Origin of the sequence: Mycobacterium parmense (assembly GCF_010730575.1) — a bacterium.
Taxonomy (GTDB): Bacteria; Actinomycetota; Actinomycetes; order Mycobacteriales; family Mycobacteriaceae; genus Mycobacterium; species Mycobacterium parmense.
The window spans coordinates 1,891,954-2,007,296 of record NZ_AP022614.1; the positions used below are offsets into that span (position 1 = coordinate 1,891,954).

At 68.4% G+C, this 115,343-nt stretch carries 65 protein-coding genes and 2 pseudogenes (1 of these 67 running past the window's edge); 30 read left to right on the forward strand and 37 right to left on the reverse strand.

All coding sequences use genetic code 11. The features are described from left to right. A protein-coding gene (gene nadA / locus G6N48_RS08570; protein WP_179969932.1) for a quinolinate synthase NadA crosses the window boundary here: on the reverse strand, nt 1-458 show its start. 583 nt of this gene lie to the left of the window's left edge; 458 of the gene's 1,041 nt are visible here — the first part of the coding sequence; the start codon lies at nt 456-458; its stop codon lies beyond the left edge, outside the window. 64 nt (nt 459-522) lie between these two features. Here nadA and G6N48_RS08575 point away from each other — a divergent pair, with 64 nt between their 5' ends. Together G6N48_RS08575 and G6N48_RS08580 are read left to right on the forward strand one after the other, a co-directional pair. After that, nucleotides 523-1,266 (forward strand): NUDIX hydrolase, encoded by a 744-nt coding sequence (locus G6N48_RS08575; RefSeq protein ID WP_085270702.1) that lies wholly within the window; start codon nt 523-525, stop codon nt 1,264-1,266. Between the two features lie 179 nt (nt 1,267-1,445). After that, on the forward strand, nt 1,446-2,786 hold the full coding sequence (locus G6N48_RS08580) for a lipase family protein (RefSeq protein ID WP_085270773.1): 1,341 nt from the start codon (nt 1,446-1,448) through the stop codon (nt 2,784-2,786). A 9-nt stretch (nt 2,787-2,795) separates the two neighbouring features. On the opposite strand, the gene G6N48_RS08585 is transcribed toward G6N48_RS08580, so the two are convergent. From G6N48_RS08585 to G6N48_RS08625, 8 genes are all read right to left on the reverse strand, one after another. After that, nucleotides 2,796-3,446, reverse strand: a complete 651-nt coding sequence (locus tag G6N48_RS08585) for a DUF2567 domain-containing protein (protein ID WP_085270701.1) — start codon at nt 3,444-3,446, stop codon at nt 2,796-2,798. After that, nucleotides 3,443-3,682 carry a biotin synthase auxiliary protein BsaP gene (gene bsaP, locus G6N48_RS08590; RefSeq protein ID WP_085270700.1) on the reverse strand — a complete coding sequence of 80 codons (240 nt, stop codon included), beginning with the start codon at nt 3,680-3,682 and terminating at the stop codon, nt 3,443-3,445. The genes G6N48_RS08585 and bsaP overlap by 4 nt, the downstream gene beginning before the upstream one ends. A gap of 19 nt (nt 3,683-3,701) precedes the next feature. After that, complete coding sequence (gene bioB, locus G6N48_RS08595; protein ID WP_085270772.1) at nt 3,702-4,739, reverse strand: biotin synthase BioB; 1,038 nt, start codon at nt 4,737-4,739, stop codon at nt 3,702-3,704. Between the two features lie 134 nt (nt 4,740-4,873). After that, nucleotides 4,874-5,380, reverse strand: coding sequence for a 2'-5' RNA ligase family protein (locus G6N48_RS08600; RefSeq protein ID WP_085270699.1), 507 nt, complete (start codon nt 5,378-5,380; stop codon nt 4,874-4,876). Continuing rightward, nucleotides 5,380-6,060: a dethiobiotin synthase gene (bioD, locus tag G6N48_RS08605; protein WP_085270698.1), complete on the reverse strand. Its 681-nt coding sequence runs from the start codon at nt 6,058-6,060 to the stop codon at nt 5,380-5,382. Before bioD ends, G6N48_RS08600 begins: the two co-directional genes overlap by 1 nt. Next, nucleotides 6,057-7,205, reverse strand: coding sequence for an 8-amino-7-oxononanoate synthase (locus tag G6N48_RS08610; protein WP_085270697.1), 1,149 nt, complete (start codon nt 7,203-7,205; stop codon nt 6,057-6,059). Before G6N48_RS08610 ends, bioD begins: the two co-directional genes overlap by 4 nt. Nucleotides 7,206-7,265: 60 nt before the next feature. Beyond that, the gene (locus G6N48_RS28645) at nt 7,266-8,660 is read right to left on the reverse strand and encodes a PE family protein (protein ID WP_085270696.1); all 1,395 of its coding nucleotides are present in this window, start codon (nt 8,658-8,660) and stop codon (nt 7,266-7,268) included. A gap of 67 nt (nt 8,661-8,727) precedes the next feature. Beyond that, nucleotides 8,728-10,068, reverse strand: a complete 1,341-nt coding sequence (locus G6N48_RS08625; protein ID WP_179969863.1) for a PE family protein — start codon at nt 10,066-10,068, stop codon at nt 8,728-8,730. Between the two features lie 649 nt (nt 10,069-10,717). Between G6N48_RS08625 and pks2 the strand changes: the two genes are divergently transcribed. Beyond that, nucleotides 10,718-16,972 carry a sulfolipid-1 biosynthesis phthioceranic/hydroxyphthioceranic acid synthase gene (gene pks2 / locus G6N48_RS08630; protein ID WP_269475420.1) on the forward strand — a complete coding sequence of 2,085 codons (6,255 nt, stop codon included), beginning with the start codon at nt 10,718-10,720 and terminating at the stop codon, nt 16,970-16,972. Nucleotides 16,973-17,027: 55 nt separating this feature from the next. Continuing rightward, nucleotides 17,028-17,684, forward strand: a complete 657-nt coding sequence (locus G6N48_RS08635; protein ID WP_085270771.1) for a methyltransferase family protein — start codon at nt 17,028-17,030, stop codon at nt 17,682-17,684. A gap of 8 nt (nt 17,685-17,692) precedes the next feature. Here G6N48_RS08635 and G6N48_RS08640 read toward each other — a convergent pair whose 3' ends face one another. The 3 genes from G6N48_RS08640 to G6N48_RS08650 are packed head-to-tail and all read right to left on the reverse strand — an operon-like array spanning nt 17,693 to nt 35,032. Further along, the gene (locus G6N48_RS08640) at nt 17,693-30,253 is read right to left on the reverse strand and encodes a non-ribosomal peptide synthetase (RefSeq protein ID WP_139825912.1); all 12,561 of its coding nucleotides are present in this window, start codon (nt 30,251-30,253) and stop codon (nt 17,693-17,695) included. Next, the gene (locus G6N48_RS08645; RefSeq protein WP_139825911.1) at nt 30,240-34,796 is read right to left on the reverse strand and encodes a non-ribosomal peptide synthetase; all 4,557 of its coding nucleotides are present in this window, start codon (nt 34,794-34,796) and stop codon (nt 30,240-30,242) included. Before G6N48_RS08645 ends, G6N48_RS08640 begins: the two co-directional genes overlap by 14 nt. 5 nt (nt 34,797-34,801) lie before the next feature. Next, on the reverse strand, nt 34,802-35,032 hold the full coding sequence (locus tag G6N48_RS08650; protein ID WP_085270694.1) for an MbtH family protein: 231 nt from the start codon (nt 35,030-35,032) through the stop codon (nt 34,802-34,804). Between the two features lie 463 nt (nt 35,033-35,495). Here G6N48_RS08650 and G6N48_RS08655 point away from each other — a divergent pair, with 463 nt between their 5' ends. Further along, nucleotides 35,496-36,626: a class I SAM-dependent methyltransferase gene (locus tag G6N48_RS08655; protein WP_139825910.1), complete on the forward strand. Its 1,131-nt coding sequence runs from the start codon at nt 35,496-35,498 to the stop codon at nt 36,624-36,626. A gap of 10 nt (nt 36,627-36,636) precedes the next feature. Here the strand turns inward: G6N48_RS08655 and G6N48_RS08660 are convergent, their stop codons facing one another. Both G6N48_RS08660 and G6N48_RS08665 read right to left on the reverse strand, forming a co-directional pair. Beyond that, nucleotides 36,637-47,658: a type I polyketide synthase gene (locus G6N48_RS08660; RefSeq protein WP_163670809.1), complete on the reverse strand. Its 11,022-nt coding sequence runs from the start codon at nt 47,656-47,658 to the stop codon at nt 36,637-36,639. A gap of 405 nt (nt 47,659-48,063) precedes the next feature. Further along, nucleotides 48,064-49,332, reverse strand: a complete 1,269-nt coding sequence (locus tag G6N48_RS08665; protein ID WP_085269528.1) for a glycosyltransferase — start codon at nt 49,330-49,332, stop codon at nt 48,064-48,066. A gap of 456 nt (nt 49,333-49,788) precedes the next feature. Between G6N48_RS08665 and G6N48_RS08670 the strand changes: the two genes are divergently transcribed. Next, nucleotides 49,789-50,511, forward strand: a complete 723-nt coding sequence (locus G6N48_RS08670; RefSeq protein ID WP_085269531.1) for a rhamnosyl O-methyltransferase — start codon at nt 49,789-49,791, stop codon at nt 50,509-50,511. A gap of 33 nt (nt 50,512-50,544) precedes the next feature. Here G6N48_RS08670 and G6N48_RS08675 read toward each other — a convergent pair whose 3' ends face one another. Further along, complete coding sequence (locus tag G6N48_RS08675) at nt 50,545-51,279, reverse strand: class I SAM-dependent methyltransferase (protein ID WP_085269530.1); 735 nt, start codon at nt 51,277-51,279, stop codon at nt 50,545-50,547. Nucleotides 51,280-51,358: 79 nt separating this feature from the next. Continuing rightward, a complete protein-coding gene (locus G6N48_RS08680; RefSeq protein WP_085269527.1) occupies nt 51,359-52,489 on the reverse strand; it encodes a class I SAM-dependent methyltransferase in 1,131 nt (376 codons plus the stop codon). A 223-nt stretch (nt 52,490-52,712) separates the two neighbouring features. Between G6N48_RS08680 and G6N48_RS08685 the strand changes: the two genes are divergently transcribed. Next, nucleotides 52,713-54,926 (forward strand): acyltransferase family protein, encoded by a 2,214-nt coding sequence (locus tag G6N48_RS08685; protein ID WP_085269526.1) that lies wholly within the window; start codon nt 52,713-52,715, stop codon nt 54,924-54,926. 1 nt (nt 54,927) lies between these two features. Then, nucleotides 54,928-56,004, forward strand: coding sequence for an NAD-dependent epimerase/dehydratase family protein (locus G6N48_RS08690; protein ID WP_085269525.1), 1,077 nt, complete (start codon nt 54,928-54,930; stop codon nt 56,002-56,004). On the opposite strand, the gene G6N48_RS08695 is transcribed toward G6N48_RS08690, so the two are convergent. Then, nucleotides 55,988-57,268 (reverse strand): glycosyltransferase, encoded by a 1,281-nt coding sequence (locus tag G6N48_RS08695; protein WP_085269524.1) that lies wholly within the window; start codon nt 57,266-57,268, stop codon nt 55,988-55,990. The two genes, G6N48_RS08690 and G6N48_RS08695, sit on opposite strands and share 17 nt — an antisense overlap. 238 nt (nt 57,269-57,506) lie before the next feature. Between G6N48_RS08695 and G6N48_RS08700 the strand changes: the two genes are divergently transcribed. After that, nucleotides 57,507-59,714, forward strand: coding sequence for an acyltransferase family protein (locus tag G6N48_RS08700; protein ID WP_085269523.1), 2,208 nt, complete (start codon nt 57,507-57,509; stop codon nt 59,712-59,714). Between the two features lie 116 nt (nt 59,715-59,830). Beyond that, complete coding sequence (locus G6N48_RS08705; RefSeq protein ID WP_085269522.1) at nt 59,831-62,026, forward strand: acyltransferase family protein; 2,196 nt, start codon at nt 59,831-59,833, stop codon at nt 62,024-62,026. Between the two features lie 50 nt (nt 62,027-62,076). Here the strand turns inward: G6N48_RS08705 and G6N48_RS08710 are convergent, their stop codons facing one another. The 5 genes from G6N48_RS08710 to G6N48_RS08730 form a co-directional block, all read right to left on the reverse strand. Beyond that, nucleotides 62,077-63,078 carry an NAD-dependent epimerase/dehydratase family protein gene (locus G6N48_RS08710; protein WP_085269521.1) on the reverse strand — a complete coding sequence of 334 codons (1,002 nt, stop codon included), beginning with the start codon at nt 63,076-63,078 and terminating at the stop codon, nt 62,077-62,079. A gap of 47 nt (nt 63,079-63,125) precedes the next feature. After that, entirely contained in the window at nt 63,126-64,508 is a 1,383-nt protein-coding gene (locus G6N48_RS08715; protein ID WP_085269520.1) for a nucleotide sugar dehydrogenase, read from the reverse strand. Between the two features lie 169 nt (nt 64,509-64,677). Further along, a complete protein-coding gene (locus G6N48_RS08720) occupies nt 64,678-65,958 on the reverse strand; it encodes a glycosyltransferase (protein WP_085269519.1) in 1,281 nt (426 codons plus the stop codon). A gap of 5 nt (nt 65,959-65,963) precedes the next feature. Continuing rightward, a complete protein-coding gene (locus G6N48_RS08725; RefSeq protein WP_085269518.1) occupies nt 65,964-66,965 on the reverse strand; it encodes a Gfo/Idh/MocA family protein in 1,002 nt (333 codons plus the stop codon). A gap of 36 nt (nt 66,966-67,001) precedes the next feature. Beyond that, nucleotides 67,002-67,814 carry a TylF/MycF/NovP-related O-methyltransferase gene (locus G6N48_RS08730; protein WP_139825797.1) on the reverse strand — a complete coding sequence of 271 codons (813 nt, stop codon included), beginning with the start codon at nt 67,812-67,814 and terminating at the stop codon, nt 67,002-67,004. Nucleotides 67,815-67,975: 161 nt separating this feature from the next. On the opposite strand from G6N48_RS08730, the gene G6N48_RS08735 reads away from it, so the two are divergent. After that, nucleotides 67,976-69,616, forward strand: coding sequence for a GMC oxidoreductase (locus tag G6N48_RS08735; protein WP_085269517.1), 1,641 nt, complete (start codon nt 67,976-67,978; stop codon nt 69,614-69,616). Here G6N48_RS08735 and G6N48_RS08740 read toward each other — a convergent pair. Both G6N48_RS08740 and G6N48_RS08745 read right to left on the reverse strand, forming a co-directional pair. Then, nucleotides 69,613-70,612: pseudogene (locus G6N48_RS08740) on the reverse strand (IS481 family transposase). The gene G6N48_RS08735 and the pseudogene G6N48_RS08740 overlap by 4 nt on opposite strands. Nucleotides 70,613-70,742: 130 nt before the next feature. After that, nucleotides 70,743-71,732, reverse strand: coding sequence for a Gfo/Idh/MocA family protein (locus G6N48_RS08745; protein WP_085269532.1), 990 nt, complete (start codon nt 71,730-71,732; stop codon nt 70,743-70,745). A gap of 524 nt (nt 71,733-72,256) precedes the next feature. On the opposite strand from G6N48_RS08745, the gene G6N48_RS08750 reads away from it, so the two are divergent. Further along, nucleotides 72,257-73,222 (forward strand): class I SAM-dependent methyltransferase, encoded by a 966-nt coding sequence (locus tag G6N48_RS08750; RefSeq protein WP_085269533.1) that lies wholly within the window; start codon nt 72,257-72,259, stop codon nt 73,220-73,222. A gap of 107 nt (nt 73,223-73,329) precedes the next feature. Next, the gene (locus G6N48_RS08755; protein WP_161494212.1) at nt 73,330-74,544 is read left to right on the forward strand and encodes a glycosyltransferase; all 1,215 of its coding nucleotides are present in this window, start codon (nt 73,330-73,332) and stop codon (nt 74,542-74,544) included. A 44-nt stretch (nt 74,545-74,588) separates the two neighbouring features. Here G6N48_RS08755 and G6N48_RS08760 read toward each other — a convergent pair whose 3' ends face one another. Together G6N48_RS08760 and G6N48_RS08765 are read right to left on the reverse strand one after the other, a co-directional pair. Next, nucleotides 74,589-75,800, reverse strand: coding sequence for an acyltransferase family protein (locus tag G6N48_RS08760; protein WP_085269535.1), 1,212 nt, complete (start codon nt 75,798-75,800; stop codon nt 74,589-74,591). Between the two features lie 156 nt (nt 75,801-75,956). Beyond that, the gene (locus tag G6N48_RS08765; protein ID WP_085269536.1) at nt 75,957-77,231 is read right to left on the reverse strand and encodes a glycosyltransferase; all 1,275 of its coding nucleotides are present in this window, start codon (nt 77,229-77,231) and stop codon (nt 75,957-75,959) included. A 500-nt stretch (nt 77,232-77,731) separates the two neighbouring features. Between G6N48_RS08765 and G6N48_RS08770 the strand changes: the two genes are divergently transcribed. The 4 genes from G6N48_RS08770 (at nt 77,732) to G6N48_RS08785 (ending at nt 81,827) form a co-directional block, all read left to right on the forward strand. Then, complete coding sequence (locus tag G6N48_RS08770) at nt 77,732-79,198, forward strand: GMC oxidoreductase (protein ID WP_232066576.1); 1,467 nt, start codon at nt 77,732-77,734, stop codon at nt 79,196-79,198. Nucleotides 79,199-79,275: 77 nt separating this feature from the next. Then, a complete protein-coding gene (locus tag G6N48_RS08775) occupies nt 79,276-80,061 on the forward strand; it encodes an alpha/beta fold hydrolase (protein ID WP_085269538.1) in 786 nt (261 codons plus the stop codon). An 81-nt stretch (nt 80,062-80,142) separates the two neighbouring features. After that, nucleotides 80,143-80,922: a GAP family protein gene (locus G6N48_RS08780; RefSeq protein WP_179969864.1), complete on the forward strand. Its 780-nt coding sequence runs from the start codon at nt 80,143-80,145 to the stop codon at nt 80,920-80,922. 218 nt (nt 80,923-81,140) lie between these two features. Further along, entirely contained in the window at nt 81,141-81,827 is a 687-nt protein-coding gene (locus tag G6N48_RS08785) for a hypothetical protein (protein WP_139825801.1), read from the forward strand. Nucleotides 81,828-81,841: 14 nt separating this feature from the next. Here the strand turns inward: G6N48_RS08785 and G6N48_RS08790 are convergent, their stop codons facing one another. The 3 genes from G6N48_RS08790 to G6N48_RS08800 form a co-directional block, all read right to left on the reverse strand. After that, the gene (locus G6N48_RS08790; RefSeq protein WP_085269540.1) at nt 81,842-83,110 is read right to left on the reverse strand and encodes a glycosyltransferase; all 1,269 of its coding nucleotides are present in this window, start codon (nt 83,108-83,110) and stop codon (nt 81,842-81,844) included. A gap of 234 nt (nt 83,111-83,344) precedes the next feature. Then, nucleotides 83,345-84,625 carry a glycosyltransferase gene (locus G6N48_RS08795; RefSeq protein ID WP_085269541.1) on the reverse strand — a complete coding sequence of 427 codons (1,281 nt, stop codon included), beginning with the start codon at nt 84,623-84,625 and terminating at the stop codon, nt 83,345-83,347. A 159-nt stretch (nt 84,626-84,784) separates the two neighbouring features. Beyond that, nucleotides 84,785-85,753 carry a sulfotransferase family protein gene (locus tag G6N48_RS08800; protein ID WP_232066577.1) on the reverse strand — a complete coding sequence of 323 codons (969 nt, stop codon included), beginning with the start codon at nt 85,751-85,753 and terminating at the stop codon, nt 84,785-84,787. A gap of 577 nt (nt 85,754-86,330) precedes the next feature. Between G6N48_RS08800 and G6N48_RS08805 the strand changes: the two genes are divergently transcribed. From G6N48_RS08805 to G6N48_RS08825, 5 genes are all read left to right on the forward strand, one after another. Further along, on the forward strand, nt 86,331-87,644 hold the full coding sequence (locus tag G6N48_RS08805) for a condensation domain-containing protein (protein ID WP_308205318.1): 1,314 nt from the start codon (nt 86,331-86,333) through the stop codon (nt 87,642-87,644). Nucleotides 87,645-87,861: 217 nt separating this feature from the next. After that, entirely contained in the window at nt 87,862-89,355 is a 1,494-nt protein-coding gene (locus G6N48_RS08810; protein ID WP_232066773.1) for an MFS transporter, read from the forward strand. A gap of 338 nt (nt 89,356-89,693) precedes the next feature. Next, a complete protein-coding gene (locus tag G6N48_RS28175; protein WP_085269723.1) occupies nt 89,694-90,113 on the forward strand; it encodes an MmpS family transport accessory protein in 420 nt (139 codons plus the stop codon). Next, the gene (locus G6N48_RS08820) at nt 90,110-92,998 is read left to right on the forward strand and encodes an MMPL/RND family transporter (RefSeq protein ID WP_085269542.1); all 2,889 of its coding nucleotides are present in this window, start codon (nt 90,110-90,112) and stop codon (nt 92,996-92,998) included. Before G6N48_RS28175 ends, G6N48_RS08820 begins: the two co-directional genes overlap by 4 nt. A 115-nt stretch (nt 92,999-93,113) precedes the next feature. Then, nucleotides 93,114-96,029 carry an MMPL/RND family transporter gene (locus G6N48_RS08825; RefSeq protein WP_085269543.1) on the forward strand — a complete coding sequence of 972 codons (2,916 nt, stop codon included), beginning with the start codon at nt 93,114-93,116 and terminating at the stop codon, nt 96,027-96,029. Between the two features lie 20 nt (nt 96,030-96,049). On the opposite strand, the gene G6N48_RS08830 is transcribed toward G6N48_RS08825, so the two are convergent. The 4 genes from G6N48_RS08830 to G6N48_RS08845 form a co-directional block, all read right to left on the reverse strand. Then, nucleotides 96,050-96,610, reverse strand: a complete 561-nt coding sequence (locus G6N48_RS08830; protein WP_161494213.1) for a PE family protein — start codon at nt 96,608-96,610, stop codon at nt 96,050-96,052. Nucleotides 96,611-97,011: 401 nt separating this feature from the next. Beyond that, nucleotides 97,012-97,482 (reverse strand): hypothetical protein, encoded by a 471-nt coding sequence (locus tag G6N48_RS08835; protein ID WP_085269545.1) that lies wholly within the window; start codon nt 97,480-97,482, stop codon nt 97,012-97,014. Nucleotides 97,483-97,723: 241 nt separating this feature from the next. Beyond that, nucleotides 97,724-98,296, reverse strand: a complete 573-nt coding sequence (locus G6N48_RS08840; RefSeq protein WP_232066578.1) for a YbjN domain-containing protein — start codon at nt 98,294-98,296, stop codon at nt 97,724-97,726. Further along, a complete protein-coding gene (locus tag G6N48_RS08845; RefSeq protein ID WP_085269547.1) occupies nt 98,293-99,597 on the reverse strand; it encodes an adenosylmethionine--8-amino-7-oxononanoate transaminase in 1,305 nt (434 codons plus the stop codon). Before G6N48_RS08845 ends, G6N48_RS08840 begins: the two co-directional genes overlap by 4 nt. A gap of 62 nt (nt 99,598-99,659) precedes the next feature. On the opposite strand from G6N48_RS08845, the gene G6N48_RS08850 reads away from it, so the two are divergent. The 7 genes and pseudogenes from G6N48_RS08850 to G6N48_RS08880 all read left to right on the forward strand — a co-directional run bounded on the left by G6N48_RS08850 (nt 99,660) and on the right by G6N48_RS08880 (nt 110,533). Further along, nucleotides 99,660-100,163, forward strand: a complete 504-nt coding sequence (locus G6N48_RS08850) for a hypothetical protein (RefSeq protein WP_232066579.1) — start codon at nt 99,660-99,662, stop codon at nt 100,161-100,163. A gap of 284 nt (nt 100,164-100,447) precedes the next feature. Next, a pseudogene (gene ripD, locus G6N48_RS08855) lies at nt 100,448-101,116 on the forward strand (NlpC/P60 family peptidoglycan-binding protein RipD); the annotation flags it as partial. A 292-nt stretch (nt 101,117-101,408) separates the two neighbouring features. Beyond that, entirely contained in the window at nt 101,409-103,562 is a 2,154-nt protein-coding gene (locus tag G6N48_RS08860; RefSeq protein WP_232066774.1) for an acyltransferase family protein, read from the forward strand. A 35-nt stretch (nt 103,563-103,597) separates the two neighbouring features. Beyond that, entirely contained in the window at nt 103,598-105,790 is a 2,193-nt protein-coding gene (gene glgX, locus G6N48_RS08865; RefSeq protein WP_085269550.1) for a glycogen debranching protein GlgX, read from the forward strand. A 3-nt stretch (nt 105,791-105,793) separates the two neighbouring features. Beyond that, nucleotides 105,794-108,094: a malto-oligosyltrehalose synthase gene (treY, locus tag G6N48_RS08870; RefSeq protein WP_085269551.1), complete on the forward strand. Its 2,301-nt coding sequence runs from the start codon at nt 105,794-105,796 to the stop codon at nt 108,092-108,094. Continuing rightward, the gene (gene treZ / locus G6N48_RS08875; RefSeq protein WP_085269552.1) at nt 108,087-109,811 is read left to right on the forward strand and encodes a malto-oligosyltrehalose trehalohydrolase; all 1,725 of its coding nucleotides are present in this window, start codon (nt 108,087-108,089) and stop codon (nt 109,809-109,811) included. Before treY ends, treZ begins: the two co-directional genes overlap by 8 nt. Before the next feature lie 41 nt (nt 109,812-109,852). Beyond that, complete coding sequence (locus G6N48_RS08880) at nt 109,853-110,533, forward strand: pyridoxamine 5'-phosphate oxidase family protein (RefSeq protein ID WP_085269553.1); 681 nt, start codon at nt 109,853-109,855, stop codon at nt 110,531-110,533. On the opposite strand, the gene ilvA is transcribed toward G6N48_RS08880, so the two are convergent. The 3 genes from ilvA to G6N48_RS08895 are packed head-to-tail and all read right to left on the reverse strand — an operon-like array spanning nt 110,515 to nt 112,874. After that, nucleotides 110,515-111,801 (reverse strand): threonine ammonia-lyase, encoded by a 1,287-nt coding sequence (gene ilvA, locus G6N48_RS08885; RefSeq protein ID WP_085269554.1) that lies wholly within the window; start codon nt 111,799-111,801, stop codon nt 110,515-110,517. The genes G6N48_RS08880 and ilvA overlap by 19 nt on opposite strands. Before the next feature lie 32 nt (nt 111,802-111,833). Then, nucleotides 111,834-112,271, reverse strand: a complete 438-nt coding sequence (locus G6N48_RS08890) for a nitroreductase family deazaflavin-dependent oxidoreductase (RefSeq protein ID WP_085269555.1) — start codon at nt 112,269-112,271, stop codon at nt 111,834-111,836. A 45-nt stretch (nt 112,272-112,316) separates the two neighbouring features. After that, entirely contained in the window at nt 112,317-112,874 is a 558-nt protein-coding gene (locus G6N48_RS08895; protein ID WP_085269556.1) for a TetR/AcrR family transcriptional regulator, read from the reverse strand. A gap of 116 nt (nt 112,875-112,990) precedes the next feature. Here G6N48_RS08895 and G6N48_RS08900 point away from each other — a divergent pair, with 116 nt between their 5' ends. Next, nucleotides 112,991-114,436: an FAD-dependent oxidoreductase gene (locus tag G6N48_RS08900; protein ID WP_085269557.1), complete on the forward strand. Its 1,446-nt coding sequence runs from the start codon at nt 112,991-112,993 to the stop codon at nt 114,434-114,436. An 8-nt stretch (nt 114,437-114,444) separates the two neighbouring features. On the opposite strand, the gene G6N48_RS08905 is transcribed toward G6N48_RS08900, so the two are convergent. After that, entirely contained in the window at nt 114,445-115,245 is an 801-nt protein-coding gene (locus G6N48_RS08905; protein ID WP_161494214.1) for a GAP family protein, read from the reverse strand. Between the last annotated feature and the right edge of the window lie 98 nt (nt 115,246-115,343).

Sequence of the window (115,343 nt, forward strand, 5' to 3'; positions counted from 1 at the left end):
GTGCAGCAGATGTCGGTGAGCGCCTTGACCGCGGCGCTGGTGTTGACGTAGGAGACGACGACCGCGCCGGGGTGTTCGTCCTTCCAGGCGCGCAGGTCGTCGGGGGTGATGGAGTCGGCCAGCGAGCAGCCCGCCCGCTGATCGGGGATCAGGACGGTCTTCTCGGGGCTGAGGATCTTGGCGGTCTCGGCCATGAAGTGCACGCCGCAGAACACGATCGTGTCCTCGGGCGCCTCCGCGGCGATGCGCGACAGCGCCAGCGAGTCGCCGACGTGGTCGGCGACGTCCTGGATGGCGGGCAGCTGGTAATTGTGGGCGAGCAAGGTGGCGTTGCGCAGGTCGGCGAGCCGGCGAACCTGGGCCGCCCACCGCTCGTCGGCGGCGACGCCGCCGTAACCGGCGGGCGAATCGGTGATGTCGGCGACCATGTCCGCTGAAGCGTCTGTGTCCGTGTCCATGCGATGCACAACCGTCACCTCAGCTCCTTTCAGTCCAGGAGGTTTTCGACTTATAATCGAAAACATGGCCCATGGTAGCACCGCCCACGAAGTGCTTGCGGTCGTGTTCCAGGTTCGCCACACCACCGAGCCGGCCGCGGGTCAGGTTAAGAAGGCCTCGCGGACAGCGAAACCGCAGCTTAACGTGCTGTTATGGCAGCGTGCCCAAGATCCGCAAAAGGGCACGTGGTCGCTGCCCGGCGGCCGGCTGCGCAACGACGAGGACATGATCACCTCGGTGCGCCGGCAATTGGCCGAAAAGGTCGACCTGAAGGAGCTGGCACACCTCGAGCAACTGGCGGTGTTCTCCGATCCCAACCGGGTGCCGGGGCCACGGGTGATCGCGTCGACCTTCCTGGGACTGGTGCCCTCGCCCGCCACCCCCGAGCTGCCCGCCGACACCCGCTGGCACCCGGTCAGCTCGCTGCCGCCGATGGCCTTCGACCACGGGCCGATGGTCACCCACGCCCGCACCAGGCTGGTCGCCAAGCTGTCCTACACCAACATCGGATTCGCCTTGGCACCGAGGGAATTCGCTCTTTCAACCTTGCGCGACATCTACGGCGCCGCGCTCGGGTACCAGGTCGACGCGACAAACCTGCAGCGGGTGCTGGTCCGCCGCGGCGTCATCCGGCAGACCGGCACCATCGCGCAGTCCGGCCGCAGCGGCGGCCGGCCGGCCGCGCTCTACCACTTCACCGACTCGCGGCTGCGGGTCACCGACGAGTTCGCCGCGCTCCGGCCGCCGGGACCGCCCGGCCCACTCTGAGGACCCGCCGCGCCGGCACCGCGCAAGGAGCTCCGGGTGAAACGCCGGTAAATTGAGCGCTAACGTGGCCCGCGCCACGCCCGGCCGCTCACGGGAAGTGGCTCACAGCGCAGCGATCACGTTTTGGCCAGCCGTTCGTTCGTACGCGAGAATGCCGGATGGCCCAGAAGGGAGCCTCAATGGCCGAGTTCGGCAACCTGGCAGGCACGCACGGCGCGGAGTGGATCGCCCGTCCGCCACACGAGGAACTGCAGCGCAAGGTGCGTCCGCTGCTGCCCGCGGACGACCCGTTCTACCAGCCGCCGCTGGGTTTCCAGCACGCCGAGCCGGGGACGGTGCTGCGCTCGCGCGACGTCGAGCTGGCCTTTTTGGGTCTGGTGCCCCAGCCGATCAGGGCCGTGCAGCTGCTCTACCGCAGCATGGACATGAACGGCGAACCCGAGGCGACGGTGACCACGGTGATCGTGCCGCGGGAGACGAGCCCGGAGCGCCCGTGCCCGCTGCTGTCCTACCAGTGCGCGATCGACGCCGTGTCGTCGCGGTGCTTTCCGTCCTACGCGCTGCGCCGCCGCGCCAAGGCCCTCGGTTCGGTCGGCCAGTTCGAGTTGTTGCTGATCTCCGCCGCCGTGGCGGAGGGCTGGGCGGTCTCGGTGCCCGACCACGAGGGCCTGCGGGGGCTGTGGGGCGCGCCCTACGAGCCGGGTTACCGCGTCCTGGACGGCATCCGCGCCGCGCTCGGCTCGGAGCGGCTGGGGTTGTCGGCGCAAGCCCCGATCGGGCTGTGGGGCTACTCCGGTGGCGGGCTGGCCAGCGCCTGGGCCGCCGAGATGAGCGGACAGTATGCGCCCGAACTCGACATCGTGGGGGCGGTGCTGGGCTCTCCCGTCGGCGACCTCGGTCACACCTTCCGCAGGCTCAACGGCAGCCTGCTGTCCGGCCTGCCCGCGCTGGTGGTGGCCGCGCTGGCCCACATCTACCCCGACCTCGACCGCGTCATCAAGGAGCACGCCAACGAAGAGGGGCGGGCGCTGCTCGAGTCGCTCGAGAGGATGACCACCGTCGAGGCGGTCCTGCGGATGGCCCGCAAGGACATGGGCGACTACCTCGACGAACCCCTCGAGAACATCCTGTCGACGCCCGAAGTGACGTACGTGTTCGACAACATCAAACTCGGCGCCGCGGTGCCGACGCCCCCGGTGCTGATCGTGCAGGCCGTGCACGACTACCTCATCGACGTCCACGACATCGACGAGCTCGCCGACGCCTACTCGGCCGGCGGCGCCCGGGTCACCTATCACCGCGACGCGTTCAACGAGCACATGCTGCTGCATCCGCTGTCGGCCCCGATGACGCTGCGCTGGCTGACCGACCGGTTCAACCGCCGGCCGCTGACCGAGCACCACATCAGGACGACGTGGCCGACGATGTTCCACCCGATGACCTACGTGGGGATGGCGCGGCTGGCGAAGATCGCGGCCAAGGTCGTCCTCGGCAGGAAGATCCACCGCCGCCCGCTGTAGCCGGGACCGCTACGACACCGGGGCGTGTGGCTCCAGCGTGTTCGACGCTCGGCCGGAGAGCGGGTGGGCGCCCAGGTCGTCGCGGGCGTCGGCGGCCGCGAGGACCGCGTACACCAGCGCGCCGATGGCCGCCGGCCACAGCAGCGTGATCGCGACCTGCGCGGGCGCGTCCGAGAAGAACACCGGCGGTGCCTGGTAGACGTACGCCACCGACGGGTGGCCGGCGGGTAGGGGCACCGCGTCGAAGTTCAGCGCGCCGTAGCGCAGCCGCACCAGCGCCGCGCCGGTCGCCGACGCGGCGGTGGCCGCGGCGGCCAGGCCGATCGTCAGCCCGACGGCCATCCCGGGGCCGCGGTGCCCGCGCCACTGCCAGGCCAGCACCGCCGCGACCACCGCCAGCACCGTCAGCAGGCCCAGCATCAGGCACGGCGCGTCGAAGAAGTGCTGGGACTCGTCGCCGAGGTAGTCATGGACCCGTTCCCCGGCCTTCGTCATCGCCACCACCGCGTGGATCGGCGGCGCGATCCAGGCCCACAGCCCGCCGAGCACCACACCGGTCGCCGCCGAACCGCACACGGCGACGACGATCGCGCGCGTTCGCGACGAGCGCGAGACGGGGTCGGGGGGTCCGGAAAGCTGCGGCCCGGCCGGCGCGGTCATCGTTGCGCCTCCAGGTCGGCCGAATCCACCTGCCCGTGCCGCGAGCACCGCGCGCGCCAGCCGTCGGGACGGACCTGCACCACCATCCGGCGTCCGCATTCCGCGCAGAATCGGGGCGGCTCGAGCCCGAGCCGCGCGGCGGCCGGCACCGCCCCGCCCGCCGACGTGCCCAGCGATTCCCCGGTGTAGACGTTGTAGACGCCGGCGGAGACCGGAGCGCCCAGATCGCGAACCACGACTTCCCCCGCCCGGCGACTACAGGCTCGCGTTGAGCGCCTTGATGGGCATCTGCAGGTCGTCGAGCAGCTGCAGATCGGCTTCGGCGGGCCGCCCGAGCGTCGTGAGGTAGTTCCCGACGATCACCGCGTTGATGCCGCCCAGGATGCCCTGCTTGGCGCCCAGGTCGCCCAGGGTGATCTCCCGGCCGCCGGCGAACCGCAGGATCGTGCGCGGCAACGCCAGGCGGAAGGCGGCCACCGACTTCAGCGCCTCGGTCGCCGGCAGCACCTCGAGGTCGCCGAACGGCGTGCCGGGGCGGGGGTTGAGGAAGTTCAGCGGCACCTCGTCAGGATCGAGCTGCGCGAGCTCGGCGGCGAATTCGGCGCGCTGCTCGGGCGTCTCGCCCATGCCGAGGATGCCGCCGCAGCACACCTCCATGCCGGCGTCGCGGACCATCGACAGCGTCTGCCAGCGCTCCTCCCACGTGTGGGTGGTGACCACGTTGGCGAAGAACGACCGGGCGGTCTCCAGGTTGTGGTTGTAGCGGTGCACGCCCATCGCCGCGAGCTGCTGCACCTGCTCGGCGGTCAGCATCCCCAGCGAGCAGGCGATGTTGATCTCGACCTCGTCGCGGATCGCCTCGATGCCGGCCGCGACCTGCGCCATCAACCGCTCGTCGGGTCCGCGCACGGCGGCCACGATGCAGAACTCCGTGGCGCCGGACTTGGCGGTCTGCTTGGCCGCCTCGACCAGGCTGGGGATGTCCAGGCGGGCGCTGCGCACCGGCGACGCGAACAGGCCCGACTGCGAGCAGAAGTGGCAGTCCTCGGGGCAGCCGCCGGTCTTGAGGCTGATGATTCCCTCGACCTCGACGTCGGGCCCGCACCAGCGCATCCGCACCTCGTGGGCCAGCGCCAGCAGGTCCTCGAGCCGGTCGTCGGGCAGGCGCAGCACGTCGAGCACCTGCTCGCGGCTCAGCCCGTCACCCTGCGCCAGCACCTGCCGCCGCGCCACCGCGAGGATGTCGCCCGAGTCGTCGGCGTCGGTCGTCGGTCGCGTTGCCGCTTGAGTCACCAGCACTCCCCTGCATGTCGGTGGCCGAGCGTCGAACCGGCGGCCGGAATTAATCGGTGTTCCACGTAGGGTAGCCGTGCGCGAATGCGCGAAGGCCACGAGGGCGAGGCCCCGGTGCCGGCGATCGCCGGCGGCTAAAGCAGGTAGTCGACCTTGGCGTCGCCGTCCCAGCGGCGCAGGCCGGCGAAGCCGCCCTGTAGCTGCGGTGGGCGCCCTGCGACGCGCAACGCCGCGCTCAGTGCCGGCCCCTCGACGCGCCGGGCCAGCGTGACGTGCGGCGTCCACTGACCGGGCAGGCTGTGCGGGGCCGGCGCGGGCAGCAGGTGCTCGACGCAGCGGTGGTACACCTGCGCATGCAGGTCCAGCATCGCGACCGTGGGCACGATGAGCCGGGCCAGGATGGCGTTGCTGCGCCCGAGCAGCAGCGACGCGCCGACCGTGCAGCGCAGCGGCAACAGGCCGGTCAGCGGCCGCAGCGCGGCGTCGACGTCCGCGGCGATGCGCTCGGCCACCACCAGCGTCACGTGCGGGCGGCCCGGCGGCGGCCGGCCGGCGATGTCGGCGCCGGCAAGGTCGTCCCAGATCTGGCGCAGCGCCGCCTCGGTGCCGGCGTCGAAGAGCAATTCGATCGAGTGCACCATCAGCCGACCAGCGAGGTCACCCAGTCGCGGTCGAATGCCGCGGCGCTCATGTCCGCGAACTCGCCGCCGTCCATCGACGCCGCCCCGGCGGGCAGCGCCGCGCGCACCGCGGCCATCCGCGCGAGCGCCTCGCGGTTCGAGGTCTCGACCGTCCCGACCCGCCGGGGCCAACTGCCGATCACCACTCCCGCACACGAAACATCATGCGAGACAAGAGCTTCCAGGGTCAGCGCGGTGTGGTTGAGGGTGCCCAGGCCGGCGGCGGCCACCACCAGCACCGCGGCGCCCAGGTCGACGGCGAGATCGCGCAGCGTGACTCCCCCGCCGGCGAGTTCGACCAGCAACCCGCCCGCGCCCTCGACCAGCGTGAGCCGCCCCGGGCGGTCCAGGCCGGAGATCAGGCGCAGCAGCTGGTCGCGGGTGGGCAGCGCCATCCCGGCCCGCTCGGCCGCGGCGGCCGGCGCCAGCGGCTGGGGGTAGCGGGCCAGGCCCGCCAGCTCGCCGACCCCGGAAAGCCGGGCCACCTCGGCGAGGTCGTCGTCGCCGGCCCCGGTGCCGGTCTGCACCGGTTTGCACACCGCCACGTCGACACCGGCGAGGCGGGCGTGACAGGCCAGCGCCGCGGTGACGACCGTCTTGCCGACGCCGGTGCCGGTGCCGGTGACGACGAGGACCGTCAACGGCGTGGGAAGGACAGCACGTCCGTGAGCACCTGGCGAGCGAGGTCGAGTTCGGCGTCGCTCAGCGAGGCTCTGGCGGTCAGCCGGAGCCGCGAGGTCCCCACCGGCACCGTCGGGGGCCGGAAACATCCGACCCTGACCCCGGCGTCCAGGCAGGCGGCCGCCGCGGCCACGGCAACCTCCGGCTCGCCCAGGATCACCGACACCACCGCCGACTGCGGCACCGCGGTCACCCCGCAGATCCGGGCCAGGTCGCGGGCGTGCCGCAGCACCGCGTCCGGTCGCCACGGCTCGGCGCGCAGCACGGCCAGCGCCGCCAGCGCGGCGCCCACCGCGGCCGGCGCGAGGCCGGTGTCGAAGATGAACGTCCGGGCCGCGTCGATCAGGTGCGCGCGCACCGCCGCCGGGCCCAGCACCGCGCCGCCCTGGCTGCCGAGAGCCTTGGACAGCGTCGTGGTCATCACCACGTCGGGGGCGCCCGCCAGCCCGAGTTCGTGCAGCAGACCGCGGCCGCCGCCGCGCACCCCCAGGCCGTGCGCCTCGTCGACGACCAGCAGCGCGCCGTGGCGGCGGCACGCCTGGTGCAGTTCCCGGACGGGGGCCAGCGCGCCGTCGGCGCTGAACACCGACTCGGTGATGACGACGGCGCGCTCCTCGTCGCGCGAGCGCAGCGCCGCCTCCACCGCGTCGACGTCGCGGTGCGGCGTGACCGCCACCCGCGCGCGCGACAGCCGGCACGCGTCGACCAGGGAGGCGTGCGACAGGGCGTCGGACACCAACAGCGAACCTCTCCCCGACAGCCCGACGACGGCGCCGAGGTTGGCGGCGTATCCGGAGGAGAACAGCAGGGCCGACGGCGCGCCGACGAAGTCGGCGAGGTCGGACTCGAACTGCTGATGCAGCTCGGTGTCGCCGGTCACCAGGCGCGAACCGGTGGACCCGGCGCCCCAGATCCGCAGCGCGGCGACCCCGCCCTCGATCACGTCGGGGTGCTGAGACAGGCCGAGGTAGTCGTTGGACGCCAGGTCCAGCTCGGTGGCGACCGCGGGACGCGGGCGCAGCGTGCGGCGCAGCCCGGCCTCGCGGCGCTGGGTTTCCCGCTGGCTCAGCCAGGCCAGCGGCGACGCGTCGATCGGTGCCTTCATCGGAGTTCAGGGTACGAGGCGCGCGACCTCGGCCGTCGCACAGGTGTGCGCTACGCGACGCTATACGACGTTGTCGGTGCCGTTGGCGCCCGCGCCCAGGTTGGTGGTGCCACTCCCGGGGGCCCCGCCCGTGCCGGGTGTAGCCGAGGCGCCCGATATGGCGTAGACGTTTCCGCCGGCGCCCCCGGCTCCTCCGACGGCGAGCAAGCCCGTACCCGCGCCCCCGGTGCCGCCGGCGCCGCCGACCGCTGCTCCCCCGGCGTAATCGAAGGCTGTGCCCCCGGCGCCACCGGTGCCGCCGGTCGCGACACCGGTGCCCGCCGCCCCGCCGTGGCCGCCGGTGGCCGTGCCAAACGTGCCGAACGGGTAGTTGCCCATGACCGCGGTGCCACCCGCGCCGCCATTCCCGCCGATCCCGGTCAGGCCGGTGCCGTTACCGCCCGTGCCGCCGTTGCCGGCGGTGACCGAGAACCCGTATCCGTCGGCGAAGGCGCTGCCCCCGTTGCCGCCGGCGCCGCCGGCGAGCAGGCCGTTGCCGCCGTGCCCGCCGTTGCCGCCCGTGATGTCGCCGCTGCCGCCGTTACCGCCCGCGCCCCCGATACCGAGCGAGCTGGCCCCGCCGTCGCCGCCGGTGCCCGGTGTACCGAAGATGCCGATGCTGCCGCCGTTCCCGCCGGCCCCGCCGGCCAGCGCCAGGGTGGACGCGCCGCCCATCCCGCCGGCGCCGCCGTTGCCGAGGAAGAAGCCGCCGTTCCCGCCGTTCCCGCCGGCCCCACCGATGATGCCGACGGCGGCGGCCCCACCGGCACCGCCCGCCCCGCCGTTGCCGATGAACAGCGCGTCGCCACCGTTGCCTCCGGCGACACCGGGCAGGATGGCGGCGGATCCGGCGCCGCCGTTACCGAAGAAGCCGGCGTTGCCGCCGCTGCCGCCGTCGACGCCATTGCCGCCGTTGCCCCACAGCCAGCCGCCGTTGTATCCGTTGGGGTGCGCCGCCGTGCCGTTGGCGCCGTTGCCGATGATCCCGCCGGTCAGCTCGATGAAATTACCCTGCTGGAGGACGCCGCCGATCTCGTTGATCTGGATCCCGACGTCGGTCAGGTTGTTTCCGATGAGCGGGTCCGCGGCGTTCTGCAGCGAGGCGATCGCGGCCTGCGCGCCCTGCAAAGGGGATACGTTGACCGCCTCCGCGCTCGAATACGCACTACCAGCCCCCGACAACAATTGCACGAAGTCGCTGTGGAACGCCGCGGCCTGCGAGCTGACCGACTGGAACTGCGCACCGAAATCGGAGAACAGCGCAGCTATCGCCGCGGATACTTCGTCCTCCGCTGCGGCGGTCACCGACGTGATACTCGCCGACGCCTGCGCTCGCGCCGCGTCGATCGACGAGCCAACGCCGGACAGGTTGGCCGCCGCCTCGGCCAGGGCGGCCGGCGTTGCTATCAATGCCATCGTTGACCTCCAACGTGGAGCCCACGGCTCTCACGCCGCCTCACCGTCATCACCGCAGAGTCCATCACTATCCGGGAAGGCCGTCGGCCCCGTTTGCCGCGAAGCCGCCCATCAGGTTGATCGCCAGCCCGCCGGTGCCGCCGAGGCTTACGCCGATGCCGAGCCCGCCGTTTCCGCCCGCTCCGCCGTAGACCGTGCCGCCGCTCAGGAAGGGCGCGAAGATGCCCACGAAGATGTCGTTGACGGCGTTACTGCTTTCCTGGGCCTCGACATAGAACGGGTGTAGGAAGTTGTAGCCACCGAGGAACGCGTTGCCGCCGTTGCCGCCGTTGCCGCCGGGGCCGACGCTGCCGGTGCCACCGTTGCCGCCGGCGCCGCCGGTCAGGCTGAACAGGCCGCCCAGGTCGTTGTTGAACACCGAGCCACCCAGGCCGCCGTTGCCTCCAATCGCTCCATTGCCACCGGTACCACCGGCGGCGGCGATGAAGATGCCGGACCCTCCGGTTCCGCCGGTCCCACCGGTGCCGACCGTGCTGTTGCCGCCATTACCGGCGGCGCCGCCTGCGGCTTCGAAGTCGGTCGGGCCGCCCAGATGGATGTAGCCGGCGGTGCCACCGGCCCCGCCGTTGCCGCCGTTACCGGCGGTGCTTGAGGCCGCACCGCCATTCGCGCCGGCTGCGGGGTCACCAATCAGGAAACCGCCGGCCCCACCGTTGCCGCCGTTACCGCCGTTGCCGCCGTTGATCCCCGCGATGCCGGTCCCGCCCATCCCGGCCAGCCCGCCGTTGCCGAACAGGGAGGCGTTGCCGCCGTTGCCGCCGGCCGCGCCGGCACCGCCGGTGCCGCCCGCGCCGCCGTTGCCGAGGAAGCCCGCGTTACCGCCGTTGCCGCCGGGCTTGCCGGCGACGGTCGAGTTCCAGCCGTTGCCGCCGTTGCCCACCAGGAGCCCACCGTTGCCACCGTTCGGGCTGGCCGCCGTCCCGTTGGCGCCGTTGCCGATCAGCGGCTGCCCGAACACGATCTGGGCGGGGGTATTGACCGCGTTCAGCGCCTGCTGCTGCACGGCCGCGGTGGACGCGCTGACCTGGTTCATCGCCGTCTGCGCCGCGCTCTGCAGCGACGGGACGTTGGTGGCCTCCGCGGACGTGTAGGCGCTGCCCGCCCCGCTCAGGGCCTGCACGAACTGGGCGTGGAAGCTGGCCGCCTGAGCGCTCACAGCCTGAAACTGTTGCCCGTAGTCGGAGAACATCGCGGACACCAGGGCCGACACCTCGTCGCGGGCGGCGGCCACCACCTGAGTGGTCTGAGCTGCCGCCGCCGAGTTTGCTGCGCTGATCGTCGAGCCGATCCGGGCGGCGTCGGCTGCGGCCGCAGCCACCACGTCCGGCGCTGCGATCAGATACGACATCGCTGACCTCCGAAGACGATCTCGGGGTCGTGCGCCTCCACACCACGGTCACGATCCACCAGCCAAAAAATGAACTTATCTGGTTGCTCAGCGGCTTTCAACGGTTCAGCGAATTTCGTTGCTGGTGACCTGTGCCCTGCGTCGACGGCCGAACCCAGCGAACGACGTGTAGCCCGCATTCCCGATCCGGTCCGCGCGGGCGCGGTGCGAGACGGACGCGCCATTTCTGCGGGAAGACGGCGACGGACGCGGTGCCTTGCAGGCCCCCCGACTGGTGACTTGAAGCGGCTAAGCCGACCGTCCACAGCAAACATAACGCTAGTTATTCACGCCCCGAGTTAGTCCTACCCAAATAACGGATGTGAGTAGTGTATACAACTTTACGTATCTGTTCGGCGTATGCATAATAGTTTTGCCCATGCCACGTTGGCCCGTTGACGTGCGCGTAAGCCCCCGACAGGGGCGAGGCGTCGATTGACGCCGAAAAGGCATCCGACTCCATCGCTTGGAGCCAACGGCGTCGGTCAGGCAGCGGGCAAGGCCACGTTTCGTCGTCGCCATGAGGAGACGGGATGGTTTCACTCGGGGCACCCGATGATCGTTCCGTCCGCTCGGCTGAGGTCAGACAATCATCCGGCGGGGTCCCTCGGTGACGATTCCGGTTGCTGTCATCGGCGTCGCGTGCCGGCTTCCGGGCGGCATCGACTCCCCGGAACGCCTGTGGGAAAGTTTGCTAAGCGGCGACCATCTGGTCGCCGAAATTCCGCGGGCGCGGTGGGATGCCGACGAATACTACGACCCGGAGCCCGGCGTGCCGGGCCGGTCGGTATCGAGGTGGGGCGCGTTTCTCGATGACGTCGCCGGCTTCGACCCGGAGTTCTTCGGTATCGACGAGCGCGAGGCGATCGCCCTCGACCCGCAGCATCGACTGTTGCTGGAGGCCTCGCGCGAAGCCGTGGAGCACGCGGGCGTCATCCCGGCGGCGATGGTTAACTCGCGAACCGGTGTGTTCGTGGGGCTGACGCATTCCGACTATCAGCTGATGACCGCCGAGCCCGGCGCGACGGACGGGCCGCACGGCCGCACCGGCAACACCTTCAGCCAGGCCTCCGGACGGGTCGCCCACACCATGGGGCTGCGCGGTCCCGCGCTGACGGTGGACGCCGCATGCTCCTCCAGCCTGCTCGCGGTGCACCTGGCCTGCCGCAGCCTGGGCGACGGCGAGAGCGACCTCGCGCTCGCCGGCGGCGCCTTCGTGATGCTGGAGCCGGGCAGGTTCCTCGCGGAGACGGCGCGGGGCCGGCTGTCCCCCACTGGGCGCTGCCACGCATTCGACGTCGCGGCGGACGGCTACGTGTTGGGCGAGGCGTGCGCGATGGTCTTGCTCAAGCGCCTGCCCGACGCGCTGCGGGACGGCGATCGGATCCTGGCCGTGGTGCGGGGCACGGCCGCGAACCAGGACGGGCACTGCGCGGATTCCTCGACACCGTCGAGGACGGCGCAGACCGAGGTGTACCGGGCCGCACTGGCGAACGCGGGCGTGGACGCCCGCAGCGTCGGCATGGTGGAGGCACACGGTCCGGGCACCCGCGACGGTGATCCCGTCGAGTACGCGTGCCTGGCCGAGGTGTACGGCGTCGAGAGCCCGTGCGCGGTCGGGTCGGCCAAGACGAACTTCGGCCACACCCAGGCGGCGTCGGGAGTGCTCGGGCTGATCAAGGCGGTCCTGTCCCTGGCACACGGGGCGATACCGGAAAACCTGCACTTCACCCGGCTGCCGGACGACCTCGCCCGCGTGGACACCAAGCTCTTCGTGCCGCAGGCGCTCACACCCTGGCCGCACGCCGGACAGCACCCGCGCCGCGCGGCGGTGTCCTCGTACGGCACGTCGGGAACCAATGTCCACGCCATCCTGGAACAGGCCCCCCGGACGAGCGCACACGCCACGCACCCGGGCGCGGCGCCCGAAGCGCCCCTGCTGTTCGCCCTGTCGTCCACGTCGGCCCGCGAGCTGCGCCGAACCGCCGGCCGGCTCGCCGACTGGGTCGAGGCGCACGACGCCGTGGCGCTGCCGGACCTCGCCTACACCTTGACCCGCCGCCGGGCACACCGCCCGGTGCGCACCACCGTCGTCGCGAGCGGCCACCGCGAGCTCGCGCACGCCATGCGCGGCATCGCCGACGGCGAGGCCCCCTACCCGGCCGCGGTGACCCAGGACGATCGGGGCCCGGTGTGGGTGTTCTCCGGGCAGGGCTCGCAGTGGGCCGGGATGGGCGCCGGTCTGCTCGCGAACGAGCCGGTGTTCGCCGCGACCGTCGCTCAGGTCGAACCACTGGTCGCGCGCGAGTCCGGGTTCTCGGTGACCGAGGCGATGGCGTCACCGCAGACCGTGACCGGGATCGACCGCGTCCAGCCGACGCTGTTCGCCATGCAGATCGCGCTGGCCGAGACGATGAAGTATTACGGGGTGCGCCCGGGCGCGGTGATCGGGCATTCCCTCGGGGAGGCCGCGGCGGCCGTCGTCGCCGGCGCGCTGTCGCTGGACGACGGGGTGCGCGTCATCTGCCGCCGCTCGCGGCTGATGTCCACGATCGCCGGCGCGGGCGCCATGGCCGCGGTGGAACTGCCCGCCAAGCAGGTGCTTTCGGAGCTGACGCTGCGCGGCGTCAAGGATGTCGTCGTCGCGGAGGTGGCCTCGCCACAGTCCACGGTGATCGGCGGCGCCGCCCTCGCGGTTCGCGAGCGGGTGGCGGCCTGGGAGGAGCGCGACGTGCCGGCCCGGGAGGTCGCCGTCGACGTCGCCTCGCACTCACCGCAGGTCGATCCGATCCTCGACGAGCTGACCGACGCGCTGGCTGAGCTGAACCCGACGACCCCTGAGGTGCCCTTCTATTCGGCGACCTCGTTCGACCCGCGCGAAGAGCCCGTGTGCGACAACCGGTACTGGGTCGACAACCTGCGCCGCACCGTGCGCTTCGCCGCCGCGGTGCGCGCCGCGTTGGAGGACGGGCACCGGGTCTTCGCCGAGCTGGCGCCGCACCCCCTGCTCGTGCGCGCTGTCGAGCAGACCGCGCGCAGCGTGGACGTGCCGGCCGCGGCGCTGGCCTGCCTGCGCCGCGGGCAGGACGCGCCGCACGGACTGCTCGGCTTCGTGGGCGAGCTGCACGCCGCTGGCGCCCCCGTGGACTTCGCCGTCCTGTACCCGGGCGGCCGGCTGGTGGACGCGCCGCTGCCGACCTGGACGCGCCGCCGGCTGTGGCTGAGCCCCTCGGGACGGCGGCCTTCGGCGCGGGCCGGGTCCACCGGCCGCGCTCATCCACTGTTGGGGCCGCACGTGCGCCTGCGCGAGCAGCCGGAGCGCCACGTCTGGCAGGCCGAGGTGGGCACCGCCGCCCAGCCCTGGCTCGCCGACCACCGCGTCGGCGGGGCGGCCGTGTTGCCGGCGGCGGCGTACTGCGAGATGGCGCTGGCGGCCGCCCGGCTGCTGCTGGGCGAGACGTCCGAGGTGCGCGACATCCGTTTCAAGCGGGCACTGCCGCTGGGCGAGGACACCACGGCCGGTCTCTCGGCGACGTCGTCGTCTCCGGGCGTGCTGGACTTCCTCGTCGAATCGGACCCGCAGGGCGGGCAGCGCCGCCGGGCCACCGCGGTACTGAGCGCCGCGGCCGATGAGCGGCCACCCGCTTACGACATGCCCGCGCTGCTGGCCGCGCATCCGCGCCGGACGGACGGCGCCGAGGTGCGCAACCGCCTGAAACAGCTTGGCGTTCAGTATGGTTCGGCGTTCACCGGTCTGGCCGCCGCGCGCACCGGCGACGATGCCACCGGGACCGTGCTGGCCGAGGTCGCCCTGCCCGGCCCGATCCGCGCGCAGGAGGGGGATTACGGCGTGCACCCGGCGCTGCTGGATGCCTGCTTGCAGTCCGTCGAGGCCAGTTCGCTGGTCAGGGGGCTCGGCGAGGGAATTGTGGCGTTGCCGACCTCCGTACGGCGGCTGCGCCTCTACGGTTGCGCCCGCGGCGCCCACTACTGCTACACCCGGCTGACCGAGGTCGACGACCGCGGGATCGAAGCGGATCTCGACGTGCTCGATCGGCACGGCGCGGTGCTGCTGAGCGTGCGGGGGTTGCGGTGCAGCGCCGGGACATCCGCTGACGCCCACAAGAACCGGGTGCTCAACGAGCGGCTGCTGACCGTCGAATGGCAGCAGCGGCCGCTGCCCGAAATCCCCCACTGCGCCGCGGGCGCCTGGCTGCTGATCAGCGTCGCCGCCACCGCCGACCCGGCGGCGGCGCTGGCCGCCGCCCTCAGCGGCCATGGCGCACAATGCCAGATCCTGCACTGTCCGCCGGGCGCCGACCACTCCGCGCACACCCAAGAGCTCGGAAACCGTTTGCGCGCGGCGAGATTCGCCGGTGTGGTGATCGTCCACGGCGCCGCGCACGACGAGGCCCCGGGGGATGCGGCGCCGGGCCCCGGATCCGCTCAGCATCTCGTCCTGCTCACCCGCGAGTTGCTCCACGTCCCCGGGGAGCCGCCGCGCCTGTACGTGGTGACCCGCGGCGCCCAGACCGTCCTGGCCGGCGACCGTCCCGATCTCGGCCAGGCCGGGCTGCGCGGCCTCATCCGGGTGATCGGCGCCGAGCATCCGCACCTGCGCGCAACCCACGTCGACGTGGACGCAACGAGCGACACCGGCCAGCTGGCCCGCCACCTGCTCAGCGGCTCGGACGAAGACGAATGCGCCTGGCGCGCCGGATCGTGGTACACGGCGCGGCTGCGCGCCGCCCCCCTGCGCCCCGGGGAACGGCGGACCGCCGTCGCCGAGCACCAGGTCGACGGGTTGCGCCTGCGCATCCGCGAACCCGGCGACCTGCAGACTCTGGAACTGGTTGCGTGCGAACGCCTTCCACCGGGACCGGGACGGATCGAGGTCGCGGTCGCCGCGTCCGGCGTCAACTTCGCCGACGTGCTCGTCGCGAAGGGTTCGTCCCCCGGCGCCGACGGCCACCCGCCGCAGCTGGGCACGGACTTCGCCGGGGTGGTCACCGCCGTCGGCCCGGGCGTCACCGGCCACCGCGTCGGCGACCGCGTCGGCGGCTTCTCCGAAGACGGGTGCTGGGGCACGTTCGTCACGTGCGACGCCCGCCTTGCCGTCACGCTCCCGGCCACCCTGAGCGAGCCGCAGGCCGCCGCGATCACCACCGCGACCGCCACGGCGTGGCACGGCCTGCACGACCGGGCCGGCATCTCGCCCGGAGACCGGGTGCTGATCCACTCCGCGACCGGGGGCGTCGGCCAGGCGGCCATCGCCATCGCCCGCGCCGCGGGGGCCGAGATCTTCGCCACCGCGGGCAGCGAAGAACGACGTGAGCTGTTGCGCGCCACGGGTATCGAGCACGTCTACGACTCGCGCGGCACCGAATTCGCCGAGCAGATCCGCCGCGACACCGACGGCTACGGCGTCGACATCGTGCTGAACTCCCTCACCGGCGCGGCTCGGCGCGCCGGATCCGAACTGCTCGCCGACGAAGGACACTTCATCGACATCGCGATACGCGGTGCCGGTGACGACACACGCCCGGCGCTCTTCCCGGCTCACCGAAACCTCACCTTCCACCACGTCGACCTGTCGCTGATGTCGGCGAGCCACCCGCACCGGGTCGGCAAGCTGCTGCGCACGGTGTACCGGCTCGCGGCAGACGGCGGGCTGCCTTCCCCCCGCCACACGGTCTACCCGCTGACCGGCGCCGCCGACGCGATCCGGGCGATGAGCGCGCCGGGGCGCTCCGGAAAAATCGTGCTCGGCGTGCCCCGGGCCGGGCGCAGCCGCGTCACGGTGCCACCGGAGCGCGCGCAGGTATTCCGGCCCGACGGCGCCTATCTGGTCACCGGCGACCTCGACGAGCGCGGGTTGTTCCTCGCCGAGAAACTGGCCGAGGCCGGCTGCGGGCGCATCGTGCTGATGTCCCGCGCGCAACCCACCCGCAAGGCGAGGGAGACGATCAAGCTGATCTGCGCTATCGGTGCCGACGTCGTGGTGCAGTGCGGCGACATCGCCGAGGCCGCGGCGGCCCACCAATTGGTAGCCGCCGCCACCGCGACCGGGCTCCCGGTGCGCGGCGTGTTGCACGCGGCGGGGGTGACCGAGGACGCAACCGTGGCCAACGTGTCCGCGGATATCATCGAGAGCGCATGGGCGACAAAGGTTTACGGCGCCTGGAATCTCCACTGCGCCCTGCGCGCCGGTGAGGCGGCCGCGCCGCTGGACTGGTTCTGCTCGTTCTCCTCGGCCGCCGCGCTGGCAGGCTCGCCCGGCCGGGCCGCCGAGGCCGCGGCGAACAGCTGGCTGGACGCCTTCACGCGGTGGCGCCGCGGCCAGGGCCTCGCGGCCACCGCGATCGCCTGGGGCCCCTGGGAGCAGGTCGGGCGCGGCGCCTCCCCCGCACGGGACGCGGACGTTGCCATCGCCCCGGACGAGGGCGCTTACGCGCTCGAGACGCTGCTGCGCCACGACCGCGGCCACACCGGCTACGCGCCGTTCCCGAACGCGGCGGCGTTGCACGCCTTGGCCCGGCGCAGCCGATTCGCCGAGGCCTTCCGCTCCACCGCGCAAATCCGCACCGGCACAACCAAACTCCGTGCCGAGCTCAGCGAGTTGCCGCCGGAGGAATGGCCCACGCTGCTGCGGCGGCTGGTCACCGACCAGATCAGCCTCATCCTGCGTTGCAGCATCGATCCCGACCGTCCGCTGTGCGAATACGGCGTCGACTCGCTGGGCGCCCTCGAGCTGCGAACACGCATCGAGAACGAAACGGGAATATGCGTCACCTACAACGACATCGCCGTCACCACCATTCGCGGCCTCGCGCAACTGCTGTGCGAAAAGCTCACGCCCGCTTAGTGGGCCGGCCCGCGGCCCGGCGGCCCGGCCCGAAGGAGAGACCGTGATTCCCAAGATGTTGCTGTCCGGGGTCGTCGAGCTCGTCGTGTTCGGCTTGATGGTGTTCCTGCCCGCCGGCACGCCGGCGTACTGGCAGGGCTGGGTCTTTCTGGCGGTGGTCTTCGCCCTCGCGACGTTCGTCCCCGGCATCTACCTGCTGCGCAATCCCGTTGTGCTGCAACGGCGGATGAGTGGCGGCCCGTCCGCGGAAGGCCGGACGGCGCAGAAGGTGGTGATCGCGGGCCTGTACGCGTCGCTGGCGGGCATGGTCGTGCTCAGCGGCTTCGACCACCGCTTCGGCTGGTCCTCGGTGCCGACGGCGGTCTGCCTGGTGGGCGACGTCCTGGTGGCCCTGGGACTTGGCGTGGTGACCCTGGTGGTCGTCCAGAACAACCACGCGGCCGCGACCGTGCGGGTGGAGGCAGGCCAGCAGGTCGTCTCCACCGGCCTCTACGGCCTGGTGCGGCACCCGATGTACACCGGGAACGTGATCATGATGGTCGGCATCCCGCTGGCCCTCGGGTCCTACTGGGGTCTCGTCTTCGTCGGACCGGGCCTGGTCGTGCTCGCCTCGCGCATCCGCGACGAGGAGAAGCTGCTTGCCGAGGAGCTGACCGGATACCGCGAGTACACGCAGAAGGTCCGCTACCGCCTGGTCCCCTGCATGTGGTGACGGCGTCCCTACAGGTCGGCGGCCGGGCTCACGGCGGGCAGTTCCGCCACGGCGCCGGCGGGGCTGTCCAGCCGCCGGCTCAGGCCCGCCACGGTCGGGGCCTCCACTAGGGCCTGCACTCCCAGTCGGGCGTCGATCGCCGCGTTGATCGCGGCGACCACCCGCAGCGCGGACAGCGAATCCCCGCCCAGGTCGAAGAACGACTCGTCGATCCCGACGCGGTCCACCCCCAGCACCTGCGCGTAGATGCTGGCCAGGATTTGTTCGACCCAGGTCGACGGGTCGCGCCGCGCCTCGCCCGCCGGGGGCTCGGGTGCCGGCAGCGCCGCCGGGTGGGCGCACCCGGCGAAGCGCGCGTGCCGGCCGCCCTCCACAAGGTCCATCGACGCCAGCGGCCGCGTCGGCTCGGCCGTCATGGCGACCAGCAGCCGCTCGAAGCGCTCGACCAGCGCCGCGATGGTGGCGGCGTCGAAGACGTCCGCACGGTACTGGACGCGGAGATCGAGTTCGCGGCCCGGCACGGCCTGGATGGTGAGCGGGTAGTGATAGTGGTCCCGGTTGGTCAGCCCGGTCACGGCCAGCCCGTCGACGCCCGACAGCGCGGCGGTGTCGATCGGGTAGTTCTCGTAGACGAAGACGGTGTCGAACAGTGTCTTGTGGCCGGTGACCCGGTGGATTTCGCCGAGCCCCAGGTGCTGGTGTTCGAGGGTGTGATTGTGGGCGCTCTGCAGTTGGGCGAGCAGGTCTTCGGTGGTGGTCGCCTCGCCGACGGTCGCCCGCACCGGGACCGTGTTGATCAGCAGGCCCACCATCGAGTCCGCGCCCGCCACCTCGGCGGGCCGCCCCGAGATCACGGCGCCGAAGGCCACGTCGCGCTGGCCGGTCCAGCCCATCAGCAGCTGGGCGAAGGCGGCCTGCAGCACGGTGTTGACGGTGGTGTGGCACGAGCGCGCCAGCTCGCCGACGGCCGATGTGGTCTGCTCGGGTATGCGCACCGCCTCGACCCCGCGCCGGCCCAGCCCCAACCGGTCCGGCGGGCCGACCAGGGTCGGGGTGTCGAAACCGGCCATCGCCTCACGCCAGGCCGCCCGGGCGGCGTCGCGATCCCGGCCGGCCAGCCAGGTGAAGAACCGCCGGTAGGGCACGGCGGCCGGCAACCATTGGCCGAAGTAACAGGCGAACAATTCCCGCAGCAGGATCGGCAGCGACCAGCCGTCCAGCACGATGTGGTGGTTGGTGAGCACGAACCGGTGCCGGTCGTCCCCGGTGCGGATCAGCGCCGCCCGGAAGGCCGGCCCGCCGTCGGCGATCTCGCACACCGCGGCCCGCTCGGCGGCGCACACCCGTTCGACCTGCTGGTCGGCGTCGAGGCCGCCGGCCTCCAGCTCGACGTATCGCCACGGGGCCACGGGATCGGCCGGGACCACCTGCACCGGCTCGTCGAACTGTGGGCAGAAGCGGGCCAGCAGGTTCGGGTGGCGGGTCGCCACCGTCTGCACCGCTTCGCGCAGGCGATGCTCGTCGAGCGGGCCGCTCAGCGCGATGTCGAGCTGCACCGCGTACACGTGGTCGTCGTTGACCTGTGCGGCGCCGGCGTGGAAAAGCAATCCCTGCTGCAGCGGGGTCAACGGCAGCACGTCGCCGACGGCGTACTGGCGGCAGAGGGCGTCGAGCTGCTGCTGGCTCAGGCGCGCGGGCGCGACGTCCGAGGGTGTCAGGCCGCCGCCACCGTCGCGCACGTGCGCGCAGATTCCGGTCAGCGCGTCGAACCACAGCCTGCTGAGCCTGCTGACCTGCGCGTGTTCCAGCGCCGACGGCGCCCACGTCCAGCCGGCCTGCAGTTGCGGGCCGGTCTCGGAGTCCACGGTGCCGGCGTTGAGCTCGACGGTGTGCGCCAGCGGCATGGGGATCGCCACGGCGGCGGCCGTGACCGACCAGCTGTCGCGGCAGGCCCGCCACATGTCACCGGAGGCGTCCGAGGCCGCACCCAGCCGGCCCAGATAGTTGAAACCGATGGGCGGGTCGGACTCGCCCAGGTCGACCTCGCCGTTGAGGTAGCGCAGCGCGCCGTAGCTGAGCGGATCCGGCACGCCGCGGAGTTGTTCCTTGGCGTCCTTGATGACGGCACCCAGGGCCGCGTCCCCGGCCACCACCTGAGCCCAGTCCAGCGTGCCGACGCGAAGCGCGACGGGGTACTTGGCGGTGAACCAGCCCACCGTTCGCGAGAGGTCGATCCGTTCGCCCGGGCCGGCCAGTTCCTCGTCGCGGCCGTGACCCTCCACGTCGATACCGATCGGCGCGCCACCGGTGCCCAGGAACTGCGCCCACGCCAGGGCGAACGCGATCAGCAGGATGTCGTGGACGCCGGCCCGAAACGCCGCCGGCACCTCGCCCAGCAGCATCCGGGTGGTCTCGGCGTCCAGCAGCGCCGCCAGGTTGCCGGCGGTGGCGAACGTGTCGACGCCCGGTCGCACGGCGGGCAGCGCGGGCTTGGTCGCCGCGATCCGCCGCCAGGCGTCGGCCTGGCCGACGACGTCGGGCCGGTGCGCGTACTCGGCCAGCAGCGCGGCCCACCGGGCGAACGACGTGCCCGGCGCCGGCAACACCACCTGCTGCCCACCGCGATGCTGCGACAGCGCAATGTTCATGTCTTCCAACAGGATTCGCCACGACACTCCGTCGACGGCGAGGTGATGGACGATCAGCGCCAACTGCCCGGTCGACTCCGCCCAGAGTGCGCTGAGGACGATCCCGGCGGCGGGGTTGAGCCGCGAGCGCGCCCGGACCACAGCGTCGTCGGACAACTCCTCCACCGCCAGCAGGCACGCGCGGGCGTCCACCGACCCCACCTCGGACGCCTCCAGCGACCACCCGCCCGCCCCGTCGTCGTCGACGCGCAGCCGCAACATGGCATGGCGGTCGATCAGGGCCTGGACCACCAGCACCGCGTCGGCCTCGCTGACGCCCGCCGGAGCTTGCAGCACCATCGTCTGGTTGAACTGCTCCACCGGGCCGTCGACGCTGTGCAGCCACCAGATGATGGGGGTGGCCGGCACCGGCCCGACACCCTCGTCGATCGCGTCGTCGGCACCGTCGACCACCCCGGCGACCCGCGCCAGCCCGGAGACGGTCTGCTCGACGAAGATGTCGCGCGGCCGACACACCACCCCCGCGGCGCGCGCCCGGGCCACCACCTGCATCGACAGGATGCTGTCGCCACCGAGCTCGAAGAACGACTCGTCGACCCCGACCCGCTCCAGCCCCAACACCTGGGCGTAGATGCCGGCCAGGATCTCCTCGAGCGGAGTCGCGGGGGCGCGGTAGTGTCCGGTGTCCTGGTATTCCGGCGCCGGCAGCGCGCGGGTGTCGAGCTTGCCGTTGGGTGTCAGCGGCAGCGCGTCCAGGGCCACCACCGCGGCCGGGACCATGTAGGCCGGCAGCCGCTCGGCCAGCGCGGCGCGCGCTCCGGCGGGATCGACCTGTCCGGTGATGTAGCCCACCAGCCGCTTGTCGCCGGGGCGGTCCTCGCGGGCGATCACGACGGCCTGCTCCACCCGGTCCAGGGCCGCCAGTGCCGCGCGAACCTCGCCGAGCTCGATGCGGTAGCCGCGGATCTTGACCTGCTCGTCGGCGCGCCCGACGTAGCGCAGCTGCCCGTCGGCGCCCCAGGCGACCAGGTCGCCGGTGCGGTACATGCGCGCCCCCGGCTCGGCGAACGGACAGGCCACGAACCGTGTCGCGGACAGCCCGGCGCGGCCGACATAACCGTAGGCGAGCCCGGCGCCGGTCACATACAACTCGCCGACCACGCCCGCCGGCACCGGGCGCAGCCAGCCGTCGAGCACGAAGAAGCCCAGGTGGGCCAGCGGCACCCCGATGGGGCTGACGGTGCTGTGCACATCGTCGGCGACGATCTCACGGAAGGAGGCGTGCACCGTGGTCTCGGTGATGCCGTACATGTTGATCAGCCGCGGCAGCCCGGGGTGCTTGTCCAGCCAGGGCCGCAGGCGCAGCGGCTCGAGCGCCTCGCCGCCGAACACCACCGCCTCGAGCGCGAGCCGGGGCCCCGAATCGGGCTGCAGCGCGTCGGCGCTCTGTAGCGCGTAGAACGCCGCGGGGGTCTGGCTCAACACGCTGACCCGTTCGGCGACCAGCAGGGCGCGAAAGTCTTCCGGCGAGCGCGCCACCGCGTCGGGCACCACCACCAGCCGCCCGCCGTGCAGCAGCGCGCCGAAGATCTCCCACACCGAGAAGTCGAACGCCAGGGAATGGCTCTGCGACCAAACCCGTTGCGCCAGGCCCATTTCGGCGTCCAGGGTGGCCAGCAGCCGGGCGACGTTGCGGTGCGGGACGGCCACCCCCTTGGGGGTTCCCGTCGTGCCCGAGGTGTAGATGAGGTAGGCGATGTCGTCGGGCGCGGGCCCGGGCAGCGCGTTGGTGGTGGGCTCGGCGTCGACGGCAGGGTCGTCGACCTCGACGACGAACAGGTCGCGCCCGTCGAGGCGGCCGGCGAACTCGGCGGTGGTGACCGCCGCGATCGGCGCGGAATCGTCCAGGACGAAGTCGATCCGGGCCGCCGGCACCGCCGGGTCGATCGGCACGTAGGCCGCGCCGGTCTTCAACACCGCGAAGATGCCGACGATCGCCTCGATCGACCGGGAGAACAGCAGCGCCACCCGCTGCCCCGGCCCCACCCCGCGGCCGGCCAGCAGGTTCGCCAACCGGTTCGCCGCGCCGTCGAGCTCCGCGTACGTCAGCGACCGACCCTCGAACGTCACCGCCGCCGCCCCGGGAGTGCGCGCGACCTGGGCGGCGAACAACGCCGGAATGGGCTGCACCGGAACGGTTTGCGGCGACTCCGCACGATTGCCCCAGCCCTCGAGGCGGGCGCGCTCACGCTCGTCGAGCACGTCGACCGACGACAGCCGGCGCTGCGGGTCGGTGGTCATCGCGTCCAGGACCCGCCGCAACCGATCGACCAGGGCGGTGACGCTGGCCGCGTCGAATACGTCGGTGCGGTATTCGACCACGCCGCCGATGCCGGTGGGGTCACCGGATTCGCTCCGGCGCTCGTTCAGGGAGAACGACAGGTCCACGCGGGCGGTCCGGGTGTCCACCGGCAGCGGTGTGACCTCCAGGTCACCCAGCGCCAGCCCGGCGTTCGGATCGCCGGCCTCCCCCGGGTTCGCGCCCTGCCAGTTCTGCCAGGCCAGCATGACCTGCACCAGCGGGTGATGCGTCAGGCTCCGGGCGGGGTTGAGCCGCTCCACCAGCACCTCGAAGGGCACGTCCTGGTGCTCGTAGGCGGCCAGGCTGCGCGTGCGCACCTGGGCCAGCAGCTCGGCGACGCTGGGATCGCCGGCCAGCTCGACCCGCAACACCAGCGTGTTGACGAAGAATCCCACCAGCTCGTCCAGTGCGGGGTCACGCCGGCCGGCGATCGGGAAGCCAACCGCCACATCGGAACTCGCGCTGAGCTTGGCCAGCAGCACCGCCAGCGCGGCCTGGACCACCATGAAGCTGGTCGCGTTGTGCTCGCGCGCGACCCGGGCCACCCGCTGCTGCAGCTCCGCCGGCCAGTCCACCGCGACCTGGGCGCCGCGGTAGTCGGCGACGGGCGGGTACGGGCGGTCCGTGGGAAGCACCAGCCGCTCGGGCATGCCGGCCAGGGCATCCTCCCAGTAGGCCAGTTGCGCGGCGATGCGGCTGTGGCTGTCGGACAGGTCGCCGAGCTGCGCGCGCTGCCACAGCGTGTAATCGACGTACTGCACCGGCAGCCGCTGCCACCCGGGCGCCTCGCCCGCGCACCGGCTGGCATAGGCCACCCCCAGATCGCGCACCAGCGGGGCGATCGACGCGCCGTCGGCGGCGATGTGGTGCACCACGGCCACCAGCACGTGGTCGTCGTCGGCGACGCGGAAAAGCTGTGCGCGCAGCGGGATCTCGGCGGCCAGGTCGAATGGGTGACGCGTGACGGCTTCGATGGCCTCACCCAGCCGGTCCGCCGAGAAGCCCGCGGCGTCGACGACGTGCCAGCCGAAGTCGGCGTAAGCGGCGGGCGCCACCACCTGCCGCGGTATTCCTCCGGGCGCGGCGAACAGCGTCCGCAGGCTCTCGTGGCGCTCCACCACGTCGCCCAGCGCCGCGCCCAGGGCGTCGGCGTCCAGCGCTCCGCGCAGCCGCAACGCCACCGCGAGGTTGTAGATCGGCGAGGGCCCCTGCAGCTCGCCGAGGAACCACAACCGGTTCTGGGCGAACGACAGCGGGACCACCGCGGGCCGCCTGCCGGCCACCAGCGGCTCCAGCCGGCCCCCGCCCGCGCCCAGGCGCAGCGCCAGCTGGGCCACCGTGGGCGCCTCGAAAAGGGCGCGCACGGAAAGGCCCCCGTCCAGACCGGCGTTCACCGCCGCGATCAGGCGCATCGCCGACAGCGAATCACCGCCCAGATCGAAGAACGAGTCGTCCGCCCCGACGCGCTGCACGCCCAGCACCCGCGCGTAGATGCCGGCCAGGATCTCCTCGGCGACGGTGGCCGGCGCGCGGTAGGAGTCGACGCCCTGGTAGTCCGGCGCCGGCAGCGCGCGCCGGTCGAGCTTGCCGCTGACCGTCAGGGGCAGCTCCTCGACCGCGACGATCGCGGACGGGACCATGTAGCCCGGCAGCCGCTCGGCCAGCGCGGCGCGTGCCTTGACCGGATCCGCCGTCCCGGTGACGTATCCGACCAGGCGCTTGTCGCCGGGCCGGTCCTCGCGGGCGATCACCACCGCCTGCTCCACCCCGTCGAGCCCGGCCAGCACGGCCTGAATCTCGCCCGGCTCGATGCGGTACCCGCGGATCTTGACCTGCTCGTCGGCGCGCCCGAGGTACTGCAGCTGCCCGTCGGGCCGCCACCGCACCAGGTCCCCGGTCCGGTACATGCGCGCCCCGGGCCGGCCGAAGGGGCAGGCGACGAACCGCGAAGCCGTCAGGCCGGTGCGGCCGACATAGCCGACGCCCACGCCGCGCCCGGCCACGTACAGCTCGCCGACCACGCCCGCCGGCACCGGCCGGAGCCGCTCGTCGAGCACGAACAGCGCCGCGGTCGACACCGGCGCACCGATCGGCGCCACGCCGGCCCCGACGGACCCCGGCTCCAGCGGGGCGCTCATCGACGCGTAGACCGTCGCCTCGGTCGGGCCGTAGGCGTTGACCACCACCCGCCCCGGCGCCCACTGGTCCACCACCTCAGCCGGGCACGCCTCCCCGCCGAGCAGCAACGCCACCGACTCCAGGCCGTGCGGGTCGAGCGCGATGACCGCCGACGGGGTTTGGGTGAGCACGTTGACCCGCTCGTCGATCAGCAGGTCGTGGAAGTCGTCCGGCGAGCCCACCACCGACTCGGGGACGACGACCAGCCGCCCCCCGCCCAGCAGCGCGGCCCAGATCTCCCACACCGAGAAGTCGAAGGCGTAGGAGTGGCACTGGGTCCACACCTGCGCCGGCGGCAGATGCGGGTGCGACGACTCCGCGAGGTGGGCCAGGTTGCGGTGGGCGACCGCCACGCCTTTGGGCGTGCCGGTGGTGCCCGAGGTGTAGATCAGGTAGGCGATGTCGTCGGGACCGGGTGCGGGCAACGCGGTGGCCGGCCGGGTGTCGACGGCGGGGTCGTCGACGTCGATCACCGTGAGGCCGCGCCCGTCGAGCCGCGGCCGCAGCTGCGCGGTGGTGAGGACCACGCGCGGCGCCGCGTCGTCGAGCATGAACTCCATGCGGGCCGCCGGCAGCGCCGGGTCGATCGCGAGGTACGCCGCGCCGGCCTTGAGCGCCGCCAGCATGGCCACGACGGCCCGGGCGGAGCGTTCCAGCAGCAGCGCCACGCACGCGCCGGGGCCCACACCGCGCTCGGAGAGCAGGTGCGCCAACCGGTTCGCCGCTTCGTCGAGTTGCCGGTACGTCATGTCCCGGCCCGCGAAGGTCACCGCCACCGCCTCCGGGGCGCGGGCGACCTGGGCGGCGAACATCACGGGCACCGACACCGCGGCCGCGGCGTCCTGGTTGCACACGGCGCGGTTGCCCACGTCGTCCAGGTGCGCGTGCTCGGCCTGATCGAGCACGTCCACCGACGAGAGGCGGCGCGCCGGGTCGGCGGTCATCGCCACCAGCACCCGCCGCAGCCGCTCGATGAGCACCTCGATGCTGGCGGCGTCGAACACGTCCGTCCGGAACTCCACCGCCCCTTCGATTCCGGTGGGCTCACCGCCGCGGTTCCAGCGTTCGGCCAGCGAGAACGCCAAGTCCACGCGGGCCGTCCCGGTGTCCAGCGGCAGCTGGGTGATCTGCAGATCGCCCAGGGCGACGGCGATGTGGTCGCTGGCCTCGGCGGGCAGATTCCGCCACGCCAGCATCACCTGGACCAGGGGGTGGTGGGTCAGCGACCGGGTGGGGTTTAGCCGGTCCACGACGACTTCGAAAGGCACGTCCTGGTGCTCGTAGGCGGCCAGGCTGCGCGTGCGCACCTGAGCCAGCACCTCGGCGACCGTGGGATCGCCGGCCAGCTCGACCCGCAACACCAGCGTGTTGACGAAGAAGCCGACCAGCTCGTCGAGGGCCGGGTCGCGGCGGCCTCCGATCGGGAATCCCACCGCCACATCGGAACTCGCGCTGAGCTTGGCCAGCAGCACGGCCAGCGCGGCCTGGACCACCATGAAGCTGGTGGCGTTGTGCGCGCGGGCCACCCGCGCGATCCGTTGCTGCAGCTCGACGGGCCACTCGAGCGTGACGCTGGCACCGCGTTGGTCGGCCACGGGCGGGTACGGCCGATCGGTCGGCAGCTGCAACCGCTCGGGCATCCCCGCCAGCGCCTCGCGCCAGTACGCCAGCTGCGCGGCGATCAGGCTGCCCGGGTCGTCGAGGTCGCCGAACTGCGCGCGCTGCCACAGCGTGTAGTCGATGTACTGCACCGGCAGGTCGGGCCAACCGGGCGCCTGCCCGGCGCACCGGCTGGGGTAGGCGACGCCCAGGTCGTGCACCAGCGGCGCGAGCGACAAACCGTCGGCGGCGATGTGGTGCACCACGGCCACCAGCACATGCTCGTCCTCGCCGACGCGGAAAAGCCTTGCCCGCATGGGGATCTCGGTCGCCAGATCGAAGTGGTGCCGCGCCACCTCGCCGAGCGCCTCGGCTACCCGGGCCTGCGGCCAGCCCGTGGCATCGACGATCTCCCAGCCGAAGTCGGCGTCCGCGGCTTGGACCACCAGCTGCCGCGGTATCCCTTCGGGCGCCGCGAACAGCGTGCGCAGGCTCTCGTGCCGCGCCACGACGTCGGCCAGCGCCGCGCCCAGCGCCTCGGCATCGAGCGGTCCGCACAACCGCAGCGCCACCGCCATGTTGTAGATCGCGGAGGGCCCTTGCAGCTGGTCGAGGAACCACAACCGGTTCTGGGAGAACGACAACGGGACGACCGCGGGCCGCTCGACCGCCACCAGCGGGTCCAGCCGCCCCTCGTCCCCGCCGATCCGCGGCGCCAGCCGGGCCACGGTGGGCGCCTCGAAGAGCGTGCGCACCGACAGGCCGGCGTCCAGGCCGGCGTTGACCGCCGCGACCAGGCGCATCGCCGACAGCGAATCCCCGCCCAGGTCGAAGAACGAGTCGTCCACGCCGACCCGCTCCACGCCCAGCACCTGGGCGTAGATTCCGGCGAGGATCTCCTCGGTGAGGCTGCCCGGGGCGCGGTAGTGGCCCGAGTCCTGGTATTCCGGCGCCGGCAGGGCGCGGGTGTCGAGTTTGCCGTTGACGGTCAGCGGCAGCGCGTCCAGCGCGACCACCGCGGCCGGAACCATGTAGGCCGGCAGCCGCTCGGCCAGCGCCGCGCGCACGGCGGCCGGATCCGCGGTCCCGGTCACATAACCCACCAGCCGCTTGTCGCCGGGGTGGTCCTCGCGCGCGATCACCGCGGCGCCCTCGACGCCGTCGACGGCGGCCAGCGCCGCCTGGACCTCGCCGAGCTCGATGCGGTAGCCGCGGATCTTGACCTGCTTGTCGGCGCGCCCGACGTAGCACAGCTGCCCGTCCGGACCCCACCACACCAGGTCTCCGGTCCGGTACATCCGGGCGCCGGGCGCCCCGTACGGGCAGGCCACGAACCGCGTCGCGGACAGGCCCGCCCGGCCCACGTAGCCGTCCGCCAGCCCGGCGCCCGCCACGTACAACTCCCCCACCACACCGGCCGGCACCGGGCGCAGCCAGCCGTCGAGCACGAAGAAGCCCAGGTGGGCCAGCGGCACCCCGATGGGGCTGACGGTGCCGTCGACGTCACCGGCCGCGATCTCGCGGAACGACGCATGCACCGTGGTCTCGGTGATGCCGTACATGTTGATCAGCCGCGGCATCCCGGGGTGGTTGTCCAGCCAGGGCCGCAGGCGCGGCGGTTCGAGCGCCTCGCCGCCGAACACCACAGCCTCGAGCTTGAGCTGGGGTTGCGGCTCGGGTTGGACGGCGTCGGCGCTTTGCAGCGCGTAGAACGCCGACGGGGTCTGGCTCAACACGCTGACCTGCTCGGCCGCCAGCAGGGCGTGCAGGTCCTCCGGCGACCGGACGACCGCATCGGGCACCACCACCAGCCGCCCGCCGTACAGCAGCGCGCCCCAGATCTCCCACACCGAGAAGTCGAACGCCAGCGAGTGGCACTGCGTCCACACCTGTCCGGCCAGCTCGAGGTCGGCGTCCAGGCTCTCCAGCAGCCGGGTCACGTTGCGGTGCGGGATCGCCACCCCCTTGGGGGTGCCCGTCGTGCCGGACGTGTAGATGATGTAGGCGGTGTCGTCGGGGGAAGGTGCGCGCAGCGCGGTGCTGGGCTGGCTGTCGACGGCGGGGTCGTTGACGTCGATCACGGTCAGGGCGCACCCGTGCAGCCGGTCGGCCAGACCCGCCGTGGTGACCGCGGCCACCGGCGCCGAATCGTCGAGGACGAACCGCATCCGCGCCGCCGGCACCGCCGGGTCGATCGGCACGTACGTCGCCCCGGTCTTGAGCACCGCCAGCATCGCCACGATCGCGTCGGCACTGCGGGGCAGCAACAGCGCGACGCGCCGCCCCGCCCCGACACCGTGGGCGGCCAGCAGGTGCGCCAGCCGGTTCGCCGCGTCGTTCAGCTTGCGGTAGGTCAGCGACACGCCGCCGGACGTCACCGCCACCGCCTCCGGCGCGCGCGCCACCTGCGCGCCGAACGCCACCGGAATCGACACCGGCACCCGCGTCGGCCCGGTCAGTCCCGCCCGGTTGCCCCAGCGGTCCAGGCGCAGGCGCTCGCCGTCGTCCAGCACGTCGATCGACGACAACCTCCGCCCCGGGTCGGCGACCATGACCGCCAGCACCCGCTCCAGTCGCTCGATCAGGGTCGCGACGCGGGCCGCGTCGAACACCTCGGTGTCGTACTCGACGCGCAGACCGAGTTCGGTACCCGGCAGCGCCTGGATCGCGAGCGGGTAGTGGTTGTACTCGCGGTGGGTGAAGTCGGTGATGGCGAGCCCGTCGGCGCCGGACAGCGCCGCGGCGTCCAGCGGGTAGTTCTCATAGACGAAGAACGTGTCGAAAAGCTGCTCCTGGCCGGTGACGCGGTGCAGCTCGCTCAGGGCCAGGTGCTGGTGCTCGAGCGTCTGGTTGTAGGCGTCCTGCAGCTGGTCGATCAGGTCGACGGTGGTGGTGGCCGCGTCGACGCGCGCCCGCACCGGCACGGTGTTGATGAACAGCCCCACCATCGAGTCCGCCCCGAGCACCTCGGGGGGCCTGCCCGACACGGTCGTGCCGAAGGCGACGTCGTGCCGGCCGGTCAACCACGTCAGCAGCTGCGCCCAGGCTGCCTGCAGCACGGTGCTGACGGTGGTGTGATGCGAGCGCGCCAGGTCGCCGAGCCCGCGCGTGGTCTGCTCGGCCACCCGGAACGACGCGACCCCCCGCGGGCCCGGTTCCGGCCGGCCCGGCGGACCCACCAGTGTGGGTTCGTCGAAACCGGCCAGCACCTCCCCCCACGCCGCGCGCGCGGCGTCGAGGTCGCGGCCGGCCAGCCAGGTGACGAACCTGCGATACGGGACCGGCGCGGGTAGCCGCTGCCCGTAGTAGCCCGCGAAGATCTCGCCCAGCAGGATCGGCAGCGACCACCCGTCGAGCACGATGTGGTGATTGGTCAGCACCAGCCGGTGCTGGTCCTGCGCGGTCGCGATGAGCGCGGCCCGGAAGGCCGGCTGGCGCGCGATGTCGCAGACCGCAGCGCGTTCCTCGGCGCACACCTGCTCGATCTGCCCGGCGAGACCGGGTCCGCCGTCGCCGAGGTCGACGTAGCGCCACGGCACGACGGGATCGGCCGGGATGATCTGGACCGGCTTGTCGAACTTCTCGGAGAACCGGGCCGCCAGGTTCGGGTGACGGACGCCCACCGCCTGCACCGCGTCGCGCAGGCGATGCCTGTCGAGCCGGCCGCTCAACGCGATCTGAAGCTGCACCGCGTACACGTCGTCGTCCCCGTGCGCGGTGCTGGCATGGAAGAGCAGCCCCTGCTGTAGGGGCGTCAGCGGTAGGACGTCAGCTATCCGCATACTGCCGCTGCAACTCGTCGATCTGCTGCTGGGTGAGGCCGGCAGCGATATCCGAAGGTGTCAACCCGCCCCCGCCGCCGCGCACATGCGCACAGATGCCGGCCAGGGCGTCGAACCACAATCGGCTCAACCGGCTGACCTGCGCCTCGTTCAGGGCGGAGGGCGCCCACTTCCACCCGGCGTGCAGGTAGGGGCCGGTGTAGGCGTCCACCGTCGCGGCGTTGAGCTCGACGGTGTGCGCCAGCGGCATGGGCAACCGCGCGCTGGCGTCGATCAGGGACAGGCCGTCCTCGCAGATCTCCCACATGTCACCGGACGCCTCGGTCCCCGCCGCTGCGCGCCCGAGATAGTTGAACGCGATCGGCGGGTCGGAGCCGTCGAGGTCGACGTCGTCGTTCAGGTAGCGAAGGACGCCGTAGGTCAATCCGTCCGGCAGGGCCCGAAGCTGCTCTTTGGCGTCTTTGACCACCGCGCCCAGCCCCGCGTCACCGGCCACCACCTGAGCCCACGACAGCCCGCCGACGTCGATCGCGACGGGGTACTTGGTGGTGAACCACCCGACGGTGCGGGAGAGGTCGACGTCATCGGCCAACTCCTCCTGGCGCCCGTGCCCCTCCACGTCGATCACGACCGGCGCGCCGGCGGTGCCCAGGAACTCCGCGCAGGCCAAGGCGAACGCGATCAACAGGATCTCGTGGATTCCGGCGTGGAACGCGGCCGGCACCTCGCCCAGCAGCATGCGGCTCGTCTCGACGTCGAGCTGCGCGGCCAGGTTGCCGGCGCTGACGTAGGTGTCCACCGCGGGCTGCACCGCCGGCAGCGCGGAGGGCATCGCCGCGATGCGTTGCCAGGTCTCGGCCTGCCCGACGACGTCGGGGCGGTGCGCGTGCTCGGCCAGCAGCGAGGCCCACCGCGCGAACGACGTCCCCGGCGCCGGCAGCACCAGCTGCTGGCCGCCACGGTGCTGGGCCCAGGCGAGGTTGAGGTCCTCGAGCAGGATCCGCCACGACACCCCGTCAACGGCGAGGTGGTGGACGATCGCCACCAGGCGGCCCGTGGAGGCGACCCACAGCGCGCTCAGCATCACCCCGGCGGCCGGGTTCAACCGCGACCGCGCCTCGATCAGGGCCTCCTCCGAGAGCACCTGCACCGCGTGCAGGCAGTGCCGGGCGTCCACCGACCCCGGCTCGGGCACCTGCAACGACCACGCGCCGTCGGCCCCCTCGTCGACGCGCAGCCGCAGCATCGCATGCCGATCCAACAGGGCCTGCAGCACAACCACCACGTCGGCCTCGGTCGTTCCGACGGGCGCCTGTACCACGACGGTCTGGTTGAACTGGTCGACGGGGCCGTCGATGCTGTGCAGCCAGGAGATGATCGGCGTGGGCACCACCGGGCCCACCCCCTCGTCGATCGCGTCGGCGGCACCGTCGACCACCGCGGCGACCCGGGCCAGCCGGGCCACGGTCTGCTCGACGAAGATGTCGCGCGGCCGGCACACCACCCCCGCGGCGCGCGCCCGGGCCACCACCTGCATCGACAGGATGCTGTCGCCGCCGAGCTCGAAGAACGACTCGTCGACCCCGACGCGTTCGAGCCCGAGCACCTGCGCGTAGATGCCGGCCAGGATCTCTTCCACCGCGTCGGCAGGGGGGCGATATTGCCCGCCGTCCTGGTACTCCGGCGCCGGCAGCGCGCGGGTGTCGAGCTTGCCGTTGACCGTCAGCGGCAGCGCGTCCAAAGCCACCACCGCGGCCGGGACCATGTAGGCCGGCAACCGCTCGGCCAGCGCGGTGCGGGCTGCCGCCGGGTCCGCGCCCCCGGTCACGTAACCCACCAGGCGCTTGTCGCCGGGGCGGTCCTCCCGGGCGATGACGACGGCCTGCTCGACGCCGTCGAGGGCGGCCAGTGCCGCCTGGATCTCGCCGAGCTCGATGCGGTAGCCGCGGATCTTGACCTGCTTGTCGGCGCGGCCCACGTAGCGCAGCTGCCCGTCGGCGCCCCACCACACCAGGTCTCCGGTGCGATACATGCGGGCGCCGGGCGCCCCGTACGGGCAGGCCACGAACCGCGTCGCGGACAGCCCGGCGCGACCCACGTAGCCGTCCGCCAGACCGGCGCCGGTCACGTACAACTCGCCGACCACGCCCGCCGGCACCGGCTGCAGCCAGCCGTCGAGCACGAAGAAGCCCAGGTGGGCCAGCGGCACCCCGATGGGGCTGACGGCGGTGTCCACGTCGTCGGCGACGATCTCGCGGAAGGAGGCGTGCACCGTCGTCTCGGTGATGCCATACATGTTGATCAGGCGCGGTGCGGCCGGGTGGTTGTCCAGCCAGGGCCGCAGGCGCTGGGGTTCGAGCGCTTCGCCGCCGAACACCACCGCCTCGAGCGCGAGCTCCGCCCGCGGCCCGGGCTGCGCGGCGTCGGCGCTCTGCAGTGCATAGAACGCCGACGGGGTCTGGCTCAGGATCGTCACCTGCTCGGCCACCAGCAGGGCGTGCAGATCTTCCGGGGACCGCACCACGGCGTCGGGCACCACGACCACCCGCCCGCCGAACAGCAGCGCGCCCCAGATCTCCCACACCGAGAAGTCGAACGCCAGCGAGTGGCACTGCGTCCACACCTGCCCGGCCAGGCCCATGCCGGCGTCCAGGGTGGCAAGCAGCCGGGTCACGTTGCGGTGCGGGATCGCCACCCCCTTGGGCGCGCCCGTCGTGCCCGAGGTGTAGATGATGTAGGCGACATCGTCGGGGGCCGGTCCGGGCGGCGGGGTGCCGGGGTCGCCGGCCAGCGCGGGGTCGTCGACGTCGACGACCGCCGCGGCGCATCCGTCCAGCCGGTCGGCCAGGGCGGCGGTGGTGACCGCGGCCACCGGCGCGGAATCGTCGAGCACGAACCGCATCCGCGCCGCCGGCACCGCCGGGTCGATCGGCACGTACGTCGCCCCGGTCTTCGCCACCGCGAGCATCGCCACGATCGCCTCGGCCGACCGCGGCAGCACCAGCGCCACCCGCTGCCCCGGGCCCACACCGCGGCCGGCCAGCAGGTTCGCCAGGCGGTTCGCCGCGCCGTCGAGCTCCGCGTACGTCAGCGACCGTTCCTCGCACGTGACCGCCACCGACTCGGGCGTGCGCGCGGCCTGGGCGGCGAACGCCGCCGGGATCGACGTGTCCCGCGTCGCGGGCTGGATGCCCTGCGTCCGGTTGCCCCAGCCGTCGAGGCGGAGTCGCTCGCCCTCGTCCAGCACGGCGATCGACGACAACCGCCGCTGCGGATCGGCGACCATCGCCGCCAGCACCCGCTCGAGCCGTTTGGCCAGATCGGCGACTTCGAAGTTCGCCAATGGGCCGCAGGCGCCGGAGGTGCTGAGCGAAAGCTGGTCACCTGCACCGGAGAAGATCAGCCCGAAATCGCCGACCTGGCCGGGATTGGTAAAAGACGCCGACGCCTCCACCCCGGCGAAATCCATGGTCATTTTGGACGGCAGGAAATTGACGCTCACCCTTTCGCCCGGCTGCTCCGGGCCCCGGAGGCGAGCTTTGCGCTCAAGGGCGTGCACCGGGAATCGCTGATGCTGCAGCGCTTCTCGTACCCGCATATCGACGAGCTTGCAAAAGCCGGCCACCGTGGATTCCGGGGATACCTTCAACACCAGCGGCACCATCCCGGAAACCATTCCGGGCAGCGTTTTGGAATCCCGACGCACTCGCCTGCTGACGGGGAAGTCGAACACCACCTCCGAGCCCTCGGCGCACCATCCGCGAACCAGCAGCGCGCAGGCCGCGGTGACGAAGCTCGATTGCGGCACGTTCCAGGCACGGGACAGTTCGTGGGCTTGTCGAAGCACCGCGGGGTCCAGCCGAACGGTCGCGGACGGCAGGTAGGCGTCCCCGTCAGCCTCGGTCTGGGGCGAGCGGTTGTGCGGTCCGCTCTCCGGGGGCAGGTGCTCCGTCCAGTAGGCCCGGTCCTCGAGGTAGTCGGCGGACGCTTCGTACTCCGACTCGCAGCGGACCAAATCCCCGAGCGTGCCGAAAAAAGCGGGAGGAATTGGCGCGCCCGATACGATTGCGGCGTAGACCGTCGCAATTCGGTGGGCGAGAAGCGTTATACCGGTACCGTCGATGACTATATGGTGAAAACACCCGAACAAATAGAATTCGTCGGACCAGGTCTGGAATAACGCATATTTGAAAAGCGGTCCGGCCGGCGACATCGGTGTGTGCTGGATCGCCAATGCCATACGCCGGGCTTCCTGAACCGGATGACGCGAGTCACTCAGGTCGTGAAACTCCACCTCGAAATCGGGGTAATCGAGCGCCTTCTGAAAAACTCCGTCGTCCGCTTCGAAGATTGCGGCGCGGGCCGGCTCGGCCTCCTGCATCACGTGGCGAATCGCCCGCTCGAGCACGTCGCGCTCGATGGTGCCGTCGAATCGCACCAGGACGCCGAGTTGCCACTCCGTTGTGGAGTGCCCCGTTTCCTGCGCAAGCCAAATGTCCAGCTGCCCCCGCGTCAGCGGGAGTGCCCGGTCATCACGTTCCATCCGGTTTACCTGTCCAGACCCTGACCCGCTGCCAACCTTTCGCGCAGACTCCTCGGCCTGATATCGGTCCAGTTCTGTTCGATGTAGTCCAGGCACGCCGCGCGGTCCGTTTCGCCATACGCCACTCGCCAGCCGGCGGGAACATCGGCGAAGGCAGGCCACAGGCTGTGCTGTTCCTCGTTATTGACCAAGACGAAAAAACTGCCCTCGTCATCGTCGAACGGGTTGATGCTCACCGCGTCTCCAGACCATCTACTCGACATGGGTGTAACAGGTTTTAAACCATACTGGAGCCCGACATATGTTGTCTAAGCCTTCGCGGAATTCGAGGGTCGGAGCGGATCTGCCGGCACCGCCGCATCGGGATGCCCGACGGGGCGGACGTTAGGTACGGTCTGCGCTGTCAGGCCCCCATCCGCAGTTTGCTGAAGGCCGTGCCGGCCGTCCGGAGGCGGGGACCGAACACCCGCCACAGCGGGCGGCGATTGCGGAGACGCCGCCCGATCGATCGCCGGGTGCCGGGTTGCTTTTCGTCGAGGCCCTCGGCCCCCGCGACGCGATGTCGGGCCGCGGCCCCGGGTGATCGGGCGGCTTGCCGCCCCGCCTACCGGCGGTCGGCCGCCGCGACGACGACGGCCACCCGGGCTCGACCAGCCCGCCCGCGCCGGCCCGGGAACCCGAACCGATCCGGCACGCGAGTTGCCGCGCGGCGCCGCGACGACGTCGTCTGCCCGCCCCGGCACCGCGTGTCGCCGGGTTTGCCGGCAGGCGGTTGCCTGCCCGGCGGCGACGGCGAACGAAGGCCGCAATCCGGGCGAAGACCTTATTTCGCGGCCTCCAACCGGAGTAAAACGCCGTCCTTTGAGATCGCAAACTTCGACGCTAGTGTGGACGCGACGGCTATCCGGCGTTCGTGATTCAACGACACCATGCCACAAAACATCGGCGAAACAGATCTGGTTGAGGCGACACAAAATGGACCAACTCAGTGAACCATCGGCGCAGGCCGAATCGGCAGGCGATTCACCGGTGGCAATGTCGGCGCACCTGGCCGACGACCTGCTGTCCACCACCGCCACCGGATGGCGCAGTTTTTATGATTCACTGAGCCGGCGTTTGGAGGACGTCGGAGTCGCCGATTCGTCATTCTTCCTCAATTACGGATACCTGCCGATCGATTCCAACAACGACTCCGCGTTCGTCATCCGCGACGGCACCTTCAACGCCAACTCCGTCCGGCTGGTGTTCGAGGTCGTCGGACCGGTCGACCTCAACGACCGCACGGTGGTCGAAATTGGCTGCGGCCGGGGGGGCAACAGCGCCCAGGTCGCCGAGAAATTCAGTGCCCGGGTAACCGGCATCGACATGTCAGCGGAGGCCATCGCCTTCTGCCGTCGCACGCACCGCGATTCGATCGACTTCCAGGTCGGCGATGCGTTGAATATTCCGCTGGCCGACGAGTTCTGCGATGCCGTCATCAACGTGGAATCGTCGCACTCCTACGGCAACCTCCCGAAATTCCTCAACGAGGTCCGCCGGATCTGCCGTCCCGGCGCCTGGTTTCTGCACACCGACTTTCTGAGCACCGACGACTGGGACTACGTGCGGGCGCGGCTGAAAGCGCTCGGCTTCGTCACCGAAACCGACCGCGATATCACCGCCAACGTATTGGCGTCGCGCGATCAGGCGAAGGACAACTGGGCGCAGGTCTACGGCGACGGCAACGCCCGCGTGGCGAATTTCCTCGCGCTGCCCGGCTCCGCCATCTACGAGCAACTCCGGGCGGGTCTGCTGGAGTACCGGATCCTGCGTTCGCAGTTGCGCCCGTAGCCGCCGTTCGCTATTGCGTCGGCTCGGACGCGGCGACGGACTCCGCTCCGTTCACCTCCAACGCCGACTCCGGGACCTGGCCGGCCAGGTACTCGGCGAGCGACCCGATGGTCGGGTAGTCGAACACCGCGGTCGCACTGATCGTGAACGCGCCACCGAACTGGGGCAGCAACCGGTTGCTGAACTCGACGGCCATCAGGGAGTCCGTGCCCAGCTCCAGGAAGCGGCTGGTCGCGGCCGGCGGTTGCGCGAGCCTCAGGAAGTTCTGCACTTCGTGGCGCAGGTACTCGGTGAGGAAACTGCCGCGCTGCGCCTCGGGCACGTCGTGCAGCTGCCGGAGCAGCTCGCTGTCGCCGCGCGCCGCCGTAACGTCGCTCGGCAGCACGTGGTCGAGCATCGCCGGCCGGGAACTGCCCAGCCCCTTCGCGGCACGCTGCCAGTTCGCCTTGAGAACCGTTGCCTGCGCGGTTCCGTTGGCGACGACCTCGTCGAGCGCGCTGAGGGCGGCCGTGGGTTCCAGCGGAATTAGGCCCTGCGCACTGAGATTGGCGCGAGCGGCGTGCGAGGTGGCCATGCCGCCCTTGGCCCACGGGCCCCAGTTGATGCCGGTGGCGGGCAGGCCCTGCGCCCGGCGATCGGCAACGAGACCGTCGAGCAGCGCGTTGGCGGACGCGTAGTTGGCCTGGCCGGGCGAACCGATCACGCTGGCCGCCGAGGAGTACATGACGAAGAACTCGAGATCGTCGTCCCTGGTCAGGCGGTCCAAGTAGCGGGCGCCGAACGCCTTGGGCGCCAGCGTGGTCCGGAAATGCTCCACACTCTGCTGCGTCAGCAGCGCGTCGTCGAGCACACCCGCCAGGTGAGCCACCCCCGCCAGCGGCGGCAACTCGGCGCGGATCCGCTCCAGCAGCGTCGCCACCTCGGACTCGTCACCGACGTCGGCCGTGAAGGTGTGGATGCGGCACCGGTAGCGCTCGGTGATGTCGTCGATCGAGCGTTGCGCCTCCGCGTCGGGCGCGCGCCGGCTGGTCAGCACGATGTCGCCGGCCCCGAGTTGGGCCAGATGCGCCGCCGTGAACAGGCCCAGTGCGCCGAGGCCGCCGGTGATCAGGTAGCTCCGGTCGCCGCGCGGCTGCAGCGGTCTGGGCATCTGCAGCACGATCTTGCCGATGTGCCGCGCCTGCTGCATCCGGCGGAACGCGCTCTTCGCCTCCGTCACCGGGTAGACCTCGGCGGCGATCGGCTCCAACTCGCCGTTGGCCATGCTCTCGGCGACCTCGGCCAGCAGTCTGCCCACCCGCTCGGGTTCGGCCTCGATGCACCCGTCCAGCGCGATGATCTCGTAGCTGATATCGGGACGGGCCGCCGCCATCTGCTCGCGCGTCCAGATGTCCCGCTTGGCGATCTCGGCGAACCGGCCGCCCTGTGCGGTCGCCCGCACGGTCGCTTCGATGAATCCCTCGTTGGTCAGGCTGTTGAGCACCACGTCCACACCGGCGCCCCCGGTGTCGGCGAGGATCTGATCCGCGAAGTCCGTACTGCGCGAGTCGTACACGTGCTCGACGCCCATCTTGCGCAGGGCAGCCCGCTTGTAGGTGCTTGCCGTCGCGAAGACCGTCGCACCGCGCTGCCGGGCCATCTGGACCGCCGCCAGACCGACGCCACCGCTGGCGGCGTGGATCAGCACCCGGTCACCGGGTCCCACGTTCGCCCAGTCGAAGGCGAGCCGGGTGGTCAGCGCCCCGGCGGGTATCGTCGCCGCGGCCACCGAGCTGATCCCATTCGGCACGGGCGTCAGGAACTGCGCCGGCGCGTTGACCCGCGTGGCGAACGACCCCGGCATGAAGCCGAAGACCCGCTGGCCGACCTCCAACCCGGTGACCCCGGCGCCCAACTCCGTGACGACGCCGGCGAGGTCGCCGCCGCCGATCTGCCCCGGGTCGCCGGGGTACAGGCCGAGCACGTTGAGCACGTCCCGGAAGTTCAGACCCGCGGCCTCGACCCGGATCTGCACCTCGCCCGCCGCCGGTGCGGGCACCTGGGTCTCGAACAGACGAAGGTTGTCGATCGCGCCGCGTTCGGTGGGCGCCAGGACGTAATCCGCTGAGCGGGGCACCGCGAGGTGCCCGCTGCGCCCCCACGGCAGCAGCCTGGGCACCAGGTACTTCCCTTGCCGCAGCGCGAGTTCGGGCTCCTCGCCGGGGGTGCCGAGCAACCCGGCCAGCGACCGCGCGGCGTCATCGAATCCGTCGTAGTCGACCAGCCTGCACCGCAGCATCGGCTGCTCGGTGATGACGGTGCGCCCGAAGCCCCACAGCGCCGACTGCGCCGGGTCGACCGGCTCGCCGGGTTCGGTGGCCACGCCCCGTTCGGTGAGAATCCACAGCCCGCCGGTGAGTTTCATGTCGTGCTGCGCCAGCAGCGTCCGTACGACGGTGACCAGCTCGTCGATCTCGGTCTCGAGTCGCGCGGCGAAGTCGGCGTTCGACTCGTCGGCGTCGGGTCGCGCGGTGCCGCGCCACACGATGCCGCAGACGGGGGCGCTCCGCTCCTGGGCCTGCGCCAGGAGCCGCGTCCAGGCTTCGGGATCGGTGGTGCGCCCGACCGCGACGGCGTTCGGTAGCGCCGCCGCCAGTTCGTCGAATCCGGCGATCAGCCAGGTGCCCTCGCCGTTGTCGGCGGCGTTGCCCGACGGCGGCGGCACCTCCTCCCAGCCCAGCGTGTACAGATTGCGGGTCGCGTCGCCGCCGATGCCCCGCAGCAGCGCCTCCCGGGGGGCCCGCTTCACCGTGAACTCGCGCACCTCGCCCAACTGGCGGCCTTCCCGATCCACGAAATCGAGGTCGAAGACCTGGGTTTCGCTGTCGGGACCGCCGCTGTTCCACCGGGCTCGGCAATAGAAGCGCCGCGGCAGCGTCTCCCGCAGCACCACCCGTCCGTACCGCAGCGGCAGGAACAGGTCGGTCATGGCATCGCCGTGCTCGTTCTCGGTGAGAACCGCCGGGAAGGCCGGGAAGGCCACGCCGGTGCACAGGTCCAGCAGCACCGGGTGGATCGGCTCGCCGCCGAGCTGTTCGGCGAGCTCGTCGCCGATGGAGATATCGCCCACCGCCTCGCCGTCACCGGACCACAGCGACTTCAGCGACGTCGACCAGGTGGGACCCCAGGTGAGCTCCATGTCGGCGAAGGTGTCGAACAGCTGCTGCGGGCGCATGCGGCCCAACCGCTCGCACGCGGAGTCGATGGACTCCGTCGGCTCCGGCGCCGGCGCGTCGTCGATGCTGTCGGCGATCCGGCCGTCGGCGTTGAGCGCCCACTCGGCGCCGCGATCGCCGTACGGGCGGCTGTGCACCTGGAAGGTCCAGCCGCCACCGTCTTCGACCGGATGGACGCTCAGCTGCACCTCCCGAGACGTCTTGTCGCCCAGAATGATCGGCTCGTAGAAGAACACCTCGCGCACCTGTGCCGGCGTCCCGACCGCGGCCAGGGCCATGGCCGCGTACGTCGCTCCCGGCACGACGACGGTGCCGTAGATGACGTGATGGGCCAGCCACGGCTGCGTCTTGATCGACCACCGGCTGGTGTAGACCGCGTCGCCCGAGGCGAGATCCTTGGCGCTGCCCAGGATTCCGGATGTGATGACACCCTGACCGTCCACGCCGCGGATGTCGGCCGATTTGGGCCAGAACCGGCGGCGCTGGAACGGGTAGGTGGGCAGTTCGAGCCGTCGGTGCATCCGGTGGTGCACCGCGGCGAAGTCGGGCCGATGTCCGGCGACGTAGGCCGCGGCCAGCGCCTCGGCCATCTGACGCCGGGCGTCGGTGCCCTTGCGCAGCGAGACCACCGCTTGCGGCGCGGCCGACGAGTCCGGCCAGGCCTGCAGCGCGGCTCCGGTCAGGACCGGCTGCGGGCCGATCTCCATCAGCACCGAGCAGCCGAGCTTCGCGACGGTCTGCACACTTTCGGCGAACTGCACGGGCTGGCGGGAATGCCGCCGCCAGTAGTGGGCGTCCAGCGGGTTTTCCGCCGTCAGCACGGCGCCGGTGCGGTTGCACACCAGCGGCAGGGCGGGAACGGCGAATTCGAATCCCTTGGCGTAGGCCTCGAATTCGTCGAGCGCCGGCTCCAGCAGTTCGGAGTGGAAGGCGTGACTGGTGTCGAGCCAGGTGCACCGGATCTCGTCGGCGGTGAGCTTCTCGACGATCTGTTCGAGGTCGCCGCCCGGGCCCGACAGCACCGTGTTGGGACCGTTGTAGGCGGCCACCGAGATGTGCGGGAAGTCCTCGGCGGCGCGCTCCACCCGCTGCGGGTCGGCGAACACCGCCACCATGCGGCCACCTTCCGGCAGCTCGCCGAACAGCCGGCCGCGTTCGGCCATCAGCCGGGCCCCGTCCTCGAGGCTGAACACGCCGGCCACACACGCCGCCGCGTACTGGCCGACGCTGTGCCCCAGCACCACGTCGGGCTCGATGCCCCACGACTGCCACAACCGGGCCAGGCCCATCTCGACGGCGAACAGCGCCGGCTGCGCAAACGACGTGTGCCGCAGCGTTTCAGCGCCGGTCTCGCCGGTGTCGAACAGCACCTCCAGCAACGGGCGCGGCAGCAGCCCGTCGACGGCCTCGGCGCACCGGTCCACCGTTTCGGCGAACACCGGCTCGCTGTCGTACAACTCGCGCGCCATGCCCGGGTACTGGCTGCCCTGCCCCGTGAATAACCACGCCGTCTTCGGCGGGTCGCCGCACACGCCCCGCACGGCCCCGGGGCCCAGCTTGTTCTCGGCCAGACCGGCCAGCAGTTCGCGCGCGCCCTGAACCGAATCCACGACCAGCGCGGCCCGGTGCTCGAAATGCGAACGCCCCACCCCGGCGGTGAAGCACACGTCGGCAAGGTCGGCCGCCGGATGCGCCTCGAGCCAGTCCCCGTATTCCTGCGCCAACTCGGTCAGCGCCTCCGGTGAGCGCGCCGACAACGGCAGCACGCCGACCTGTTCGCCCGCGGCGTCGGGCTGCGCGGCCTCGGGCTGCACCGCGCCGGTGACCGGCGCCGGCGCTTCCTCGATCAGCACGTGGGCGTTGGTGCCGGAGAAGCCGAACGAGCTCGTTCCCGCGCGGCGCGGCCTGCCGTTGGCCCGCCAGGCAATCGGCTTGTCCACGACCCGCACCGGCAGGGAGTCCCACGGGATGTTCGGCGAGGGGTTCTCGAAATGCAGGTTGCGCGGCAACATCTCGTGCTGCAGCGACAACACGACCTTGATCAGCCCGGCGATGCCCGCGGCCGATTCGAGGTGCCCGATGTTGGTCTTCGCCGATCCGATCAGCAGCGGCCGGTTGGGGTCGCGGCCGGAACCGTAGACGGCCGCGGCGGCCTGCACCTCGATGGGGTCGCCCAACGAGGTGCCCGTGCCGTGCGCCTCGAGGTAATCGACGTCGCGGCCCTCGACCCCGGCGCGTGCCAGCGTCGCGGCGATAAGGCGCTGCTGCGCACCGCCGTTGGGCACCGTCAAGCCGCTGGACGCGCCGTCCTGGTTGACGGCGCTGCCCCGGATCACCGCGCAGATCTGGTCGCCGTCGCGCTCCGCGTCGCTGAGCCTCTTGAGCACCAGGATCCCGCAGCCTTCGCTGCGCGCGTAGCCGTTGGCGGCGGCGTCGAAGGTCTTGCACCGGCCGTCCGCGGACAGCATCCTGGCCCGCGAGGTGGCGACGATGGAGGCCGGGCTCACCAGGACGTTCACCCCGCCGGCCAGCGCCATGTCGCAGTCCCCGGAATGCAGGGCCTGGCAGGCCTGGTGGACGGCCACCAGCGATGCGCTGCACGCGGTGTCCACCGCCATCGCCGGCCCCTCCAGGCCGAGCGCGAACGCGACCCGGCCCGCGATGACGTTGAGGGCGTTGCCGGTGATGAAGTGGGCCTCGATGGTTTCCACGGAGCTGGCGTTGAGCAGCTGCGAATACTCGTTGGCGGCGACGCCCACGAACACGCCGGTCCGGCTGCCGCGCAGCGCCGCGGGCGAGTACCCGGCGCGTTCCAGTCCCTCCCAGGAGATTTCGAGCATCAGCCGCTGCTGTGGGTCCATCCACACGGCCTCGCGGGGGGAGATGCCGAAGAACTCCGGATCGAATCCGTCGATGCTTTCCAGGTATCCGCCGTAGCGGGTGTAGATCTTGCCCGGCGCCTCGGGATCGGGGTCGTAGTACTCGTCGACGTCGAAGCGGTCTTCCGGGATCTCGCGGATCGCGTCGACGCCGCCGGACAGCAGCTCCCAGTACGCCTCGGGGTCGGGGGCACCCGGGAAACGGCAGGCCACGGCGACGATCGCGATCGGCTCGTCGGAGCGCATCGTGACCGCCGGATCCAACCGGCTCGGCCGGCTGTCCACCGAGGCAGCCTCTTTGGTGGTTCCGGGTGCGCCGAAGCTCAGGACGTCACCCAACAGGAAATCGGCGACGTCGACCAGCCGGGGGTAGTCCATCGCGAGGGTCGACGGCAGCTCCTTGCCCACCGCCTGCTCGACGCGGCGCCGCAGCTCGACGGCCATCAGCGAGTCCATCCCGACGTCGAAGAACCCGGCCTCGTCGCGGATCTCGGCGGGGTCGATCCGGGTGACCTCGGCGACGACGTCACGCAGGTAGTCGACGACCAGCTTCTTGCGCTGCTGCACCGGAGCGACGGTGAGTTGCTCGACCAGCCGCGTGGTCCCGGCCGCCGCGACCGGCGCCGCAGCGGCCTCGGGCACCTCGCGCTCCAGCTCCGACAGGAAGGCGCGCTTCCCGGCCAGCTGATACAGCGGCAGGAAGCCGGCCCAGTCGATGCGGGCCACGATGCCGTGTGATGCGCCCTTGGCCGACGAGGCCACCATGAGTTCGGCCATCCCCGCCAGCGCGTCGGCGGGTGACAGGGGCCGGACACCTCGCTTGTCGAGTTCGGCGCGGGCGGCCTCGTCGGCCATGCCCGCCGCCGACCACGGCCCGAAGTTGACGCTGATTGCGGGCACGCCCCGCTCGCGCTGGCGCCACGCCAGCCCGTCGAGGAACGCGTTGGCCGCGCTGTAGGCGCTCTGGCCGAAGCTGCCCCACGCCGCGGAGATCGAGGAGGTGCTGAGGAAGAAGTCCAGGCGGGTGCCCGCCGTGGCCTCGCTCAGATTCCAGGCGCCCCAGACCTTTCCGGCGAACACCCGGTCGACCTCGGCGTCGTCCAACGTTTGCAGCGGCGTGTTGCCGATCTCGCCGGCGGCATGCACGATCCCGGCCAGCGGCGGCAGTTCGGCCTGCACGGTCGACAGCAGGCGAGCGACGTCGTGCGGATTGCCGACGTCGGCCGCCACCACCCGGACGTCGCACCCGTGCTGTTCGCGCATCGCGTCGATGTGCTGTTGCGCGGCCTCGCCGGGCGAGCGCCGGCTGGTCAGCACCAGGTGGCGCGCGCCCTGCGCGGCCAGGTACCCGGCGATCTCCAGCCCGACCCCGCCGAGCCCGCCGGTCACCAGATACGTGGCGTCGGCGCGCAGTCCCAGCGGCGACGTGACGGGCAGCCCCGCGCGTCGAACCAGCCTGGGGACGTAGACGGCTTGATCCCGCAGCGCGACTTGGTCCTCGGCGCGGGGCGCGGCGAGGACGTAGTCGATCAGCCGCGACCACACCCCGCCGTCGGGGGCGCCGCCCTCGGACAGATCCGCCAGTCCGCCCCACAGGCGTGGATATTCCAACGCGGCGGCGCGACCGAACCCCCACAGGCTCGACTGCACCGGAGACACCTTGTCCGCGTTGGTGACCCGTTGCGCTCCGCGGGTCACCAGCCAGATGGGTGCGCGCAACTCGGCGGCGGCCGCGGCGCGGAAGAGCCGCCGCGTTCCGCCCAGGACGTGATGCTGCATCCGCAACAACGACTGCATCGAGGGCGCGGTCTCGGAGTCCAGCGCCGCGACGTGCAGGATGCGCAGCGCCGGGTCGTCGTCGACCGCGGCGCGCAGCGTCGCCTCGAGCCGCTTCTCGTCGGCGTCGGACATGGGCAGCCCGAGGACCCGGTGCCCATGGCCGCGCGCGCTGAGCGCGTCGGCCAGCGGCGCAACCGTCGCGGCGTCGTCGCTGACGATGAGCCACGCCGATCCTTCGCCCCCCTTGGCGGCCGCGGATGTTTTCGCGGTACCGGCGGCAGACTTCTGCCAGCGGATCTCGTAACGGGAGTCGGTGATGGACTGCACCTGCCGCTGTTGGTTGTGTTGCGCGGCGAGCTGTCTGAGCACATCGACGGTCTGTTGGCTGTCACCGTTGCCGCCGAGCAGCGCGGCCAGCTCCTCGAACTGGCCGTCCTCCAGCAGCCGCACCGCTTCGGTGCGGGCGGCCTGGGTGTCGGCGGAGGACTGAGCGGTGGGCTTGCTGCGCTGCTCGCGGAACCAGTACTGGCGATGCTGGAACGGGTAGGTGGGCAGGTCGAGCTTGCGCGCCGGTCCCGGCGGCAGGGCACCGAAGTCCGGCACGTGTCCGACGACGTAGGCGTTGGCCAGGGCTTCGGTGATCTGGCGGTGGTCGGCGATGTTGCGGCGCAGCGACGCGATGGCCCGCGGCGCCGTCGCCGGGTCCGGCCACGCCCGCATGGCGGCGGCGGTGAGCACCGGCTGCGGGCCGACCTCGAGCAGCATCGTGCACCGGAGGTCGGCCAGCGTGCGCACGCTCTTGGCGAACTCGACGGGCTGGCGCGCGTGGCGGCGCCAGTAGGCGCCGTCGAGTTTCGCGCTCCTGCCGAGGGCCGCGCCGGTGCGGTTGCAGACCAGTGTCCGTTGGGGCGGCGCGAACTCGAATCGGTTCGCATACGACTCGAACTCGTCGAGGACGGGTTCCAGCAGCGCCGAGTGGAACGCGTGGCTGGTTTCCAGCCAGTCGCAGCGCACGCCGTCGCCCTCCAGCAGGGCCACCGCGCGCTCGAGGTCGTCCGCGGGCCCCGACAGCACGGTGTTGGCGCCGTTGTAGGCGGCCACCGACAGGTTCGGGAATTCGTCGGTCAGGCTCTCCACCCGCTCGGCGGCGGCGAACACCGCGACCATCCGCCCGCCGGCGGGCAGGCTGCCGAACAGCCGGCCACGCTCGGCGAGCAACAAGGCCCCGTCCTCGAGGCCGAACACACCGGCGACGCAGGCCGCCGTGTACTGGCCCACGCTGTGGCCGATCACCACGTCGGGCTCGAAGCCCCACGATTGCCAGAGCCGGGCCAGGCCCATCTCGACGGCGAACAGGGCGGGCTGGGCGTAGGCGGTCTGCCGCAGCGTGTCGTCACCGTCGGGATCGAAGATGACGTCCAGCAGCGGCTTTTCCAGCACCTCGGCGACCGCCGCCGCGCACCGGGTCATGGTCTCGGCGAACACCGGTTCGGTCTCGAACAGCTCGCGGGCCATGCCGGCGTACTGGCTGCCCTGCCCCGGGAACAGCCACGCGGTCCGCGGCTTGTCGGAACACTCCCCCTTGGTCAGACCGGGCGCGGGGCGACCTTCGGCGAGCGCCCCGAGGCACTCGCGCGCGGATTCCATCGAGTTGACCACAAGGGCGGCCCGGTGCTCGAAGTGCGACCGCGCGGCCCCGGCGGTGAAGCACAGGTCGGCCAGCGAGGCGTCCGGGTGCTCGGCCAGCCAGCTGCCGTATTGCTCGGCGAGCTGCGTCAGTGCGGCCGGGCTGCGCGCCGACAGCGGCAACAGGCTGAAGCGCCTGTCGTCGGATGCCACCGGCTCCGCCTGCGCGGCGCTCACCGCGGTGGGGGCTTCCTCGATGATGACGTGTGAGTTGGTCCCGGAGAACCCGAACGAGCTGACCCCGGCGATCCGGGGCCGTCCGCCGCGCTCCCACGGCACGGCCTCGTCCACGACCCGCACCGCGAGCCGGTCCCAGGGGATGTGCGGCGACGGCTTCTGGAAGTTCAGGTGCTTCGGCAACACCTCGTGCTCGAGGGACAGGATCACCTTGATCAGGCCCGCGATCCCCGCGGCGGCCTCCAGGTGGCCGATGTTGGTCTTGACCGACCCGATCAGCAGCGGCCGGTCCGCCTCGCGGCCCGCGCCGAGCACGGCGCCCGCGGCCTGCACCTCGATGGGGTCGCCCAGCGACGTCCCGGTCCCGTGTGCCTCGAGGTAGCCGACGTCGCCGGGGGCGACGCCCGCGGCTTCCAGCGCTTCGGTGATGACGCGTTGCTGCGCGACGCCGTTGGGCACCGTCAGCCCGCCCGAGGCGCCGTCCTGGTTGATCGCGCTCCCCCGGATGACGGCCCGGATCCGGTCGCCGTCGCGGATGGCGTCCTCGAGCCGCTTGACGATGACGACGCCGCAGCCCTCGCCGCGCACGTAACCGTCGGCGGCCGCGTCGAACGTCTTGCACTTGCCGTCCGGGGCCAGCATGTGGGCGTGGGAGAAGGTCATCGCGGTCTTCGCGCTGAGCATGACGTTGACGCCGCCGGCCAGCGCAAGGTCACACTCCTTGAGGCGCAGCGCCTGGCACGCCTGGTGGACGGCCACCAGCGACGAGCTGCACGCCGTGTCGACGGACACCGCCGGGCCCTGCAGCCCCAGCCCGTAACTGATCCGGCCCGCGCCGGCCGCCGACGACGTACCGATGGCCACGTACGCCTCGATCTCGTCGTAACTCAGCTGCTCGGAGATCAGTCCGAGGTAGTCGTGGGTGCCCAGACCCATGAACACACCGGTCTTGGTGTTCGCCAGCGCCGACGGCGCGGTGCCCGAGTGCTCGACCGCCTGCCACGCCGTCTCCAGCAGCAGCCGGTGTTGCGGGTCGATCAGCATGGTCTCGCGGTTCGACAGCCCGAAGAAGGGTGCGTCGAAACCCGTCACGTCATCGATGAACCCCGCCCGGCGGCTGACGATCTTGCCCGGCGCGTCGGGATCGGGGTCGAAGAACTCGTCGACGTCCCAACGGTCCGGGGGCACCTCTGACACCGCGTCCCGACCCTGCGCCAGCACGTCCCAGAACGCCTCCGCATCGGGAGCGCCCGGCACGCGCACCGCGTAGCCGACTATCGCGAAACTCTCGGTCATTTCTGGCCACCCGCCGACTCGAGTTGCTTCTCGTCGCCGATCAAAATGTAAAAGCTGCCAGCGCAATCACCTTTGATGCTCAACCGCGTCTCCAGACCATCTACTGAACATGGGTGTAACAAGTTCTAAACCATACTTGTGGGCGTGACGCGTGTCACGCGGACCCATGTCTGGTTTGTTCAGGCAGCGCTGCGGCGGTGGCCACCAGCTGTGACCAGCAACGATGGTTGTGGTGCGGTTCGCGCGCCGTCGGAAAGGGTTGAGCTTTTCAGGGCCGGAATTTTCGCGCCTCGTTAGTGCCGGGAGCTAACTGTGCCCCAAAGTGGCCAGCATCACACGGTGACCAAAAGCTGCCGGAGCGCCGGCTGCGGAACACGCGCTTTCAGTACTGCGCGTCGGCTTCGATCAGCCCGCTGGCCGCCGGCGGGCGAAATTCTCCAGCAGGTCGGTGGCGGCCGCGGCGCTTTTGGCGGGTTCGGTGATGTGGGTGGCGAGCGCGCCGGCACGCTCGGCGTAGTCAGGCGCGAGAATGGTGCTCAGATCTGCCACCAGCGATTCCTCGGTCGCGCTCGAGAAGCGCCGCGCGGTGCCCACCTTGAGCCGCTTGACCGCGGCCCCGTAGACCGCATGGACGAGATCCCAGAACAGGATCAGTTGGGGGACCCCCGCGCGCATCGCGATGGGCGTGGTGCTCGAGCCCCCGTGGTGGACGACGGCGCGGCAGGCCGGGAAGACCGTGGCGTAGTTCATCGTGCCCACGACTTTGACGTGGTCGAAATGCGGGACGTCGCCGAAATCGGTGCCCGCGGCGCCGACCAGCGCGCGCTCGCCGAGCCGCGAGCATGCGGCGGCGATCATGGCGATCGTGTCGGCCGGCGATTCCACCGGGATGCTGCCGAAGCCGAAGAAGACCGGCGGTGTCCCCGCGGCGATCCACGACGCGACCTCCTCGTCGGCGTCCGTCTGCAGATCGAGGGTCAGGGTGCCGACGAAGGGCCGTTGCCCGGCCCGCGCCGCCCATTCTCGTGCCAGGCCGGGAAAGCACGCCTCGTCGTAGGCCTGTATTTCCAGCGACCCGCGTTCGGTGATCCGTCGCGGGGCGGAGCCGCTCGCCGGCGGTAGGCCGAGTTCGAGGCGCTGGGCGTTTTCGGCCTTCTTCATCCCGCGCCACGACACCCACCAGAAGGCCGCGACCGCCTGGCGGGCCAGGGGTGCGGGCAGGAACCGCAGGGTCTGCCCGTTGGGCCGCAGCGGGAAGTAGTGGAGCGTGGCCAGCGGGATGTCGAAATGTTCGGCGACGTTGGCGGCGGCGTCCTCGAAGTTGATGCCCGTGAAGATGAGGTCGGCCCCGTCGGCCAGCGACGTCAGCGTCGTGCTCATCTCCTGCCAGCCCCGCAGCAGCGGCCCCGCGATGTCAAGCCGGGACGTGATCAGCTTGCGGATCCGCCAGGGATGGCTGAAAAAGCAGGTCCAGAATTCGCGGTGGGCGTCCAGAATGGACCGCGCCTCCGGCCCGAAGCCCACCGCCGGCACCCCGGCGGCCTCGGTGAAGCCGACCAGGTCGGGCGGCACGGCCATGCACACGTCGTGGCCCCGGCGCACCAGCTCGCGGCCGACGGCCAGGTTGGGCTCGACGTCGCCGCGACTTCCCCAGCTCGCCAGCACGAATTTCATCGCGGACCCCAGCCTTTCACCCGCCGATCCCGGCTCAGCCGCCCGGCAGCATAACCCGATCGCGCGCAGGGCACCTCGAATTCGAAGCCGGCGCCGACCCCGAGGGGAGCGATCACCCGAGACACGGTGCTCCGCTCCGGTCAATTGGCCGCCTCGTAAAATACCGAGCTTCAGCTCCTTCCGAATGGCCGCCCGTAGGAACGGACCGATACCGCCGGAACTACATCAACAGCGCCGAATCGATTCGGCAACGACCACCCAATTCGTCTCGCACTTACGGCAAACCGACCCGCAACAAATGGCAGCAAGTGCTGCTACCATCCTGCGGTGCGGACGCAGCGTCGAGAACGTGCTGAGCGGAGAGCGGGGCGTGCCCGGATGGCACCGGCTCGCGGAGAGGCCGCCGACGGAGCCAGTTATGTGGACCGGAACTCGGTGCTGCGAATTGCCGCGGCTATGTTCGAGTCCGCGTCGACGCCATGGGATTTCTTCAAAAAAACGATTGCGATCCCTTCGCTGGCTCGCCATTTTTACCAGCCGACGGGTTCGGAGTGCGAAGAGTATCACAAGTGGTTCTATAACACCGGAGTGTTCAACCACATGACCTGGATGGGCGTCATGTGCCAGAAGTCGGCCAGTGACATGTGGAATTACCAGGAGATTCTCTTTGAACTGAAGCCTTCCCTGGTAATCGAATTCGGCACAAACCAGGGTGGCTCGGCGTTATTCTTCGCCAGCGTCATGAGGCAGATCGGCGCACCATTCAAGGTGCTTTCCGTTGACGTTTACCACGGCCCGCTCGAGCCCCGAGCTCGGCGCGATTCCGATATCTTGTTCGTCGAATCGCGGTCCACGGTCCCGGCTGTAGCGCAGCATATCCAGCGCCTCAAAGAGGAGTACCCGGGCAGGATATTCGCGATCCTGGACAGCGACCACTCCATGAATCACGTGCTGGCCGAGATGAAACTTCTGCGGCCGCTTCTCTCCGCCGGCGATTACCTGATCGTCGAGGACTCGAACATGAACGGACACCCCGTCCTGCCCGGATGGGGACCCGGACCCTACGAAGCCATCGAGGCATACGAACGGGAATTCCCGAACGACTACAAGCACGACGTGGCGCGGGAGAACAAATTCGGCTGGACGCAGGCGCCCAACGGATACCTCATCCGCAACTAGCCGCGGGGGCAGGACTTCGTCGGGCCCCTACCCCTACCTGGGCGGGGATCCGGCGCCCGCGGCCAGGAATTCGTTGAGGTAACGGGTCGGCTTGAGGTTGAGCAAGCGCTCTCGGTCGGCCTTGAGATCCGCGTAGGTGAGCGCCTCGACCTGTTCCACGGAGTAGGGCAACGTCGATTCGGGGGATCCCTTGCGGACGAAGCCGACACCCTGGTCGCACTTCAGCACGCCGACCAGCAGATCGGGCCGGGTGCTGCGGAGCTGGACGATCGCCTTCCACACGTCGCCGTTCCAGATCCCGATCACCAGCGGTCCCGACTGCTGCGCAACGAATTCGTCCCACGATTCCGCACGACGGCCGGCCAGGGCGAATGGTGGGTTGCAGTCGTGCAGGAAGATGACGCCGTCGTCGCGCAGATAACGCAGGGTGTATTCGACGTCGCGCACGACCTGCTCGTAGGTGTGCAGCCCATCGATCAGCGCGACGTCAATCGGATGCCGCTCGAGGAACGCCGTCTCGTTCTCGAAGAACGCGTCGCTGGTCGTCTCGAAGTAGTGGGTCTCGCGGCCCTTGGCGTCGGAGAGTTGGCGCGTGCGCTCCGAAAGCTTGAACGCCGGGTCGACAGCGATCTTCACATCGGCGGCGATCCGCTGGAACGCCTGTCCCCGCGAAACGCCGATCTCCAGATACACGGGGTCCGGACGCCCGGCAAGCGCCCGCTGCACGGCCCTGATCCGGTTCACGCCCGGCCACGCGTCCGCCAACATCACCAGCCCGTTGTTGATGTTCACGCAACGATCCTCTCCATTAAACGCGTGTCTGACAAGCGCGTCGGAAGCGGCGCAGTCAGCTCGAAGCCCGATTGGTCTCTGCGTCAAGCCGGCTGGTTCGCGCGAGCTTGCCCAGCCCGGTGATCTCCAGGCTGACCGACTTCCGTTGCCCGGCGGCGCCCAGCATGAAGGCGATGTCACCCACCGGCGCGCCCAACCAGAATCGCCAGAAGCGCTTCCGGAAGAACGTCCACGCGTAGCTCCCGTCGCCCATCGACCAGTACGCGGCGATCAAGAGCACGTAGTACACCGCGCGCTTCCAGCGCGCGGTGACCATCGCGAAATTCATCTCCCACGCCTCGAGCCCCCACGCCCGGTACCGCCATTCCAGCTCGTATCTTTTCTGGAACTCGTAGAAGGCCAGCATCTCGCCGTTGGTCACCAGGTACTCGTCGAAGACGAGGATCGACCCCTCGACGAAGCGCTCTTTGCACGTTTCCAGCGCGTGCACGCAGCTCTCGTAGGTGTCCAGGTCCATGTGGAAAAGCGCGATCGGCGTGTCAGGACGTTCGGCCAGGAACGGGGCCAGTGTGTCGTAGGTCATTCCCTTGATGAACTGCACCTTCCGGCCCATCGCGTCAGGCACCCCGTCGTGCAACGTCACGCCGGTGTCCCGGATGAAGCGTTGGGCGAAAGGCTCCGTCAGGGCGAAGGTGCCACGCTTGATGACGGCCTGGTCGTCGATCTGCCAGTCCTCGACCAGGCCCTCGAAGGTATCGAAGCCGTATACCGTGCGGCCGCACGAATCAGATATGAGTCTTGTCGACCAGCCGAGCCACACCCCCAGATCGAGCAGCAATCCGTCAGGGTGCCGGCACGACCGCGCCAGTCGCGTGGCCTCCCACATCAACGTGTGACCCCGAATCCGGCACCGACGCAGGTCGGCCAGCGTGCGGCCGATGAACGCGCGGTAGGCGTCGTCATAAACCCTGATGTCGCGCGCGTACAGGTTCGGAATGAAGCGGTCGCGGCCCGGGTAAAGCAAGCGCGCACATACGAGGGCCAGGAGAAGCAGACCGATCGCGACCAGCAGAACGGGCTCCAAGTAGCACGCTGCCGCCACACCGACCGCGATGGCGATGAGAATCGCTTTCCATATGAGATGCAGGCTCGTCCGGTCCACGCTTCGCGTGTCGGCCGCGACCACCGCCTCGCCTCCAGGTTCTCGGCCGGTTCGAGGCCCACTAGACGGCATCACTCCACCACCCGTTGGCAGGTTCCCGCCTCGAAGAGGTCAACCTTCAGACCGCCTTCCGTGCCTTCCGCGACAGCCGGAGAGCACGAGGCTCCCGAGCCGACAACATACCAACCTGTTCGACAGGTGTGTGATAATGCCTCGATTCGTTGACCGCATTCTCCTAGCTGAGTAGGTGACCTTGCGCCAGGCCGACAGCGTCAGCCCTGCCGAAGAGGTACAGAGCCGGCGCTCTCCGCACAAGGAATTTCGTCCGGACATCGAGGGCTTGCGCGCTGTCACGCTGTTCGCGATTCTCGGCTTTCACGCGGCCGTGCCGGGAATGCGAGGTGGATTCGTCGGCCCGGACGTTTTCTTTGTCATTTCGGGCTTTCTGATTACCGGGCAACTCTGGCGTGAGGTGAGCACCACCGGAAAGCTCCAGCTCGGACGCTTCTACGGTGGACGGGCGCGCCGGCTGCTGCCGGTGTCGGCCACCGTGGGGATTGTCACCGTGATCGCCTCCGCCGCCCTGCTACCGCCGTTGCAGGTCCAAAGCGTCATTTTCGACGCCATCGCCTGCGCGTTGTACGTCCCCAATTTCTGGTTCATCGCCGAAGGCGTGCACTATTTCGGTGGGCACATGCCGCCGTCGCCGTTCCAGCATTACTGGACTCTGGGCGTCGAGGAACAGTTCTACCTGTTGTGGCCGCCCCTGATCATCGGGACGGCGTGGCTGGTCCGACGCGTGCGCCGGAGGAGCAAAACCACCGACGCCGCGGCCGCGATCTCACGGCGCCCGTTCCTGGTGGTCTTCGCTCTGGTCGCGGCCGTGTCGTTCGCGCTGTCGCTGGTGTTCACCTACGTGATGCCCGCTGTGGCGTACTTTTCGCTGCCCACCCGGGCCTGGGACTTCCCCGTCGGTGGCCTGCTGGCCCTGACCGCCGACCAGTGGCGCCGCCTGCCGCCCCTGGCGGCCGCGATCACGGGTTGGACCGGGATCGGGATGATTCTGGTGGCCTGCAACGTGTTGACCCCGGACACTCCCTACCCCGGTACCGCCGCGCTGCTGCCGGTGCTCGGCTCGGTCCTGGTGATCGGCGCCGGCTGCGCCACACCCACAAAAGGGTGCGGGCGCGTGCTGGCGGTGGCACCGATGCGTGAGGTCGGCCGGTTGTCCTACTCGTGGTATCTGTGGCACTGGCCGCTGTTGGTGCTGATACCCGCACTGCTCGGACACTCGCTCGGCCTGGCCGGCAGGCTGGCGGTGGTCTTGATATCCGGCGGGCTGGGAATGCTCACGTTGCGCTATATCGAGAACCCACTTCGCTTCGCGGCTGCGCTGCGCCGCTCCCCCTTACGCAGCCTCGCGGTCGGCGCCGTCGCCACCGCGGTGGCAGCCTGCGTGGGCGTGGCGCTCCTGTTTTGGGTGCCCGCCCCGATCGGGCACGGCGCCCCGGCCCCTCCCCTGGCCATCGCCGCTGGAACTGTCCCCGCAGGCGCAGGGCCGGCCGCCTACGACGCGGCGGTGCAGCACGCGTTTATGCAAGTGCACGACGCGGTGACGGCGTCAGCCGATCTTCGAGATGTCCCGTCGAACCTGCAGCCTCCGCTTGCGGGCGTGGCGGCGGAACACCAGGCCATGTTGTTCAACGGTTGCCTGCGCGAGCCTTTCCAGACCGGACAACCCGAGTGCGCGGCGGGCGACACCGCCTCGACCACCACGGTCGCCCTGGTCGGCGACTCGCACGCCGCGATGTGGAACCCGGCGTTCCAACAGGTCGCCGCGCAGCGGCGCTGGCGGCTGGAGATGCTGGCCAAGGGCGCCTGTCCGCTCAACGACGTGCCGATCAGCAACCAACTCTTCAGCGGGCTGGTGGAACACTTCGAGCACTGCGAGGAATGGCGGGGTCAGATCATGGCGCGACTGCGCGCCGAGCGCCCGCGGCTGATCGTCCTGAGCCTGTGGCGCGGATACAGCAACGGCAACGGCAGCGGTTGGCTGTCGGGTTTCACGGCATACGACACGGCGTGGATCGACAGCATGACCCGCCTGGTGCAGCAGCTGCGCGCGACCGGCGCCACGGTGCTCGTGCTCGGGCCGGTCCCGGATCCCCACATATCGGTGCCGACCTGTCTATCCGGGCACCTCGATGACGCGACGGCGTGTTCACCGCTCAAGTCGCACGCGGTGAACCAGCAAGGCATCGCGGCAGAAACCGCGGCCACCAAGGCCGGCGGCGGCCAGTACACCGACCTCACCGATTTATTCTGCGCCGTCAATCGCTGCCCGGTCATTGTCGGCAACACCCTCGTCTACGTCGACGAGACTCACCTGACCCTCGAATACTCCCGGCTGTTGGCACCAGCAATGGGAGCGCTGGCCGACCGCGCGCTCAATCAAGGCTGACATGTCTGCATCCGTACTGATCACCGGCGGGGCGGGTTTCATCGGCTCCGCCCTCAGTCGCCGTCTTGTGACGGCCGGTTACGACGTCGCCGTCCTGGACGTGCTCCATCCGCAGGTTCACGGCGACCGAGCCGTGCTAGACCTGCCCTCGTCCGTGCGGTTTTTCACCGGCGATGTCACCCACGCCCCCGACTGCGATGCGGTGCTGCGGACGTTCCGTCCGTCCCAGATCGTGCACCTGGCGGCCGAGACGGGGACCGCGCAGTCACTCTCGGAGGCGACGCGCCATGGTTCGGTGAACGTGGTGGGCACGACGCAACTCGTGGATGCGCTCAGCCGCTCGGCACACGTGCCCGACCAGTTCGTCCTGGCATCGTCGCGGGCCGTCTACGGGGAGGGCGCGTGGCAGTGCGGCTCGGCGATCTTCTACCCGCAACCCCGCAGCCATGGGCAGCTGCTGGCCGGCATCTGGGATCCGCGGGGGCCGACGGGTGAGCCCGCCGTCCCGCTTCCCAGCCGGGCCGGCCGGACCGAGCCCCGGCCCACCAATATCTATGCCGCGACCAAGCTCGCTCAAGAGCACATCCTGGCCGCCTGGACCGCGGCCCACGACACCAACCTCAGCGTGCTGCGCCTGCAGAACGTCTACGGACCGGGGCAGTCACTGACCAATTCGTACACGGGCATAGTCGCCCTGTTCGCACAGCTGGCGCGCGATCGGCGCCCGCTGGAGGTCTACGAAGACGGGCGGATCGTGCGTGACTTCGTCTTCATCGACGACGTGGTCGAAGCGCTGTTTGCGGCGATAGCGCGACCGGCGCCGCAACCACGGTGCCTCGACATCGGTTCGGGTGTTGCGACGACCATCCACGGGCTGGCCACCAAACTCGCCGCGCTCTGCGATGCCCCCGAGCCGGTCGTGGTCGGGAAATTCCGCGACGGCGACGTGCGCGCCGCCAGGTGCGACGTCGAGCCGGCCGCGAACGAGATCGACTGGCATCCGAAGTGGGCGCTCGAGGACGGCTTGCGGGTGCTGCTCGACTGGATCGGCGAGCAGCCGATCATCCGACCCGTTTGAGGCGGGCGAAACGTTCGACGAGATCGGCCGCGGTGGCCACGCTTTCGGCGGACTTGGTCATCCGTGCGGCGAGTTCGCGGGCGTTGGTCAGACATTGCGGGGCGAGAACGGTGCGCAGGTCCGCGACCAGAGACTCCCGCGTGGTCGCCGAAAAGCGGCGACCGGTGCCCACTTTCAGCCGTTTGACCCGGGCGCCCCAGGCGCCCTGATCGGGCAGCGTCCAGAGGATCAGGGTGGGCAGTCCGGCCCGCAGGCCGGCGTTCGTCGTGCCCGCGCCGCCGTGGTGGACGAACGCGCGGCAGCCGGGAAGGGCCGCCGCGTAGTTCATCACGCCCACCACCTTCACGTGCTCCGGAAGGGGGACGCTACTGAAATCGGTTCCCGCGGCGCAGATCAACGCCCGCTCGCCCAGCTGCGCGCAGACCGAGCTGATCATGGCGAGCGTGTCGCCCGCAGACTCGACCCCCACGCTGCCGAACCCGAAACAGATCGGCGGGGCGCCCCCGGCAATCCACGAGGCGACCTCGTCGTCGGTGTCCGTCGGCAACTCCATGGTCAGCGCTCCGACGAAGGGCCGTTGGGGGGGCTGGCGGCTATTCCAGTTCGCCCATTCGGCCGCCAGCCCGGGATAGCACACCTCGTCGTAGGCCTGGATTTCCAGCGACCCGCGCTCGGCGATCCGTCGCGTCCAGGGGCTGGTGGCCTCCGGCAGACCGAGCGCGCGGCGCTGCGCGTCCTCGATCTTCTTCGGCCCCCGCCAGGACAGCCACTCGAGCGCCGTCATCGCGGTCCGGCCCACCGGCGGCGGCACGAACGGGAGCAGCCGGCCGTTGGCCCGCCACGGGAAGATGTGCAGTGTGGCCAACGGGATGCGGCGGTACTCCGCGACGTTGGCGGCGGTGTCCTCGTAGTTCATCCCGGTGAGGAGCAGGTCCGCCCCGTCGGCCAACGACGCCAACGTCCTGCTCACCTCTTCCCGGCACTGCGTCAGGGGCTCCTGAACGTCGCGCCACATCGTGTTGAGCTCTCGGACCTTCCAGGGGCTTTCGAAGAAGTAGGTCCAGAAGTCGCGGTGCGGGTCCAGGATGACTTTCAGCTCCGGACCGTAGGCGACACCGGCCGGGCCGGCCGCCTCGACGAAGTCGACCATCTCGGGCGCCACGGCCATACGCACGTCGTGGCCGCGGCGCACGAGTTCGCGCCCGACGGTGACGTAGGGCTCGACCTCGCCGCGCGTTCCCCAGTTCGCCAGCACGAATTTCATCGCGGATCCTGACCTTTCAGTTCCCCTGCGCACCCTGCGGAATGAAAGCGGCGGGCCCCGCACCCCTGGCTCAGCCGCCCGCAGCATAACCCGGCTCCCGTGCGCCATCGAGAGGAAGCCGCAAATTTTGGACGCGTGCTCGATAACGCGGCCGCCCGTCGCCGAAGCGCCGTACAGGCTGTTAAACAGGTGTGTGATAATGCCCCCGGTTCGATGACCGCATCCTCTGATTAGGTAGATGACCTTGCGCCAGGCCGACAGCGTTAGCCCTACCGACAGGCTTTCGGTCGAGCACACCGAACAATCCAAATTTCGCCCGGACATCGAGGGCTTGCGCGCCCTGACGCTGTTGGCGATTCTTCTCTTCCACGCCGGCGTGCCCGGCGTGGACGGTGGTTTCATCGGCCCGGACGTCTTCTTCATCATCTCGGGATTCGTCATCACCGGGCAGCTCTTGCGCGAGGTGAGCAGCACCGGCACCCTCAAGCTTCGCCCGTTCTACGGGGCCAGGGCCCGACGCCTGCTGCCGGTGGCGGCGCTGGTCGGCGTCGTCACCGTGGTCGCGTCGGCGTTCCTGCTGCCCCCGTTCGAGGCGCGCAGCGCGGTCGGCGACGGCATCGCCTGCGCGTTGTACGTCGGCAACTACTGGTTCATCGCGCAGAACGTGGACTACTTCGGCGGCCATTTCCCGCCCTCACCGTTCCAGCACTACTGGACCCTGGGAGTGGAGGAGCAGTTCTATCTCATCTGGCCGCTGATGATCATCGGCACCGCCTGGCTCATCCGGCGTACCGCGGCGCGGCGGCGCGCCGGTACAGATGCCGCCTCGCCGGACCCGTCGCAACGCCCCTACTTCGTGGTCCTCGCGCTGATCGCCGTCTCGTCGTTCGCGCTGTCGCTGGTGACCACCTACCTGGTGCCTTCGGCGGCCTACTTTTCGTTGCCGACCCGGGCCTGGGACTTGGCCGTCGGCGGCCTGGTGGCCGTCACCGCGCAGCGGTGGCGCCGGCTGCCCGACCGGTCCGCGAAGGTCACCGGATGGGTGGGGCTGGCCCTGATCCTGTTGGCCTGCAACCGCTTCACCCCGGCGACCCCCTACCCGGGGACCGCCGCGCTGGTGCCCATGCTCGGCACGGCGCTCGTACTCGGCGCCGGCTGCGCCACGCCCACGCAGGGATGCGGTCGCATCCTCGCGTTGGCGCCCATGCGGGCGCTGGGCCGGCTGTCCTACTCCTGGTACCTGTGGCACTGGCCGCTGCTGGTGCTCGCACCGGTGCTGCTGGGCCACTCGCTGGGGCTGGCCGGCAGGCTGACGGCGGTCCTGATCTCGGGAGGGCTGGCGGTGCTCACCCTGCGCTTCGTGGAGAACCCGCTGCGATACGCCCCTGCCCTGCGCCGGTCCCCCGTGGCCAGCCTCGCGGTGGGTGGTGCCGCCACCGCGGTGGCGGCGTGCGTAGGCGTGGCCATGACGACGGTGATTCCCGTCCCCGCCGGCCGCGGCGCGCCGACCGCCGGGCTGACCGTCACCGCGGCGCCGGCCGCCGCGGGCTCCGACATGCACGCCTACGACGCAGCGGTACAGCACGCTTTCGCCCAGGTGCAGGCGGTGGTCGCGGCGTCCGCCGACCTGAAAGCCGTGCCGTCGAACCTGGACCCGCCGCTGGACGATGTAGCAGCCGAGCAGAATGCGATGGTGCATGACGGCTGCTTCCGCGCGGACAAAGAAAGCGGACAGCCCGAGTGCGCAACCGGCGATACCACCTCGAGCACCACGGTGGCTCTGGTCGGCGACTCACACGCCGCGATGTGGGATCCGGCATTCGAGCAGATCGCCACGCAACGACATTGGCGGCTCGAGATGATGGCCAAGGCGGGCTGCCCACTGATCGCCGTGCCCATCGCGAAACATCTCGACGGGGTGGTTGAACACTTTCGGCACTGCGAACAGTGGCGCGCTCTGATCCTCGCCCGGTTACGCGCCGAACACCCGCGGCTGGTCATGGTCAGCATGTCGCGGATGAATAGCGCCGGCAGTTGGCAGCCGGGCTTCACACCATACGACCAGGCATGGCTCGACGCCCTGCTCGTGCTGGTGCAGCAACTTCGAGCCACCGGCGCCGAGGTGCTGGTGTTCGGACCCGTCCCGGACCCGAACACTTCGGTGCCGGACTGTCTGTCCGGACACCTCGACGACGCGAGCGCCTGCTCGCCGGCGCGGTCAGCCGCGGTTAACCAAAGCGGCATCGCAGCCGAGTCCGCCGCCACCCACGCCGGAGGCGGCGAATACGCGGACCTCACCGAGCTCTTCTGCACCCCCAACCGCTGCCCCGTGATCGTCGGCAACACCATGGTCTACTTCGACTGGAATCACCTGACGCACGAATACGCCCGGCTGTTGGCACCGGCAATGGGGCCGCTCGCCGATCGCGCACTCGCCCGCGGTTGAGGCGCCGCGTCCTTGCCGGCATCACTGCGGGTAGCCGGATGCGGTCTGGCCGAGAGTTTTGTTGAACAGATGTGTAATACTTTCTCGACTCGATGGACGCGCCCCTCACTAGGTAGGTGACCTTGCGCCAGGCCGACAGCATCAGCCCCATCGAAAGGTCGCAAAGTCGACGCTCGCCACCTTCGGAATTCCGCCCGGACATCGAGGGCCTACGTGCTGTCGCGGTGTTGGCCGTCGTCCTGTTTCACGCTGAAGTCCCCGGCGTGGGTGGTGGGTTCGTCGGCGTGGACGTGTTCTTCGTCATTTCCGGGTTTTTGATCACCGGGATGCTCTGGCGCGAGGCCAGCACCACCGGAACCGTCGTGCTGCGACGCTTCTACGGGGCGCGGGCACGCCGGCTGCTGCCGGCCTCCGCCACGGTCGGGGTCGCCACGCTGATCGCCTCGGCGGCGCTGTTGCCTCCCCTGCAAGCGCTGACCGTATTCCGCGACGGCATCGCCAGCGCACTTTATGTGAGTAACTACTGGTTCATCCTCGAAAACATCAATTACTTCTCCAGCCTTTTGCCGCCCTCACCGTTTCAGCATTACTGGTCGTTGGGCGTCGAGGAACAGTTCTATCTGGTGTGGCCGGTGATGATTATCGCTACGGCGTGGCTGGTCCGACTCGTGCGCCGACGCACCCCAGCCGGTGCTCCAGATTCGCAACGCCCTTACGTGGTGCTCCTCGCGCTGATCGCGACCCTGTCGTTCGCCCTGTCGCTGATCGTGACCTACTGGGCGCCTTTTGTGGCGTACTTTTCGTTGCCCACCAGGGCCTGGGAGTTGGCACTCGGCGGCCTGGTGGCCCTCACTGCGGGCTACTGGCGCCGCCTACCGCAACTGGCGGCCGTGATCACGGGTTGGGCAGGGCTTGGGGTGATTTTGCTGGCCTGCACCCAATTGAGCTCGACCACGCCCTATCCGGGCACCGCCGCGCTGTTGCCCGTGCTGGGCACCGTTCTGCTGATCGGCGCCGGTTGCGCGGCCCCCTCGCGGGGCTGCGGCCACATCCTGGGATTGCCGCCGACACGCGCGATTGGGCGAATCTCCTACTCGTGGTACCTGTGGCACTGGCCGGTGCTGGTGCTCGCACCGGCACTGCTGGGCCATCCGCTGGGACTGGCCGCCAGGCTGGCGGCGGCCCTGGTCTCCGGCGGGCTCGCCGTGCTCACCCTGCGCTTCATCGAGGACCCGTTGCGATTCGCCGCTCCCATCCGCCGGTCTGCCCTGGCCAGTCTCGCGCTCGGCGGTGTCGCCACCGCGGTCGCGGTCTGCGTGGGCGTGGTGCTGCCGAAAGCGGTGCCCGTTCCTATTGGTCGTGGGCCACCGGCTACACCGCTGACCATCACGGCAGCGCCTCCCCCCGCGGGTTCCGAGATCGACGCCTACGACGCGGCAGTGCAGCGCGCCTTTACACAGGTGGAGGCGGCGGTCGCGGCTTCGGCCGATCTCAACGCCGTCCCCGCCAATCTGGACCCGCCGCTTGCGGGCGCAGCAGCCAACGGCAAAACGTATACGATCAGCGGCTGCCTGCGCATGCCCTTCCAGGGCGGGCAACCTGAGTGCGCGACGGGCGATACCGCTTCCACGACAACGGTCGCCCTAGTCGGCGACTCGCATGCCGCGATGTGGACTCCGGCGTTCCAGCAAATAGTCGACCAGCAGCACTGGCGGCTCGAGACCCTCGCCAAGGGTGGCTGCCCGCTGATGGACGTACCCATCCCCAACAACTACTTCCGTCGCCTGATCGAACGTTATCAACACTGCGAGCAGTGGCGCGCTCAGATCATCGCCCGGTTACGCGCCGAACGCGCACGTCTGGTCGTGGTAAGTGTGTGGCGGGGGTACGGCGCCGACGAATCGCTGACAGGTTTCACGCCGTACGACCCGGCATGGAACCAGAGCCTCACCCGTCTCGTGCGGCAGCTCCGCGCGACCGGCGCCAAAGTGCTCGTGCTCGGACCAGTTCCGGCGCCGCACTCAGTGCCGCGGTTTTGCCTGTCCGGCCACCTCGATGACGCGACGGTCTGTTATCCGCGACGGTCGACCGCGGTCAACGAACCCGGCATCGCAGCCGAAACCGCCGCCACGCATGCCGGCGGCGGGCAATACATCGACCTGACCGGACTGTTCTGCGACACCACACGTTGCCCCGCCATCGTCGGCAACACCCTGGTCTACATCGACGTGAGCCACCTGACGTACGAATACTCTCGCGCGCTGGCACCGGTGATGGGGGCGCTGGCCGACCGCGCACTCGCCTCTGGCTGAAGCGCCAAGATGCGCTTTTGCCGCGATCGGGTTCCGGGACCCTGGAGGCCCTAAGACTGATCCCCCGCGGGTTGTTCGAGGTACCACGGGTTGGCCCGCGCCCAGTCGATGGTGCGGCGGAGCCCCTCTTCTACGTCGACCTCGAGGCGCCAACCCAGCTCGCGTTGCGCCTTCGTCGAGTCCGGAATACGGCGCGGGATGTCCTCGTAGCGGCCGCCGTAGCGCGCCGCGGTGTCGACGGCTTCGGCGTCGGACACCGAGTCCACGTTGGCGACCTTGATCGCCAGCTCGACGACGTCGCGCATGGTCGATTCGGTCATGCTGCCGATGTTGAACGCCTCGCCGATCGCCGCGTCGCTGTCGGCCGCCAGCAGGGTGCCGGCAATGGCGTCGTCGACGTAGGTGAAGCACCGCGACTGGTCGCCGGAGTCGTAGAGCAACGGCCGGCGCCCGTTGAGGATCCGGTGAACGCTCTGCGAGACCACGAAGATCGGAGCCTGCCGGGGGCCGTACACGTTGAAGTAGCGGACCACCGTCACCGGCAGCCCGTAGGCCGTGTGCATGGCGAACACGAGGTGCTCGGCCATCGCCTTGCTGGTGCTGTAGCTCCACCGCGCGGTCTTCGTCGAACCGAGGACACGATCGTCGTCCTCGGCGAACGGCGGGTTGGGGTTCTTCCCGAAGACCTCCGACGTGCTGGCGAAGACGACGCGCGTTCGGTGCCGTCGGCTCAGTTCCAGGACGTTGCGGGTGCCGATCACGTTGACGTCCAGGACCCGCAGCGGGTCGTTGAGATAGTTCTTCACACCGACGACCGCGGCCAGGTGGAAGACCGTGTCGACGCCGGGCGTCAGGGCTTGTTCCAGCGCGCTCAGGTCCGTGACGTCGCCCTGCACGAACCGGAAGTTGGGATGCCGGTCGAAGTCGATGCTGGTGTCGCGGGTGTTCTTGGCGAAGTCGAAGACGGTGACCGAGTCTCCGCGGTCCAGCAACGCGGAGACCAGGTGTGATCCGATGAAGCCGTAGCCGCCCGTCACGACGACATTGGACATATTCGCTCTTTCTGTTGGCTCTGTGCGTTCGGTTGGCCCGCCGGGGCTTACCGCCCGATCCCCTTGTAGACGAAGCCGGCCGCCCGGACCGCCGCCGGGTCGAAGCTGTTCCGGCCGTCGAGGAAGACGCACCCGGCGGCCGTCAGGTCCGCGAGCCGGACCAGCGGTATCTGGTGGAACTGCCGGTGCCCGGCCAGCACCACCAGCGCGTCGGCGTCCTTGACCGCGGACTCGATGTCGGGGGTCAGCGGGATCTTCGTCACCGAGTGGGCCTCCTCGTCGGGCACCCACGGATCGTGCACCGCGAGCTGGCAGCCGGACTCTTCGAGTAAGGCGAGGACGTATTTGGTGGGCGTGAGCCGGCAGTCGCCGGTGTTGTTCTTGAACGCGATGCCCAGCACCGCGATCCTGCTGGTCTCGATGGCCTTCCCCTGCCCGGCCAGGAGCTGCTCGAGCAGCCCGTAGGTGTAGGCGGGCATGGTGTCGTTGACGGTCCTCGACGTCCGCGGGATCGCCAGCTCCAGCCCCACGGTCTCGCCCAGATGGTTGACGAACCACGGGTCCTTGGTCAGGCAGTAGCCGCCCACGCCCATGCTGGGCCGCAGGATGTTGGCGTCGCGGCCGCCCTTGGGCATCGTGTTGGCCGCCTCGATGACCTGCAGGGCGTCCATGTCGAGCCGGTCGCACACCTTGGCCAGCTCGTTGGCGAGGGCGACGTTGAGGTCGACCCATAGGTTGTCCGCCAGCTTCACCATCTCGGCGGTCCGCGGATCGTCGACGACCACCGACTCCACTCCCAGGGCGTGGCGCCACAGCGTCGAGCAGGCGCGCGCGCTGCGCTCGTCGACGGCGCCGACGACGACGGGAATCGACGTCAGCTCGCGGATGGCCTGGCCTTCTGCGAGCCGCTCGGGGCAGAACGCCAAACCGAAGTCGACCCCCACCCGCAGGCCCGAAACCTCCTCGAGGATCGGGCAGACGAGCTTCTCGGTGGTGTCGGGCGGGACCGTGCTCTTGAGGATGACAAGGTGGCCTGGGTGCAGGTGCTCCCCCACGGCCCGGGCCGCCGCCTTGATGTCATCGACGATGGGTTCGAAGTTCGGGCCGAGCGGCGTGCCGACGGTCACGATGACGAAGTCGTTCTCGGCGACGGCGCCGAAGTCGGTCGTCGCGCGGAGCCGACCGACGCGAACGCTGTTGGCCACCAGTTCGCCGAGCCCGGGCTCGGGCACGGTGCTCTTGCCCAGGTTGATCTCGTCGACGACGCTCTGCCGCACGTCGATGCCGGTCACCGGCCAGCCGCGGTCGGCGAGTACGGCACCGATCACCGTGCCGATGTATCCGAAGCCCACCACCGCGATCCCCGACCGCTTGCCGCGGACCAGGAGATCGATCTCGGCGTCGCTACTTCCGAACACACCTTTTGCCATCGCGGAACCCAGCCCTTCAGTCCCCCGTGCGCGTTCTGTGAGCCGAAAGCGCGGACCTCCCGTCCGCGCTAACTGCACGGGAGTCTAATAGGGCGATTGACTCGAAATCCAGAAGTTCTGACCGGTGACCCGAGTGTGAACGGCGGTTCGCCCCGCGATGACGATCCGGTCATCTCGTGCACCCACGGCGAGTCCTGAGGCGGGCGAAGTCTTCGACGAGGTCGGCTGCCGCCAGCGCGCTTTCGGCGGGTTTGGTCATCCGGGTGGCGACCTCACGGGCACGGGTGAGGTAGGGCGGGGCCAGGATCCGGCGCAGATCGGTCGCCAGCGATTCCTCGGTGGTCGCCGAAAACCGTCGCCCGGTGCCGACCTTGAGCCGTTTGAGCTGAGCCGCAAAGAACGGCTGGTCGGGCAGGGTCCAGAGGATCAACTGGGGCACTCCGGCGCGCAGCGCCGCGGCCAGGGTGCCCGCGCCCCCGTGGTGCACCACGGCGCGACACGCGGGAAAGGTGGTCGCGTAGTTCACCACGCCCACCACCTTGACGTGCTCGGGGTGAGCGACGTTGCTGAAGTCGGTCGAGCCCGAGCAGAGCAGTGCCCGCTCGCCCAGCTGCGCGCAGGCGGCACCGATCATGGCGATCGTGTCGGCCGGGGATTCGACCGGGATGCTGCCGAACCCGAAGCAGACCGGCGGCGTTCCCGCGGCGATCCAGGACGCGACCTCTTCGTCGGCGTCCGTCGGCAACTGCATCGCCAGCGCGCCGACGAACGGGCGCCGGCCGTCGAATCGCGCCCATTCGGCCGCCAGGCCGGGGAAGCAGACCTCGTCGTAAGCCTGGATTTCCAGTGATCCCCGCTGGGCGACCCGGCGCGGCGCGGGCGCTGTGGCCTTCGGCAGGCCGAGTTCGCGCCGCTGCGCGTCCTCGTCCTTCCTGGTCCCGCGCCACACCAGCCAGTCATTCACCGTCATCCCGGCGCGAATCAACGGCTGCGGCAGGAACGGCAGCAGCTGGCCGTGCGGCCGTACCGGGAAGAAGTGCAGGGTGGCCAGCGGAATGTCGAAGTACTCGGCGACATTCGCGGCGGGCTGCTCGAAGATCAAGCCGGTGAGCAGCAGGTCCGCCCCGTCCGCCACCGAGGCCAGCGTCGTGGTCATCTCGCTCCAGCAACGGGTGGCGAACTCCTGCGATTCGCGGCCCATCCGGTTCAGCTCTTTGACTCTCCAGGGGGTGCGGGAGTAACACGTCCAGTAGTTGCGCTGCGCATCCAGGATGGGCTGCGAATCAAGCCCGTAGGGCACCGCCGCGAGGCCGGCGGACTCGGCGAAGCCGACCAGGTTGGGCGGGACAGCCATGCGCACGTCGTGGCCGCGGCGCGCCAGCTCGCGCCCGACCACGACGGCGGGTTCGACGTCGCCGCGCCCCCCGTAGCTTGCAAGCACAAATTTCATCGCGGTCAGCTCGGTTCGCGGGGCGGGAGGCCGGCCGCGCGGTAGATCCCGTCGATGACGGCCATGTTGTCGATCGCGTCCTTCGGTGTCGTCTTCACCGGCTCGCCGCGCAGCACCGAGGCGGCGAACGCATCGAGCTGGTAGGCGTAGGTGGTGCGCCGCGGGAAGCGCTCGACACGCTTGCCGTCGGCCGAGCGGACCGAGAGCCGCGGGAAGAGGTGCGGCGCCGCCGGACTGAGGTAGCGCAACTGACCCCGGTCGCCGACCACCTTGGCGCTCGCCCAGAACAGGCTGGACGACCACAGCGCGCAGTGCAGCCGGCCGGTGTGGCCGCCGGCGAAGCGCACCTCGGCCGTCATCACCCGGTCAACCTGCGGACCGTCCAGTTTCGGCTGCGCCGAGACGACCTCGGGTGCCGAACCGCCGAAGGTGCGGAGCATGTCGACCGTGTACACCCCGGCGTCCATGAGCGCGCCCCCGGCCAGCGAGAAGTCGTAGACGTTGGCGTTGGAGCGCTTCGGCAGCAGCACGCACACCGAGACTTCCACCCGCTCGAGCTTGCCCAACTCCCCCGACGCGATGATCTGCTCGACGCGCAAGGTCAGCGGGTGGTAGCGGTATTGCAGCGCCTCCATCACCACCCGGTCCGATGTGGCGGCCACTTCGGCGATCTCGCGCGCCTCGGCGGCGTTGGCGGTGAACGGCTTCTCACACAGCACGTGCTTGCCGGCGGCCAGGGCCGCCCGGGTCCACCTGCCGTGCAGGTTCGTCGGCAGCAGGTTGTAGACGGCGTCCACGTCGGGGTCGGCGAGCAGGGCCTCGTAGTCGTCGTGCACCCGGGCGACGCGGTGCTTGGCGGCGAACGCGTGGGCGCGGAAGACGTCGCGCGAGGCCACCGCGGCCACGACGACCTCGCTGCTTTCGCGGGCCGGGTTGATCAGCGTGGTCGGCGCCCACTTCGACGCGCCCAGGACACCGATCCGCAGGGGCGGCCCGCTTTCAGCCACGGCCTCGGCGCCCGCGCTCGACCATGGTCGTCTTCATCACTTCCGCCACAACACACCGGTCCCGTCGATCTCGACGATCTCCGCGGATATTCCGTGTTGTGAGCGGTAGTCGGTGACAGCTTTTTCGCACGGCTTCAGAGCGTGGTAGTCATCGATGATGCAGAAACCCCCGGGGGACAGCCGCGGATAGAGCGCATCGAGCGCTTGTATGGTCGATTCGTAGAGGTCGCCGTCAAGCCTCAATACAGCGATCCGTTCGATCGGGGCGTCGCGCAAAGTGTCTTTGAACCAGCCGGGAAGAAAGCGCACCCGGTCATCGAGCAACCCGTAACGCTCGAAATTCGCCTTTACTTCCGCTTCGGAGACGCCCAATATGCCCGCGACGAAGTCCGCCCGAATCCCTTTGTCTGCCTTGTAATTCGCGGGATCCGAGCGCGGCACGCCCTGGAAGGAATCGGCCAGCCACACGCAGCGTGTCGCATCCCCGTATGCGGCCAGAACCGCGCGCATCAGAATGCAGGCCCCGCCGCGCCAGACTCCACATTCCACCAGATCACCCGGGATATCGTCGGCCAGCACCGTCTCAACGCAATGCTGCAGACTTGTCAATCTCTGCATTCCAATCATCGTCTCGGCCTCCGCCGGCCAGTCCAGGCCCAGATCGCGGGGCGTAGCATCCGCGAGTCGATGCGCATTGTTTCGCTCGAGGAGGCGGTTGGAGGCTTTGAGAAGGAGGCGTCGCCTCAGTGGCCACTCGGCGGGCATTCGCTCCTGCATCCCATACCGGGTGAGGTTGCGCCGGAGCAGGTCGAGGTAAAGAGATCGGACGTCTAAGTCGGTCACCGTCATACTGCCTCTATCTCGCGTGCCATCATTTCCGGCGCTGAGTCTAGACTCCTATTGATCGCGTGTTGAAGAGTTGTCCAGGATGAAATTTCCGGGGCCACAGGTTTGGATCCGGCCGAGCAAACGGGTTCACGTCCGCGCCCACCACCCCGTGAGGAGCACGATTGGCTAATGGCGATCTGACCGCCCGCGAGGCCGAACGCGTGGTGTGGGATGTGATCGTCGTGGGCACCGGAATGGGCGGCGGGATGCTGGGCCACCAGCTTGCGCGAGCCGGCCGCAGCGTGCTGTTCGTCGAAAAAGGACGCTCGACACTGCCCGGCACACCCGGAACCATCCGCGCCGCGATGCCGGAGTTGGCCGAACCGCGATCGGCCCGCTGCGCCCAGACCTACTACGACGCCCTGGCACGGGCCGGCCGCTGCACCGACGAGATCGAAGACATCAGCCGGCGACGCCGCAAAAGGTTCGTGCCGTTCATCGGCAGCGGCACCGGCGGATCGTCGGCCCTCTACGGCATGGTCTGCGAACGCTTCTTCGTCGCAGACTTCACCCCCCGGCAAAACTTCCACGACCCCGGCGACTCCACCGTGCCCGAGGCCTGGCCCATCACCTACGACCAACTGCGCCCCTGGTACCGCCAAGCCGAAAAACTGCTCGGCGTGCGCGGCCAACCCGACCCCCTGCGCCCCGAGTCCGCCGAGGTCGGCCTGCCCCCCGCACCTCCGTTCTCCACCGACAACCAACCCCTGGTCAACTACCTCACCGGCCGCGGCCTGCACCCCTACCACCTGCCGATGGCCTGCGACTACACCGACGGATGCACCACCTGCCAGACGTACCTGTGCCCCCGACCGTGCAAGAACGACGCCGCCCGCAACGGCGTGCTGCCCGCCATCACCGAGCACGGCGCCCACCTGCTGACCCAATGCCGCGTGCTGCGCCTCGAAGCCGACCGCACCCAGGTCCGCCACGTCATCTGCCAACACCGCGGCGACATGCTCACCCTGCAGGCCAAAGTGGTCGTGCTCGCCGCCGGCGCACTGGCCACCCCCATACTGCTGCTCAACTCCCGCTGCGCCGACTGGCCCAACGGACTGGCCAACGGCTCGGACTACGTCGGACGCAACCTGATGCGCCACCTGCTCGAACCGATGGAGATCTGGCTCGAGCCGAAACGAAACGTCACCGCCGCCAACAAGGAGATCGGACTCAACGACTTCTATCTCTGGGAGGGTCAGAAGTACGGCACCGTGCAGTCTTTCGGTGCCATCCCCCCCATGGAGTGGGTGACCAACCGCCCCGACGCCAGGGGGCGGGCGTTGCGCCTGGTGAATCCCGCGGTCCGCGCGATCTACGACCGGTTCGCGACCGGCGGCCTGGTGCTGGCCGCGATGATGGAAGACCTGCCCTACCTGGACAACCGCGTGCTGCCCTACGATCGGCCGAGCGTGGACGACAGGCAGCGCCTGCGCATGCAGTATCGGTTGCACGCCAACGAGATCGAGCGCAGAACGCAGTTTCTGCGGCTGCTCAACGAGGTGCTGCAGCCGTTTCGCAAACTCACCTTGGGCAGCGGGAAGGAAAACGCCAACCTGGGCCACGTGTGTGGCACCTGCCGCTTCGGGACCGATCCCAAAACCAGCGTGCTCGACCCGCAGAACCGCGCGCACGAAGTGCACAACCTGTACGTGGTGGACACCTCGTTCTTCCCCTCCAGCGCCGGCTTGAACCCCAGCCTGACCGTCGCCGCCAACGCCTTGCGAGTCGCCGCGCACCTCAACGAGGCACACTTCGCCGACTAGCTGTAGGAGGTCACCACGTTGGTGACGCCGGTGGTGAGTCGTGATGCTGGTGGCTGGCCGCCGGCGGCAGAGTGTGGTCGATGGTAGTTGAAGTGGATGTTCCAGATCTTGAGTGCTTCGTTGCGTTGGGTCTCTGAAGTCCAGGTCCGGGCGTAGAGGAACTCTTCGGCCAGGATGCGGTGGTATCTTTCCACCTTGCCGTTGTGGCGCGGGGTGTAGGGCGTGATGCGTTGATGGCGGGCGCCGTGCAGGACGTGGGCGAAGTCACGGGCGCGGTAACACGAGCCGTTGTCGGTGACGATGCGTTGGATGCGATCGATCCCGTGCGCGGCGAAAAAGACCCGGGCGCGGTGCATGAAGCCGATTGCGGTGATGGCTTTTTCATCGACAAGTGCCTCGGTGTAGGTCAATCGCGAGTAGCCGTCGACCGCGGAATGCAAATACACATAGCCTGCCCGCGTGCCTGCCGCGGTGGCCACCGCCACGGCCTTGGCCTGGGCGCTGCCCTTGCCGTGCACTCGCCACCCCGCCGTCGGGGATGCGGCCGACCTTCTTGACGTCGACGTGAATCATGTGTCCGGGGCGGCGCGCGATGATGCGTTGCGGCACCCGGTTGAGGTCCCCGCTGGGATCGAGGAACCTGCGCCGGTTGAGCCCCAACGCGACCAGCTGGCGACTCACGGTGCGCCGGCTGATCACGATCCCGCGTGCATTGAGTTCGAAGGCGATCCGCGCTGCCGACCACTTGCGGACCCGGCGCAACGTCTCGATGACCTCGATCACCGAGCTCGTAGTGGCGCTGGGCTGACGTGTCGGAGCTGACGAGCGGTCGTGCAGCCCGAGCTCACCGAACTGGCGGAACCGGTTGACCCACTTGGACGCACACGCCCGCGAAATCCCCATCTCAGCAGCCACGTGGGCAATCGGGCGGTCAGCACAGCGGGCCACGAGGCGACGACGGCCTTCAACGGACAACGGGGCATTACCGTGGGTCATGGACGGGTTCCTTCGGTGTAAGGACGAGGGGTTTGGCGATTTCTCATCCTGCCGCCCAGGAACCCGTCCCCCAGGACACCTCAACCCGTGTCGGCGCCTACAACGTCACGACCCGCAACAACTAGCCGATTCAGGCCGGTTGCCGCAGCGAGAGGCCCGCAGCGCGGTAGATCGCGTCGATGACGGCCATGTTCTCTACCGCGCCTTCCGGTGTCGTCTTCACCGGCTCACCGTGCAGCACGGCCGCGGCGAAAGCGTCGAGCTGAAACGCATAGGTCGAGCGCACCGTGAAGTTCTCCACCCGCTTTCCCCGGGTGGATCGGACGGAGAACCGCTGGAAAGGAATGAGCGGGTTGAGTCGCAACTCTCCGCGGTCGCCGACCACCTTGACGGTGAAGCGCGGCAGGTCGGTCGACCACATCGAGCAGTGGATCCGGCCGGTGTGCCCACCGGCGAAACGCAACTGGGCCGTCATCGTTCGGTCCACCTCGGGACCGTGCAATTTCGCTTGCGCCGCAACGACTTCGGGGGCCGATCCGCCGAACCTGCGCACCATGTCGACCGCGTAGCACCCCAGATCCATCAGCGCACCGCCGGCGAGCGAGTAGTTGTACCGGTTGTGCGAGAATTTCGGCATCCAGAAGCACCACTGAGCGTCCACCCGCTCCAGCTTGCCCAGCTCCCCCGACGCGATGATCTCCTCGACGCGCGCGGCGCAGGGATGGTAGCGGTAATGAAACGCCTCCATCACGACCCGGCCCGACTCGGCGGCCAGCGCGGCGACCTCGCGCGCCTCGGCGGCATTGGCAGTGAACGGTTTTTCGCACAGCACGTGCTTGCCGGCGTCGAGCGCGGCCCGGGTCCACTTGCCGTGCAAGGCGATTGGCAGGGGGTTGTAGACGGCGTCCAGGCCGGGATCGGCGAGCAGCGCCTCGTAGCTGTCGTGCACCCGCTCGATGCCGTGCTTGGCGGCAAAGGCCTGCGCACGGGACACGTCGCGTGCGGCGACCGCGGCCACCACGATCTCGTCGTTGTCCCGGGCCGGCTTGATGAGCGCCGCCGGTGTGATGCGAGCCGCCCCAAGGATGCCGATCCGCACCGTGGCGACGCTGTCACGCATGGACTCCGATGCTAGCAAACAGGTAGCGGAGACTCGGACAACTAATTAGGACTCAGGCGGCACTATTGACGGGTCCACGACGACCCAGCGTCGCGCATGCTCCCACTGCCCGATCCTGGCGAATGTGGCTTCTACTACGCCCCAACGACTCGTTATTATCTCCTGGCCGAATTGCGTGTGACGCGATCGTCAGATCTCCACCGGACCTCGCGGCGTTCCGACCAATTTCAGAATGTCGGTGAGCGAATGGACGGTGCGTAGATCTCGCCGCTGATGGGATGGAAGCCGCCACTGCCGTACGGCTTGGTGACCGACAGAGTCGCCGAACCCCTCTTCGTCGACACTGGTCTCATACTCGCCGTGGGGGCACCCAACTTCAGGTTCTCTTTACGCCAAAGGAGCTCGCGATATGCGCGGTCAAAGCCCTCTGGCAGGGCGGGGTTAACATGGCGCCCACCTGCTGGTACTCTCCCCGCGGAACCTCTTCTAGAAGGGCAGACGCGTATGCAGCATAGAAGCCTGACATGGTAACGGGAGTACATAAAAAAGAGTTGGAATTCACCTCGCACAACATTCGTTTGGACGACGGTACTTTCACGAAACCCGAATCGAAACATTCGATTGTAGATCATCCATGGTTCATTTCGGCGCGCGGTATCTTACAAACGGTTTTCCCGGGGGATAAAACTCAACTCCGCCTGGCCGATGTGGGTTGCTTGGAAGGTGGATACGCTGTCGAGTTCGCGCGGATGGGATTTCGCGTTCTTGGGATAGACGTGCGTGAGTTGAACATAGCGGCCTGCAATTATGTTAAGTCAAAAACTGATCTACCGCACCTGGATTTTGTCCAAGACAACGCCTTCAATATTGCCAACTATGGAAATTTTGATGCTGTCTTCTGCTGCGGGCTGCTCTACCATCTCGACCGCCCAAAGCAATTTCTGGAAACGATTTCAGCTGCGACGAACAAGCTTCTAATTCTGCAGACACACTTCTCTCTGATTGATTCAAACCGCAGGTTCGTCCGTCAAAAATTGGCCAAAATGAAGGATCGGATGCCTATAACTGCGCGATTGGTCCTGCCGGGGATGCAATGGGTATTGGACAGGTTGCTGGGAAAACCAAGGCCCGAAAGTTTCTATCTTTCGCTACCCAGAGATGTATGGCTATCGTCGCCCAGTGAAAACGAGGGCCTTCCTGGAAGGTGGTTCACCGAGTTTCACAGCGAAAGATCGTTCGGCAAAAGAGAAACTTCGAAATGGTCGTCTTGGGACAATCGTCGATCCTTTTGGGTTCAACGCGAATACTTATTGCAGACGATTCGCGACGTCGGATTTGACCTGGTGCTGGAACAGTATGACCACTTGGAGCCAAACATTGCAGAGTGCTTGCTCGAGGGTTCATATCAAGCAAATCTTCGAGGGACATTCATCGGCATCAAGACGCAGAACGCAACGGTAGCTGCTGAATCACCTTCGATACCCTCCTAGTCCCGGTAACGCCGTGACCGGTGGACGGTCGATGGACGCCAATGAGGACGCTGGATTTTATATCAATCCGTCTCCATGTACACGCAGTTTTGGCCTACACTCTTGCGATGGCCCCCGCTGACACCTTGCGCCGCGCGGGAAACCGGCTTCGCGAGTTCGGACCTTTCGGCAAGACGGAGCCCATCCCTCGGATATTGGTGGTCTCGAACTACGGCAACTTAGGCGGAGGGGCAGCGGCCGTGTTTCGAGACATGGCGCTGGCGCTGAGGGAGAAGCGGCCGGACCTGGACGTGGTCGCCGTCTACCCGTGGAAGGGAAGCCTGGCGGCTGAGTGTGCTCGGCACGGTATCCGCACCAAGATTGCATGGATACCGCCTTGGGCTTTTCTCGAGCGGTGGCGCAGGCCGCGCGCTGAGGCCCTCATTGGCGCGATTCCGCGCGGTGCACTTCTCCTTGTAGGCATCTTGCAAGCAGTGTTTCTACTTATTCGATTGCGTCCCGCGATGGTGGTGAGCAACACAATGCTCATTCCGTCACACGCCGTAGCCGCCAAGCTACTGGGAATTCCCCATTATTGGATGGTCCATGAGTTCGGAAGAGATGACCATCACCTTCGGTTCCTGTTTGGCTACCGCAGAACCATCCTCCTGATCGGACAGCTGTCGGAGGCAGTAATCTGCAATTCACAGGCAGTTGAAAAGGCTCTGCTCGCGGTCGATCCAAAAATGAGATCGCACGTCATCTACCCGGTCGTCGATACTCCCCTTTGCACGCCGCAGGAGCGGCGCCCGGGTGAGCTGATGCGAGCTATATTGATCGGTCGGCTCGCTAAATCCAAGGGGCAACACATTGCAGTTGAGGCTATCGCTATCGCGCGGCAAGCCGGTGTCGACATCGAGTTGGCTCTGATCGGCGCTGGCGACCAAAAGCCAATTCGCGAGCTTGCTCAACGCCTGGGCGTCGAGGACCTCGTGAGCCTTCACGGGCCAACCTCCGACGTTGGACTCTACTGGTCTACCGCCCACGTAGGCCTTATGTGCAGCGAGTGCGAGGCGTTCGGCCTGGTAACGGTGGAGGCGATGAGAGCTGGGTTGCCTGTTTGCGGAACGAATACGGGCGGCACCCCGGAGATCATCGATTCAGGAGTCAACGGACTGCTGAGCCCCGCAGGGGACGCGAATGCACTCGCAGCCAACCTTATGGCGCTCGAGTCAGACGAGGATCTGCGGCGCAAGTTCGCCTCTCGCGCGGCAGATACGACGGAGCGCTTCCGGCGTGAGCATTACGGCGATGAACTCGCCCCCATTCTCGGCCTGGGTTAGGACGGACGCGCGATCGGGGACGTGTGCAGAACCGCCCACCCAGACTAGCGCGCGCCGGCCGAAGTAATGCTTCTCCGCTTAAGACGCGACTTCAAGGAAATCGCGCGCTTCTCGACCAAAAACCAACTCAGCGCGGCTAGCGGCAGGGTGGCGATGGCTGAAACGATCGCGAACGCAATTGGATTCAGAAAAGCAAGCCCACAAATCACCAGCAACTGCTGTACAGGAAATGCGTAAATATAGACGCCGTAAGATAAATCTGTCCGGAGCCTCAAGCGCTCGTTGTGGATGAGAGCACCTGAAACGATGATGGCGTAGGCCAGCGGAATGGCGGCAACAATTCGGTAATTGGGTAACAGGCTCGCCGCGAGGACGACTAACACGCTCACCACTACCAGCGACCATCTGGCGGGAAGGACGTTTCGGAACAGATACAGGAGCGCGCCCGCCAGAAACATGAGAGCGAAACGCGCTGCCAATCCTTCCATGACCAGCTGATTAGTCGCGGCGTCGATGTACTGCCGACCGCCTGGTGGCGTTTCGACGAAGGCGCTGAAGGGGGGCAGTATCGCCGACCAGTACAGCACCAGCACGAACAGCGCAGGAATAAGCCACCGGCGATGTAAGAGTCCTGCTATACCGAGACCAGCAATAGCGATGTAGCACAGCACTTCCCAAGAGAGTGTACCGAGAGAACCGTCCCACACCCCTGACCACGTAACGCCGCGCGGTGTTCCCCCGATATCGGGCTTAACGAACGACACGGCGCTGTTTCGAAGGACGTACTCGAACGGCGCACGCGATAGCAGCAACTTGGCAGCCGAGCCTTTTTGGATGGTCACGGCGATCGGAGCTATGACAAACGCGGTGACGATAAGGCATGCCCATAGTCCAGGAAGGATTCGGAGGCCTCGAGCCAAGAAATAGTCGCGCAACCGAGCGCTTCTGAACCAACTCCACGTGATGAGAAATCCTGAGATTGCGAAAAAGCCGTCAACCCATCCTTCGCTAAGAAGTTGGTGAATCGGCTCGAACGACACGTGGCGGTCGGTGATTGGCCACGCGTGCCACAAAATAACACCGGTCGCTAGCATCAAACGCCACGCATTTAGTGCGTTGCTTCGCGGATCGAATTCTTCTCCGAGTGTTAAACTTGTCGTACGTCTCCGTTTTGGCCAGCGACCGACGATGTCACTGTCGCCAGCGACTTTTGGGTCCGTGTCACCTTCACTGCGTCCGAACACACCTTGAGCCATCGCGGTCCATATCCTTCAACCCCCGTGTGCGTCCAACGAATGGCAAATCGGGAACCTCCCGTCTCCGACTATCCCGCTAGGCAGTGTATCCAACACATGTCTAACAGATCGGGGAGCAGGGAGTCCCGCAAGCACCGCAACACGCGCCTACGCCGCTCAACCAACGCGCTTGGGGCGGGCGAAGTTTTCCAGAAGATCACAAGTGGCCGCTACGCTGTCGGCCGGTTTGGTCAACCGCGGGGCGAGTTCGCGGGCTCGGGCGAGATATTGCGGGGCAAGAATCCTGCGCAGGTCCGCGACAAGCGATTTCTCGGTGGTGGTCGAGAAGCGCCGGGCGGTGCCCACCCTCAATCGTTTGACCGCGGCCCCAAAGAGGGGCTGATCGAAAAACGTCCAGAGGATCAACGTAGGGACTCCGGCGCGCAACCCCGCGGCCGTCGTGCCAGCCCCACCATGGTGCACCACGGCGCGACAGGCGGGAAAAATCTCGGCGTAGTTCGCCGTGTCCACCACCTTGACATGCTCGGAGTGGGGAATGTTGCTGAAGTCAGTTCCGCCGGAGCACAGCAGCGCTCGCTCGCCTAATTTTGCGCAGGCCGTTGCGATCAGGGCGAGCGTGTTTGCGGTAGTCCCGACGGGGATGCTGCCAAAGCCGAAGAAAATCGGCGGCGGTCCGGCGGCAATCCATGCCGCAACCTCATTATCGGCGTCCGTTGGCAACCCCAGCGTCAGCGTGCCGACAAAGGGCCGTTGCCCGTCCCACTTAGCCCATTCGGCTGCCAGCCCCGGAAAGCAGACCTCCTCATAGGCCTGGATTTCCAGAGATCCGCGTTCGGCGATGCGCTGCGGCCAGGGCGACGTCGCCTTGCGGAGACCGAGCTCACGACGCTGTGACTCCTCAACCTCCTTCACCGCACCGCCCCACGACAGCCGCTCGTAACCCTCCATTGCGAAGCGCCCGAAGGGCGCCGGCAGGAACGGCAGTAACTGGCCATTGGCCCGCATCGGGAGGAAATGTAGCGTGGCCAGCGGAAGGTCGTAATACTCCGCGACGTTGGCGGCGAACTGTTCAAAACCGAGGCCGGCAACGATTACGTCGGCCCCGTCCGCCAGCGAAGTCAACGTTGTCGTCGCCTCCTTTGTCCAGCATTGGGCGACGATTTCTGAAACCTTGCGCCCCAGCCTATCCAGATCCCGGATCTTCCAGGGGGTCCGGAAGAAGCACGTCCAGTAGTCGCGCTGCGCTTCTACAAGGCCGCGCGAGTCCAGCCCGTAAGCGACCGCATCAAGCCCAGCAGCCTCGGCGAAACCGACCAGGTTGGGTGGGATAGCAATGCGCACCTCATGCCCCCGGCGCTGCAGCTCACGGCCCACAACGACGGAAGGCTCTACATCGCCACGCATTCCATAACATGCCAGAACACATTTCATCGCAGATCTTGACCTTTCAGTTGACGAGCGCATCAGACAACGTCAGGTGCATCGGACATTATTACCGGTTCTTCGACTGCCGGCTGGGAGTCTGGCTACTGGCTTCGGGCTAATCGTTCGTCGGAAATCCGATCGCATCGGCATTCGTCGGCGACCCCGCGTTGACCTACCTCGCGCATTAGCTGCCACCAGGCCGCCAGTTACGGCATACACGAGCGGCCATTTCCAACATCGCTGAACCAATGGCTGCGAATGATACGATCGCGAATCGCCCGGACCGGGCCAGCTTTGGGCCATCACCCGATTGAGGAGCTCGATTGGCTGACCGCGAACACAACGCGCGGGATCTCGAACGCGTGGTGTGGGACGTAATCGTCGTGGGCACCGGTATGGGGGGCGGGATGCTGGGCCACGCCCTGGCCCGCTCGGGCCGCAGAGTTCTGTTCCTCGAGAAGGGACGCTCGACGCTGCCCGGGACACCGGGAACGATCCGCTCGGCCATGCCCGAACTCGCCGAACCTCGAGCCGCGCGTTCGGCAACGACCTACTACGACGCGTTAGCCCGCGCGGGACGCTGCACCGATGAGATCGAAGACATCAGCCGGCGCTTCCCGCGGCGGTTCGTGCCCTTCATCGGCAGCGGCACCGGCGGGTCCTCGGCCCTCTACGGCATGGTCTGCGAACGATTCTTCGTCGCCGACTTCACCCCCCGGCAAAACTTCCGCGACCCCGGCGAATCCACCGTGCCCGAGGCGTGGCCCATCACCTACGACCAGATGCAACCGTGGTACACCCAAGCCGAGAAACTGCTCGGGGTACGCGGCCAACCCGACCCCCTGAGACCCGAAGCCGCAGACGTCGGCCTGCCCCCCGCCCCGCCGTTCTCGACCGACAACCAGCCGCTGGTCAACTATCTGACCGGTCGCGGACTGCACCCTTACCACCTGCCGATGGCCTGTGACTACACCGACGGTTGCGCCACCTGTCAGGCCTATCTCTGTGAGAAGTCGTGCAAAAATGACGCCGGACGCAACGGCGTGCTGCCCGCCATCACCGTGTACGGCGCGCAGCTGCTGGCCGAGTGCCGGGTCCTGCGCCTTGAGGCCGACCGCACCCAGGTCAAGCAGGTGATCTGCCAGCACCGCGGCGACATGCTTGCCCTGCAGGCCAACGTGGTGGTGCTGGCCGCCGGCGCGCTGGCCACCCCAGTGCTGTTGCTCAACTCCCGCTCCGGCGACTGGCCACGCGGATTGGCCAACGGCTCAGACTGGGTGGGACGCAACCTCATGCGACACCTTATGGATTGGATCGAGGTCTGGCCCCAGTCCGGCTGCAGGATCACGGCCGAAAACAAGGAGATCGGGCTCAACGACTTCTACTTCTGGCAGGGGCAGAAGTACGGCACCGTGCAGTCAGCTGGCACCATGGCCACGCTCGCACCCATAGACATGCTGACGAATCACCCCGGCTGGCAGCCCAAGGCGATGCGCCTGATGCGGCCGGCGGTACGGCCGATCTACGAACGCTTCTTCAACGGTGGACTGGTGCTGGCCGCGATCATGGAAGACCTGCCCTACCCGGACAACCGCGTGCTGCCAAGCGATCGGCCCAGTGAGGATGGCCGCCAGCGACTGCGCCTTCGTTATCGGCTGCACACCAGTGAGGTCCAGCGCCGCGCGGAGTTCTTGCGGCAGGTAAAAGAGGTGCTGAAGCCATTTCGCAACCTCACTCTCCGCACCGGCGAAAGCAACTCGACCCTGGGTCATGTCTGTGGCACCTGCCGTTTTGGAACCGATCCCAAAACCAGCGTGCTCGACCCGCAAAACCGCGCACACGAAGTCGACAACCTCTACGTCGTCGACGCCTCGTTCTTTCCTTCCAGTACCGGTTTGAACCCCAGTTTGACTGTCGCGGCGAACGCTTTGCGGGTGGCCGCTCACGTTAACCAGGTGCATTTCGCCACCTGACAACCATCTTTGATAAATGACGCCGTGGAATCCCTGAACCGGTTTGGCGCATTCGTCGAGACACATAAGATCACTGCGTGGACTTATTCGTGCAAGAATCCGGTCCCGTCGGGGCGCCCGCGATCGTCTTCCTGCATGGCGGGGAATACACCGGCCGGTCCTGGCAGCCCGTGGTCGAGCGAATGCAGCAATACCACTGTCTGGTCCCCGATCTGCCCCATCACGGCAAAAGCCTTCAGCCCACGCCATTCAAGATGAGCGATACGGCTGCTGCGGTGGGGGAACTCATCCGCGCGCGGGTGGATTCTGGCCGGGTACACCTGGTGGGCCTGTCGCTCGGCGCCCAGGTGGGAGCGCAGCTGCTGGCGACTGAGCCAGAACTCGTCGACAGGGCGGTCCTCTGCGGGGCCATCGTCGACGCGATGCCGGTCGTTCGGCTGACAGCTCCTCTCCTGGCGCTCCTCGCATGGGTCTCCCGATCAGTGACCATCCGCAGGAATGCACGCCTGGTGGCGATTCCCTCAGCCAAGGTTGATGACTATCGCGACGATGTGCGTCTCCTGCCGCCCGCCCAGATCGCCCAACTCGTGGCGGCGTCCGGCGGGTTCACGCTTCCGACGGACCTGGACAAATCGGATTCGCCCACGTTGTTTCTGACCGGCTCCCAGGAGATGCGGCTAATCCGCCGCTCGGCGGCAGCGCTCGCGCAGCGAATGCCCAACGGAGTCGACGGGGTCGCAATCGGTATGGACCACGAGTGGCCCCTACGCGATCCGGACCTCTTCGCGCGCACCGTCGACGCCTGGCTGTCCGGCAGGGCCCTGCCGCCCGAGATCGCCCTGTCGAACTCGGGTTATCGGTGACCCCGTGCCTTCTTCTCGGTGCGCACCGGTGAAGCTTCCGGAGCGCCGACGGACGAGAATCAACAGGGTAGTGTTCCGACCGTGTTGAGCTCAGTGCTGCTGGTGCCGACGCTCCTGTTGACGCTCGATCCGTTGCGTCTGGGCCTCATCCTTCTACTGATCACTCGAGCGCGTCCCGTGCAGAGCCTGTTCGCCTATTGGGTCGGCGCCATGACGGCGAGTGTGCCCTACATGTTGGTCCCGCTGATGGTGCTGCACGCCATCCCATCCTTCAGGTCTTTTGCGGATCGCTACGCCAACCCGGCCACCCTCAACAACCCCACCGTCGGGCACATCCAAATGGGCATCGGTGCGCTCGCGCTCTCGATTGCCGCGGTAATGGGGGTCCGCTTCCGCGCGCACCAGCGCGCGTCCTTGGCGATTGCGGGCGCCCCCGCGTCGACGCTCCCGCCGGACGGCGACCAGGATGTGACGAAGAAAAGCGCGGCTCCAAAAGGACGGCTTCGCGCCCGCATCCACACAGCGTGGGAAAACGGATCCACCTGGCCGGCGTTCATGTTCGGCGCCATGTCGGGGCCGCCACCTGTGACGGCCCTACTGGTACTCACCACCGTCATGGCCTCGGGAGCCGCGATTGGTACGCAGATAAGCCTCGCTCTCGCGTGGGTCGTCGGAATGTTCGCGGTGGTCGAGATCATCCTCATCAGCCATTTGGTCGCGCCCGTTAGAACCCAAGCGGCACTGCAATTGCTGCACGACTGGATTTTGGCTCACAAACGCCAAGTGCTGATCGCCATGATCGTCGTGGCAGGCGTCGCGATGCTGGCCTTGGGCATGCGCGGCATCGGAGCCGGTCCCTAGCGAATCAGCCGGCCTCGTCGCAGCGCCCACTCGAGTTGGTAATTGATATCGTGCTGCGCCCGTTGCCCGAATATCAGGCCGGGCTGTCGGATCGGCTGACATTGAGCAATGATGTCGTCGGCGCTGAGTTGAGGACGATTCAGCGGATTAGCGTGCCGTGATTTAGGCAGTTATCGACCGACACTCAGGAGGATTCATTGCGGACGTTAACCGAGATCATGAACACAAACGACTCAGACAAGGGCACCTCGATGGGAGAGGCTCATGGCTACACGCCGGTCTACGAGCGATGGCTGGAGCCCATGCGCAACGACACATTGCGCTTGCTCGAGATCGGCGTGTGCGACCCGCGGATGCCGGGAGCATCGCTGAAGGGTTGGTACGAGTACTTCCCGAAGGCAACCATTTTCGGCTATGACATCAAAGACGCCCACCGTTTCGACAACGACCGGATTACCACATTCGTCGGCGACCAGTCCGACCGCGCAGATCTCGCACGTTTGGTGGAAAACTTCGGCGGCGAGTTCGACATCATCATCGACGACGGCAGCCATAACGCCATGCACCAGCAGGTCAGCTTGGCGTTCCTCTTCCCATACCTGAAGCCCGGCGGACAGTACATCATCGAGGATTTGCACGTGGCGCCGAACACGCAGCACCTCCTCCGAAGCATGCAAACCGGTCTGCCGGGCGAGCGGGCGCCCGGAAGCGGCTTGGGCAAGCGCGTCAGGGCATTCTCCGGCGGCGTCCGCGCCGGCTGGCTCCTGTTCGGGGTTTTCAAATTTTGGCCGCGCAGGCCCTACATCACCGAACAGGAGATCGCACGGATCCACGGCGACACCGAGCGCCTCGATCTCGCCTGCGACGACAAACTCGCCAGGTTTATCAAGCGGCGTCAAGGCTAAGCTCCGAACTCGGCTCAGCCGACACGCCCGGCTCGGGCGAACCTCTCCACAAGATCGGCGGCGGTCGCGACACTTTCGGCGGGTTTGGTCATCCGGGTGGCGAGTTCGCGGGCACGCACGAGATATTCGGGGGCGAGAATAGTGCCAAGGTCCGCTACCAGCGATTTCTGACTCGTGGCCGATAGACGTCGGGCAGTGCCCACCCCCAGTCGTTTGATAGCAGCCCCCCACAGTGGCTGATCGGGCAACGTCCAGAGAATCAACGCGGGAACTCCCGCGCGCAGGACCGCGGCCGTGGTGCCGCCGCCGCCGTGGTGCACGACCGCCCGGCACGCGGGGAAAACGGCCGCATAATTCACCGCGCCGACCACCTTGACGTGCTCGACGGAAGGGACGCCGCTGAAGTCGGTCCCGGCGGCGCACACCAGCGCCCGCTCGCCCAACTGCGCACAGGTCGCGCCGATCATCGCCAGCGTGTCGGCGGCGGACTCGAGCGCGATGCTGCCGAACACGAAGCAGATCGGCGGTGTGCCCGCCGCAATCCAGGACGCGACCTCCTCGTCGGCGTCCGTGGTCAACTCCATCGTGAGCGTGCCGACGAACGGCCGCTGGCTTCCCCATTTCTTCCATTCGGCCGCCAATCCTGGGAAACACACCTCTTCGTAGGCCTGGATCTCCAGGGATCCGCGTTCGGTGATCCGCTGCTGCGCCGGGCCGGTCGCCTTCGGCAGACCGAGCTCGTGGCGTTGCGCGTCCTCGACTTTCTTGGTTACCAGCCAGGACAGCCACCAGAACACCGACATCGCGCCGCGGCTCAATGGTGCCGGCAGAAACGACAGGACTTGGCTTCGCCCCCGCACCGGGAACCAATGCAGTGAGGCCAACGGAATGCGGTGGTACTCGGCGACGTTCGCGGCGGCGACTTCGAAATTCACGCCGATGCAGAGGAGGTCAGCTTCGTCCGTCACCGAGGCAAGCGTGGTACTCACCTCGGTAAAACACTGGGCAAGAGCCGCCGCGAGTTCATTCCGCAGCCTGCGCAGTTCGCGAATCTTCCAAGGGTTGCTGAAGTAACACGTCCAGTATTTACGCGTCAATCCCATGATGGCTTGCGTGTCCGGTCCGCAGGCGACGGCCTCGAGCCCAACAGACTCGGCGAAGCCCACCAAGTCCGGCGGGACCGCCATGCGGACGTCATGCCCCCGACGCGACAGCTCGCGGCCGATCGCCACGCAGGGTTCGACATCGCCACGCCTGCCCCAATTTGCCAGCACAAATTTCATCGCGGATCCGGGCCCTCCACTTGTTGTGTGCGATTTGCCGAATGAAAGCCCCCGCAGGCGGGGAGTATAGCCCGCCTTCCGCGTCATCGCTGATTACCGCCGCCATAGTCGAGGGACGCGTCAAGCCAGACAGACGCGCCAATGAAGTGGAGGAATTCGGTCGTGCGCGAGGGTGCCACGCGTTGGCTCGGGACGCAAAGACCGCTCGTCAGAAACCTCGGGCCCCCGTCGCGATCAGCTCCTGCCGCCGGCGCGGGCGAAATCCTCCGCAAGATCGGCGGCCGCCGCGACGCTGTCGGCGGGCGTCGTCATTCGCGTGGCGAGTTCACGGGCCCGGGCCACGTACTGTGGGGCGAGGATTCGACGCAGATCCGCTACCAGCGATTTCTCGGTGGTGATCGAGAACCGCCTGGCGGTGCCGACCTTCAACCGTTTGACCGCAGCTCCCCATATCCCCTGAACGTCAGCCATCCAAAGGATCAGCGTGGGGACCCCGGCGCGCAGGCCTGCCGCGGTCGTCCCTGCGCCACCGTGGTGCACGACGGCGCGGCAGGCCGGGAAAATCGCCGCGTAATTCACCGCGCCCACAACCTTGACGTGTTCGAAACAGTGGACGTTGCCGAAGTTAGTCCAGCCGGCGCTGACCAGCGCCCGCTCGCCCAACTGCGCGCATGCCGCCGCGATCATTCCAAGCGTCTCGGCCGGAGATTCGACCGGTATGCTGCCAAACCCGAAGAAGATCGGCGGTTTGCCGGCGGCAATCCACTTCGCGACGTCCTCGTCGGCGTCCGTCGCCAACTCCAGTGTCAGCGTGCCGACAAACGGCCGTTGGGGGAGATTGCGCCCATTCCATTTCGCCCATTCGGCTGCCAGCCCCGGAAAGCACACCTCGTCATACGCCTGGATCTCCAGCGATCCCCGTTCGGCGATGCGGCGCGGCGCCGGACCCTTCGCCTTAGGAAGGCTGAGCTCGCGTCTCTGGGCGTCCTCGCCGCTCTTGACCCCGAGCCAAACCAGCCACTCGTATAACGTCATCGCACCCCGGATCAAAGGCGCCGGCAGCGTCGGAACAAGATGTCCGTTGACCCGAATCGGGAACCACAGCAGCGTGGCCAACGCGATGTCGCGAGACTCCGCCACATTGGTGGCGAGCTCTTGGTAGCTCATACCGGTCAGCAACAAATCGGCCCCGTCCGCCAGCGACCTCAGGGTCGTGCTCATCTCAGCCCAACACTGGATGCCGGGCTCCCGAGCTTCGCGAAACAGCCTCTTCGCTTCCTGGATCTTCCATAAGTTGCGGAAGAACCTCGTCCAGAAGTTACGCGTCGCTTCCAGCCACGCTTGCGTATCCGGCCCGTAGGCGGTCGCCGTCAGCCCAACCGACTCGGCAAAGTCAACCAAGTCGGGCGGGACAGCCATGTGCACATAGTGCCCTCGGTGAAGCAGCTCACGGCCTACGGCGACGCCGGGTTCGACGTCGCCGCGAGTTCCATAAAATGCGAGCACGAATTTCATCGCGGATCCGGCCCTTCACTTCCCGTGCGCGTCCTGCGGATTGAAAGCGGAACCGCGCAGTCCCGGCGTAGCCGCCCGGCAGCATAACCCAACGCCCGCCCAATCGCCGGGTCTCAACCTGCAAGCTCTCCCCCGGGTGGGCCATTGGTCACTGATGGACTAAGCCCAAGTCTCGCTTCGCCGGTGAGCGATGGCGCTGACCTTGAGGAAACAGTTGACGACCGATATCGGAACGAGCCGGTAAAATTTGTAGAGGCGGTGAAAATTGTCGAACGCAGTGCGGAAGCCTTGTTCGCTCGACCGATATGACTCGAAAACACGGTCCAGCGTGGTTTGCTCCCAGGGTTCGTCCCGCGCGGCCGCGCTCAGCGCTTCGTAAGCCGCCGGAATCCAGTCCGCACCGAAGGGCCGAGATACCGAGTCACCGTGTCGGTGGTGCCGAAGACCGGATGCAAGGAATTTCTCGATTGCATCCTCACCCCTGGTATCCAGTTCGATCGCGAGCGCCGTGGAAATCCGCTTGATCTCTCGGCGCCAATCGTCCATCAGGTTGGCGTACTCAACGAATACGCGCGGCAAGCCGCGCGTATCCCTCTCGGCCAGCAAGCTGTATTTCAGCCACAGGGCACTCCCCAACTCCGGTGACGTCCCAGCGCTCGCCGTCAACGATTTCACGGACTCCTCGGGGTGGCGCACCGCAATCACGACCATCGGGGCGAATCCGGCCCGGCGTGCCGCCTCAAGCCACAAACCAGACAGCGCTGTGATTTTCGGGTCTTTGATCACCACGAGCGGCGCGGCCGGCAACGCTGCGAAAAATTTCCGTATTTTGGCGATCCAGGCGGCCTTCTCGGCGGCGCTGAACGCATCTTCCTCCTGCAGGCGCAAAGTCGGGTCGAACCCCGCGCTGCCGTGCCGGCGCAGGATTGCTCCGTTGAGATAGACGGCCGCGCGAGGCTCCCAAAATCCGGCAGGATCCCGCGCGGTGGCACCCAACAGCCCAGTCGGGAGCACCGCACCACACAACGAGAGGACCCGCGTCAACGCCGAGGTTCCGGACCGTGCAAACCCCAACACGAACAGCGCGACCGGCCGGTCCCCAGTGCCGAGCTGCCCGGCCAAATCCATGTTCACGAGTCAGCGTCCAATGCCAAGCCCGACAGTGGTATACGCCGCATTGCCATAGCAGGGGTTTCGACACGGAAGCAAGAAGGTCCCCCGGCGTGGTGCGGAACTGGAAGTCGACTCTCGGCCACGACCACACAATAAGGTCAACCTCGGGCGGATCGCTCTGGTTCGAGATAATGGCCCACGTTGAACACTGCATTGGCCTGGGCTCAGCTCAACTGTCCCCAGCGCAGTGCCCGCGTCGTCCCCCGCCGTCGACACCGTCAACGCGACAACCCCGTCCCCGAATCCCCGGCTCGGCCGCAGATGTGAATACATGTCGGTGGGCATACCGGTCCAAAAGAGCACCGGCGCAAAGGCTTTCTTCGCGAATATGTGCGGAATCCCGGGCGGCCGCAGGCGGCTTCGGAAAGGCTGGGCCAAGTGCAAGTGCCTTGGCTAACCTGATGCGATGAATTGGTTCCCTTCATTGAAGGCCGGAGGCTAATCGGTGGCGATCCGGATTCCTCGCGCACGCACAACTGCCGACGGCCACACACCCAACGGCGAAGCGAAGCCGGACAATAGGCTGGCGCTGTTGGACCAGGCGTTCTACGCCGGGCATTGCGCTGCCGGCCAGACGGAGGTCATGCAGGTGATGTGGCTGTATGAGCGCGCCGTCGACATGAAGGCGGTCGAACGACTGCACCGGAATCTCGGTTACACGCTGTTCGGCCGGCGGATCGAGCGGTCACCGCTGCCGTTCGGCCGGCATCGGTGGGTATTCGACAGGGCGCCGTCGGACATCGACGTCGCCGCGTGTCCACGCCCGCGGTCCGAGCTCAGCGACTGGCTTGACGAACGGTCACAAATTCCCGTTGATCCCGAAACCGGTCCCAGCTGGCATTTCGGCGTGCTGCCCCTGACGGACGGCTCGATGGCGGTCAGCTTGGTGATGTCGCACTACGTGTGCGACGGCGTCGGCGGAATCATCGCGGTGACCGAAGCGCTCATGGGCCTCACCCGCGACCTCGGGTACCCGCCGCCGCATTCCCGCAGCCGGCTGCGCGCGGTCATCGAGGACGCGGGCGAGACAGTCCGGGCCGCCCCCGAGGTGGCCCGGGCGCTGGTCGCGGGGGCGCGAATGGCCCGCAGCAACCGCGACCTCGTGTCGACCGACAAGCGACCCGCCGCCGTAACCGGGGACGGCGGCGGCGACCTGATCGTGGTTCCCGGTGTCGCCATCTACATGGATATGGGCGAATGGGACGCCCGCGCGAGGGCACTTGGCGGCACCAGCAGCACCCTGACCGCCGGGTTCACCGCGAAACTCGGGGAACATCTGGGCTTCCGGCACGGCAAGGACGGCGACGTCACCGTACAACTCCTCGTGAACAACCGTGGCGAGGGCGATACTCGTGCGCTCGCGGTGACGTTCGTCCGCGTCAACATCGACCCGACACGGGCAACGACGGATCTCAGCGAGGCGCGAGTGGCGATCAAGCAGGCACTGACGAGCCTGCGAGAAACGCCGGACAACTCCTCGCTGGTCGCCGCGCTGACCCCGTTCACGTCGAAGCGGACGTGGAAACGGCTGGTCGACACCGCCAACACCGACCCTGATCACCCCGTGGTGTGCTCCAACCTCGGTGAGCTCGGCCCGACCACCCGCCTCGACGGCACCGACTGCGACTACCCGTATGCGCGAGGAACGCGACAAGGCGTGACGCGACAGTGGCTCGAGCAAATAGGTGGCCAACTTCAGGTGCTGTCGCTGCGCGCGTCCGGGGTCGGCAAGGTCGCCATGACCGTCCTCGCGTATCAGCCGGGAGCCCAGAACACCAAGGCCGCCCTGCGCGAGCTGTGTGCGCGCGCACTGGCCGAGTTCGGCCTGACCGGCGAGATCGACTGACCTGGACGCGGCGGGCCGCGGCTGCGCGGACACCGGTGTTGGCCCAAACCCGGACGGGCCGGACGTCGTCGATTAGGGTTGGCAACCGTTATTAGACTTGTGTCTGTTAGACGGACGGGACGACGTTCCGCTGCGACGGATTCAACGACGCAAGGGCGGCCACTGCGCATTGAACGAGACAACGCACGGAATCAGCGACCCTGCGCCCGCAGAACCGATCGCTTCGCCTCATGACCTGACAACCTCCGAGGAGCGCCCGTCGACCCGCCACTTCGTCGCGGTGATCAGCGCTCTCAGCGGCATCCAGCTGCTGGCGATGATCGACGGCACCGTCGTCATCTTCGCGCTCCCGAAGATCCAAAACGAGCTGGGCTTGTCGGATGCGATGCGGAGCTGGGTGATCACCATCTACGTGCTGGCCTCCGGCGGCCTCATGCTCTTGGGCGGCCGTATCGGTGACACCATCGGCCACAAGCGCACTTTGATCCTCGGCGCCGCGCTGTTCACCTTCACCTCGGCGATGTGCGGCGTCGCCTGGGACGGCGGTGTGCTGGTGGCGGCCCGCCTGCTGAAGGGCGTCGCGGCCGCCTTCGTGGCACCGACCGCTATGGCGCTGGTGGCCACGACGTTTCCCAAGGGGCCGACGCGCAACACCGCGGTGGCGGTGTTCGGCGCGATCTCCAGCGTCGGGTCGGTGGTCGGCCTTGTCGCGGGCGGGGCACTCGCCGAGGTCTCGTGGCGCCTGGCGTTCCTGGTGAACGTACCGATCGGACTGGTGGTGATCTACCTGGCCGCTACCGCGTTGCGGGAAACGAACAAAAAGCGGATGAAGCTCGACGCCGCCGGCGGTGTGCTGGCCACCCTGGCCTGCACCGCCGCGATATTCGGCTTGTCGACGGGTCCGGAGAAGGGCTGGCTGTCGACCGTCACCCTGGGTTCGGGTCTGGTGACGGTCGCGGCGTTCGCGGCGTTCATCCTCGTCGAGCGGACGGCCGAGAACCCCATCGTGCCGCTGACGCTGTTCTTCGACCGCAACCGGTTGGCCACGTTCGCGGCCACGTTTCTCACCGGCGGGGTGACGTTCACGATGGCCGTGCTGATCGCGCTGTATGTGCAGAACGTCATGGGATATGGACCGATGCACGCAGCCATCGCGTTCGTCCCGTTCGCGTTCGCCACAGCCGTCGGTGCGGGCGTGGCCTCCCGGTTGGTGACTCGATTCCCGCCTCGCGCGTTGGTGATCACCGGCGGCATCGTCCTGTTGGGCGCCATCTCATGCGGATCCACGCTCAGCCGCGGCGCCCCTTATTTTCCCAATCTTGCGCTGCCGATCGTCGTCGCAGGTATCGGGCTCGGCATGATCAACGTCCCCTTGGGCCTCGCCCTGATCGCGAGCGTGCGCGTCGACGAACTGGGCCCCATCTCGGCGATCGCGGTGATGCTGCGGAGCCTCGCCGGGCCGCTGGTGCTCGCCGTCATCCAGGCCGCCATCACGGCGCGCACACTTCGCGCGGGTGGCAGCCGCGGGCCGGTGAAGGCCGTCAACGGCGCCCAGATGCACGCGCTGGAAAACGGCTTCACCTACGGCTGGGTGTGCTTGGGAGGGGTGGTCACCCTCATCGGCGCGGTCGCGCTACTCATCGGCTACACCGCTCAACAGGTGGCACGCGCCCAAGAAGTCAAGACGGCCCTCGACGTCGAGGGCCGGTAGCCAAGTGCTCAATTCGCCTGCAGTGGTCTCGGGTCCAGCGGCCGTAAAACCCGCTGAAAACATTCCCAAATCACGAACGATTGCTTCTGCCCTACACTATGGTTTGCTCCGTTATTGGACTCGTGTTGTCTAGGGTGGAACCTGTGGTCGAAGGCAGTGTGCGCGGTGCTGAGCTAGTTCAATCCGAAAGCACCGTCGCCGGCGATCAGGCCGATGGCCAATCGGTGGGCAGCCGACCCAAACTCCTGAGGCCTATTCGACAACCTGCCGGTGCGTCCCGGCCACCGCGCGGATCTGAAAGCCGCCGCCGAACTTTAGGACCCGCCATTTTCAGAGCCCTGAAACGCTTGTGGATTCCTTTGGTCGTGCTCGCGGTGATCGGCGCCGGCGGAGTGGCGGTGTCGCGGCTGCACGGCATCTTCGGCTCCGACAAACCAATGACCTATTCCGACACCAAAGCCGACAACACCAAACCGTTCAATCCCAAGCACCTCAGGTACGAGATCTTCGGGCCGCCGGGAACCGTGGCCGAGATCAGCTACTTCGGCGCCGACGGTGACCCCGAGCACGCTGACGGCGTGACGCTGCCGTGGTCGTTGGAGTTCCCGATCACCGCGGCGGCCGCCATCGGGAGCATCGCAGCGCAGGGAGACAGCGACAGCATCGGTTGCCGCATCTGGGTGGACGGGGTGTTGAAGGCCGAGAAGGTCACCCACGAGGTGAGCGCCTTCGCCTCCTGCATGCTGAAGGCCGCATGAGCAACCACCAACTCGAGAACACCCGACCGTTCGTGGCGCGGACGATCCAGCGGTTCTCGGTGCTCATCATCCTGGGGTGGCTGGCGATCATGGTGATCGTCACCGTCGGCGTTCCCTCGCTGGAGTTGGTCGAGAAGGAACACTCGGTGTCGCTGAATCCGACCGATGCGCCGGCTTTCAAAGCGGCGAATCGCATGAACGAGGACTTCAAGCAGACCGATCAATCCAGCTCGGGCAGCGTGGCGATGATCGTGCTGGAGGGGCAGCAACCCCTCGGGGACGCCGCGCACAACTACTACAACAACTTGATCCTGCAGCTGAAGAACGACCCCAAGCACGTGCAGCACATCCAGAATTTCTGGGGCGACGAACTCACCCGGGGCGCCGCGCAAAGCGCAGACGGCAAAGCCGCCTACGTGCAATTGACGCTCGCAGGCAATCCCGGCCAGAGCTTGGCGAACGAATCCATCGAAGCGGTTCAGCACATCGTCGCGAGGACGCCGGCCCCCCCGGGTGTCAAGGCCTACGTCACCGGACCGGCGGCAATTTCGGCAGATATGAACCGCAGTGGTGACCGGACGATCGTCACGGTCACGCTGGTGAGCGTCGCGGTCATCTTCCTCACCTTGCTCCTCGTCTATCGCTCGATAGTCACCGTGTTTCTGTTGCTGGTGATAGTCGGCATCGAACTCCAGGTGGCGCGGGGAACAGTCGCATTCCTCGGCCACCACGAGATCATCGGGCTCACCACCTTCGCCGCCAACTTGCTCGTCTCGTTGTGCATCGCGACCGGTACCGACTACGGCATCTTCTTCATCGGCCGATACCAGGAGGCGCGCCAGGCTGGCGAGAGCCGGGAAGCGGCTTTCTACACCACCTACCGCGGCGTCGCCAAGGTGGTGCTGGGGTCCGGCCTGACGATCGCGGGAGCCGTCTTCTGCCTCGTGTTCACCCGGTTGCCGTTGTTCCACGCCATGGCCATCCCGTGTGCGGTCGGGATCCTCGTCGCCGTTGCGATCGCGCTCACCCTCGTCCCGGCGGTCATCGCCGTCGGCAGCCGAATCGGGCTGTTCGAACCCAAGCGGGTGCTCAAGGTCCGGGGGTGGCGCAGAATAGGCACCGCGATCGTCCGGTGGCCCGCCCCGATCCTCGTCGCGTCTCTGGCTGTGGCCATGCTCGGGCTGCTGACGCTGCCCGGATACAAACCGAGCTACAACGACCAGAAATACATCCCCAAAGACATTCCGGGCAACCAGGGCTTGGCGGCCGCCGGCCGGCACTTCCCGCCATCGGCGATGATGTCGCCCGAACTCCTGCTGATCGAAGCCGACCACGACTTGCGCAATCCCGCGGACTTCCTGATCTTGGAGAAACTGGCCAAGGCGGTCCTCGCCGTTCCGGGCATCTCCAAGGTGCAGGCCGTCACCAGGCCCGAGGGAACGCCGATCGCGCACACCACCATTCCGTATCTGCTCAGCATGCAACAAGCCGGTCAGCAACAGTTCATGCATTTCCAGAAGCTACGCATGAACGACATGCTCAAACAGGCCGAGATGATGACCGAGACGATCAACATCATGGAGCACATGTACGGCCTACTCCAGCAAATGGCCGCGACGACGCACCGCATGGTGACCAAAACGCACGAGATGCAGGAGATCACCAACGATTTGCGGGATCACATCGCGGATTTCGAAGATTTCTGGCGACCGATCCGCAGCTACTTCTATTGGGAAAAGCACTGCTTCGACATCCCGATCTGCTTTTCCATACGATCCATTTTCGACACTCTCGACGGCGTGGACCTGGTCACCGACAAACTGCGCGACCTGGTCGGAGACCTCGATCAATTAGATGCGATCATGCCGCAGCTGCTCCTCCAGTTCCCCGAGATGATCGAGATCATGCAGAGCATGCGAACCATGATGTTCACGATGCACAGCACGATGTCCGGGGTCTTCGGACAGATGGACGACAACAGCAGCAACTCGACCGCCATGGGGAAGGCGTTCGACACCGCGAAGAACGACGACAGCTTTTACATTCCGCCGGACGTCTTCAAGAACGCCGACTTCAAACGGGTCATAAAGATCTTCCTGTCGCCCGACGGGAAGAACGCCCGGATGCTCATCTCGCAGAAGGGCGATCCCGCGTCGCCCGAGGGCATTTCGAGGGTGGACCCGATCAAGAGCGCGGCGGCGGAAGCGCTCAAGGGGACCCCCCTGGAGGACTCCAAGATATACCTCGCGGGCACCGCGGCGCTGGTCAAAGACGTGGTGCAGGGGTCCACCTACGACCTCGCGATCGCGGTCATCGCCGCGCTGTGCCTCATCTTCGCGGTCATGTTGATCATCACCGGCAGCTTCATCGCCGCCCTGGTCATCGTCGGCACGGTGCTGGTTTCGCTCGGCGCGTCTTTCGGTTTGTCGGTGTTCGTCTGGCAGTACCTGCTGGGTACGCAGATCCACTGGGCAGTGCTGGTGATGTCGCTGATCGTGCTCTTGGCGGTGGGGTCCGACTACAACCTGCTGCTGGTTGCCCGGATGAAAGAGGAAATAGGCGCCGGTCTGAACACCGGCCTGGTGCGCGCGATGGGCGGCACCGGCAAGGTCGTCACCAACGCCGGATTGGTCTTCGCGTTCACCATGGGCTCGATGATGGTCAGCGACCTGGCCAGCATCGGGCAGGTGGGCTTGACGATCGGCCTGGGTTTGTTGTTCGACACGCTGGTGGTTCGGGCATTCATGACGCCGTCTATCGCGGCGCTGCTGGGGCGGTGGTTCTGGTGGCCGCAACGAGTTCGCCCACGGCCGGCCAGCTCGATGCTCCGGCCGACCGGTCCCCGTCCCGTTGTGCGCGCCTTGATGCTGAGACAGCAAGGCTGAGCGGCGAACTGTTCGGGACGGATCGGGCAACTGTGGAAAGCATTGTGACGCTGCGTGACGGCGAAGCGACGTCGCGTGGGGCGCGCGCAGCTGCCGCCTGCCCGTTGAGGGCCGCATGAACATCGAGCAGCCTTGCCCTCCCCGCATCGCGCGGACCATCCGCAGCCTCTCGCCGCTCATCATCGTGGCGTGGGTGGCCCTGACGCTGACGGTGAGTTTCGGCGTTCCGTGGCTCGAGACGGTCGGCCGCGACCACTCCGTTCCGATGAGCCCCCGGGATGCGCCGTCGGTGCAGGCGATGACGCGCATGGGGAAGGTCTTCAAGGAATCCGATTCGGACAGTTTCGCGATGATCGTCCTCGAGGGGCAGCAACCGCTCGGCGATGACGCCCACGCGTACTACGACACGTTGATTCGTCGGTTACGCAGCGACCGAACGCATATCGAGCACGTGCAGGATTTGTGGGGCGACCGGCTCACGGCGGCGGGGGCGAAGAGTCCCGACGGCAAGGCCGTGTACGTCCAACTGAACCTCGCCGGCAACCAGGGCACCACGCTGGGGCAGGAGTCGGTGGCGGCGGTCCGCAACATCGTCAGCAGCCTGCCGCCGCCTCCCGGGGTCGAGGTGCACGTCACCGGCCCCTCGGCCCTGGTCGCCGACATGCAGCGCAGTGGCGACCGCTCCATCCTGAAGTTGACGCTGATCGGGGCCGTCATCATCTTCGCCGTGCTGATGTTCGTCTACCGCTCCGTGGTCACCGTGATCCTGTTGCTGCTCACGGTCGGTGTCGAACTTTTCGCGGCCCGCGGGATCGTCGCGTTCCTCGGTGACCGCAACATCGTCGTCCTCTCGACGTTCTCGATCAACCTGCTGGTCGCCCTCGCGATGGCGGCGGGAACCGATTACGGCATCTTCTTTTTCGGGCGATACCAGGAGGCGCGGCAGGCGGGCGAGGATCCGCAGACGGCCTACTACAGCACCTACCGGGGGGTCGCCCCCGTCGTCCTGGGATCGGGGTTGACCATCGCCGGGGCGATGCTGTGCCTGAGTTTCACCCGGATGCCGATCTTCCAGACGATAGGCGTGCCCTGCGCCGTGGGCATGGTGGTGGCGGGCGTCATCGCGCTCACGCTGGTTCCGGCGGTCATCGCGGTGGGAAGCCGCTTCGGACTGCTGGACCCGAGGCGCAGGATTGGGTTCCGCCGGTGGCGACGGGTCGGCACGGCGATCGTCCGCTGGCCCGGGCCGATTCTGGCCGCGACAATGGCGGTCGCGCTGATCGGCCTGGTCACGCTGCCGGGCTACAAGACGAGCTACAACGATCGACTCTATATTCCCAAGGACATCCCGGCCAACGTGGGCTTCGCCTCCGCCGACCGGCACTTCTCCCAGGCGCGAATGATGCCGGAGATCCTCGTAATCGAATCGGACCACGACCTGCGCAACCCGGCGGATTTTCTCATACTGCATAAGTTGGCCAAGAAAATCTTTGCCGTACCGGGGATCTCTCGAGTGCAGGGCATCACCCGGCCCGAGGGCACTCCGATCGAGCACACGTCGATACCTTTTTTGATCAGCCTCCAGAATGCGGCCCAGCTTCAAAGCATGAAGTACATGAAGAACCGCATAGACGACATGATGAAGATGACCGAAAACCTGGCTCGACAAATCGCGCTGATGAAGCGGATGTACGAATTGCAGAAAAAGCTCACGGACATCACCCTCCGATCGCTCGGCGAGACTAAAGAGATGGTGAAGATCGTGGACGAGCTGAGCTACAACATCTCGGATTTCGAAGACTTCTGGAGGCCGATAAGAAGCTATTTCTACTGGGAGAAGCACTGCTACGACATCCCGATATGCTTCACGCTGAGGTCGATTTTCGACCTACTCGACGGTGTCGACTCCCTCAGCGACAAAATGCATGATCTGGTTCATGATCTGGAAAGGATGGGCGAGCTCCTGCCCCAACTCCTCGAGCAGTTCCCGCGGATGATTGCGATCATGGAGTCGATGCGCACCATGATGCTGACGATGCACAGCACCATGGCGGGGTCTTTCGGCCAGCTGGACGAGAACAACGACAATGCCATGGCCATGGGACAGGCGTTCGACGCCTCCAAGAATGACGATTCGTTCTATCTGCCGCCCGAGGTATTCCAGAACCCCGACTTCCAGCGCGCGCTGAACTCATTCCTGTCTCCGGACGGCCATGCGGCGCGTTTCATCATCTCGCACCAGGGCGACCCCGCTACGCCGGAGGGCATAGCGCGCATCGACCGCATAAAGACGGCCGCGGAGGAGGCGCTGAAGACCACGCCTCTCGAGGACGCGAAGATCTACATCGCCGGCACCGCGTCCACCTTCAAGGACTTCCGCGACGGCTCCAGATACGACCTGTACATCGCCGGCATCGGGGCACTGTGCCTCATTTTCATCATCATGCTCATCATCACGCGCAGCTTCGTCGCCGCCCTTGTCATCGTGGGTACCGTCGCGCTGTCGCTGGGAGCGTCATTCGGGCTGTCCGTGCTGATCTGGCAGTACATCATCGGCATGAAATTGCACTGGATGGTGCTGCCCATGTCCGTGATCATCCTTCTCGCGGTGGGTTCCGACTACAACCTGCTCCTGGTGTCGCGGATGAAAGAAGAGATAGCGGCCGGGATTAACACCGGCATCATCCGCGCCATGGGCGGCACCGGCAAGGTCGTGACCAACGCGGGCCTGGTGTTCGCATTCACGATGTCGGCGATGGCGGCCAGCGATCTGCGGATCATCGGCCAGGTCGGCACCACGATCGGTTTGGGCCTGCTGTTCGACACGTTGGTGGTGCGCTCGTTCATGACGCCGTCCATCGCCGCGCTGCTCGGACGCTGGTTCTGGTGGCCGCAGATAGTCCGCCCGCGCCCGGCCAGTCACATGCTCCGATCTTCGGGACCGCGACCGCTGGTGCGTTCGCTGCTGGAGCGGGACACACACCCCGGCGACGACGCGGCCACGGTCGAAATCCCTATTGTGTCTGTCTAGCCGCGCCGACCTGTTCGCGATCAGATGGGGAGCGCCAACGGGATCAGCACACCGAACATGCTGCCGATCTCGCTCTGTGCCAAGAGAAGTACGAGATTCAATACCAACCAAGCTAAAAGCAAATTTAAATACGCAACAATATAGGCGAGCCCGCCGAGAATATTCAGCGCATTCCAGACAAAGGTCAGGCTGCCGACGATCGTATTCCACGTGGTGCTCAACATATCCGACACCTGGGCCGGAACCGCGGCGGCGGCGGCACCGACAGACGAGCCGACGCCCGATAGCAGGGATCCGATGTTGGCGGCCTCGGCCGCCACGTATGAGCCCGCACTGGCGGTGAGATTCTGCGCGAATTGCGCCGGAAAGGCCGCCACCTGGCCGGCGGTCGCTTGATAGGTCTCGCCGAATTTGGAGAAGAGGCTCGCAATGCCCGCCGACACTTCGTCGGCGGCGGCGGGCATTACCGCAACTGTCGGTGCCGCCGCCGCCATGTGCGCCGCGTTGACAGACGACGCAACAGTCGCCACGTCCGTCGCCGCGGCCGCAATGAAGTCGGGCACCGCAATGACGTTCGACATATACATCCTCCAACCCGGCCATACTTGACGCGGCCGCAAAGCAGAAGCATCACACAGGCCGCCGCGCTCCTCAGGACTGTAGTCTCTGAACTATCACTTTAGAAGACGCTTGGTATTGAAGATGGCGATTCCGCAAACTTGAGCGGATTGGCCGACTTGGGCCCGGGTTGGGTTGCGCCCCAATGGCACCACGGGCACGAAACGTCACCGAAAGCACAGAAACAACTCACGCTAAAGGCGGTGGCTCGCGTTCCCCGCCGGTTAATGCACACATCCGTCGCGGGTCCATTTTGCGCGCGAAATCGACAATGCGCGCCCCGGCGCCGGCTCGGCGGGCCAACAGAATGCCCTACTGCACCGGAATGCCGGGAAGTGCGTCGCGCGTCGGCGACAACCGAAGCTCAGCGGGCGTCGCGCAGCAACCGGCGGGTGACCGAAGGCGACTCGGTGACGGGTGCCAACTCCGCGAAGAACTCGATCGCGTCTGCGATGGAACCGTCTGCGAAGGAAGCGAATTCGTCGAAAGACAAGCCGTCGGGGACCCAGCGGGATCTGCGCGCCGAGATACCGATGCGAGGCGGGTCAGACCAGACATGCACGAGCGCCGTCACTCCTCGGTTCTGGTGATTCCAGGTGTCGGCGAAGTTCGTCAGCCAAACGCCGTCGGCAACGGAGAAGAAACCCGCAGGAGTGACCTGAATGGTGAACACGTCGTCGAACGACGGCGACATTTCGAGATGGACGTGCAGCCGGCCGCGGCGCGTTCCGGTGGCGCCGAAGTATTCGCATTCATGCTCACCACGGACGAAACGCAGCCCGCTCGCGGCCACGTAGCGTTCGATCAGCCTGGCGCAGGCCGATTGACTCGTCATGAGGTCGATGCTGAACCGAATGCGCGGCGTTGTGCCGAAAATCGCAATTTACATGACATGTTCATCAAACTGCATGTAGCCCAAATCGGGGATTTCCAAACTATTGGACCACGAACGGAATTGGGTGAAGCTCGAGGCGGGCCGGACTGATTTCCACAAGCAACAGATTCGCGGAGATCTGTTGCGCGGCAGAGCAATTCGTATTGCCGAAGACCGCCGCGGCCAGGACCATGCCGTTGGCTCAGCCAGCGTCGCGCAGCAAAGGGTGTGCAGCAGAGGGTATTTCGATGATAGAGATCAGCTCGGCAAAAAGGTCGATCGCGTCGGCAACGGTGCTGTCGGCCGCCGAGGCGAACTCTTCGAGCGACAGGTCGTCGCGGATCCACCCGGACCTGCGGGCGCAGATCCCGATGCGCCGGGCATCGGAGCAATCGTGCACGATCGCGGTGACGTGGTGGTCCTGACGATTCCATGCGTCCGCGAAGCGCGCCAGCCGCGCACGGTCGGCCACCGGGAACGTGCAAGCGGGAGTGACGTGCATGATCAACACGTCACCGAACGATGCAGAGAGTTCGAGGTGCACGTGCAACCGCCTGGCGCGCACGCTGGCGACACCGAAGTATTCGCCCTCGTGCTCGCCCCGCACATACCGCAGCCCGCAGGTGGACATGTAGCGCTCGATCAGGCCGGCGCACATCGGCTTGCTCGTCATGAGTTCAATGGTGCGGCGGGCTACTTTGCAGTCGCTTTGAGCCGCGCCAGCGCTCGCTAAAGAATCTGATAAGAATTTGCTGAGCACAAAGGTGCGGTTCACCCCACATTCCGCGCGACGTCGACCATTGCCGCCGTTATCTGGGCGATCTCCTCGCCCGAGCAGATGTAGGGCGGCATCGCATAAACGAGGTTACGGAACGGCCGCAGCCACACCCCGCCGTCGAGCGCCACAGGGGTCGCGGCGGCCAGATCGACGGGCCGGTCGCACTCGATGACGCCGATGGCGCCACACACCCGCACATCGACCACGCCGGGCAGCGACCGCGCGGGTGCGAGACCCCGCTCTAATCCGGCGCCTATCGCCGCGACACGCGATCGCCAATCCTGACCCAACAGCACCTCGACGCTGGCCACCGAGACCGCGCAGGCCAGTGCATTCGCCATGAACGTGGGGCCATGCATGAGCGCACCGGCCTCGCCGGCGCTGATGGTGTGCGCGATCTCCGCGGTGCACAGGGTCGCGGCCATGCTGAGGTAGCCGCCGGTGAGCGCCTTGCCGACGCACATGATGTCCGGGCTGACCCCCGCATGGTCGGCGGCGAACAGTTCGCCGGTGCGCCCGAAGCCGGTGGCGATCTCGTCGAACACCAGCAGAACGTCGTGCCGTCGGCACGCCTCGCGCACGTCGCGCAGGTATCGGGCGTCGTGGAAGCGCATCCCACCGGCGCCCTGCACCACGGGCTCGACGACGACGGCGGCCAGTTCGCCCGCGTGCTCGGCGAGTTGCGCCTCGAACGCCGCCGCATAGGTGGGGTCGTAGTCTCGCGGCACCGCGGGGGCGAACACCTGGCGGGCCAGAATGTCGGTCCACAGCGAGTGCATGCCGCCGTCCGGATCGCAGATGCTCATCGGCGTGAACGTGTCGCCGTGATAGCCGCCCCGCCACGTCATCAGCCGGTGCTTGCCGGGGCGGCCGCGGCCGCGCCAGTACTGCAACGCCATCTTCACCGCGACCTCCACCGACACCGAACCGGAGTCGCTGAAGAACACGGTCTCCAACCCTGGCGGGGTGATCTCGACCAGAAGTTGCGCAAGGCGGGCCGCCGGCTCGTGGGTCAGGCCGCCGAACATGACGTGGTTCATGGCGCCCAGCTGGTCGGACACCGCCGCGTCGAGCACCGGGTGGCCGTGGCCGTGGATGGCCGTCCACCACGAGGCCATGGCGTCGAGCACCTGCATCGGCGCCCCGTCGCGGACCACCGTCAGCCACGCGCCGCTGGCGCCGACCGCGACCAGGGGCGGCACGGCCTCACCGCCGACGGTGCTGTAGGGATGCCACAGGTGGGCGGCGTCGATCGCGCTGATCTGCTCGGGCGTCAACCCGGCCCTGGCCGCAGGCATAGAGAACGAGGGTAGAACAGTCGGGTCGCAAAATCCCCGGCCATCGTGGAGCATGGGACGAAATGGTTACCCCGCATCAGCCCGACGACACCCGGGTCGACCCGCACACGATAGATGCCATCGATTATCCGCCGGACCTCGATGACGCGCGGCCGGCCAACCCGGCCGCGCCGCCCGGGGCGCCCGCCGGCTCCCAGGGTTACGTCCCCCACGTGCTGCGCCTGCGGCTGGCCGCCTGGGACGTCACCTGCACCGCGGTCTTGCTGATCCTGCTCCTGCTGCTCGCCACGGAGACGACGTGGCCGGCCCGGTTGTTCGGCTTCCTGCGCAACGTCTGCGAGGGCGAGGAGTGCGGGCCGGTGCCGTTCGGGGTCGACTACTACATCCACCCGGTGGTTTGGGGCGGCATCGGCGCGGCGATCGCCGCGGCGGTCGTAGGTCCGCTGGTATCCCTGTTGAAGGGCTGGTACATGTCCTTCTGGCCGGTGCTGTCGCTGGCGCTCATCATGGTGAGCTCGGTCGCCGGTTCCATCCTGACGATGTTCAGCGCGCGCTACTGGATCTGACCGGCGCCGGCGCAGGCCGACGAGTTTGAGACCCAAATCACAACCGCGCATGCGGTTTTCGGCTCGTCAGTCACCGTCCGGTCACGTTACGACAAAAAATCCCCTGGCGGCCTGATCAGGCGTTTTACCGCGCCCCGCGGTGTTGTAAAAGTGTCTGTAGTGACTGGTGTGAATACGCCCCGACAAGGTGCTGGTTCACCCCAGGCGTCATGGCACGACGTAGAGGCCCCGACGACGGGGCTTTCGCGCGGGCCATGCAACACGGGTCGACGAAAGGAACCCACATGAACCGCATCTACGCCTTGGTGGTCGGTGTCGCGCTGCTGGTGGCACCGTTGCCTACCGTCGCGCTGGCCGCGGCCGACCCAGGTGCGCGGGCGATGGACTACCAACAGGCCACCGACGTGGTGGTCGCACGTGGCCTCTCGATGCGCGGCGTGCCGTTCTCCTGGGCCGGCGGCGGCATCAACGGCCCCACCCGCGGCACCGGCACGGGGATCAACACCGTCGGGTTCGACGCGTCGGGCCTGATGCAGTACGCCTACGCCGGCGCGGGAATCAAGCTGCCGCGGTCCTCCGCGCAGATCTACCGGGTGGGCCAGAAGGTGCTGCCACAGCAGGCGCGCAAGGGTGACCTGATCTTCTACGGTCCCGAAGGCTCGCAGAGCGTCGCGATGTACCTGGGCAACAACCAGATGCTCGAGGTGGGCGACGTCGTTCAGGTCTCCCCCGTGCGCAGCAACGGCATGACGCCGTACCTGGTACGGGTCCTGGGAACCCAGCCGGCGCCGGGCCAGCAATCACCGTTCCAGCAGGCCCCGGCGCAACAACTGCCGACCCCGGCGCCGGCCCAGCAGGCCCCGCTGACGCAGGTCCCCGCCCAGCAGGCCCCCACCCCGCAGGCCCCGCTGACGCAGGTCCCCGCCCAGCAGGCCCCCGCCCCGCAGGCCCCGCTGACGCAGGTCCCGGCCCAGCAGGCCCCGCTGACGCAGGTCCCCGCCCAGCAGGCCCCGTTCCAGCAGCTGCCCACCCAACAGGGGCCGCCGCAGCCACTTCCCGCGCAGCAGTCGCCGTTGCAGCCGGCGACCGCCACGGCGACGCGCTAGATTCCCCGGCCGCGGGCCTGCCCACCGCCACTCGTCTCCCGTCGTCGGCACTGATCCACAGTGAGCCGACTAACGCCGCGCCCAGGGCGCCAGCGGTCGGGAGCGAGTGGCGGTTTTGGGTAAATTGGCATGAATCATGCTGAGCCTGCTGACACCGCCGCACCCACCGGCCGCCGTTGCGGCGCGGGCGTCTGCGCCGGTCAAGGAGGCCTCGGCGACCAGTTTCTACCGCCACGACCTCGACGGTCTGCGTGGCATCGCCATCGCGCTGGTGGCCATGTTCCACGTCTGGTTCGGCCGGGTCTCCGGCGGGGTGGATGTCTTCCTGGCGCTGTCGGGCTTCTTCTTCGGCGGCAAGATCCTGCGCGCCGCCCTCGACCCGGCCGTCTCGCTGTCCGTGGTGACCGAGGTGATCCGGCTGGTGCGGCGGCTGGTTCCGGCGCTGGTCGTGGTGCTCGCGGGGTGCGCGGTGCTCACCATCGTGGTGCAACCGCAGACCCGCTGGGAGACCTTCGCCGACCAGAGCCTGGCCAGCCTCGGGTACTACCAGAACTGGGAGCTCGCCAACACCGCATCGGACTATCTGCGGGCCGGCGAGGCCGTCAGCCCGTTGCAGCACATCTGGTCGATGTCGGTGCAGGGCCAGTTCTACGTCGCCTTCCTGCTGCTGGTGGCCGGGTGCGCCCACCTGGTCCGGCAGCGGTCACGCGCCCGGTTGCGCACGCTGTTCCTGGTGGTCCTCTCGGTGCTCACGGTGGCGTCGTTCGGGTATGCGATAGTCGCGCACCAGGTCAACCAGGCGACCGCCTACTACAACAGCTTCGCGCGGGGCTGGGAGCTGCTGCTGGGCGCGCTGGTCGGTGCGCTGGTGCCGTCCGTTCGCTGGTCTGCGCGGCTGCGCACGGTGCTGGCGACCGCGGCGCTGGCCGTCATCTTGTCCTGCGGGGCGCTGATCGACGGGGTGCGCGAATTCCCCGGACCGTGGACGCTGGTGCCGGTCGGGGCGAGCATGCTGATGATTCTCGCCGGGGCCAACCTGGGCGGCTCGGGCGCACAGATGCCGCTGCCCAACCGGCTGTTGGCCGCCAAGCCGCTGGTCGCCCTGGGCGCGATGGCGTACTCGCTCTACCTGTGGCACTGGCCCTTGCTGATCTTCTGGCTCTCCTACACCGGCCACCGGCACGCCGACTTCGTCGAGGGCACGGCCCTGCTGCTGGTGTCCGGCGTGCTGGCCCACCTGACCACCAAGCATGTCGAGAACCCGTTGCGCTACCGCGTCTCGGCGAAGCCGGCGCCCCCGGCGGTCCCGTGGTCGGCGCGGGTGCCCAGGCCCACGATGGCCCTGGGCTCGACGATCATCCTGCTCGGCGTCACGCTCACGGCGACCTCGTTCACGTGGCGTGAGCACGTCACGGTCCTGCGTGCCGCCGGCAAGGAACTCAGCGTGCTCAACCCGCAGGACTACCCGGGCGCCCGCGCGCTGACCGAGCACGTGCGGGTGCCCAAGCTGCCGATGCGGCCTACGGTCCTCGAGGTCAAGGACGACCTGCCCGCCTCCACGCGCGACGGCTGCATCAGCGACTTCGTCAATCCGACGGTGGTCAACTGCAGTTACGGGGACCTGAGCGCCACCCGCACCGTCGCCCTGGCCGGCGGGTCGCACGCCGAACACTGGCTGCCCGCGCTGGACGCGCTCGGCACCATGCACCACTTCAAGGTCGTGACGTATCTGAAGATGGGCTGCCCGCTGTCCACCGAGGAAGTCCCCCTGATCATGGGCAACAACGCCGCCTACCCGCAGTGCCGCGAGTGGGTCCAGCGCACCATGGCCAAGCTCGTCGAGGACCGGCCCGACTATGTCTTCACGACGTCGACCCGACCGTGGAACATCAAACCCGGCGACGTGATGCCGGCGACCTATATCGGCATTTGGCAGACGTTGTCCGACAACAACATTCCGATCCTCGCCATGCGTGACACCCCGTGGCTGGTCGAACACGGCAAGCCGCTGGACCCCGCCGACTGCCTGGCCAAGGGCGGTGACGCGCAGTCCTGTGGGGTCAAGCGTTCCGACGTGCTGGCCGACCGCAATCCCACGCTCGATTTCGTCGGCCAGTTCCCGCTGCTCAAGCCGCTCGACATGTCCGACGCGATTTGCCGTCCCGACTTCTGCCGCGCGGTCGAGGGCAACGTGCTGATCTATCACGGCGCCCACCACCTGTCCCCCACCTACGTGCGGACCATGACCACCGAACTGGGCCGTCAGATCGCCGCCGTCACCGGCTGGTGGTGAGCTTCGCGTTCGCCGGGCGCCGATAAGGTCGTGTGATGCCGAACAACAATCCTGCATCGGGCGCAGGCGCTGCCGGTAGTCAACGACCCAAGCTGGCGAAGGTATGGCCGGGCACGCCCTACCCGCTCGGGTCCTCCTACGACGGGGCCGGCACCAACTTCTCGCTGTTCTCCGAGATCGCCGAGAAGGTCGAGCTGTGCCTGATCGACGACAGCGGCGGCGAGTCGCGTATCCCCATCGAGGAGGTCGACGGATTCGTCTGGCACGCGTATCTGCCTAACATCACGCCCGGTCAGCGCTACGGGTTTCGCGTGTACGGTCCCTTCGACCCCCGGGCCGGCCACCGCTGCGACCCGAGCAAGCTCCTGCTCGATCCGTACGGCAAGGCCTTCCACGGCGATTTCGACTTCAGCCAGGCCCTGTACTCCTACGACCTCGAGGCGGTCAACCCGGACAGCGCTGACACGGCCGACCCCGGCACCCCGCCCATGGTCGACTCGCTGGGCCACACCATGACCAGCGTCGTCATCAATCCCTTCTTCGACTGGGCCTTCGACCGATCGCCCAACACGCCCTACCACGAGACCGTCATCTACGAGGCCCACGTCAAGGGCATGACCCAGAACCATCCCGGCATCCCCGAGGAACTACGCGGCACCTACGCGGGGCTGGCCCACCCGGTGGTCATCGACCACCTCAAGTCGCTCAACGTCACCGCCATCGAGCTGATGCCGGTGCACCAATTCATGCACGATTCGCGGCTGCTTGATCTGGGGTTGCGAAACTACTGGGGCTACAACACCTTTGGCTATTTCGCCCCGCACAACTCGTATGCGGCCAACCGTAAGTCCAGCGTTCCCGAGTTCAAGTCGATGGTGCGCAGCTTCCACGAGGCCGGCATCGAGGTCATCCTCGACGTGGTCTACAACCACACCGCTGAGGGCAACCACCTCGGCCCCACCATCAACTTCCGCGGCATCGACAACGCCGCCTATTACCGGCTCGTCGACACCGACCTGCGACTGTACAAGGACTACACGGGCACCGGTAACAGCCTCAACCCCCGCCACCCGCACGTCCTGCAGCTGATCATGGATTCGCTGCGCTACTGGGTGCTCGAGATGCACGTCGACGGGTTCCGCTTCGACCTGGCCGCCACGCTGGCCCGCGAGCTGCACGACGTCGACCGGCTGAGCGCGTTCTTCGATCTGGTGCAGCAGGATCCGGTGATCAGCCAGGTGAAGCTGATCGCCGAACCGTGGGACGTCGGCGAGGGCGGCTACCAGGTGGGGAACTTCCCGGGTTTGTGGACCGAGTGGAACGGGAAGTATCGCGATACTGTGCGTGACTACTGGCGGGGCGAGCCCGCAACACTCGGCGAGTTCGCGTCCCGGCTGACCGGGTCGTCGGACCTGTACGAGGCGACCGGTCGGCGCCCCAGTGCCAGCATCAACTTCGTCACCGCACACGACGGCTTCACCCTCAACGACCTCGTCTCCTACAACGAGAAGCACAACATGGCCAACGGCGAGGACAACCGCGACGGGGAAAGCCACAACCGGTCGTGGAACTGCGGCGTCGAGGGACCCACCGACGACCCCGACATCCTGGCGCTGCGGAGCCGGCAGATGCGCAACTTCTGGGCGACCCTGATGGTCAGCCAGGGCACGCCGATGATCGCGCACGGCGACGAGATCGGCCGCACCCAGAACGGCAACAACAACGTCTACTGCCAGGACTCCGAATTGTCTTGGGTGGATTGGTCTTTGGTCGACAAGAACTCGGACCTGCTGGCGTTCGCGCGCAAGGTCACCACGCTGCGCAAGCGGCACCCGGTGTTTCGGCGCCGCAGGTTCTTCGAGGGCGAGCCGATCCGCACCGGCGACGACGTGCGTGACATCGCCTGGCTGACGACGGGAGGCCAGGAGATGACGCACGAGGACTGGGGCAAGAGCCTGCACAAGTGCGTGGCGGTGTTCCTCAACGGCGACGCCATCACCGCGCCGAACGCCCGCGGCGAGCGGGTGTCCGATGACTCATTCCTGTTGTGCTTCAACGCCGATGAGCGACCGTTGGATTTCGTCTTGCCGCCCGCCGACTATGCTCAGGAATGGACCGTGGAACTGGACACCAACAACCCGGTGGGTGACGCCGATCAGGTGGTCAATGCCGAAGAGGAGATCACCGTGCCGTCACGTTCGCTCTTATTACTGCGTAAGACGTTGTGACGCATGGCCTTACCTATCCTGGCCACCTACCGGCTGCAGCTGCGTGGCGAGTCGAGCGGGTTCGCGTTCACCTTCGCCGACGCGGAGGATCTGGTGGACTACCTCGACAACCTCGGGGTGTCACACCTGTACCTCTCCCCCATCATGACCGCGACCCCGGGGTCCAACCACGGCTATGACGTCACCGATCCCACGACGGTCTCGCCCGAACTCGGCGGCCGCGACGGGCTGGCGCGACTGTCGGCAGCGGCCCGGGAACGCGGCCTCGGCCTGATCGTCGACATCGTGCCCAACCACGTCGGGATCGACCAGCCCGAACAGAACGCGTGGTGGTGGGACGTGTTGCGGCACGGCCGATCATCGGAGTATGCGACATACTTCGACATCGACTGGGACCTCGACGAGTCCGGCCGGATCGTGCTGCCCGTCCTGGGTTCCGACGACGACGTGGCCGACCTCAAGGTCGACGGGGAGTTGCTGCGACTCGGGAGTCTCGCGCTGCCCATCGCGCCCGGCACGGACGGGGGCACCGGCCCGGAGGTGCACGACCGTCAGCACTACCGGCTGGTTGGATGGCGCAACGGCGTATGTGGGTACCGGCGCTTCTTCTCGATCACCTCGCTGGCCGGCCTGCGCCAGGAAGACCGCGCCGTGTTCGACGCCACCCACGCCGAGGTCGCCCGCTGGTTCGCCGAGGGCCTGGTCGACGGCGTGCGCATCGACCACCCCGACGGATTGTCCGACCCGTGCGGGTATCTGGCGTGGCTGCGCGGATTGCTCGGCCCCGACGCCTGGATCGTGATCGAGAAGATCCTGGCGGTCGACGAAGCGCTCGAGCCCACCCTGCCGATCGGCGGCACCACCGGTTACGACGTGCTGCGCGAAGTCGGTGGCCTCTTCGTCGACCCGAGCGGCGCCCCGGCGCTGACCGCTCTCGTGGAGGCGGCCGGCATGGACTACGCCGCGACGCCGGCGATGCTGGACGAGCTCAAGGTTCGTGCGGCCACCGGCACGCTGGCGAGCGAGCTGCGCAGGCTGCGCCGCAGCGTCGCCGCGGCGGCCGGGGTGGACCACCCGCAGCTGCCCGACGCCGTGGCCGCGCTGCTCACCCACATCGACGTCTACCGGTCGGACTATCCCGGCTTGTCGGCGATCATGCCCACCGCGCTGGCCGAAACGCAGGCCGCCGCACCCGAATTGGGGCCTGCCCTGCAGGTGCTCGCCACCGCGCTGGCCCGGGGCGGCGAAGCGGCCACCCGGCTGCAGCAGCTGTGCGGCGCGGTGACCGCCAAGTCGGTCGAGGACTGCTACTTCTACCGCGACGCGCGGCTGGTCTCGCTCAACGAGGTCGGCGGCGAACCGCACCGGTTCGGTGTCGGCGCGGCGGAATTCCACCACAGCGCCGCCGGCCGCGCCCTGCGGTGGCCGCAGACGATGACGACGTTGACCACCCACGACACCAAGCGGGGCGAGGACGTGCGGGCCCGCATCGGCGTGCTGTCACAGGTCCCCTTGCTGTGGACCGAGTTCGTCGCGCGCTGGGAGAAGGACGCGCCCTCCCCCGATGCGGCTACCGGTCGGTTCCTGTGGCAGAACATCTTCGGCGTGTGGCCGGTGAACGGCGAGGTCACGGGCGAGCTGCGTGAGCGGCTGCACGCCTACACCGAGAAGGCCATCCGGGAGGCGGCCTGGCACACCTCGTGGAACGACCCGGATGCGGAATTCGAGGACGCGGTGCACGGCTGGCTGGACAGGGTGCTCGACGGCCCGGTGGCCGGGCAGCTCACCGAGCTCGTCGCCAAGCTCAACCCGCACGCCGCCGGCGACGCGCTGGGCCAGAAACTGCTGGCGCTGACCGTCCCCGGCATACCCGACGTCTACCAGGGCACCGAGCTCTGGGACGACAGCCTGGTGGACCCGGACAACCGCCGGCCCGTCGACTACGCCGCGCGCCGGGCGGCTCTCGGGGCGTTGGAACACCCCAAGATCCGGGTGGTCACCACGGCATTGCGGTTGCGGCGCTCCCGCCCCGACACCTTCGTGCACGGAGGCTACCGGCCTCTGCTCGCCGACGGCGACGCCGCTGACCACGTGGTGGCGTTCCTGCGCGGTGACGACGTGGTGGTCGCGGTGACCCGCTGGACCGTACGTCTGGCCGAAACCGGTTGGGGCAATACCGTTTTGCCGTTGCCGGACGGCACGTGGACCGACACGCTCACCGGCGCCGTCGCGGACGGACCGACGTCGGCGGCGCAGTTGTTCGCCGAGCTGCCCGTCGTACTGCTGGAGCGCCATCATGACTGAATTCCGCGTGTGGGCCCCCAAACCGGAGCTGGTGCGCCTCGATGTCGAGGGCGAGGTGCACCCGATGACCCGCTCGGATGACGGGTGGTGGCACGCATCGGTCGACGCGGCGCCCGACGCCCGGTACGGGTATCTGCTCGACGACGACCCCACCGTGCTGCCCGACCCGCGGTCGCCGCGGCAGCCCGACGGCGTGCACGCCCGCTCGCAGCTGTGGGATCCCGCCGCCGCCCGCTGGACCGACACCGACTGGCCGGGCCGGGCCGTCGAAGGCGCGGTGATCTACGAGCTGCACCTGGGGACGTTCACCGGCGAGGGCACCTTCGACGCGGCCATCGAGAAGCTGGACTATCTGGTGGATCTGGGCATCGACTTCGTCGAGCTGATGCCGGTGAACTCCTTCGCCGGCACGCACGGCTGGGGATACGACGGCGTGCTGTGGTACAGCGTGCACGAACCCTACGGCGGCCCCGACGGCCTGGTCCGGTTCGTCGACGCCTGCCACGCAAAGGGTTTGGGCGTCCTGATCGACGCGGTGTTCAATCACCTCGGGCCGTCCGGCAACTACCTGCCGAAGTTCGGGCCCTACCTGTCCTCGGCGAGCAACCCGTGGGGCGAGGGCATCAACATCGCCGACGCCGACTCCGACGAGGTGCGCCGCTACATCATCGGCTGTGCGCTGCGCTGGATGCGCGACTTCCACGCCGACGGCCTGCGCCTGGATGCCGTGCACGCGCTGGTGGACACCACCGCCATCCACATCCTCGAAGAGATGGCGACCGAAACCGACTGGCTGTCGCAGCAACTGGGCAGGCCGCTGTCGCTGATCGCCGAAAGTGACCTCAACGACCCGCGGCTGATCACTGTCCGCGATCGGGGTGGCTACGGGCTCACCGGGCAGTGGGCCGACGACATCCACCACGCCATCCACACCGCGGTGTCCGGGGAACGCCAGGGTTACTACGGGGACTTCGGCTCGCTGGCCACCCTGGCGCAGACGTTGCGGCACGGTTACTTTCACGCGGCGACGTATTCGTCCTTCCGGCACCGCCGGCACGGGCGCCCGCTGGACGCGAGTTCCATCCCGGCCACCCGACTGGTCGCCTACACCTGCACCCACGACCAGGTCGGAAACCGCGCCCTGGGTGACCGCCCGTCGCAGAACCTGACGGGCGGGCAGCTGGCCGTGAAGGCCGCCCTGGTGCTCGGATCGCCCTACACCGCAATGCTTTTCATGGGTGAGGAGTACGGCGCGTCGACACCGTTCCAGTTCTTCAGCTCACACCCCGAACCCGAGCTGGCCGAGGCGACGCGCAAGGGCCGTAAAGCCGAGTTCGCCGAGCACGGCTGGGACGCCGACGACATCCCCGACCCGCAGGACCCGGAGACGTTCCGGCGCTCCAAGCTGGACTGGGACGAGATCGACACCGGCGAGCACGCCCGCCTGCACCGGCTGTACCGCGACCTGATCGCCCTGCGCCACAACGACGCCGACCTGGCCGACCCCTGGCTGGGGAACCTGACGGTCGACTACGACGAGGACGAGCGCTGGCTCGTGATGCAGCGCGGCCGGCTGCGTATCGTATGCAACCTCGGCGCCGAGCCGGTGAAGGTGCCCGTCAGCGGCGACGTGGTGCTCGGCTGGGGCGAGCCGACCGCCGACGGCGACAGCACGCTGCTCGGGGGCCACTCATTCGCCATCCTGCGCCGCGGATAATTCGATAGCGCGGGACGGCGCGGCGGTGATACGCATTGCCGATGGACGCCGCATACCATCCCACGCCGCGCACGACGCCGACTCGCCACCGGGAGCGCGCCCGCTACGACCGCGACACCGTGCACGCCATCCTCGACGAGGCACTGATCTGCCATCTGGGCTACCTGAGCGCCGGGGAGCCGGTGGTGTTGCCCACGACGCACGCACGCCTCGGCGAGACGCTCTACCTGCACGGGTCGTCGGGCAGCGGACCGGTGCAGGCGGCCGGGGCGGCGCCGGCCGGACTGCCCGTCTGCGTCACCGTCACCCTGCTCGACGGGCTGGTGCTCGCCCGCGCCGCGCTGCACCATTCGATGAATTTTCGCTCGGTGGTGGTGCGCGGCGCCGCGCGCGTGGTCGGCGACCCGGCCGAGCGGTCGCGCGCACTGAACCGCCTGCTCGATCACGTCGCACCGGGCCGGTCCGCCGACTGCCGAGCCCCCGACGCGCGCGAACTCGCGGCGACCGGCGTGCTGGCCGTCGACCTCGCCGAGGTCTCGGCCAAGGTTCGCACCGGCGGCCCCGTCGACGACCCCGAAGACCAGTCCCTGCCGCACTGGGCCGGCGTCGTACCCCTGAGCCTGGCGGCCGGAGAGCCCAGGGCCGCAGCGGATCTCGACCCCGGCATCCCGCTGCCCGACTACCTGGGCAGAACCCGCGCGCCCTACAGCAGATACCGGTAGGCCGCCGAACCGGGCTCCAGGATCTCGACGTGGATCTCGGTCGCGCGGATGCGGGCCAGCAGCCCGTCGAGATCTGCTGACGATCCCAGCTCGATGCCCACCAGCGCCTCGCCGGTCTCGCGGTTGTTGCGTTTGACGTACTCGAACAAGGTGATGTCGTCGTTGGGCCCGAGAACGTCGAACAGGAAGCGGCGCAGCGCGCCCGGCTCCTGGGGGAAGTCCACCAGAAAATAGTGTTTGAGGCCCAGGTGAACCAGCGAGCGTTCGAGCACCTCGCCGTATCGGGACACGTCGTTGTTGCCGCCCGAGATGAGGCACACCACTACGGATCCGGGTGCGATGTCGGCTTCGAGCAGGCCCGCGACCGACAGCGCGCCCGCCGGCTCGGCGACGATGCCCTCGTTCTGGTAGAGGTCGAGCATCGCGGTGCAGACCGCCCCCTCGTCGACCGCGGTGATCGACACCATGTCACCGGCGGCGGCCAGCGCGGCGTAGGGCAGCGCGCCCGCCTGTCGCACCGCGGCGCCGTCGACGAACTGGTCGACGTGGTCCAGCGTCACCGGCTCGCCGGCGGCCAGCGCCGCCATCATCGCCGCGGCCCCGGCCGGCTCGATGCCGAGCACCGACGTGTTCGTCGTCCGCGCGGCCAGGTACGTCGTGATCCCCGCGATGCACCCGCCACCGCCCACGGGCACCACCACCAGGTCGGGTTCGCCGTCGAGCTGGGCGAGCAGTTCGACGGCGATGGTGCCCTGGCCCGCCATGGTGCGCAGGTCGTCGTACGGCGGCACCAGCGTGGCGCCGGTGCGTTCGACGTCGGCCAGCGCGGCCTCGGCGGCCAGGTCGTACGTCGTTCCCCCGACGATCAGATCGATGAACTCGCCGCCGTGGTAGCGGATCCGGTCACGCTTCTGCTTGGGCGTCTTGGCGGGCACGTAGACGCGGCCCCGCACCCCCAGCGCCCGGCACGCGAAGGCGAAACCCTGCGCGTGGTTGCCCGCCGAGGAGCACACCACGCCCGCCGACAGCTCCTCGTCGGAGAGCTGAACCAGCAGGTTGTAGGCACCGCGCAGCTTGTAGGACCGCACCACCTGCAGGTCCTCGCGCTTGAGGTACACCTGCGCGCCGGTGATCTGCGACAACCGGTCGCTGAACTGCAACGGGGTGGGCGTGACCACCGGCGCGATCCGCTCGGCCGCCGCGTCGATGTCCGCCGCGGACAGCGGCGAGGACGGGGCGTGCGGGTTGCTGCTCGGTTCGGCGGACACCGATCAATGGTGCCATGCGCACCAGCAGGCAATTAGCTAACCGGGGTCAGCACGAACACCGGGATCTGGCGGTCGGTCTTCTTCTGGTAGTCGGCGTAGTCCGGGTAGGCCGCGACGGCCCGCTCCCACCAGGTGGCCTTCTCGTCACCGAACACCTCGCGCGCGTCGTAATCGCGGGTGACGGGTCCGTCCTGCAGCTCGACCCGCGGATTCGCCTTGACGTTGTAATACCAGACGGGGTGCTTGGGAGCGCCGCCGAGCGACGCGACGATGGCGTACTCGCCGTCGTGCTCCACGCGCATCAGCGGGGTCTTGCGCAACTTGCCGGTCTTGGCCCCGATCGTGGTCAGCAGGATGATGGGCATGCCTCGCAGTTCGGCGGCCTCGGTTCCGCCGGATTCGGCGAATTTGTCGGCTTGTTCGCGGGACCAATCCCAGGGGCTCGGTGCGTATTCTCCAGAAAGCGGCATACCCGAACTCTATGCGCATCGGCCAACTGACCGGCCGACCGATCGTCAGGGCGCGGGTCCCGTCAGGTAGCGCGCCAGCACCGGCCGCAACCACCCGATCAGCGTCGCGTCGTCCATCGCGGCCAGCGCCGGCACCCCGACGACGTGGCGGGCCATCGCGACGCCCAGCACCTGAGAGCCCACCATGGCGGCGCGCTCGGCGGCGCGGTCGGGGGTCACAGCGGCCAGCGCGGGGGCCACCTGCTCGACGAACACTCCCAGCAGCGTGTCGGCCGCGGTCCGGTTGCTCGCGGCGGCCCGCAGCAGCGGCAGGAAGGATCCGTGCGGGTCCCACACGCCGATGAACAGCGGCACCAGCACGTCGGCGATGCGGTCGGGGGCGACGCCGGAGAGGTCGGGGAAGTCAATCTCGAGCCGGGACACCGCGGCGAAGAGTTCTGCCTTGCTGCCGAAGTAGTGCATGACGAGCGCGGGATCCACGCCGGCTTCCGACGCGATCGAGCGGATGGTGGTCCGCTCGAAGCCATGCGCGGCGAACTGGGCGCGCGCGACATTGAGAATCGTCTTGCTGGTGACCCTGCCGTCGCGGGATTTCGGGGCCATGCCGAAACTCTATTCAACAACTGTTGACACCACCAGGCCGCGCGCCTAGCGTCTGTTTCAACGGTTGTTGAAATCACGGACACGATAGCCGCCCCCGACCCGGAGGGAGCGAACCCATGCGCCAGTACGACGCCGACGTCCTGGTGATCGGAGCGGGCCCCACCGGCCTCACCGCCGCGGGCGACCTCGCCCGCGCCGGCCGATCGGTCACAGTGCTGGAACGCCGGCCGCACGAGAACCCGTCGAGCCGTGCGTTCGCCACCATGGCGCGCACCCTGGAGGTGCTGGACGCCCGTGGGCTGGCCGACGACCTGCTGGCGCGGGGGCACCGCGCGCCCGGCATACGGCTGTTCGCGGGCGCCTACCTCGACCTGACCCAGCTGGACTCCGCCTACCCGTTCGTGCTGGTCACTCCGCAGACCAATGTCGACGCCGCGCTGTGCCGCTACGCGCTGGACCAGGGCGCCGGCATCCGCCGCGGGGTCGAGGTGATCGCACTCGACCAGGACGACACCGGCGTGACGGTCACCGCCCGGCCCCGGGACGACGACGACCCGGCACACCGGCAGACCTGGCGGGCCTCCTACGTCGTCGGCGCCGACGGCGCGCACAGCACGGTCCGGAGCCTGGTGGGCGCCGACTTTCCCGGCAAGACGGTGCTGACGTCGATGGTGCTGGCCGACGTCAAGCTGGCCCACGGGCCCCGCGGCGGCTTGACGGTGGGCACCACGCGCGAGGTGCTCGGATTCCTGGCACCCTACGAACGCCACGACGCGGACGGCTCGTGGTATCGGGCCATGGTGTGGGACAGGGCTCATCAGGTGCCCGACACCGAGCCCGTCGACGACCCCGAGATCGTCGACACGCTCGCCCGCGCCATGCACGCCGATCTCGGCGTCGTCGACATCGGCTGGAAGTCACGCTTCCACTGCGACGAGCGGCAGGTCGCGCAGTACCGGCACGGCCGGGTGTTCCTGGCCGGGGACGCCGCGCACGTGCACTCCCCCATGGGCGGCCAGGGCATGAACACCGGCATCCAGGACGCGGCCAACCTGGGCTGGAAGCTCGACGCGGTGCTCCGCGGCGCCGACGACGGCCTGCTGGACACCTACCAGGATGAGCGCCATCCGATCGGCGAACGCGTGCTGTTGCAATCCGGACTCGTCGCGCGCGGCGCGACGCTGCACCCGCGTCCAGCCCTGTTCCTGCGAAATCTGTTGGCTCCCAATCTGCTTCGCATTCCCGCGGTACGCGACAGGGTAGCCGGCAGTTTCGCGGGCACGACGCTGCGCTACGGCCGACGTGGGCTGGTCGGCACCCGCGCCACCCAGATCCCGCTCGCGCAGGGGCGGTTGACCGAGCTGCAGCGCACACCCGGTTTCGTGCTCGTGCGCGAGCGCGGCGCCCAGCCGCCCACCGCACCCGGGCTGTTGCAGGCCGAGCGGGCCGACGCCGGCCCGGCCGTGCTCGTGCGCCCCGACGGGTACATCGCGTGGGCCGGAGCGACGGCCGACGTCCCGGAGTGGGTCACCGCCCGCGATCCGGTTCCCGCCGTTCGTTAGCCGCCGGGTCAGACGCTGGTGATGCCGCTGGCCAGCAACGAGGCGCCGGCCAGCACGAGAAGCGCCGCGAGGACCTGCCGGCGGCGGGGCCGCAGCCAGTCGTGCAGGAGCCGTAACAGCTCCTGGGTCCTCGACGGTGCGACAAGGTAGCTCACCAGGACAATCTCGACGATGGCGAGCGACCCGAGGACGAACGCGACGGCGGCGCACACCTCGGTGCCGAAGGAGGCGCCCGAGGCCACTATCGGGGTGATGACGACTAGCAGCTGAAGCGGTGGGGTGACCGCGAAGGCGCCGAGAACCGCGGCCACCCAGGTCGATCCGCTCTCCCAGGCGTCATGCGCCCGGCCGGACAGCCGCCGGATGACCGATCGGCGCCCCGTCTCGGTGTCCCGGCCGCGGCCCGCCAGCCACGAGATCGCGGCCGGAGTGCTCGAGCCCGGCACCGATGTCGACGCGCCGCCGCCCCGCGCCGGCACCGAAGCCCGTTGGCGCGCAACGAGACTGACCACGATCGCGGTGGCAACCAGGAGCAGCAGCACGCCCATGACGACCTGGACGCGCCCGACGGCGGCGTCCGCCTTCGCACCCGGGGCCAGTAAGTCGGGCGCCAGAGTCGAGGCCAGGGGCGTGAACTGCAACAGCGTCAGCAGGCCGACCAGGACAGAAACGCTCACCACCATGGCCCCCGCCCAGTAGGCGATCAGGTTCTGCACCGGCCGCGGCCGCGAGATCAGCAGCAGCGTGACGCCGAGCCGCACCGCGTCGGGCGCGGTGAGCAGCGCCAGCACCAGCACCGAGCCCCACATGGCCGGAAACGCTACCGGAGAGCGCTCGAGGCTGAATCGGTTCGCAGCGCAGGTCCTCGGGCCGGTGGCGGGCCCCGCGGGGTCAGGGCCGCGAGACT

Excerpts from the sequence above, each read along its gene's own strand:
- G6N48_RS08710 (WP_085269521.1), bottom strand. The coding sequence starts at position 63,078 with ATGTCCAATGTCGTCGTGACGGGCGGCTACGGCTTCATCGGATCACAC.
- G6N48_RS08635 (WP_085270771.1), top strand. The coding sequence starts at position 17,028 with ATGTTGCTGTCCGGGGTCGTCGAGCTCGTCGTGTTCGGCTTGATGGTG.
- G6N48_RS08585 (WP_085270701.1), bottom strand. The coding sequence starts at position 3,446 with ATGACCGCGCCGGCCGGGCCGCAGCTTTCCGGACCCCCCGACCCCGTC.
- G6N48_RS08745 (WP_085269532.1), bottom strand. The coding sequence starts at position 71,732 with ATGCGTGACAGCGTCGCCACGGTGCGGATCGGCATCCTTGGGGCGGCT.
- G6N48_RS08715 (WP_085269520.1), bottom strand. The coding sequence starts at position 64,508 with ATGGCAAAAGGTGTGTTCGGAAGTAGCGACGCCGAGATCGATCTCCTG.
- G6N48_RS08670 (WP_085269531.1), top strand. The coding sequence starts at position 49,789 with ATGTTCGAGTCCGCGTCGACGCCATGGGATTTCTTCAAAAAAACGATT.
- G6N48_RS08765 (WP_085269536.1), bottom strand. The coding sequence starts at position 77,231 with ATGAAATGTGTTCTGGCATGTTATGGAATGCGTGGCGATGTAGAGCCT.
- G6N48_RS08675 (WP_085269530.1), bottom strand. The coding sequence starts at position 51,279 with ATGTTGGCGGACGCGTGGCCGGGCGTGAACCGGATCAGGGCCGTGCAG.
- G6N48_RS08750 (WP_085269533.1), top strand. The coding sequence starts at position 72,257 with ATGGTAACGGGAGTACATAAAAAAGAGTTGGAATTCACCTCGCACAAC.
- G6N48_RS08785 (WP_139825801.1), top strand. The coding sequence starts at position 81,141 with ATGAACACAAACGACTCAGACAAGGGCACCTCGATGGGAGAGGCTCAT.
- G6N48_RS08800 (WP_232066577.1), bottom strand. The coding sequence starts at position 85,753 with ATGGATTTGGCCGGGCAGCTCGGCACTGGGGACCGGCCGGTCGCGCTG.
- G6N48_RS08795 (WP_085269541.1), bottom strand. The coding sequence starts at position 84,625 with ATGAAATTCGTGCTCGCATTTTATGGAACTCGCGGCGACGTCGAACCC.
- G6N48_RS08625 (WP_179969863.1), bottom strand. The coding sequence starts at position 10,068 with ATGTCGTATCTGATCGCAGCGCCGGACGTGGTGGCTGCGGCCGCAGCC.
- glgX (WP_085269550.1), top strand. The coding sequence starts at position 103,598 with ATGCCGAACAACAATCCTGCATCGGGCGCAGGCGCTGCCGGTAGTCAA.
- G6N48_RS08690 (WP_085269525.1), top strand. The coding sequence starts at position 54,928 with ATGTCTGCATCCGTACTGATCACCGGCGGGGCGGGTTTCATCGGCTCC.
- G6N48_RS08730 (WP_139825797.1), bottom strand. The coding sequence starts at position 67,814 with ATGACGGTGACCGACTTAGACGTCCGATCTCTTTACCTCGACCTGCTC.
- G6N48_RS08880 (WP_085269553.1), top strand. The coding sequence starts at position 109,853 with ATGGACGCCGCATACCATCCCACGCCGCGCACGACGCCGACTCGCCAC.
- G6N48_RS08835 (WP_085269545.1), bottom strand. The coding sequence starts at position 97,482 with ATGACGAGTCAATCGGCCTGCGCCAGGCTGATCGAACGCTACGTGGCC.
- G6N48_RS08830 (WP_161494213.1), bottom strand. The coding sequence starts at position 96,610 with ATGTCGAACGTCATTGCGGTGCCCGACTTCATTGCGGCCGCGGCGACG.
- G6N48_RS08900 (WP_085269557.1), top strand. The coding sequence starts at position 112,991 with ATGCGCCAGTACGACGCCGACGTCCTGGTGATCGGAGCGGGCCCCACC.
- G6N48_RS08580 (WP_085270773.1), top strand. The coding sequence starts at position 1,446 with ATGGCCGAGTTCGGCAACCTGGCAGGCACGCACGGCGCGGAGTGGATC.
- G6N48_RS08575 (WP_085270702.1), top strand. The coding sequence starts at position 523 with ATGGCCCATGGTAGCACCGCCCACGAAGTGCTTGCGGTCGTGTTCCAG.
- treZ (WP_085269552.1), top strand. The coding sequence starts at position 108,087 with ATGACTGAATTCCGCGTGTGGGCCCCCAAACCGGAGCTGGTGCGCCTC.
- G6N48_RS08845 (WP_085269547.1), bottom strand. The coding sequence starts at position 99,597 with ATGCCTGCGGCCAGGGCCGGGTTGACGCCCGAGCAGATCAGCGCGATC.
- G6N48_RS08790 (WP_085269540.1), bottom strand. The coding sequence starts at position 83,110 with ATGAAATTTGTGCTGGCAAATTGGGGCAGGCGTGGCGATGTCGAACCC.
- G6N48_RS08700 (WP_085269523.1), top strand. The coding sequence starts at position 57,507 with ATGACCTTGCGCCAGGCCGACAGCGTTAGCCCTACCGACAGGCTTTCG.
- G6N48_RS08600 (WP_085270699.1), bottom strand. The coding sequence starts at position 5,380 with ATGGTGCACTCGATCGAATTGCTCTTCGACGCCGGCACCGAGGCGGCG.
- G6N48_RS08645 (WP_139825911.1), bottom strand. The coding sequence starts at position 34,796 with ATGGAACGTGATGACCGGGCACTCCCGCTGACGCGGGGGCAGCTGGAC.
- G6N48_RS08825 (WP_085269543.1), top strand. The coding sequence starts at position 93,114 with ATGAACATCGAGCAGCCTTGCCCTCCCCGCATCGCGCGGACCATCCGC.
- G6N48_RS08640 (WP_139825912.1), bottom strand. The coding sequence starts at position 30,253 with ATGCGGATAGCTGACGTCCTACCGCTGACGCCCCTACAGCAGGGGCTG.
- G6N48_RS08770 (WP_232066576.1), top strand. The coding sequence starts at position 77,732 with ATGCCCGAACTCGCCGAACCTCGAGCCGCGCGTTCGGCAACGACCTAC.
- G6N48_RS08610 (WP_085270697.1), bottom strand. The coding sequence starts at position 7,205 with ATGAAGGCACCGATCGACGCGTCGCCGCTGGCCTGGCTGAGCCAGCGG.
- G6N48_RS28645 (WP_085270696.1), bottom strand. The coding sequence starts at position 8,660 with ATGGCATTGATAGCAACGCCGGCCGCCCTGGCCGAGGCGGCGGCCAAC.
- G6N48_RS08820 (WP_085269542.1), top strand. The coding sequence starts at position 90,110 with ATGAGCAACCACCAACTCGAGAACACCCGACCGTTCGTGGCGCGGACG.
- G6N48_RS08720 (WP_085269519.1), bottom strand. The coding sequence starts at position 65,958 with ATGAAATTTGTGCTTGCAAGCTACGGGGGGCGCGGCGACGTCGAACCC.
- G6N48_RS08660 (WP_163670809.1), bottom strand. The coding sequence starts at position 47,658 with ATGACCGAGAGTTTCGCGATAGTCGGCTACGCGGTGCGCGTGCCGGGC.
- G6N48_RS08695 (WP_085269524.1), bottom strand. The coding sequence starts at position 57,268 with ATGAAATTCGTGCTGGCGAACTGGGGAACGCGCGGCGAGGTCGAGCCC.
- G6N48_RS08755 (WP_161494212.1), top strand. The coding sequence starts at position 73,330 with ATGGCCCCCGCTGACACCTTGCGCCGCGCGGGAAACCGGCTTCGCGAG.
- G6N48_RS08905 (WP_161494214.1), bottom strand. The coding sequence starts at position 115,245 with ATGTGGGGCTCGGTGCTGGTGCTGGCGCTGCTCACCGCGCCCGACGCG.
- treY (WP_085269551.1), top strand. The coding sequence starts at position 105,794 with ATGGCCTTACCTATCCTGGCCACCTACCGGCTGCAGCTGCGTGGCGAG.
- G6N48_RS08850 (WP_232066579.1), top strand. The coding sequence starts at position 99,660 with ATGGTTACCCCGCATCAGCCCGACGACACCCGGGTCGACCCGCACACG.
- G6N48_RS08890 (WP_085269555.1), bottom strand. The coding sequence starts at position 112,271 with ATGCCGCTTTCTGGAGAATACGCACCGAGCCCCTGGGATTGGTCCCGC.
- G6N48_RS08665 (WP_085269528.1), bottom strand. The coding sequence starts at position 49,332 with ATGAAATTCGTGCTGGCGAGCTGGGGAAGTCGCGGCGACGTCGAGCCC.
- G6N48_RS08760 (WP_085269535.1), bottom strand. The coding sequence starts at position 75,800 with ATGGCTCAAGGTGTGTTCGGACGCAGTGAAGGTGACACGGACCCAAAA.
- G6N48_RS08895 (WP_085269556.1), bottom strand. The coding sequence starts at position 112,874 with ATGGCCCCGAAATCCCGCGACGGCAGGGTCACCAGCAAGACGATTCTC.